The organism is Caenispirillum salinarum AK4 (genome assembly GCF_000315795.1).
GTDB lineage: Bacteria > Pseudomonadota > Alphaproteobacteria > Rhodospirillales > Rhodospirillaceae > Caenispirillum > Caenispirillum salinarum.
Genome location: NZ_ANHY01000011.1, coordinates 1 through 115,343 on the forward strand (window position 1 = coordinate 1; position 115,343 = coordinate 115,343).

90 protein-coding genes and 1 riboswitch (1 of these 91 running past the window's edge) are annotated in these 115,343 nt (G+C 69.2%); of the genes, 46 read left to right on the forward strand and 44 right to left on the reverse strand.

Annotated features, from left to right (window positions below; genetic code table 11):
- From C882_RS11800 to tcyN, 4 genes are all read left to right on the forward strand, one after another.
- The coding region (locus C882_RS11800) for a multicopper oxidase domain-containing protein (RefSeq protein WP_009540838.1) at positions 1–207 on the forward strand (207 nt) is incomplete at its 5' end.
- Positions 208–587: 380 nt separating this feature from the next.
- A complete protein-coding gene (gene tcyJ, locus C882_RS11805; protein ID WP_009540839.1) occupies positions 588–1,388 on the forward strand; it encodes a cystine ABC transporter substrate-binding protein in 801 nt (266 codons plus the stop codon).
- 4 nt (positions 1,389–1,392) lie between these two features.
- Complete coding sequence (tcyL, locus tag C882_RS11810; RefSeq protein ID WP_009540840.1) at positions 1,393–2,055, forward strand: cystine ABC transporter permease; 663 nt, start codon at positions 1,393–1,395, stop codon at positions 2,053–2,055.
- 4 nt (positions 2,056–2,059) lie between these two features.
- Entirely contained in the window at positions 2,060–2,812 is a 753-nt protein-coding gene (gene tcyN, locus C882_RS11815) for an L-cystine ABC transporter ATP-binding protein TcyN (RefSeq protein ID WP_009540841.1), read from the forward strand.
- Positions 2,813–3,307: 495 nt separating this feature from the next.
- On the opposite strand, the gene phnE (C882_RS11820) is transcribed toward tcyN, so the two are convergent.
- From phnE (C882_RS11820) to phnD, 4 genes are all read right to left on the reverse strand, one after another.
- Complete coding sequence (gene phnE, locus C882_RS11820) at positions 3,308–4,147, reverse strand: phosphonate ABC transporter, permease protein PhnE (RefSeq protein WP_009540842.1); 840 nt, start codon at positions 4,145–4,147, stop codon at positions 3,308–3,310.
- Positions 4,141–4,974: a phosphonate ABC transporter, permease protein PhnE gene (phnE, locus tag C882_RS11825; protein WP_009540843.1), complete on the reverse strand. Its 834-nt coding sequence runs from the start codon at positions 4,972–4,974 to the stop codon at positions 4,141–4,143. Before phnE (C882_RS11825) ends, phnE (C882_RS11820) begins: the two co-directional genes overlap by 7 nt.
- Positions 4,971–5,768, reverse strand: a complete 798-nt coding sequence (phnC, locus tag C882_RS11830) for a phosphonate ABC transporter ATP-binding protein (protein WP_009540844.1) — start codon at positions 5,766–5,768, stop codon at positions 4,971–4,973. The genes phnE (C882_RS11825) and phnC overlap by 4 nt, the downstream gene beginning before the upstream one ends.
- A gap of 199 nt (positions 5,769–5,967) precedes the next feature.
- Entirely contained in the window at positions 5,968–6,975 is a 1,008-nt protein-coding gene (gene phnD / locus C882_RS11835; RefSeq protein ID WP_009540845.1) for a phosphate/phosphite/phosphonate ABC transporter substrate-binding protein, read from the reverse strand.
- Between the two features lie 308 nt (positions 6,976–7,283).
- On the opposite strand from phnD, the gene C882_RS11840 reads away from it, so the two are divergent.
- Positions 7,284–8,093, forward strand: a complete 810-nt coding sequence (locus C882_RS11840; protein ID WP_009540846.1) for a DeoR/GlpR family DNA-binding transcription regulator — start codon at positions 7,284–7,286, stop codon at positions 8,091–8,093.
- Between the two features lie 12 nt (positions 8,094–8,105).
- On the opposite strand, the gene ortB is transcribed toward C882_RS11840, so the two are convergent.
- From ortB to C882_RS11875, 7 genes are all read right to left on the reverse strand, one after another.
- Complete coding sequence (gene ortB / locus C882_RS11845) at positions 8,106–9,524, reverse strand: 2-amino-4-oxopentanoate thiolase subunit OrtB (RefSeq protein ID WP_009540847.1); 1,419 nt, start codon at positions 9,522–9,524, stop codon at positions 8,106–8,108.
- A complete protein-coding gene (ortA, locus tag C882_RS11850) occupies positions 9,521–9,832 on the reverse strand; it encodes a 2-amino-4-oxopentanoate thiolase subunit OrtA (protein ID WP_009540848.1) in 312 nt (103 codons plus the stop codon). Before ortA ends, ortB begins: the two co-directional genes overlap by 4 nt.
- Positions 9,829–10,872, reverse strand: a complete 1,044-nt coding sequence (gene ord, locus C882_RS11855) for a 2,4-diaminopentanoate dehydrogenase (protein WP_009540849.1) — start codon at positions 10,870–10,872, stop codon at positions 9,829–9,831. The genes ortA and ord overlap by 4 nt, the downstream gene beginning before the upstream one ends.
- Before the next feature lie 36 nt (positions 10,873–10,908).
- The gene (locus C882_RS11860; RefSeq protein ID WP_009540850.1) at positions 10,909–12,195 is read right to left on the reverse strand and encodes a TRAP transporter large permease; all 1,287 of its coding nucleotides are present in this window, start codon (positions 12,193–12,195) and stop codon (positions 10,909–10,911) included.
- On the reverse strand, positions 12,192–12,728 hold the full coding sequence (locus C882_RS11865; protein ID WP_009540851.1) for a TRAP transporter small permease: 537 nt from the start codon (positions 12,726–12,728) through the stop codon (positions 12,192–12,194). The genes C882_RS11860 and C882_RS11865 overlap by 4 nt, the downstream gene beginning before the upstream one ends.
- Positions 12,729–12,814: 86 nt before the next feature.
- Entirely contained in the window at positions 12,815–13,867 is a 1,053-nt protein-coding gene (locus C882_RS11870; protein ID WP_009540852.1) for a TRAP transporter substrate-binding protein, read from the reverse strand.
- A 240-nt stretch (positions 13,868–14,107) separates the two neighbouring features.
- Complete coding sequence (locus C882_RS11875) at positions 14,108–15,022, reverse strand: LysR family transcriptional regulator (RefSeq protein WP_009540853.1); 915 nt, start codon at positions 15,020–15,022, stop codon at positions 14,108–14,110.
- 138 nt (positions 15,023–15,160) lie between these two features.
- Between C882_RS11875 and C882_RS11880 the strand changes: the two genes are divergently transcribed.
- Positions 15,161–16,651 carry a M81 family metallopeptidase gene (locus C882_RS11880; RefSeq protein WP_009540854.1) on the forward strand — a complete coding sequence of 497 codons (1,491 nt, stop codon included), beginning with the start codon at positions 15,161–15,163 and terminating at the stop codon, positions 16,649–16,651.
- A 12-nt stretch (positions 16,652–16,663) separates the two neighbouring features.
- On the opposite strand, the gene C882_RS11885 is transcribed toward C882_RS11880, so the two are convergent.
- Positions 16,664–17,320, reverse strand: coding sequence for a class I SAM-dependent DNA methyltransferase (locus tag C882_RS11885; protein ID WP_009540855.1), 657 nt, complete (start codon positions 17,318–17,320; stop codon positions 16,664–16,666).
- Positions 17,321–17,345: 25 nt separating this feature from the next.
- The gene (locus C882_RS11890; protein ID WP_009540856.1) at positions 17,346–19,826 is read right to left on the reverse strand and encodes a GcvT family protein; all 2,481 of its coding nucleotides are present in this window, start codon (positions 19,824–19,826) and stop codon (positions 17,346–17,348) included.
- Between the two features lie 166 nt (positions 19,827–19,992).
- Here C882_RS11890 and C882_RS11895 point away from each other — a divergent pair, with 166 nt between their 5' ends.
- From C882_RS11895 to C882_RS11905, 3 genes are all read left to right on the forward strand, one after another.
- Positions 19,993–20,286 carry a phosphoribosyl-AMP cyclohydrolase gene (locus C882_RS11895; RefSeq protein WP_083875821.1) on the forward strand — a complete coding sequence of 98 codons (294 nt, stop codon included), beginning with the start codon at positions 19,993–19,995 and terminating at the stop codon, positions 20,284–20,286.
- A 79-nt stretch (positions 20,287–20,365) separates the two neighbouring features.
- Positions 20,366–21,001 (forward strand): DUF1007 family protein, encoded by a 636-nt coding sequence (locus tag C882_RS23225; RefSeq protein WP_160166789.1) that lies wholly within the window; start codon positions 20,366–20,368, stop codon positions 20,999–21,001.
- Positions 20,992–21,936 carry a nickel/cobalt transporter gene (locus C882_RS11905; RefSeq protein ID WP_009540858.1) on the forward strand — a complete coding sequence of 315 codons (945 nt, stop codon included), beginning with the start codon at positions 20,992–20,994 and terminating at the stop codon, positions 21,934–21,936. The genes C882_RS23225 and C882_RS11905 overlap by 10 nt, the downstream gene beginning before the upstream one ends.
- Before the next feature lie 576 nt (positions 21,937–22,512).
- Here the strand turns inward: C882_RS11905 and C882_RS11910 are convergent.
- The 6 genes from C882_RS11910 to C882_RS11935 are packed head-to-tail and all read right to left on the reverse strand — an operon-like array spanning position 22,513 to position 27,978.
- Positions 22,513–22,881: a DUF1636 domain-containing protein gene (locus tag C882_RS11910; RefSeq protein WP_009540859.1), complete on the reverse strand. Its 369-nt coding sequence runs from the start codon at positions 22,879–22,881 to the stop codon at positions 22,513–22,515.
- A complete protein-coding gene (locus C882_RS11915) occupies positions 22,866–23,672 on the reverse strand; it encodes an ABC transporter ATP-binding protein (RefSeq protein WP_009540860.1) in 807 nt (268 codons plus the stop codon). Before C882_RS11915 ends, C882_RS11910 begins: the two co-directional genes overlap by 16 nt.
- Positions 23,669–24,661, reverse strand: coding sequence for a FecCD family ABC transporter permease (locus C882_RS11920; protein ID WP_043645238.1), 993 nt, complete (start codon positions 24,659–24,661; stop codon positions 23,669–23,671). Before C882_RS11920 ends, C882_RS11915 begins: the two co-directional genes overlap by 4 nt.
- Positions 24,658–25,488, reverse strand: coding sequence for an ABC transporter substrate-binding protein (locus C882_RS11925; RefSeq protein WP_009540862.1), 831 nt, complete (start codon positions 25,486–25,488; stop codon positions 24,658–24,660). Before C882_RS11925 ends, C882_RS11920 begins: the two co-directional genes overlap by 4 nt.
- Positions 25,488–26,075 (reverse strand): DUF7676 family protein, encoded by a 588-nt coding sequence (locus tag C882_RS11930; protein ID WP_009540863.1) that lies wholly within the window; start codon positions 26,073–26,075, stop codon positions 25,488–25,490. The genes C882_RS11925 and C882_RS11930 overlap by 1 nt, the downstream gene beginning before the upstream one ends.
- A 13-nt stretch (positions 26,076–26,088) precedes the next feature.
- Entirely contained in the window at positions 26,089–27,978 is a 1,890-nt protein-coding gene (locus C882_RS11935) for a TonB-dependent receptor plug domain-containing protein (RefSeq protein ID WP_009540864.1), read from the reverse strand.
- A gap of 233 nt (positions 27,979–28,211) precedes the next feature.
- Positions 28,212–28,432: riboswitch (cobalamin riboswitch) on the reverse strand.
- Between the two features lie 162 nt (positions 28,433–28,594).
- On the opposite strand from C882_RS11935, the gene C882_RS11940 reads away from it, so the two are divergent.
- Positions 28,595–28,906, forward strand: coding sequence for a hexameric tyrosine-coordinated heme protein (locus C882_RS11940; RefSeq protein WP_009540865.1), 312 nt, complete (start codon positions 28,595–28,597; stop codon positions 28,904–28,906).
- 201 nt (positions 28,907–29,107) lie between these two features.
- Here the strand turns inward: C882_RS11940 and C882_RS23230 are convergent, their stop codons facing one another.
- Both C882_RS23230 and C882_RS11950 read right to left on the reverse strand, forming a co-directional pair.
- A complete protein-coding gene (locus C882_RS23230) occupies positions 29,108–32,188 on the reverse strand; it encodes a response regulator (RefSeq protein WP_009540866.1) in 3,081 nt (1,026 codons plus the stop codon).
- Position 32,189: 1 nt separating this feature from the next.
- The gene (locus tag C882_RS11950) at positions 32,190–33,566 is read right to left on the reverse strand and encodes a diguanylate cyclase domain-containing protein (RefSeq protein ID WP_009540867.1); all 1,377 of its coding nucleotides are present in this window, start codon (positions 33,564–33,566) and stop codon (positions 32,190–32,192) included.
- Positions 33,567–33,714: 148 nt separating this feature from the next.
- Here C882_RS11950 and C882_RS23235 point away from each other — a divergent pair, with 148 nt between their 5' ends.
- From C882_RS23235 to C882_RS11995, 9 genes are all read left to right on the forward strand, one after another.
- Positions 33,715–37,452 (forward strand): hybrid sensor histidine kinase/response regulator, encoded by a 3,738-nt coding sequence (locus C882_RS23235; protein WP_152415312.1) that lies wholly within the window; start codon positions 33,715–33,717, stop codon positions 37,450–37,452.
- A 378-nt stretch (positions 37,453–37,830) separates the two neighbouring features.
- Positions 37,831–38,934, forward strand: coding sequence for an efflux RND transporter periplasmic adaptor subunit (locus C882_RS11960; protein ID WP_009540869.1), 1,104 nt, complete (start codon positions 37,831–37,833; stop codon positions 38,932–38,934).
- On the forward strand, positions 38,931–40,883 hold the full coding sequence (locus tag C882_RS11965; RefSeq protein WP_009540870.1) for a MacB family efflux pump subunit: 1,953 nt from the start codon (positions 38,931–38,933) through the stop codon (positions 40,881–40,883). The genes C882_RS11960 and C882_RS11965 overlap by 4 nt, the downstream gene beginning before the upstream one ends.
- A 14-nt stretch (positions 40,884–40,897) precedes the next feature.
- Positions 40,898–42,319, forward strand: coding sequence for an efflux transporter outer membrane subunit (locus C882_RS11970; protein WP_009540871.1), 1,422 nt, complete (start codon positions 40,898–40,900; stop codon positions 42,317–42,319).
- A gap of 101 nt (positions 42,320–42,420) precedes the next feature.
- Positions 42,421–43,602 carry a hypothetical protein gene (locus tag C882_RS11975; protein ID WP_152415313.1) on the forward strand — a complete coding sequence of 394 codons (1,182 nt, stop codon included), beginning with the start codon at positions 42,421–42,423 and terminating at the stop codon, positions 43,600–43,602.
- On the forward strand, positions 43,599–44,000 hold the full coding sequence (locus C882_RS11980; protein ID WP_009540873.1) for a response regulator transcription factor: 402 nt from the start codon (positions 43,599–43,601) through the stop codon (positions 43,998–44,000). The genes C882_RS11975 and C882_RS11980 overlap by 4 nt, the downstream gene beginning before the upstream one ends.
- A complete protein-coding gene (locus C882_RS11985) occupies positions 43,997–45,256 on the forward strand; it encodes a YaiO family outer membrane beta-barrel protein (protein WP_009540874.1) in 1,260 nt (419 codons plus the stop codon). Before C882_RS11980 ends, C882_RS11985 begins: the two co-directional genes overlap by 4 nt.
- 12 nt (positions 45,257–45,268) lie before the next feature.
- Positions 45,269–46,333, forward strand: a complete 1,065-nt coding sequence (locus C882_RS11990) for a HEAT repeat domain-containing protein (protein ID WP_009540875.1) — start codon at positions 45,269–45,271, stop codon at positions 46,331–46,333.
- Complete coding sequence (locus C882_RS11995) at positions 46,330–47,799, forward strand: glycosyltransferase family 2 protein (RefSeq protein ID WP_009540876.1); 1,470 nt, start codon at positions 46,330–46,332, stop codon at positions 47,797–47,799. The genes C882_RS11990 and C882_RS11995 overlap by 4 nt, the downstream gene beginning before the upstream one ends.
- 248 nt (positions 47,800–48,047) lie before the next feature.
- Here C882_RS11995 and C882_RS12000 read toward each other — a convergent pair whose 3' ends face one another.
- The 3 genes from C882_RS12000 to C882_RS12010 are packed head-to-tail and all read right to left on the reverse strand — an operon-like array spanning position 48,048 to position 50,367.
- Positions 48,048–49,397 (reverse strand): ATP-binding protein, encoded by a 1,350-nt coding sequence (locus C882_RS12000; RefSeq protein ID WP_043645244.1) that lies wholly within the window; start codon positions 49,395–49,397, stop codon positions 48,048–48,050.
- The gene (locus tag C882_RS12005) at positions 49,394–50,053 is read right to left on the reverse strand and encodes a response regulator transcription factor (RefSeq protein WP_009540878.1); all 660 of its coding nucleotides are present in this window, start codon (positions 50,051–50,053) and stop codon (positions 49,394–49,396) included. The genes C882_RS12000 and C882_RS12005 overlap by 4 nt, the downstream gene beginning before the upstream one ends.
- Positions 50,050–50,367: a PepSY domain-containing protein gene (locus C882_RS12010; RefSeq protein ID WP_043645306.1), complete on the reverse strand. Its 318-nt coding sequence runs from the start codon at positions 50,365–50,367 to the stop codon at positions 50,050–50,052. Before C882_RS12010 ends, C882_RS12005 begins: the two co-directional genes overlap by 4 nt.
- Before the next feature lie 120 nt (positions 50,368–50,487).
- On the opposite strand from C882_RS12010, the gene C882_RS12015 reads away from it, so the two are divergent.
- From C882_RS12015 to C882_RS12030, 4 genes are read left to right on the forward strand one after another with little or no spacing between them, the layout of a single operon-like run.
- Positions 50,488–50,766: a hypothetical protein gene (locus C882_RS12015; protein WP_009540880.1), complete on the forward strand. Its 279-nt coding sequence runs from the start codon at positions 50,488–50,490 to the stop codon at positions 50,764–50,766.
- Positions 50,759–51,274, forward strand: coding sequence for a cytochrome b/b6 domain-containing protein (locus C882_RS12020; protein WP_009540881.1), 516 nt, complete (start codon positions 50,759–50,761; stop codon positions 51,272–51,274). Before C882_RS12015 ends, C882_RS12020 begins: the two co-directional genes overlap by 8 nt.
- Positions 51,274–51,702, forward strand: coding sequence for a DUF1924 domain-containing protein (locus C882_RS12025; RefSeq protein WP_009540882.1), 429 nt, complete (start codon positions 51,274–51,276; stop codon positions 51,700–51,702). Before C882_RS12020 ends, C882_RS12025 begins: the two co-directional genes overlap by 1 nt.
- A 2-nt stretch (positions 51,703–51,704) precedes the next feature.
- Positions 51,705–52,178: a diheme cytochrome c gene (locus C882_RS12030; RefSeq protein WP_043645247.1), complete on the forward strand. Its 474-nt coding sequence runs from the start codon at positions 51,705–51,707 to the stop codon at positions 52,176–52,178.
- A gap of 20 nt (positions 52,179–52,198) precedes the next feature.
- On the opposite strand, the gene C882_RS12035 is transcribed toward C882_RS12030, so the two are convergent.
- Positions 52,199–52,522, reverse strand: coding sequence for a carboxymuconolactone decarboxylase family protein (locus C882_RS12035; protein ID WP_043645252.1), 324 nt, complete (start codon positions 52,520–52,522; stop codon positions 52,199–52,201).
- 174 nt (positions 52,523–52,696) lie between these two features.
- Here C882_RS12035 and C882_RS12040 point away from each other — a divergent pair, with 174 nt between their 5' ends.
- The 3 genes from C882_RS12040 to C882_RS12050 all read left to right on the forward strand — a co-directional run bounded on the left by C882_RS12040 (position 52,697) and on the right by C882_RS12050 (position 56,569).
- Entirely contained in the window at positions 52,697–53,992 is a 1,296-nt protein-coding gene (locus tag C882_RS12040; RefSeq protein WP_009540885.1) for a glycosyltransferase family 2 protein, read from the forward strand.
- A 115-nt stretch (positions 53,993–54,107) separates the two neighbouring features.
- On the forward strand, positions 54,108–55,439 hold the full coding sequence (locus C882_RS12045) for a TackOD1 domain-containing metal-binding protein (protein WP_009540886.1): 1,332 nt from the start codon (positions 54,108–54,110) through the stop codon (positions 55,437–55,439).
- Positions 55,436–56,569 (forward strand): HlyD family secretion protein, encoded by a 1,134-nt coding sequence (locus C882_RS12050; protein WP_043645254.1) that lies wholly within the window; start codon positions 55,436–55,438, stop codon positions 56,567–56,569. The genes C882_RS12045 and C882_RS12050 overlap by 4 nt, the downstream gene beginning before the upstream one ends.
- Here C882_RS12050 and C882_RS12055 read toward each other — a convergent pair.
- The 3 genes from C882_RS12055 to C882_RS12065 form a co-directional block, all read right to left on the reverse strand.
- Positions 56,519–57,808: a nucleotide sugar dehydrogenase gene (locus tag C882_RS12055; RefSeq protein ID WP_009540887.1), complete on the reverse strand. Its 1,290-nt coding sequence runs from the start codon at positions 57,806–57,808 to the stop codon at positions 56,519–56,521. The genes C882_RS12050 and C882_RS12055 overlap by 51 nt on opposite strands.
- A gap of 144 nt (positions 57,809–57,952) precedes the next feature.
- Positions 57,953–61,138 (reverse strand): efflux RND transporter permease subunit, encoded by a 3,186-nt coding sequence (locus tag C882_RS12060; protein WP_009540888.1) that lies wholly within the window; start codon positions 61,136–61,138, stop codon positions 57,953–57,955.
- 11 nt (positions 61,139–61,149) lie between these two features.
- Positions 61,150–62,280 carry an efflux RND transporter periplasmic adaptor subunit gene (locus tag C882_RS12065; RefSeq protein ID WP_009540889.1) on the reverse strand — a complete coding sequence of 377 codons (1,131 nt, stop codon included), beginning with the start codon at positions 62,278–62,280 and terminating at the stop codon, positions 61,150–61,152.
- 201 nt (positions 62,281–62,481) lie between these two features.
- Between C882_RS12065 and C882_RS12070 the strand changes: the two genes are divergently transcribed.
- The 5 genes from C882_RS12070 to C882_RS12090 all read left to right on the forward strand — a co-directional run bounded on the left by C882_RS12070 (position 62,482) and on the right by C882_RS12090 (position 70,249).
- Entirely contained in the window at positions 62,482–63,654 is a 1,173-nt protein-coding gene (locus C882_RS12070; RefSeq protein ID WP_009540890.1) for a PQQ-dependent sugar dehydrogenase, read from the forward strand.
- 135 nt (positions 63,655–63,789) lie between these two features.
- A complete protein-coding gene (locus C882_RS12075) occupies positions 63,790–66,369 on the forward strand; it encodes an ATP-binding protein (RefSeq protein WP_152415315.1) in 2,580 nt (859 codons plus the stop codon).
- Positions 66,366–66,725, forward strand: a complete 360-nt coding sequence (locus C882_RS12080; RefSeq protein ID WP_009540893.1) for a response regulator — start codon at positions 66,366–66,368, stop codon at positions 66,723–66,725. The genes C882_RS12075 and C882_RS12080 overlap by 4 nt, the downstream gene beginning before the upstream one ends.
- 200 nt (positions 66,726–66,925) lie before the next feature.
- Complete coding sequence (locus C882_RS12085) at positions 66,926–67,906, forward strand: zinc transporter ZntB (RefSeq protein ID WP_009540894.1); 981 nt, start codon at positions 66,926–66,928, stop codon at positions 67,904–67,906.
- A gap of 189 nt (positions 67,907–68,095) precedes the next feature.
- The gene (locus C882_RS12090; RefSeq protein WP_160166790.1) at positions 68,096–70,249 is read left to right on the forward strand and encodes a mechanosensitive ion channel domain-containing protein; all 2,154 of its coding nucleotides are present in this window, start codon (positions 68,096–68,098) and stop codon (positions 70,247–70,249) included.
- 7 nt (positions 70,250–70,256) lie between these two features.
- Here C882_RS12090 and C882_RS12095 read toward each other — a convergent pair whose 3' ends face one another.
- The 5 genes from C882_RS12095 to C882_RS12115 form a co-directional block, all read right to left on the reverse strand.
- Positions 70,257–71,135 (reverse strand): diguanylate cyclase, encoded by an 879-nt coding sequence (locus tag C882_RS12095; protein WP_009540896.1) that lies wholly within the window; start codon positions 71,133–71,135, stop codon positions 70,257–70,259.
- A gap of 11 nt (positions 71,136–71,146) precedes the next feature.
- Positions 71,147–75,547 carry a PAS domain S-box protein gene (locus tag C882_RS23240; protein WP_152415316.1) on the reverse strand — a complete coding sequence of 1,467 codons (4,401 nt, stop codon included), beginning with the start codon at positions 75,545–75,547 and terminating at the stop codon, positions 71,147–71,149.
- A 146-nt stretch (positions 75,548–75,693) separates the two neighbouring features.
- Entirely contained in the window at positions 75,694–78,339 is a 2,646-nt protein-coding gene (locus C882_RS23245; protein ID WP_083875829.1) for a PAS domain-containing sensor histidine kinase, read from the reverse strand.
- Between the two features lie 4 nt (positions 78,340–78,343).
- Positions 78,344–79,426, reverse strand: a complete 1,083-nt coding sequence (locus C882_RS12110; RefSeq protein ID WP_009540899.1) for a substrate-binding domain-containing protein — start codon at positions 79,424–79,426, stop codon at positions 78,344–78,346.
- A 468-nt stretch (positions 79,427–79,894) separates the two neighbouring features.
- Positions 79,895–80,095, reverse strand: coding sequence for a (2Fe-2S)-binding protein (locus C882_RS12115; protein ID WP_009540900.1), 201 nt, complete (start codon positions 80,093–80,095; stop codon positions 79,895–79,897).
- Between the two features lie 254 nt (positions 80,096–80,349).
- On the opposite strand from C882_RS12115, the gene C882_RS12120 reads away from it, so the two are divergent.
- A complete protein-coding gene (locus tag C882_RS12120) occupies positions 80,350–81,171 on the forward strand; it encodes a hypothetical protein (protein ID WP_009540901.1) in 822 nt (273 codons plus the stop codon).
- Between the two features lie 72 nt (positions 81,172–81,243).
- Here C882_RS12120 and C882_RS12125 read toward each other — a convergent pair whose 3' ends face one another.
- The 3 genes from C882_RS12125 to C882_RS12135 are packed head-to-tail and all read right to left on the reverse strand — an operon-like array spanning position 81,244 to position 86,094.
- The gene (locus tag C882_RS12125) at positions 81,244–82,812 is read right to left on the reverse strand and encodes a SpoVR family protein (RefSeq protein ID WP_009540902.1); all 1,569 of its coding nucleotides are present in this window, start codon (positions 82,810–82,812) and stop codon (positions 81,244–81,246) included.
- Entirely contained in the window at positions 82,809–84,116 is a 1,308-nt protein-coding gene (locus tag C882_RS12130) for a YeaH/YhbH family protein (RefSeq protein WP_009540903.1), read from the reverse strand. The genes C882_RS12125 and C882_RS12130 overlap by 4 nt, the downstream gene beginning before the upstream one ends.
- Positions 84,117–84,147: 31 nt before the next feature.
- Positions 84,148–86,094: a PrkA family serine protein kinase gene (locus tag C882_RS12135; RefSeq protein ID WP_009540904.1), complete on the reverse strand. Its 1,947-nt coding sequence runs from the start codon at positions 86,092–86,094 to the stop codon at positions 84,148–84,150.
- A 392-nt stretch (positions 86,095–86,486) separates the two neighbouring features.
- Here C882_RS12135 and C882_RS12140 point away from each other — a divergent pair, with 392 nt between their 5' ends.
- The 4 genes from C882_RS12140 (at position 86,487) to C882_RS12155 (ending at position 91,956) form a co-directional block, all read left to right on the forward strand.
- A complete protein-coding gene (locus C882_RS12140) occupies positions 86,487–87,188 on the forward strand; it encodes a class I SAM-dependent methyltransferase (protein ID WP_083875831.1) in 702 nt (233 codons plus the stop codon).
- A 103-nt stretch (positions 87,189–87,291) separates the two neighbouring features.
- Entirely contained in the window at positions 87,292–89,565 is a 2,274-nt protein-coding gene (locus C882_RS12145) for a ShlB/FhaC/HecB family hemolysin secretion/activation protein (protein WP_009540906.1), read from the forward strand.
- 7 nt (positions 89,566–89,572) lie between these two features.
- Positions 89,573–90,262: a 4'-phosphopantetheinyl transferase family protein gene (locus C882_RS23250; RefSeq protein WP_009540907.1), complete on the forward strand. Its 690-nt coding sequence runs from the start codon at positions 89,573–89,575 to the stop codon at positions 90,260–90,262.
- 29 nt (positions 90,263–90,291) lie between these two features.
- Positions 90,292–91,956 carry a cyclic peptide export ABC transporter gene (locus tag C882_RS12155; protein ID WP_009540908.1) on the forward strand — a complete coding sequence of 555 codons (1,665 nt, stop codon included), beginning with the start codon at positions 90,292–90,294 and terminating at the stop codon, positions 91,954–91,956.
- A 72-nt stretch (positions 91,957–92,028) separates the two neighbouring features.
- On the opposite strand, the gene C882_RS12160 is transcribed toward C882_RS12155, so the two are convergent.
- The 4 genes from C882_RS12160 to C882_RS12175 all read right to left on the reverse strand — a co-directional run bounded on the left by C882_RS12160 (position 92,029) and on the right by C882_RS12175 (position 97,514).
- Positions 92,029–93,363: a globin-coupled sensor protein gene (locus tag C882_RS12160; protein ID WP_009540909.1), complete on the reverse strand. Its 1,335-nt coding sequence runs from the start codon at positions 93,361–93,363 to the stop codon at positions 92,029–92,031.
- 503 nt (positions 93,364–93,866) lie between these two features.
- A complete protein-coding gene (locus C882_RS12165) occupies positions 93,867–94,163 on the reverse strand; it encodes a hypothetical protein (protein ID WP_009540910.1) in 297 nt (98 codons plus the stop codon).
- An 82-nt stretch (positions 94,164–94,245) separates the two neighbouring features.
- Entirely contained in the window at positions 94,246–95,601 is a 1,356-nt protein-coding gene (locus C882_RS12170) for a DUF2336 domain-containing protein (RefSeq protein WP_009540911.1), read from the reverse strand.
- Positions 95,598–97,514: a sensor domain-containing diguanylate cyclase gene (locus tag C882_RS12175; RefSeq protein ID WP_009540912.1), complete on the reverse strand. Its 1,917-nt coding sequence runs from the start codon at positions 97,512–97,514 to the stop codon at positions 95,598–95,600. The genes C882_RS12170 and C882_RS12175 overlap by 4 nt, the downstream gene beginning before the upstream one ends.
- 198 nt (positions 97,515–97,712) lie before the next feature.
- On the opposite strand from C882_RS12175, the gene dapD reads away from it, so the two are divergent.
- The 4 genes from dapD (at position 97,713) to C882_RS12195 (ending at position 101,985) form a co-directional block, all read left to right on the forward strand.
- Entirely contained in the window at positions 97,713–98,555 is an 843-nt protein-coding gene (gene dapD / locus C882_RS12180; RefSeq protein WP_009540913.1) for a 2,3,4,5-tetrahydropyridine-2,6-dicarboxylate N-succinyltransferase, read from the forward strand.
- 59 nt (positions 98,556–98,614) lie between these two features.
- Positions 98,615–99,814, forward strand: a complete 1,200-nt coding sequence (gene dapE / locus C882_RS12185; protein WP_009540914.1) for a succinyl-diaminopimelate desuccinylase — start codon at positions 98,615–98,617, stop codon at positions 99,812–99,814.
- Positions 99,815–99,826: 12 nt separating this feature from the next.
- A complete protein-coding gene (locus tag C882_RS12190; protein ID WP_009540915.1) occupies positions 99,827–100,399 on the forward strand; it encodes a hypothetical protein in 573 nt (190 codons plus the stop codon).
- Positions 100,400–100,551: 152 nt separating this feature from the next.
- Positions 100,552–101,985 carry a methyl-accepting chemotaxis protein gene (locus C882_RS12195; protein WP_009540916.1) on the forward strand — a complete coding sequence of 478 codons (1,434 nt, stop codon included), beginning with the start codon at positions 100,552–100,554 and terminating at the stop codon, positions 101,983–101,985.
- A 162-nt stretch (positions 101,986–102,147) separates the two neighbouring features.
- On the opposite strand, the gene C882_RS12200 is transcribed toward C882_RS12195, so the two are convergent.
- The 3 genes from C882_RS12200 to C882_RS12210 all read right to left on the reverse strand — a co-directional run bounded on the left by C882_RS12200 (position 102,148) and on the right by C882_RS12210 (position 107,718).
- The gene (locus C882_RS12200) at positions 102,148–105,228 is read right to left on the reverse strand and encodes an efflux RND transporter permease subunit (RefSeq protein ID WP_009540917.1); all 3,081 of its coding nucleotides are present in this window, start codon (positions 105,226–105,228) and stop codon (positions 102,148–102,150) included.
- A 3-nt stretch (positions 105,229–105,231) separates the two neighbouring features.
- Entirely contained in the window at positions 105,232–106,338 is a 1,107-nt protein-coding gene (locus C882_RS12205; RefSeq protein WP_009540918.1) for an efflux RND transporter periplasmic adaptor subunit, read from the reverse strand.
- Between the two features lie 105 nt (positions 106,339–106,443).
- A complete protein-coding gene (locus tag C882_RS12210) occupies positions 106,444–107,718 on the reverse strand; it encodes an MFS transporter (protein ID WP_009540919.1) in 1,275 nt (424 codons plus the stop codon).
- A gap of 523 nt (positions 107,719–108,241) precedes the next feature.
- On the opposite strand from C882_RS12210, the gene C882_RS23255 reads away from it, so the two are divergent.
- From C882_RS23255 to C882_RS12225, 3 genes are all read left to right on the forward strand, one after another.
- Positions 108,242–108,967, forward strand: coding sequence for a GntR family transcriptional regulator (locus C882_RS23255; RefSeq protein WP_009540920.1), 726 nt, complete (start codon positions 108,242–108,244; stop codon positions 108,965–108,967).
- Between the two features lie 155 nt (positions 108,968–109,122).
- Entirely contained in the window at positions 109,123–110,067 is a 945-nt protein-coding gene (locus tag C882_RS12220) for a DMT family transporter (protein ID WP_009540921.1), read from the forward strand.
- Between the two features lie 226 nt (positions 110,068–110,293).
- Positions 110,294–112,309 carry a HAMP domain-containing methyl-accepting chemotaxis protein gene (locus tag C882_RS12225; protein WP_009540922.1) on the forward strand — a complete coding sequence of 672 codons (2,016 nt, stop codon included), beginning with the start codon at positions 110,294–110,296 and terminating at the stop codon, positions 112,307–112,309.
- A 67-nt stretch (positions 112,310–112,376) separates the two neighbouring features.
- On the opposite strand, the gene C882_RS12230 is transcribed toward C882_RS12225, so the two are convergent.
- Positions 112,377–113,387, reverse strand: coding sequence for a prohibitin family protein (locus tag C882_RS12230; RefSeq protein WP_009540923.1), 1,011 nt, complete (start codon positions 113,385–113,387; stop codon positions 112,377–112,379).
- A 278-nt stretch (positions 113,388–113,665) separates the two neighbouring features.
- Between C882_RS12230 and C882_RS12235 the strand changes: the two genes are divergently transcribed.
- The 3 genes in view from C882_RS12235 to C882_RS24665 are tightly spaced (at most 48 nt apart) and all read left to right on the forward strand, a layout consistent with a single transcriptional unit that may run on beyond the window.
- On the forward strand, positions 113,666–114,847 hold the full coding sequence (locus tag C882_RS12235) for a TAXI family TRAP transporter solute-binding subunit (RefSeq protein ID WP_043645267.1): 1,182 nt from the start codon (positions 113,666–113,668) through the stop codon (positions 114,845–114,847).
- A gap of 48 nt (positions 114,848–114,895) precedes the next feature.
- On the forward strand, positions 114,896–115,075 hold the full coding sequence (locus C882_RS12240; RefSeq protein WP_009540926.1) for a hypothetical protein: 180 nt from the start codon (positions 114,896–114,898) through the stop codon (positions 115,073–115,075).
- Positions 115,076–115,115: 40 nt separating this feature from the next.
- On the forward strand, positions 115,116–115,343 hold the beginning of the coding sequence (locus C882_RS24665) for a prohibitin family protein (protein WP_009540927.1). The gene runs 1,116 nt beyond the window's last position; 228 of the gene's 1,344 nt are visible here — the first part of the coding sequence; it begins with the start codon at positions 115,116–115,118; its stop codon lies beyond the right edge, outside the window.

The window sequence follows — 115,343 nt, forward strand, 5'->3', positions numbered from 1 at the left end:
ATGCACCTGCACGGCCACCACTTCCGCATCGTCGAGCGCAACGGTCGGCCGGTTCCGGACGCCCCCTGGCGCGACGGCGAACTGATGGGCAGCGGCGAAACCATGCGCATCGCCTTCGTGGCCGAGGAACCGGGCAAATGGCTGCTCCACTGCCACATGCTGGAGCACTCCGCCGGCGGCATGATGACGTGGCTGCGGGTGACGTGATCGCCCCTCGCTGACCTGTTCGCAAGCGTCAGCGCCTCCTCCGTTCCGGCCTCGAACAACGGAGGAGACGCATGACTACCGCCTGGATGCACTGGTTGTCGGTCGCTTCGCTCGTCATCGCTTTTGCCTGCGCGATCTGGCTGCACGCTGGGGGACATCTGCGCCGAATGGCAACTGGTGGCTGATCCGCAAGGGCATCAAGGAGAAGATGTAGCTTCCGTTCTTGGCGGCTCCGCGAACCCCGGCCTTTATACACAGACCATCTGTTCATCATGAACATTTGACAGTTTGTGGATGTCACATTATCTGATGGAGCCCTGAGACAAAGGGAGTGCCGGCCCGGCCGCCGCCACTACCCGCATCAACACCAGGAGACGGACATGCATTTCCCCCGCCTGCGCGGCCTTCTCTCCGTTGTCGTTCTCGCCGGCATGGGCTTCGGCGCCGCCACCTCCGCCGCCGCCCAGGACGCCAGCCTGCTCGACCAGATCAAGGAGCGCGGCACCATCCGCATCGGCGTGGAGGGCACCTATCCGCCGTTCAACTACACCGACGAACAGGGCAACCTGGTCGGGTTCGAGATCGATTTCGCCAAGGCTGTCGCCGAGGAAATGGGCGTGGAGGCCGAGTTCGTTCCGACCAAGTGGGACGGCATGCTCGCCGGCCTGGACTCCGAGCGCTTCGACGCCATCATGAACCAGGTCACCATCACGCCGGAGCGGCAGGAGAAGTACGACTTCACCCAGCCCTATACGGTGTCGGGCATCCAGATCATCACCACCGAGGACAAGGCGGATGAACTGACCACGCCCGAGGCGCTGGAAGGCCAGGCTGTCGGCGTCGGGCTCGGCAGCAACTACGAGGACTGGCTGCGCGAGAACGCGCCGGGCGCCGATGTCCGCACCTATGACGACAACGTCGCCTCGCTTCAGGACCTGCGGGTCGGCCGCATCGACGCGCTGCTCAACGACCGCCTGATGGCCGGCTACCTGCTGCGCCGCTCGGACGGCGCCGTGGTCGCCGCCGGCGAGCCGTTCTCCAAGCAGCGCATGGGCGTCGCCATCCGCAAGGACAACCCGGAGCTTCTGGCCGCCCTGGATCAGGCCATCGACGACCTGCGCCAGAGCGGCGAGCTGGCCGAAATCTCCAAGGAGTGGTTCGGCTCCGACGTGACCCAGTAAGACCATGGACGGCGTCCTCGCCTCGTTGGCCCAGGCGGCTCCCTTCCTGCTGAAGGGGGCCGCCTATACCGTCGTGCTCAGCATCGGCGGCATGGCCTGCGGGCTGGTGCTCGGCTTCCTCCTGGCGCTGATGCGCCTGTCGCCGCTGAAGCTGCTGCGCTGGCCGGCGCGCGTCTACGTGTCGTTCATCCGGGGCACGCCGCTGCTGGTGCAGTTGTTCATCATCTACTACGGGCTGCCCCAGGCCGGCATCCGGCTTGATCCCATTCCGTCCGCGCTGATCGGCTTTTCGCTGAACATGGCGGCGTACACGTCGGAAATCCTGCGCGGCGCCATCGCCTCCATCGACCGGGGCCAGTGGGAGGCCAGCTACAGCATCGGCATGACGCCGGCCCAGACCATGCGCCGGACCATCCTGCCCCAGGCCGCCCGCGTCGCCCTGCCGGCGCTCGGCAACAGCTTCGTCAGCCTGGTCAAGGACACCTCGCTGGCCGCCACCATCCAGGTGCCGGAACTGTTCCGCCAGGCGCAGCTCATCACCGCCCGCACCTACGAGGTCTTCACCATGTATCTGGCCGCCGCCGCCCTCTACTGGGTGCTGTCGACGGCGCTGTCGTGGGGGCAGCACCGCATGGAAGCCCGCGCCACCCGTCATGTGAGGGTTTGACGCCATGAGCATGATCGAGGCGACCGGCCTGACCAAACGCTTCGGAGAGACCGTCGTTCTGGACGGCGTCGACCTGACCGTGGACAAGGGCGAGGTGGTGGCCGTCATCGGGCCCAGCGGATCAGGCAAGACGACGCTGCTTCGCCTGCTCAACTGCCTGGAGACGCCCGACGGCGGGAGCATCCGGGTCGGCGCCATCACCGTCGAGGGCGACCGGCCGTTGTCGCGGCAGAAGGCGGCGGTGCGGGCGCTGCGCCAGCACGTCGGCTTCGTGTTCCAGACCTTCAACCTGTTCCCCCACCGCACGGCCCTCGGCAACGTCACCGAGGGGCCGGTGGTGGTGAAGGGCTCGTCGCGCGCCGAGGCGGAGCAAAAGGGCCGCGATGTTCTTACGCGCGTGGGCCTGGCGGAGAAGGCCGACGCCTACCCCGCCAGCCTGTCGGGCGGCCAGCAGCAGCGCGTCGCCATCGCCCGTGCGCTGGCCATGGAACCCGACGTGCTGCTCTTCGACGAACCGACGAGCGCGCTCGACCCGGAACTGGTCGGGGAAGTGCTGGCAGTCATTCGCGGCTTGGCGGCGGAGCACCGCACCATGGTCATCGTCACCCACGAAATGGCCTTCGCCCGCGATGTCGCCGACCGGGTGATCTTCATGGAGGGCGGCCGGATCGTTGAGCAGGGACCCGCGAAACCCTTTTTCGACAATCCGCAGGAACAAAGGACGCAGCGCTTCCTTGCGCGGCTACGGGCGGGCTGAGCGTCCCTGGCAGAACCCGGATCGCGCCGCGACGTCAGATCCTGATCTCGGTCGCGCCGGGCGCCGAGGCGGCGTTCTCAAATGCTTCTGATCGTCTGCCTGGACATCCCCGCGCGCATGCTCCACATCCGCTGCAGATTCCCAGAGCGACCGCCAGGAAATCCGCGGTTTTCGCAGCGTAGGAACGGCTTGCTGGGCATCCTGGTCGCCCAGGCAAATCCGCGCTGAAAGCCGCGGAAGTCCTCGAGAAGCGGACGCCCCGGCGGCCGCTTTCGTCGTTAGTACCACCGGGATGCCCCACATCCCTGAAGACTCCGACGGCGAGGCGGCCCGTAAGGAGGGCCGCCTCTCTCGCCCGCAGGATCGTCCGGCTTCTGCAGGCCGCCGTCGCCGGGGCCGTCGATCTGGCGCAGTGGCTCGTCGCACCGCCGCGGCTCGGCCCGCCGCGACAAAGCCGGGTCGGCCCAACCCGGCGCTCCGGGCTGGGCCCTGACCTCAAATCACCTTCTTCCGAAGCCAAGCCGCCACCGCCTCGCCCGCCAGCACCAGCACGATGATGGCGAGCAGGATCGTGGCCACCGTCTGCCAGGCGAAGGTGTCGATGGCGCCCTGCAGGATGATGCCGATGCCGCCGGCCCCGACCAGGCCCAGCACGGTGGACTCCCGCAGATTGATGTCCCAGCGCAGGATCGACACGGCGAAGAACGTGGGCATCACCTGCGGCACCACGCCGTAGAGCAGGATCTTCATGCGCGACGCCCCCGTCGCCTCCAGCGCCTCGATGGGCTTGCGGTCGATTTCCTCGATCGCCTCGCCCACCAGCTTCCCCAGAAAGCCCAGCGAGCGGAAGATGATCGCCAGGATGCCGGCCAGAACACCGGGCCCGAAGACCGCGACGAACAGCAGCGCCCAGATGATGGTGTTGACCGACCGGCTGGAGACGAGGATGAACCGGCCCAGCCACAGGGTCGCCTTGTTGGGGGTGGTGTTCTGGGCCGCGATCAAGGCAACGGGCAGCGACAGGAACACGGCGAAGAACGTGGCGATGGTGGCGATGTTCACCGTCTCAACCAGCGCCCAGGCAATGCCGCGCCACTGGGTGAAGTCCGGCGGCACCATGCGGCCGAACAGGTCGCCCATCTGCTGCGGCGCGTCCCACAGCCATGGCCAGAAGACGTTGATGGTCGACAGCGACCAGAAGGCCGCGCCGGCGACCAGCGCCATGACGACCAGCCGCGTCCAGCGCTCGCGCGGGGAGTGGCGGCTCCAGGCGCGGGCCGCGACGGCGTCCGGTCCGCCGCCGCCTCCGGTCTGGGTGGGTGTGGCCGTTACCATATGTTCCTCCGGATGCGGCCGCTGACGGCCTCGCTGACCAGGATGACGCCGATGATGCAAAGGGTGATGGCGAGCGCGAAGTCGTAGTCGTAGCGCCCGAAGGCGTTCATCAGCGTCGCGCCGATACCGCCCGCGCCCACGATACCCACCACGGCCGAGGCGCGCAGGTTGCTGTCGAGTTGATAGATGCTCAGGCCGATCTGGCGCGGCATGATCTGCGGGATGACGGCATAGAGCAGCGTGATGCCCGTCGCCGCGCCGGCGGCGCGCAGGGCCTCCACCTGCCCCCAGTCGATTTCCTCTATGCGCTCGGCCAGCATCTTGGCGACGAAACCGATGGAATAGACGGTCAGGGTCAGGATGCCGGCCAACGGCCCGAACCCCACCGCCTTGACGAACAGGATCGCCACGATGACGGGATGGAAGCTGCGCGCCACGATGATGGTCGCGCGCCCCACCGCATAGACCGGCTTCGGCGCGATGTTGCGGGCGGCCATGAAGGCGATGGGCACGCTCAGCCCGATGCCCAGCAGCGTCGCGACGATGGCGATCTTGATGCTTTCCAGGAAACCCTCGATCAGCAGGCCGGACCGCTCGAAGCTCGGCGGAAACGCGCCTTTGAAGATTCGGATAGCACGCGGAATGCCGTCCTGGATCCGCTGCCAGTCGAACGGCAGGGTGGATACCGCCCAGACCACATAGGCGGTGGTCAGGGCGATGATCCCCCAGCGGACCCAGGGGTTGGCGATGAAGGGCGGCTTGCGCCAGGCGCGAGGACGATCCTCGGCCGGCGCGGCCCCGCCCGTGGCGGAGGGAGCGTCGGTCATCGCGCGGCGACCTCCCGAAGATGGCCGGTGTGCTCGGCCTCCTCGCGTTCGGCGGCGGGCACGCCGGCGTAGATTTCGTCCATCGCGTCGTTGTCCAGCGCCGCGGGATCTCCGTCGAAGATGATCCGCCCGTAGCGCATCCCGACGATGCGCTGGGTGAACTCGCGGGCCTCCGTCACGTTGTGGATGTTGATGAGGACCGGCAGGCGAAGCTCCGCCGCCAGGGCCTGCAACAGTTCCATGATCTGGCGCGATGTCTTGGGGTCGAGCGAGGCCGTCGGCTCGTCGGCCAGCAGGATTTCAGGCTCCTGCATCAGCGCCCGCACCACGCCCACGCGCTGCCGCTCGCCGCCCGAAAGCTCGTCGGCCCGCTTGTTGGCGTAGTGGGCGATGCCGACGCGCTCCATCAGGTGGAAGGCGCGGTCGATGTCGTCCTGCGGATAGCGCCGCAGGGCCGCCCGCCATGTGGGAATGTAGCCCAGCCGGCCGGACTGGACGTTTTCCATGACCGTCAGGCGATCGACCAGGTTGAAGCCCTGGAAGATCATGCCGATGCGCCGCCGCGCCTTGCGCAGCTGGCCGCTGCTCAGGCCGGTCAGTTCCATGCCGTTCAGGGTGATGCTGCCGGCGCTGGGCTCCACCAGCCGGTTGATGCAGCGCAGGAGCGTGCTCTTGCCCGCCCCCGACGCGCCGATGATGGACACCACGCTTTCCCCCGGAACCTCCAGGTTGAGGTTCTTGAGCACCGGCTTATCGTTGCCGTAGCGCTTCACCAGGTCCTTGATTCGCAGCATGTGCCGCCTCCGGAAACAGACGCGGCGCGGGCCAGGGAGGAGAGGCCCGCGCCGGTCCCAAGGGGTTGATTCCGGACGACACACGAAGTCGTATGGTTGTCGTCCGGCAAGGCCGACTGGCCGCCGCGCCTAATGGCGCGTGAGGCTGCGTGCCGAGTGAACGCAGCGTCGATGATTTCAATCATCGACGCGCATCAAGTCACTGCAGGTTTTCCGGCGTATAGGTGACGCCGTTGGCGGCCTGGATGTCGCGGATGACCTCCCAGTCGTCCTTGTAGCTGATGGGAATGAACTTGGTGACGCCGGTGAACTCTTCGCCCAGCTCGGTGCCTTCCATGTCGAAGGTGAAGAAGGCTTCCTCGATCTTCTCCTTCAGCTCCGGCGCCAGGTTGTGGGCATAGGTGTAGGAGGTGGTCGGGAAGGGCTTGGATTCGTAGATGATTTTCACCTCTTCGGGATCGTAGAGGCCGCGGTCCGCCATGCGGTCGACCACTTCCGACGCCACCGGCGCGGCATCGTAGTCGCCCGCGACGACCCCCAGCATGGACTGGTCGTGGGAGCCGGAATAGCTGACCTCATAGTCCTCGCCCGGCACGATGCCTTCCTTGGGGAACAGGGCGCGCGGCGCCTGGTTGCCTGAGTTGGAGGTGGGAGAGGTGTGCGCGACCCGCTTGCCCTTCAGGTCCTCCATCTTGTCGATGCCGCTGTCCTTGCGGGTGTAGAGCTGCAGCGTGTAGCCGAACCGGCCGTCGTCCGCCCCCATCAGTGCGAAGGGCACCGCCCCCGCCAAGTTGACGGCGAACGGCGTCGGGCCGGTGGAGAAGCCGGCGATGTGCAGGCGGCCGCTGCGCATGGCCTCCACTTCCGCCGAGTTGGACTGCACCGCGAAGAAGTGCACGTCCTTGCCCGTCACCTCTTCCAGGTGGTCGATGAACGGCTGCCAGATGTCCTCATAGATGGCCGGGTCCTCGACCGGCGTGTAGGCGAAGACCAGCGTGTCCGGGTTGACGAGTTGGGACGGGTCGGAGGGCGCGTCGGCCACCAGGTCGCCGTCGGCATCGCAGTACTGGGCGTCCAGGTCGCCCCGGTTCGGGCAATCCTGCGCCCGCGCGTCGGAGGCGCCGACGGCGGTCGCGAGCAGCGCCGCCGCCATCACCGAGGTGAGCGCCGGACCGGTCGTTCTGTTCAGGCGAAAGGGATGCAGCATCGTTTCCTCGCGGTGGTTTCTTGGAGTGGTTTTTTGTCGTTGGACCACCCGGCGGCGCCGGGTGTCATAAAACTGCAACATCCAAAACTCTAAACCGCGAAAGTTGGTTTCCGCAACACGAGTATGCGGAGATTTTTGCCTATGCCAAAAAGCGATGTTGCGATCGCAATATTTTCTCCGCCACAATCGGGGCTCCAGAAAATCGCCGGAGGGTCGGAGATGTCTTGCGCCGCGCACCGGATGCGGCTGCCGACGGGACGGGACCGGCCGCGCATCATGCGGGCCGGTGCCACCCCGATGGTGGGGCCATGAGCGGCAAGCTCAGAAAGGACGCGCGGCGCGAGCGTATCCTCGCCGAGTTGCGGATCAGCCCGCACGTCCGCATCTCGGATCTGGCCGAGACGTTCGATGTGACGACGGAAACGATCCGCCGCGACCTAGACGCCCTCAGCGCGATGGGGTTGGTCTCCCGTGCCTACGGCGGCGCCTCGGCCCGGCCCATGGGCGTGCAGCCGTCGCACCACGAGCGCGGCAGCGAGTACGTCGAAGAACGGGCCACGATCGGCGCGGCGGCGGCGTCCCTGGTCGCGGCCGGTGAGGTCGTGATGATCGACGCCGGCTCGACGACGCTGCAACTGGCGCGGCATCTGGGCAACGGTGACCTGGGCAATGGAGACCTGGGGCTGACCGTCGTCACGAACTGCCATCCCGTGGCGGCTGAACTGGGAAAGCGCAGGTTCCGCATCGTCGTGTGTCCCGGCGAGTTCGATGAGCGGGAGGCGAGTGTCTTCGGCACCGACACGGTGGACTTCCTGCGCCGCTTTCATGCCAACAAGGCGTTCATCGGCGCCAGCGGCATGGCGGCGGACGGCTTCTGCGACGCCAACCGCGGCGCCGCCTGGGTCAAGAGAACCATGCTGGAGCGGGCGGAAGAGACGTGGCTCCTGGTCGACCACAGCAAGTTCGGCCGGCGCCTGCTGGAGATCGTCGCGCCGCTGGATGCGCTGACGGGCGTTGTCGTCGACCGCCCGCCGTCAGGGGCGCTGGCGACCACCCTCGAACGCCTGGGCATAAGGGTGGTGGTGGCCGAGGCGGCTACGCAGGCGGCCTCGGCCTGAGCCCCCTGCCCGTCAATCCCGCTGGGACAGCAAGCGGGAGACGGCGTCCGGCGCCAGCCGGGTTTCCTCCGCCAGGAAGGCGACGTCCACGTCATCGGCCGCCCACCCGGGATCGGCCTGCCGCGCCTGTTCCGCCGCCTTGCGGACAAGCGATGCCCGCGCGCGGTCCAGGTCGAAGTCGCGCAGCGCGATCTGCTCCGGCCGTTCAGGAATGATGACGTCGTGGCCCGGCCGCTCCTCCTCGGGGTCGCCGCGCCGGATGGTAATGCCGTTGGCGCGCGCGAAGGTAAGCTGCGCCGTGGGGTGCTTGCCCGCCCCGGTGTATTCGGTCTCCTGCACCACGATGGTCTGGTCCTCGTCCATCTCGCGGGCCAGGGCGAAGGCTGCGGCGAGCGAGGTGTTGCCGGCTGGGCCGCGCTCCAGCCCCTCCAGTTGCGCGAGCGCTTCGGTCATGTAGAAGACCTCGCCCTGCTTCACCAGGACGTAGCGGTCCATGTAGCGCAGCACGCGCGCGGCGTTGCGCGGCACGTCGGCCCGGTCCGGCCAGGTGGCGAAGGGCACGCCGAAGCCTGTGTGGCCGGTGGTGAAGTGCTTGCGGTTGAAGTCGGTGTCGCTCGCCATGTGCAGGCCCGACAGGTCGACGCTGGCCCCGACCACCTGTGTATCCTCAGCGCCTGCCTTGCGCAGGCCGCGTGCGGTGCCGGTCAGGTTGCCGCCGCCGGCATGGGTGCAGACGACCACGTCCGGCGCCCGGCCGGTCATCTCGGTGGTCTGCTCCACCAGTTCATACCCCAGCGGCTCCACGCCCGCGATGGCGAAGGGCGTATAGAGCGAGGCGTTGAAGTAGCCCGTTTCCTCCAGCACGCGCAGGAAGGTGTAGAACAGCTCCGGCCCCACGGAAAGCTGAAGCACTTCCGCGCCGTAGGCGTCGCACTTGCGACCCTTCTCCAGGATTTCGGGCTGGCCGACGCCCCGGCTGTCGAACACCTCCTGGACCACGATGGCGTCCATCCCGCGCATGGCGCACTGCGAGGCGACGGCGGCGCCGTAGTTGCCGCTGGTGGCCGAGACCGCACCCTTGTAGCCGCACGCCTGGGCGTGGTGGACGGACAGCGACGCCCGCCGCGCCTTGTAGCTGCCCGAGGGGTTGGCGGCCTCGTCCTTGACGAAGATGCGCGCGCCCTTGCCCTTGGGCGAGGTGGCGCGGGCGAGCCGGGTGATGTTTCGCAGTTCCAGCAGCGGCGTGTTGCCGACGCCGTGCTTGCGCTGGATGGCGCGGACCTCGTCGATGGAGTAGTCCACCAGCCCCATCAGCCCCTCGTAGTCGAAGGCGACGGGGCGGGTCATGAAGGGGCCGTAGTCGACGCCCAGTGCGTTGCGCATGATGTCGAGCTTGCGGCCCATGATGGCGGCGTAGCGGAAATCCTTCATCGCGGGCTCTCCTGCAGGATGCGGCGCAGTTCCGGGCCGACGGCCAGCAACTCGGGCACGGCACGACCGAAGTCATGGCCGAATTCCGGGTTGATGGCCTCCATGCGGCCCTCCAGGTCCCGGCCGATGAGCGTGCGGATGCACACCCGGTCGCCGATGCGCGCCGTCCCGTCCAGCAGGAAGCCCTTGGCGCGCGCCTCCAGCGGCACGGCGCGGGTGTCGTCGGGCAGGTTGGGGGCGCGGTCGCCCGCCTCCAGCACAAGCCAGTGGATGCGGACCCACTCGCCGCGTGTCGCCGTGTCGGTCATGCGTTCCTCCGTGCTGCGGATTGCGGATCAAGGGCGGTCCAGGCCGTGGGGATCGGCAGGTCGGCCATGGTCGTCACGCCGGGCGCCGCCGCCAGGACGCGCGGGATCATGTTGACGGCCAGCGCCGCCGTGGCCGCGCCGCCGGGAATTTCGGGCGCCGAGGCCATATGAATGGGGGGCGCGCCGTCGATGCGGATGGTGTCGCCCGTCTCCACCCCGGCCGCCTCGGGCCGAACCTGCTGCGGGTGTTCCAGCACGATCACCGCCCTATCGCCGCTGTAGCCGGTGGCGACATGGCGGCAGCCGGCGACCATGCCCGGCTCCACCGTCACATGCGGCGTCTCGCGGCGAACGTCGGAGATGATGGGCGCGCGCGTCTCCTCCACCCGGTCGATGGACCAGCCGAGCGCGGTGGCGATCATGCCCACCGACTGCGGAAAGCCCACATGCCCCACGACGGAGCCATCCGCCACGCCTGCCGCGAAGGCTTCCGGCGACAGGCCGACGCCCTGGGTGCGCATGACCGTCGGGCCGAACTGCGACAGGTCGTTGACGCGGCTGACGTGGAGGCTCTTGACGGAGGCACAGGCACCGGTCAGCGCCAGAACCAGGCTGTCCATGACGAAGCCGGGGTTGACCCCCGTTCCCAGCACGGAGACCCCGGAGGCGCGGGCGGCGGCGTCCAGCCCCTGCGCCACCACCGGATCGGCGGCCCAGGGAAAGGCCATTTCCTCGGCGATGGTGATGACGTCGGCGCCTGCCTCCACCGCCCGCCGAAGGTCCGGCGCGACGGCGGCCAGGAAGCTGTCGGTGGCGTGCAGCACGATGTCCGGCTGGCGGGCGAGTACGGCATCGGCGTCCTCGGACACGACGGCGCCGGAGGGCTCCGCGCGCCCTGCCAGTTCGGCCACATCCCGCCCCACCTTGTCCGGGTGGCGGTCGATGGCGCCGACGATGGCGACGCCGGAGCGGTCGAGCAGCATGTCGGCCATGCGCAAGGCCATGGCGCCGACGCCCCACAGGGCGATCTTGACCGTCATCTCAAGTCCTCTGTGTTGTGAAGGAAACCCGTCGCGTCACCCGAACCCGAGCAGGCGCGGCAGGGTGGTGGACAGGGCCGGCACGGATGTCACCAGCCCCAGCACGCCGATCACCACCAGCAGGAAGGGCAGGATTTCCCGCGACAGCACCTCCAGCGACACCTTCGACACCGTGCAGGTGACGAACAGGCAGGCGCCGAGCGGCGGCGTCATGAGCGCCAGGTTGATGTTGACGATCATCACGATGCCGAAGTGCAGCGGGTCGATACCCAGGTCCATGGCGATGGGGTGCAGGATCGGCCCCAGGATGATGAGCACCGCCGTCATGTCCATGACCATGCCGATGACCAGCAGCAGGATGTTGACGATCAGCAGGAACACCAGCGGGTTCTCGCTGATTCCCAGCAATCCCTCGCCGATGGCCTGGGGTACCTGCTCCATCGCCAGCAGCCAGCCCAGGATGGCCGCCGCCGACAGGATGATGAACACGCTGCCGCTGGCCCGCACCATGTCGGTCAGCACCGCCGGCATGTCGCTCAAGGACAGGTTGCGATAGACGAAAAACCCGACGAAAAGGGCGAAGACCACAGCCACTGCTGCCGCTTCCGTCGGCGTGAACACCCCGCCCAGGATGCCGCCCAGAATGATGACGGGCATCATCAGCGGCAGCAGCGCCCGCTTGAACGCCCGCCCCACGTCCGCCGCCGAGGCCGGGCGGCCCACCTTCGGCAGGTCCAGGCGCCTGGCGGAAAGGGCGACGTAGGCCATCAATCCCACCCCCACCAGCAGGCCCGGCACCACCCCGGCGGCGAACAGGCCGGCGATGGACACGTTCATCAGCGATCCGTAGATCACCATGATGATGCTGGGCGGAATGATCGGCCCGATGATGGACGACGCGGCGGTCACGGCGGCGGCGAAGGGCCGGCGGTAGCCCTGACGCTCCATGGCCGGGATCAGCATCTTGCCGAGCGCGGCGGTGTCGGCGACGGCGGCCCCCGTCAGCCCGGCGAAGAAGACGGACACGACGATGTTCACATGCGCCAGCCCGCCGCGCAGCCAGCCCACCAGCACGTTCGCCAGGTCCACCAGCCGATCCGTGATGCGGATGCGGTTCATGATGTCGCCGGCCAGGATGAAGAACGGCATCGCCATCAGGCTGAACAGGTCGATGCCGGAATAGAACTTCATCGGCACGATGCGCAGCATGGACAGCATGTCCATCTGCACCATGGTCAGCACCGCGGTCACGGCGAGCGCGAAGGCCACAGGCGTGCCCAGGAGCATGAGCAGGAAGAAGGCGCCCAGCATGAACCAGGTCATCGGCCGGCCTCCCAGTCCGCGTGGTCCTGGTCGGGCTCGGCCCAGTCGAAGACGCCCGCGCGCTCGCCCGTCGCCAGCATCGCCACGCGCAGGATCAGGTGCAGCCCCATGAGCACGCCGCTCAGCGGAATGACCGCCAGCGGCACGGCCATGGGAATGCCCAGCGCCGGCGAGGTCTGGCGGGTCGCCTCCAGGGCCATGCCGCCGCCGATCCAGACCAGCACGCCCAGGAACACCAGAATCAAGGCCGCCACGACCACGTCCACAGCCTTACGCAAGGCGCGCGGCAGCAGGCGGACCAGCATCTCGACGCGGACATGCTCGCCGTGGCGGATGCAGACGCTGGCGCCGATCAGCGCGATCCAGATCATCAGGTAGCGCGCCGCTTCCTCGGTCCACAGCAGCGGATCAGCAAGGACATAGCGCCAGAAGGTGCCGGCGACGACGATCGCCACCATGGCGGCGCCCGCGATCAGCAGCGGCACCATGGTCAGGCGCTCCAGGACGGCGGCGGTCTTGGACAGGCGGGACATGCGGAGGGACCTCCCGGACGGCGGCGGCGATGGAGAACGGACCGGCGGGCAGCGGATTGTCCTCCGCCGCCCGCCAGGCGCCGTCCTCAGTTCTGCGCCGGACCGGCCTGGGCGGCCTCGACCGCGTCCAGCAGGTCGTTGGCGAGCGCCGTGCCCTTCTCGCCCAGGTCTTCCTCGATGGTCTTCATCACGGCGGGAACCGCCGCCTCGCGGAACTGCGCCAGTTCGTCCTGCGTCGGGGCGTAGACCTCCATGCCCGCGTCCTTCAGGAAGCCGACGCCGAAGTCGGTGGCCCGCAGGCTGAGCTTGGCACCCCGGCCCGCCAGCTTCGCGGCCTCCACGGCATCATCAAAGATGACACGCTCGGCGTCGCTCAGGCCGCTGTAGAAGGCGCTGCTGGTCACCCACCAGTCGGCGCCGAACAGGTGGTTGGTCAGGGTGGCGTACTTCTGCACTTCCTGCAGGTTGCCGATCGCCATGATGGGGATCGGGTTGTGCTGGCCCTCGACCACGCCGGTCTGGAGCGCGCTGTAAAGCTCGTCCCACGGCACGGGTGTGGCGGCCGCGCCCAGGCTTTCCATCATGGCGATGTGGCTGGGCACCGACATGGTGCGGAACTTGATGCCCTCCATGTCCGCCGGCGTCTTCACCGGGCGCTCGCTGTTGGTCAGCACGTAGAACCCGCCGGCGTTGACCGCCAGCAGCTTGAGGCCCGTCTCGGCCTCCATGTCGTCGGCGAGCTTCTGGCCGAAGGGACCGTCGAACACCTTGTAGGCGGTCGTCACGTTGGGCAGCGCGAACGGCAGGTCGACGGCGTTGATGGTGGGGTAGAACCCGGCCAGACCGCCGATGGAGGCGATGTTGACCTGGATGATGTCGTTCTTGGTCAGCTCCATGCGCTCGCGCTGGTTGCCCAGGTCGCTGGCGGCGTGGATGTCGACGCTCATCTCGCCGTTGGAGCGGCTTTCGATGACGTCCTTGAACACCAGCGCAGAGATGTGCGCGGCGGAGCGTTCGGCGTCGGCCGGTTCCTCGTGGGCGATCTTGATGGTCTTGGCGTCGGCCGTGCCGGCCAGACCGCCGGCCATCAGGGCCCCGGCGAAAACACCGCTGAGCAGGGTGCGGGCGAATGCGTTCATGTGCGAAAGCCTCCGGTAAACGATGAGAGCCTCGGCGGCCGCCTTGTCCGGCGGCCTCGTGTTCGTGTTGTTGGTGCCCTGCGGCACGGGAAGGCTTTGATGCCGGGCGCCACCGCCTTCCGGAACGGCACCCCTGGGACACGCCCGCGGATCACCTCCACGGCCTCATCAAGGCTCGCGTCGGCAAGGGTTCCGCAACAAGCAGCATTTCGCGTCACCGCGTTCGCAAATCGGCAACACTCATGGCGCCGGAGTGCTGGAGGACTCGGCCAGAAGCAGCCCGGCGCGGCTGAGAAAGGCGCGGGTGACGGGCGGCAGGATGCGGCCCCGGCGCACCAGGATTCCCACCCGCGCATCGCGCAGGTTGGCGTCGGCCAGCGGCACCGCCCGCAGGCGCCCGGCGCGGACATCCTTGTGCACCGAGGGCAGCGGCAGCAGCGTCACGCCCAGGCCGCGCGCCGCCATTTCGCGTAAGCCCGTAATGGAATCGCTGGTCAGCACCGGGCGCAGCACCAGCGAGTCGGCCCGCGCCACGCCGTCGATCAACTGGCGCACGCCGTAGCTGGAGTCGGGCGGGATGATGAGCGGCAGGTTGATCAGGTCCCGCAGGCGCGGTCGGGCCGGCAGCCGGAAGCCCGCCTCGGGCGCGACGACGACGTGCAGCGGCTGGACGGCTTCCTGATAGACCTCCACGTCACGGTGCGGCTGGGGGTGAAAGGCGAACCCCACATCCACCGCGTCATCCGCCACCGCGCGCACCACGCCGGCGGTGCCGTCCGTCAGCACCGAGAGCGTGACGTCCGGTGTCCGCGCGCGGAAATCGGCGACGGCATCCGGGACCAGGTCGCCGATCAGCCCTTCCACCGTGCAGACGCGGATATGGCCCCGGTGGCGCCCGGCCAGGGCGTCGATCTCGCCGCGCACGCGCTCCAGGTCCAGCATGGTGGCGCGGGCGTGCTCGTGGAACAGCCGCCCCGCCTCCGTCAGGTGGACGCCGCGGGCATGGCGCTCGAACAGCGGCGTTCCCAGCGTCGCCTCCAGGTTCGCCATCTGCCGCGACAGGGCGGATGTGGCGACGTTCAGGCTTTCGGCGGCGCGGCGGATGGAGCCCAGCCGGGCGACCTCGCAGAAGTACCGGATCGTGGTGTCGAACATGGGCCGGAGCGCCTGCCTCTTTGGAAGGAGGAGAAAGGAAAGGGTTGCAATCGGCTGCGAGAACGCATAGCCAGGAAAAGGACACGCCCGCAAGGACCACTTCCCGGCCCAAAACGACATTGGGTCAGGGAGACGCGCATGCCCAAGCGTATTCTGGTCGGGCAATTCATGCACGAGACGAACACGTTCTGCCGGACGCCGACGGATGTCGACGCCTTCCGGCGGTTCTTCTGTTTCGAGGGCGACGCCGTCCTGTCCGACCTGCGCGACACCAACAGCGAGGTGGCCGGCTTCATCGACGCTGCCGAGGCCGAGGGGTGGGAGGTGGTGCCCACCGTCGCCTGCTTCGCCACGCCCAGCGGCCCCGTCACCCGCGCCGCCTGGGCCCACTTCGCCGGCGCGATTCGGGAAACCGCCCGCACCCAGGGCCCCTTCGACGGCGTGCTGCTCTCCCTGCACGGTGCCATGGTGACCGAGGACGACCGCGACGGCGAAGGCGCGCTGATGGCGGCCCTGCGCGAAGAACTGGGGCGCGACGTGCCTCTGGTGGCGACGCTTGACCTGCACGCCAACGTCACCGACCGCATGGCGGACCTGGCCGACGGGCTGGTCTCCTACGCCACTTTCCCCCACGTCGACATGCGCGAGACCGGCGCCAAGGCCGGCCGCATCCTGGCGAGCGTCTTTCACTCAGGCCGCCGCCCGCGCGTGACCCTGGCCCGCCGCCCCATGCTGACGGCGGCGGAAGGCGGGCGCACCGACACCGGCCCCATGGTGGGGCTGCTCCAGCAGGCGCGGTCCCTGGAAACGCGAGACGGCGTGTTGGATGTCAGCATCAACGCGGGCTTCGCGCTCGCCGACACGCCACAGACCGGCCCCACCGTCACCGTCACCACCACGGGCGACGCCGCCGAGGCGCGCGAAATTGCCGAGACCCTGATGGACACGATCTGGCAGGCGCGCGACCGGGTGATGGAGCACTACTATACGGTGGATGAGGCGGCGGCGCTGGCGCGGGATTTCGATGCGTCACGCGGTCCGCTGGTCATCGCGGACTTCTCCGACAATCCGGGCGACGGTGCCTACGGCGACGCCACCGCCCTGCTCTCCGCCCTGATCGATCACGGCGTGCAAGGCGCGGCGTTCGGCGGCCTCTACGACGAGGCAGCGGCGCGGCACCTCCACGAGGCGGGTCTGGGGACGGAGGTCACGCTCACGCTCGGCGGCCGCAGTGATCGGACCATGGGCGGCGGTCCCCTGACACTGACGGGAACGGTCGCGCATCTGTCAGACGGGAACTTTGTCTGCGACGGCCCCATGTGGAAGGGCATGAGGCAGTCCACCGGGCGCAGCGCGGTGTTCCGGGTCGGCGGTATCGACATCCTGGTGACGAGCAACCTGGTCCAGGCCATCGACCGCCAGATGTTCCTGGCGAACGGCATCAACCCGCAGGCCAAGCGCGTGGTGGCGTTGAAGTCCCAGCAGCACTTCCGCGCGGCCTTCGAGCCCATCGCCGGCAAGGTCATCCTGGCCGACAGCGGCGGGCTCGCCTCGCCCGATTTTGCCCGCCTGCCCTACCGCTTCGTACGCCGCCCGCTGCATCCGTTGGACGCTTCGGCCGGCAAGTGACGAGCGCCAGCCTCAGCGGACACGGCACGTGACGTGAATGACCTTGATGCTCTCGCCGTAGTCAGAATTGCTCGGCAGGTAGGGCTTCGGCTCTGAAACCGTCAGGACCGTCCACAGGCCCTGCTGTTCCATCCGCTCCAGGAGCGCGTCGAAGCCCTTTTCCTCCCAGCGGTCGGTGCGCTGGGTGAAGCACAGGGTACCACCGGGGCGGACGACGCGGCACATGTCGGACAGCAGGGCCTCGGGCGCCTCGATGTAGGTCAGCACGCCCACACAGGCGGCGGCATCATAGGCGTCATCGGCAATCGGCAGCGGCACTATCTGCAGGTCGTGGCGGACAAGATGCCCGTAGCCGCCCCGCTTCTCCGCAAGCGCCAGGGAGGCGGCTGATATATCCATGCCGTCCAGCCGATAGCGGCCACGGCCGAGCACCGCATCAGCCACAAGGCCGGTCCCGCAGCCGACATCAAGAACCCGTGCCCCCTCCGCCAGATGCGGCACGAGTTGGTCCACCGCATCACGGGGCGCCTGATAGTCCCAGCTTGCAAGCGTGTCGTCGTAGGTTCCGGCCCAATCGTCGTAATAGGTCTCGACGGCGCCTGAGTCGGTGGAGCCGTCCTTCAGCGACGTCAGGCTCGGGGAAACGGCGGTATCGTCGGCGCTGCTCATGGCGATCCCTTGCTGGTTGTTGCAATCAGCCGCGGACGCGGGCGCGGGTCGGGTCGTAAAATGGCTTCAGCGACAGGCGCGCCGGATGCCGCACGCCGGCGATCTCGACGCGAAAGTCGCCCCGACTGATCCACTCCGCGGTGACGCCCTCGGGATGTTCGATCCAGGCGAGGCCGACGGCGGCACCCAGCGTGTGACCGTACATGCCGACGGCCACGGCGCCGACGCAGGTGTCGCCATGCCAGACCGGTTCCTCGTGGTGGAGGAGCGGTTCGGGATCGTCCAGGCGGATGGAGACCAGGCGCCGCGTCGGCCCGCCGCGCGCGCGGTTGGCCTCCCGCGCCTTCAGAAGCGCATCCCGGCCGATAAAGTCCCCCTTGTCCCAGGCGACAGTGAAACCCAGCCCCGCTTCCAGCGGCGTGTCCTCGTCGCTGATGTCGTGACCGAAGCTGCGGTAGCCGCCTTCAAGCCGCAGGGAATGCAGGGCGTGATACCCCGCGTGCGTCAGCCCCAGGTCATCGCCCGCCGCCGCGATAATGGCATCGTAGACGCCCCGCGCGAATTCGGTCGGGACATAGAGTTCCCACCCCAGCTCGCCGACGTAGGTCACGCGGGCGGCGCGGACCAGCGCGTAGCCCACCTCGATCTCCTGGCTGGTCATGAAGGGGAAGGCCGCGTCGCTCAGGTCGGCGTCGGTCAGCCGCTGCATCAGGTCGCGGCTGTTCGGCCCCATCAGGCCGATGGTGGCGATGCCGCTGGTCACGTCGGTGACGACGCAGGCCTCGCCGTCGCGGATGTGGCGCTCCACCCAGGCGCGGTCGCGGGTCTGGCAGGCGCCGGGGCTGACGACCATGAAGCGGTCGCGGCCCAGGCGCGTCACCGTCACGTCGGCCTCGATGCCGCCGCGCGGGTTGAGCCATTGCGTGTAGACCACGCGCCCCACCGGCACGTCCATGCGCGCCGTCGACAGCCGATCCAGAACCGCCAGCGCATCGCGGCCCTGGACGAGCAGCTTGGCGAAGCTCGACTGGTCGAACAGGCTGACGGCCTCGCGCACCGCCCGGTGCTCGGCGGCGCTGTAGGGGAACCAGTTCTGGCGGCCGTAGCTGTACTCGTAGACCGGCGCCACGCCGTTGGGCGCGAACCAGTTGGGCCGCTCCCACCCCGCCAGTTCGCCGAAGCAGGCACCGGCCGCCTCCAGGCGCTCGTGCAGAGCGGAGGTGCGGACCGGGCGCGCCGTCTCCGGCTGGCGGTGCGGCCAGTGCATGGCGTAGAGCAGGCCCAGGGTTTCCACGGTGCGATCGCGCAGGTAGCGGCGGTTGCGCTGGAAGGGCATCATCCGGCGGATGTCGACGTCCCACAGGTCCATGGGCGGATGGCCGTCGGCAATCCAGTCCGCCAGGACCACGCCGGCCCCGCCCGCCGACTGGATGCCGATGGAGTTGAACCCGGCGGCGACGAACAGGTTGCGGACCTCCGGCGTCTCGCCCAGCAGATAACGGTCGTCGGGCGTGAAGCTCTCCGGCCCGTTGAAGAAGACCTGCAGGCCGGTGTGCTCAAGCTGCGGGACGCGGCGGATGGCGGCGTCGAGAATGGGCTCCAGGTGCTCCCAGTCCTCGGGCAGTTCATCGAAGCAGAAGGTGTCGGGGATGTCCTCGCCCCGCGCCGGCCAGGGTTTCGCGACCGGCTCGAAGCACCCGATCATCAGCTTGCCGGCGTCCTCCTTGACGTAGATGCAGTTGCCCGGATCGCGCAGGACCGGAAGATCGCGCGGCAGGCCGGGAATGGCCTCTGTGACCACATAGAAATGTTCGGCGGCGTGCAGGGGCACCGTCGCGCCGGCCCGCGCCGCCAGATCACGGCCCCACATGCCGGCGCAGTTGACCACCGTTTCGGCGGCGATGGACACCGGCGCGCCGTCGGGGCCGATAACCTCGACACCCGTGGCGCGGCCTCCTTCAACCCGGATCGACGAGACCTGCACGCCCTCGATGATGCGGGCGCCGCGCTGGCGGGCGCCCTTGGCGAGCGCCATGGTGGTGTCGACGGGATTGGTCTGGCCGTCCCGGGGCAGATGGACCGCACCGACCAGATCATTGACGGCAAGGCCCGGCCACAGGGCGGCGGCCTCGTCGGGCGCCAGTTCATTGACCTCCAGCCCGAAGCGCCGCGCCATGGCCGCACCCCGGCGCAATTCCTCCCAGCGCCCCTGGCCCCACGCCACCGCCAACGACCCGCGCTGCGAGAAGCCGGTCGCCTGGCCGGTTTCAGCCTCCAGGCCGGTGTAGAGATCCGTCGTATACTGGGCGAGGCGCGTCATGTTGCGGGTCGCCCGCAACTGCCCGACCAGGCCGGCGGCGTGCCAGGTGGTGCCACAGGTGAGCTGCCGGCGCTCCAGCAGCAGCACGTCGGTGATGCCCCGGCGGGTCAGATGGTAGGCCACCGAGCAGCCAACGATTCCCCCGCCGACGATCACCACCTGGGCCTGGGTCGGCAGATCGCTCATGGGCAGTCTCCGAATGCTCACTCAGGTCGGGCCGTCGAGCTTCAACTCTTACGGATGACGAGGGTCGCCGTCAAATCGATCGGACGTTGAGACGGCTGCACAGCAGGCCGCTGCCGCCTCCGCTGAAGCGGCGGCCGGCATTCCTTCTGCCGGACATCCCGGCGAGATGCATTACTGGAGCCGTTCACGCGCGTGCCTTTGGCACAAGGGCGCGACCAGCGGTCTCGGGCAGCGGGTTGTCGAGTTGCGGGTGGACGACGACCAGGATGCGATTTGGGCACGGGTCGCGGTTGCCGACAGCGGTGCAAGCTGCCATGTAGGCTACCGGTCTTGCTTCTATCGGGCAATCCCGGTCGGCGTCAGCGCCCCCGATTCTCTTGCCTTGACCTTCACGGAGGAAGACAAGACATTCGACCCGGTCGCTGTCTACGGCGACGCCCCTAACCCAACTCAGCTATGACCGTGATCGCCAGGGCCTCGGTGGAGGCGTTGCGCCGACCACCGTCCCGGAAAGCATCATGCGAAGCAAACGACTGCCCGTGCTCTTCGCCGCCTTGCTCATGTCTTCCGTCGCCGCGCCAGAGCCGGCCCGGGCCCATCCCCACGTCTGGATCGACGCTCGGGTGGCCGTGGACATGACAGAGGACGGCACGGTCACCGCCCTGAAGGTCACATGGCGGCTCGACGAGTTGTACACGCAGACCGTCATCGCCGGCATGGACCAAAACGCCGATGGCACCTACGACCCGTCGGAGCTTCATCCTCTTGTCGAGGAAGCCGTGCAGAACCTTGAAGAGTGGTCCTACTTCACGGACGTCCGCTCCGGCACCACGCGGGTGACGGCGGGGACTCCCGAAACCTACAGGGCATACATGGACGCCGACCGGTTGGTCTACGAATTCACGCTGTCCTTGCCGGACGGAACCCCACCGGCCGGGGAAGACCTCCGTGTGCGCCTCTTCGACCCGAGTTACTATATTTCTATCGCGCTGGAAAAAGCGCGGCCGGTGACGCTCGACCAGGCACCTGATGCCTGCGCGTACCGGATCGAGCCTGCTCCCGGCTTCAAGGAAAGCCTGCTGCTGAGCGAAAGCGCCTTCATGCAGGAAGCGGAGCCGAATACGGAAGGGATGGGCGGCACCTTCGCGGAAACGGTCGTCATCACATGCGGATAAACCTTGGGCTGGTGCTCCTCGCGGCCGTCGTCAGCTTGACGCTGGCCGCCCTTATTCTGATGCCCGACGTCATGACGGCCGCGGCCGGGTGGATACGGGAAACACAAGCGGCCCTTCATGGCGACCTGGCCCAGGCGGTGAAGGACTGGCAGGCGCATCCCGGCCTCGCCAGCCTGGCCGCCCTGGCCACCGCCTGTTTTCTCTATGGCGTCTTCCATGCCGTCGGGCCCGGTCATGGCAAGGCCGTTCTGTCGGCCTATGCGGCAACCGCCCGCGTGCGGCTGCACCAGGTTCTTCTGCTTTCGGCACTGACCGCAACCGTTCAGGCCACCGTGGCGGTCCTTCTGGTGGCGGCGGCGTTCCTGGTGGCCGGGACAGGCATGCGGTGGGTCAGCCGTCAGGCGAGCGACGTCCTGGAACCCGCCAGCTACGCCGCCATCCTGCTGGTCGGAGCCTGGCTCGTATTCGGGGCCCTGCGCTCCGTGGTTCGGACGCTGCGGCCGGCGGACCATCATGACCACGCGGCGCACGACCATGCACACGACGGACACTGCTGTGGGCACCATGCGCCGCAGCCCCCGGCGTCCGGCGATTGGCGGTCCGGCCTCGCCCTGGCGGCCGCCGCCGGGCTGAGACCCTGCACCGGCAGCCTGTTGCTGGTGGTCTTGTGCTTCAGCCTGGGGCTTTGGGGCCTGGGCGTTGCGGCCCCCTACATCGTCGGCGCGGGCACGGCGATCACGGTCGCGTTTCTGGCCGGCGGTGTTCATGCCGCCCGCGGGCCGGCCGCCGGCCTGGCGCGGGTGGTTCAATTGCCGGAAGGCGCGTGGCGTCATGCGGGCCTGACGCTGCGGCTGGTGGGCGGGAGCATCATTCTCCTGCTGGGCAGCATCATGTTGCACGCCGCGCTGTCCACACCGCAGCATCCCTTCGGATGATCGGCGGATGGAGGTCCCTGCCTGCCCCTCGGCCCGGGCTCACCGGAGCACGAAGCGCACCGGCACCGAAACAACCGCCGGAGATGTGATTCCGGCCGCCGCCGGGCGGAACCGCCACCCGATCTGCGCCAGGGGATGAAGACGATCCGTCTTTCGAGGCTGCGGCCATCCTCCGCAGGGGTGTGGGCGGCGGTGGCTGTGGCTTGGCCTCCGGTTGGGGCGGGAGGTGCGGCGGAGCGGGTTCCGGCTTCGGAGGATCCTCGGCCACCTCGGGCTCCGGGCTGGGCTCCGGCCGGGGTGCTGGCAGCTGCTCCGCAGCGGGCATAGGCACCTCCGGCGGCTGCGGCGCCCTGCCGCCGCTTTCGATCGCAGGGGCGGGACCGGCCGGCGGAGCCAGGGAGACCCTCACGACCTGCACCGCCTCGCGCGGCGGGGCGGGCGCCGGCTCCGCGCCCAGTAGAACGGCGAAAGCCGCGCCGTGGACGGCCAGCGCCAGGGCCACCGATACGCCAAGCGTCCGCCTGTCCCGCCCTTCAGGGACCCCGAACGGGCGCTCGGCCGGGTCGGGCCGGGGTGTCATGACCCGGCGGGCGGGATACGCGCGATGAACCGGCCCTTCAGCCGGTCCGGCCACTCGCGGAAGGGCACCACGCCGTCGGGCGACCGGGCATAGCCGCGCAGGTAGTCGGTCAGGGCCGCCGTCATGTCGTCCTCCGGGCTCAGGTCGCCGAGCACGTAGCCCATCTTGTCGGGCGCCCGCAGATGAACCGTGCAGGCCCGTCCGCAGGCCATCAGGCATTTCATGGTGGTGAGCCTCATGCCCTCCAGGTCGGCGCCCGCTTCGAGGATGCCGGTCATGGCCTCGGCGAAGCGGTCGCCGTCGGTGCGGCCGCCGTCGCGCGGACGGCGGTGGCAGGTTTCGCAGACGATCAATTCAAGCTGCATGACGGCTCCTCGTCCAGTCGGTGGATCGGTGTGATGACGGCGCCCCCGTCCAGGACACCGCGGGCGAAGCGCACACCATAGGCGGCGCTCAAGGCGCCGGAGGTCAGGACGGGCTCGGCCGGCCCCGCCGCGCAGACCCGGCCGCCGTCGATGAGGATCAGGCTGTCGCAGTAGCGCGCCGCCAGCGTCAGGTCATGGAGGACGACGGCCACCGCACGCCGGTGCGCCCGTGCTTCCTCCGCCAGCAGGTCCATGACCGCCAGGGCGTGATAGGGATCAAGCGCCGCGACCGGCTCGTCGGCCAGCAGCACCGGCGTTTCCGTCACCAGAACGCGGGCGAGCATGACCCGCGCCCGCTCCCCGCCCGACAGCGTGTCGACACGGGCATCGGCAAGATGCGCTGTGGCGGTCCGGTTCATGGCCGTGTCGACGGCGGCAGAGTCCCGCTCTCCGGGGGTGCCGAAGGCCGGGATGTGGGGCATCCGTCCGAGCGCGATGGTGCGCCGGGCCGTGAGCGGCCAGTGCACTTCGTGCCCCTGCGGCAGGTATCCCACCCGCCGCGCCCGTGCCCGTGAACCCGGCGGCGGCAGAGGCGCCCCGTCCAGCGTGATCGCGCCGGTCTCGGGTGCGACCAGGCCGGCCAGCACGCGCATCAGCGTCGACTTGCCCGCGCCGTTGGGGCCGATGACCCCTGTCACCTGCCCGGCGTGAAAATGGGCGGTCACGGACTCCAGCAGAGGCCGCGGCCCGATCCGGACCGTGATGTCCCGCGCACTCAGCATCGCCGTCATGCCGGCCTCCGGTTCGTGCGCAGGACCAGGACCAGGAAGAAAGGCGCGCCGAGCAGCGCGGTGACCACACCCACCATCACCTCCTGGTTTGTCGGCAGGGTGCGGGCGACCACGTCAGCCAGCACCAGCAGCGCCGCGCCTGCCAGTGCGCTCGGCAGCAACAGGCGGCGGGGCTCGTGGCCGACGAACGGGCGCAGCATATGCGGGACCACCAGCCCGATGAAGCCGATGGAGCCGGACACAGCCACCGCGCCCCCGACCAGAAGCGCCGTCGCCAGGATCACCGTGGCCCGCAGGCGCCGCAGGTTGATACCCAGCGTTTGCGCTCCGTCCTCGCCCAGCGTCAGGGCGTCAAGGCCCCGGCCGGCCAGAAGGACCAGCATCCCGCCCGCCAGCAGGAAAGGCAGGATGAGCAACACGTGGTCCATGGACCGGTCCTTGAGCGAGCCCATGAGCCACAGCAGCATTTCGCTCAACGCGTAGGGGTTCGGCGCGAGATTCAGGACAAGCGACGTCAGCGCCACCGCCAGGCTGGAGATGGCGACGCCGGACAGGATCAGGGTGAGCGTGCCGGTGGTCCGTCGCGCGATCGCCAGCAGAAGCAGCGTTGTCGCGCCGGCTCCGATCATGGCCGACACGGGCAGCCCCCAGGACGTTGCCGTGGCGATGCCGAAATGGAAGGCCACCACCGCGCCAAGCCCCGCGCTGGCCGAGACGCCCACCAACCCCGGCTCGGCCAGCGGATTGCGTAAGAGCCCCTGCATTGCGGCGCCGGCGAGGCCCAGGGCGGCGCCGATCTCCAGCCCCAGCAGCGCGCGCGGAAGCCGGACCTCGCGCACGATGGCGGCAATCCGGGCGTCGCCCGTGCCGGCGAGGCCCTGGATCACGTCCCCCACGCCGTAGGGAATGTAGCCGATCATCAGCCCTGCCATCGCGCCGCACGCCGCGAGAACGGACAGGCCGAAGAGGAGGCCCCCGTTTCCCGTCATCGCGCCAACTCCGCGTTGAGGTGCGCGGCGGCCTCCGCCAGCATCCAGCCGGAGCACACCCACATGGCGCCCGGCACGTCGGCGCGCTTCAGGTTGGCCGCCCGGCGCGTGAAGGCCGGATGGCTGGAAAAGGCGCGGCCCGACCCGGGATACGGGCTTTCAAAGAAGCTGGTGACGATGACCTCCGGCGGGTCGGCGATGAAACGCTCCAGGTCGGTGCTCGCCCAGCCCGCAAGCCCTTGCTCTGTCGCCTTGTTGCGCAGGCCGGCCTTGCTCATGATCGTATCGACGAAACTGCCTGCCGCCGCCGTCCCGCCGCCGGGCCGCAGGTAGAGCCCCATTCGGCCGGCGCCGTTGGGCGCGGCGGCGACCGCCTCCATGCGCTGCCGCAAACCGGCAACCAGCACACGCCCCCGGTCGGCCTGACCCAGCGCCCGCGCGACGGCCGTGGTGGCCTCGGCGACGGCATCCAGAGAATCCACCAGCGGAATTCGCACGACCGTCACGCCAAAGCGTTCCACCATGGCGACCGTCTGGTGGTCCGACCACGCATTGGTCACCAGCACGTCCACGCCCGCATCCAGATAGGTCTCGGCGCTGGGTGACAGGCGTGGCAGCCCCGCCGCCTGTTCCGCCATCAGCGACAGAGTGGGGTCGATGGCGTCCGGCGAGAGCGCTGCGATCTGCACCCGGTCCGCAAGAGCCAGCACGTATTGATCGGCGCAGACCGTGGCGGCGGCGACGCGGAGCGGACGCTCCGCCGCCCACGCCGCCGGCCCCACCGCCGCAACGCCCAGCACGCCAAGGAGAGCCGCGGCGGCGCGCATCAGTGTCCCCCGCAGGGGAGACCGTGGGCCTCCCGGTCGCGCGGGTCGGGCTCCAGCCCCAGGTAGCGCTTGCGGAAGGTGTCCCACATGTGCAGGTGCGACCAGTCGGGCTCCTTCAGCACGCGATCGTCGGGGCCGAGAAGCGGGTTGGGGAAGAACACCGTCAACTGGTTCTCGCCGCTGCCATTGAACAGCCGAAGCTGCCAGCTGCGCGGCGTGTCGTCGGAGTTGAGGATGCGGATCATCTCCGCCCGCCGTGTCCGGCGCACCCGCGCCACCTCAGGGTCGGTGGGGTTGCGACGGGTGCCCTTGTTCTCGCCGATGCAGATGTGGAAGTGCCAGTCGCCGAAGTCGACTGTCAGGTAGCCGTCCAGCAGGCCGACCTTGCGCGGCGCGTTCGGCGCGTGGATTTCGAAGACCGCGCCCTGGATCAGCGTGCCGAAGGCGATCTGGTCCCACCAGTTTTCGAAGACGTCCTGAAGGAGGGTGAACAGGGTCGTCTCGTCGGTCGGCAGGGCGACGATTTCCACCCGGCCGACGCCCGGCTCGGTCTGGATGATCGCGGGGGAGTGCGGGATCGTGGTCATGGCGTGGAGCCTCCTAGAACGTGACGGTCAGGCCGGCATAGGCGGAGCGGTCGGGCGTGCCGTAGCCGACCTCTTCCTCATAGCTTTGGTCGAACAGGTTCTCGATGCGGCCATGCAGCGAAACCGTCTCCGTCAGCGCGTAGCGGAGTGCGATGTCGGCAGTCCAGAACTCGTCGCTTTCGGCGCCGCTGAAGCTGTTCTTTGTCTCGTCGCGATATCGCAGGGACAGTGTCGCCTGAGCCTCGGACAGGAAACGCCAGGTGATAGCGGCGGTCGCCTGATGCATAGGCACGTTCCGGAGCCGCAGGTCGGTCGTCGCGTCCACCGCGTTCTGCCAGGTGTAAGACACTGACGCATCGACGGTGGGACGCGGACGCGCCGTCATGCTCACCTCCAGACCCTGCACGCGGGTCTCGTCGATGTTGACGTAGCGCCCGCCGTTGCAGCCGGCCGAGACCGGCGGCGCGTACAGCCAGTCGATCTGATCCTCGGTCGCGCTCTGGAAGTACGTCGCGCTCGCCGTCATCACTCCTGACCACAGGTCCTGATCCACACCGACGTCCCAGCCCCTGCTGTTCTCGGGCTGAAGGTCGGCCCGGCCGTAACAGGGGTCGAACCGCTCATACAGGCTGGGCGTCTGCCAGGCGGTGCCGTAGCTGGCACGCAGCGTGGTCGCGGTCGGCTCCACGTGATAGGCGGCGGCAAGGCGCCACGTGGCCCCGGAGCCGAATTCCTCGTGCTCGTCGCCGCGCAACGTGGCCGACAGGTCCAGGCCCTCCATCGGTGTCACGCCAAGCGTGCCGAACAGGCCGGTGCGCCAGAACTCGCTCTCCATGCGGGGATTGGCGGGGGAGAAACCGGGCGTGAACTGCTCCATCCGCTCGCGCGTCGCGTCGGCGCCGGCCTGAACGGTGACGCGGTCGCTCGCGCGCCATGTCGCAAGGTAGTCTATGCGGGTCTTGTAGCCGTCATACGTATCGCCGGCCGTGCCCTGCCCCCAGAACTGGCGCGTGATCTTGGTGTCGGAGATGCCCGCCGTGTGGGTGAGCCGGTCGTTGAGGGTGTCCAGCGTCGCGGACAGGCGCAGGAAGCGCTCCGTCTCGTCGCGATTCCAGTCGTTGTCGGCGGTAGAGGCGTCGTAGAACACGTCCTCGCGCTGGTAGCGCCCGATAGCCTCCAGCCGCAGGTCCTCCGTCACCTCGAACCCCAGGGTCGCGGCGCCCGACCACTGGCGGTAGGGGTCGCCCTCCTCGCCGCCGCGATCCTCGTTGAAGTCGGAATACCCGTCCGACCGCGTGCCGGAGGCCGACAGCCGGAAGTCCACCGGTCCCTGCACGCCCGAGACGGCGGCGCGGGCGCGGGCGGTGTCATAGCTGCCGTACTCGGCGCTTGCCTCGCCGGAGAGTGCCGCGTCCGGGCGCTTCGTGATGATGCTGATGACGCCGCCGCCGGTGTCCGGCCCGAAGCGTCCGGGCTGCGGCCCGCGCAGCACCTCGATGCGCGCCACATCGGCCATGTTCAGCTCGCTGACCGGATACTGGGACTGCGACTGGCTGGTGTCGCTCATCTCGATGCCGTCGATGAAGACCCGGACGTTGCGCGGGCCCAGGCCGCGCAGGACGATGGCACGGTTGAGGCCAAGCCCGCGCTGGCCTGAGATCGTCACGCCGGGCGAGAGCGTCAGGGCGTCTTCCAGGCGGCGGATCTGGCGATCCTCGATCTCCGCCCAGGTGATCTCGGTGACGGCGCTGCCGGCGCGCATCTGGGGCACGCCCTCCACAGGCGGCGCGCTAACGACAACGTCCTCCATCACCTGATCGGCGGCGACGGCGGGTGCGGCGGCGGTGAGACCGGCAAGAGCGAAAAGGCTGGTACGAGACAGGGAAAGAACGCGGTGTGACATGACCATGCTTCCATGGCGGGCGCGGCCGCCCGAACGCGCGGCGGCCCCGGCCTGGCCGGGTTGACGACGGACGTCGGGCTCATGCCGGCAGACGCTCCGCGCGGGCGGAACGGTGGTCGGCATGGCGCATCATGTCGGAAACACGGGGAATCGCGTCCGGCACGCTGCGATGACGTCATGTGCGCGTCACCGCAACGGCTTGTCCGCACCCTCGACACACCCCGATCGAAGGTATAGTGACGCCGTCAACGGCAGGTCTCCTGGCTCACGGGTCGTTGGAGCGCACCGCCTTCCCGACGCTTGCGCGTCAGTGGCATGAGGCACGAACCTCGCCGTTCACAGTTGCGGGGACAGCCACGGCTTGAAGGCCCTCTCGGAGTTGGCCTCTTCCGTCGTTCCCTTTTAATCCCCCGATGTCTTCCACCGTCGGGGAACCGCTGACGCTTCATCGCTAGCGGGTTCCACTCGCGATGTCAAGCCGCCGCCACGGTCCGCCTTGACCACCATCAAGGGACCGCGGGACACACCGTGGCAGGAGGGAGCACGATGGCCGTGGCGTTCGCGGCCGTTGCCGGATGACCCGGAGCAGCTTGAAGAAGAATAGGAGGAGCCTGGCATGATCTCCATGCGGACCATCGTCGCGCCCACCCTCGTCGCCGCGTCCCTCGCCCTCGCCGCGCCGGCACTGGCACAGGACGATGCAGACTCGTGGCTGCCGACGCTGATGACCGAGACGCCGCAGGAGGGCTTCGACCTTGCCGTATCCATGGCGCGGAAGGCCGTGAAGACCACGCAGCCCGATGTCGACGCCCTGCACAAGCTGCGCCCCGCTTACGCGCACGATCCCGGCAGCCTGATCGATGTGTCGGGCGTCGTCGCGGAGTACTTCGCCACTATTGCCGAGGCCAATGACTATTGGCGCGAGTAAGCCACGCGCGCCCGCCCGTCCGAGGGTGGTCCGTCCAGGGCCGCCCTGGGACGCGGGGAACCGACGCGCCACGCCGCGACGTGATGGTTATGGCGCATGCGATTGATTTGCTGGAGGACGACGCGGCCGAAGACGTAGCGGCGCCGTTCATGACGGTCGACCCGAAGCGGGACGACCCGTAACGCCCGACGATCTTCCAGATCAATCCGCCTCGCCGCCGCCTCGCGCATCATCCAGGTGCCCGCCGGGGCTGCCGTGCCCAACCGCTGCGGGAGCACGCCGCGCGTGCCTCAGGATGACGGCGACCATCTGGTCGACGTCCAGCGGTTTCGCCACGTGATCCTTCATGCCGGCCTGAAGGCAGCGCTCCCGGTCGGCAGGCAGGGCGTTGGCCGACATGGCGATCACCGGCGGCGTGCCGGCCTCGTCGCGCGCACACAGGCGGCGGGTTGCCTCCAGGCCGTCCATGTTCGGCATCATCATGTCCATTAGGACCACGGCGAACGGTGTGCCCTTGGCCTCGGCCTCCTCCACCGCCGCCACCGCCAAAGCGCCGTCCTCCGCCAACGCGACCTCGGCGCCTTCCTGCTCAAGGATGCCCATGGCGACCTCCTGGTTCAGCGGCGTGTCCTCGGCGACGAGGATGCGCAGCCCGGCCAGACGCTTCGTGTCCGCGCCCGTGCGGTCCCGGGGCGCAGTCTCCGCCAGTTCGACGGCGTCGATCAAGGCGGCCGTGGTCACCGGCTTGCCGATGACGGCGTCGAACAGCACATGATCCTCGGCATTCAGCCGCACGTCGCTGCTGAAGGCCGTCACGGCGACGATGGTGGCGTCGCGGCAGGCGGCCTTCCGCAACGCCCGTGCCGTCGCCAGCCCGTCCATGGGCGCCATGCGAAGGTCCATCAGCACCAGATCGAAGGGCTGCTGCGCCGCCTCCGCCGCGTCCAGCGCCTGCCGACCGGAGGTGGCCGCCGTGGCGCGCCACCCGGCGCGGCGGCACATCTCGGTCAGGATTTCCACGGCCAGCGGATTGTCGTCGACGACCAGCACGTGGCGCGCCTCCGCGCTGTGCACGCGCCGCCGCGAGGGGCGGTGGTCGCGACCGAAGGTCACGGTGAAGGTGAAGGTCGAGCCCTCGCCCTGCGTGCTGGAAACGTCGATGGCACCCCCCATGAGGGTGACGAGCCGGCCGCTGATGGCAAGGCCCAGCCCCGTGCCGCCGTAGCGGCGCGTCGTCGTCGCGTCGCCCTGCCGGAACGCCTTGAACAGGTTGTCGACCTGCGCGGGCGTCATGCCGATGCCGGTGTCGCGAACCTCGAACGTCAGCCGGGCCGTGTCCCGCGTGATCTCGTCGGCCCGCACCGACAGCACCACCTCGCCTTCCTCGGTGAACTTGATGGCGTTGCCGACAAGGTTGATGAGCACCTGTTGCAGCCGCAGGTCGTCGCCGATCAGCGCCTCGGGCACGCCGTCGCCGATGCGGAACAGGACCTCCAGCTTGCGCTGCTCGGCCGCCGTGCCGACCATGGAGCCCAGGCCGTTGAGCAGGCGGTCCAGGTTGAACGGCGCCGGGTTGATGTCGAGCTTGCCGGCCTCGACCTTCGAGAAGTCCAGGATGTCGTTGAGGATGCCCAGAAGGGACTCGGCCGACAGTTTGATCTTGGCGATCTGATCGCGCTGCCGGACCTCCAGCCGCCCCTGTTCCAGCAGGTGCGCCAGCCCCAGGATGGCGGTCATGGGGGTGCGGATCTCGTGGCTCATGTTCGCGAGGAATTCGCTCTTGGCCCGGTTCGCGGCCTCCGCATCGGTCTTCGCGGCGCGCAGGGCCTCCTCGGCCTTGCGCAATTCGGTGATCTCCATGACCACGGTGCCGGCGGCGGTCACGTCGCCCGTCTCGTCGGTGACGGGGAACCAGCCGGTCAGCCAGTGGCGGCGCCGGCCGGGATCGGCAGGCAGCTCGCTGCTTATTTCCTCGGCCGCCAAAGCCGTCCGTTCCGCGAAGACACGATCGACGAGGGCGTTCACGACGGACCCGTCGACGCCCAGGGCCTCGCCGATCGTCCGGCCCAGATGGCCGTCGATGCTCACGCCGTTTATCTCGGCCAGGCGCTGGTTCACGCGAAGGTAGCGGTGGTCGCGGTCGAAAAAGGCGAAGCCCACCGGGGCGTGTTGCAGCAGGGCCTCCAGCTCCGCGTCCCGCGCCTTCAGGCGACAGGCCACCGTGTGGAAGGCATCCGCCACCTCCTGGACCTCGCGCGGGGCGCCGGCAGTGTCGAAACGCAGCGGATCGGCGGCATGGCCGACGGACTCCGCATAAGCCGTCAGCGACCGCGTCCAGCGCAGAACGGAAACGTGCAGCAGCAGCCAAGCGACGCCAAGGGTGACGAGCCCGCCCAGGGCCACCCACGCCAGCCCGCGCATCGTTCCGGCGAACACCGCGTCGTGAATCGGCGCCATGGGCAGCGAAACGGCGAAGACGGCGCCGCTGCTGCCGGGCAACGGGCGGAAGTGCCACATGCGGTCTATTCTATCGGCGCTGACCGCCTGCAGCATCCCGTGCCGGCGGTCCAGCATGTCCTGGACGTGCGGAAGATCGCCGGTATCCATGCCCACCCATTTTTCCGGGTTGGGCTGGCGGGCGACGATCATTCCCTCGGCATCGAGAACGGCAAGAACCGCGCCCTCCGTCTCGCCCACGCTCCCCTCGTCCATCGTCAGAAGGTCGTTGTACCAGCCGAGATCGATGCTGACGCCCACCAGCCGCCGAACCTCGCCGTTCTCGACCACCGGCTGGACGGCCACCAGAATGTGCGAGCCGGTCACCTTGCCCAGCAGGTAGCCGCTCAGCACGAAGTCCTTGGTGCGCATCGCCTCACGGTAATAGGCCCGGTCGGACAGGCTGGGCGGATTTTCCGTGGCGAGCGAGTCACAGAAAACCTGACCATCGGCGTCCGCCACCCAGGCGCCGCTGGCCCACGGGCTCTGGCCGACCAGGTCCGCCAGAAAGGCATGGCAGGCGGCGGGGTCCTCCCGCGATGCCTCGCTTAGGACGGGGACCTGGGAGGCCACGGAAACCACGGACCGGGCCTGGCTGATGACCTGAGTCTGGCGCCACACGCCCTGGTCCACCACCCGGTCCAGCATGGCATGGACGCGGCCTTCCGCCTCCTCCAGCCGATCGGCGAGGTCCACCAGGGCCGCCGCGAAGGGGATCGTGAGGGCGACGAGCAGGACGAGCAGGAACCGCACGCTGATGCGGTTGAGGAAGGCCGGGACGGACATGCTAGCCCTCCGCCGCCGGAGCGTCGGCCGTGACGCGGGGCCGGCAGTCGGCCCGGACCCGGTTCCGCCCGGCGCGCTTCGCCTGGTACAGGCAGTAGTCGGCGTCACCCAGAACGGCTTGCGGATCGCCGCTCAGGTCCGGCACCAGGGACGCGGTGCCGAGGCTGATGGTCACGTGATCGGTGGCCTTGGATGCCTCGTGGGGCAGGTTCAGCGCCTCGACGGCTTCGCGCATCCGCTCGGCGACCTCGGCGCCGCCGTCGGCGGCCGTGTTCGGCAGCAGGCAGACAAATTCCTCGCCGCCGTAGCGCGCCACGAGATCGCCCGAGCGGTTCACGACCGACGCCAGCGCCTGCGCCACCTTCTGCAGGCACGCGTCGCCCTGCTGATGGCCGTAGGTGTCGTTGTAGCCCTTGAAGAAGTCGATGTCGGACATGATGACCGTCAGCGGCGTCCGGTCGCGGGCGGCACGGCGCCATTCGCGCTCGAACACCTCGTCGAAGCGGCGGCGATTGCCCACGCCGGTGAGGCCGTCGACCAGCGCCACGTCGCGCAGCATGTCCCGCTGGCGCTTGAGGTCCAGGTGGTTGCGCACGCGCGCCTTGACGATGGGGGCGCTGACCGGCTTGGTCAGGTAGTCGATGGCGCCGACGTCCAGCCCGTGCGCCTCGTCGTCCACCTCGTCCCTGGCGGTGACGAAGATGACCGGCACGTCCTTGAGCAGCGGGTCCGCCTTCAGCCTCATGCAGACGTCGAAGCCGTCCATGTCCGGCATCATCACGTCCAGCAGGATCAGGTCGGGCGTATGGGCGCGGGCCAGCTTCAGCGCATCCGCGCCCGAAGTTCCGACGATCACGTGGTACTCGTGCTGCAGGATCGAGGCCAGAGCCTTCACGTTAGACGGCACGTCGTCGACGGCAAGGATGGTCGCCCGCCCGTCCTCGGCACGCGCTGTGGCGGGAAGCACCGGCTCGCCGGCGTCCTTGCGGCCGTGCAGGTGCTCGTAGATCATCATGTCGTCGCTGCCGATGTGGCGCACCAGCCACTGCGCCAGGTAATCGGTGATCTCGCGCGCCTCGCCGGCCTTCAGGCGCTCCGACAGACGGTTGCGGAAGGCGGCCGCGTCGATGAGAAGGCGGCGGTGACGCTCGGCGTGGTCGGCCAGCCCCGGCATCCCGATGTTGCGCATGACACGCTCTTCATGCTCGAAGTGCGCCCGAACGGCCGCCAACAGTTCGTCGAACTCCGCCACGACCTCCTGGGGCGGCAGTGCCTCCATGCGCTGCGTGAACCGGAACATGCCTCGGGCGAGCGCCTCGTGCTGACGGTCGATCGATGCCACGTCGACGGACTGCTTTTCCACCCATTCAAGGAGCATCACGGATTCCCCACTGCGGCCCCGACCCGGGCGACGGGCGAGGCAGAACTTTTGGTTACGATCGTACGTCCTTATAGGAGGCGCATATTGGAATTTCGTTAAAACCTACATTATCGTATAGTCGCTTTCTACGCCTTTTGGATGAGCGATGAGAGAGGCCCAAGGAGTCGCCGCGACGGTGGCCCGCGCCGCACTGACGGTCGGCGGCGTCGCCGCGATCGGGGGCGCCGGCCTGCTGGCGGTCGAGCCGGACGCGCTTCGGTGGCTGCCGACAAGCGTGCCGACGCTGCCCGGCGCCTCGGACCTCGCGGCCTTCGTCCTCCTCGGCCTGGCGATGATCGCCCTCGCACTGGGCGGCCGGCGCATGGCCGTGTCTCTGTCGATCGCCGGGGTCCTGGCTGCGGCCGGCGGCGCGCTGGGGACGGATGATGTCCAGGCCCTCGGCCTGTTCCTCTTCGGGGTCAACGCCCTGGCGCTGGTTCTGCTGGGGCTGCCCGCCACGCACCTCTGGGCGCCGCTCTCGGCCCTTTTCACATCGATCCTTTCGACGACGGTCGCGGGCAAGCTGTTCCTGCGCGATGTGGTGACCGAAGGCGATGCCGACATCCTGCTGATGACCGTCAGCGGCGCCAGCCAGGGCGGCCACCTGATCCTGGCGGCCGGTGCACTGACGGCGGCCGTCGCGGCCTGCGCCGCCGGTCTCCGGACGCACCTGCAGCGCCGGGTGATCGCGTCGATCACGCTGTTCGCGCTGGTCGGCGCGGGCGGGTGGACCGTGCTGATGTGGGTGGACCATGACCGCGCCGTGAACGAAATCCAGAACCAGGCGCGCAACGTCGCCCGCCTGCTGGACGAGCACGCACAGAGGTCGCTGGACCCGGTGCGGATCGTCCTGCAAAGGGTGAAGGAAACCGTTGATACCAAGGGGCTGGAGGCCGTCGCCGGTTCGCGCGAGCAGTGGGAGACGTTCCGCGCCCTGCGGACGGATCTGCCGCAACTCGCCAACATCGGCATCATCGACGCCGAGGGGACCATGCGGCTGCTGACGACGCGCTTTCCCCTGGAACCCATCAGCTTCACCGACCGGGAATACTTCAAGGCCCACGCCAACGGCGCGCGCGAGCATTACGGCCACCTCATCATCGCCCGAACGACGAGCGCGCCGGTCTCAACCTATTCCCTCCGGCTGGAGGACGACGAGGGGCGCTTCGCTGGCCTCGTCCTGGCGTCGCTGGAAGGCAACTACTTCCGGTCGTTCTACGAGTCCCTCGACCTTGGGCCTGAGGCCGCCCTCAGCCTGTTCCGGACCGACGGACGCCCGATCATCCGCAAGCCCCTGCCGCCCGACTTCCACACGGTGGACCTGAGCGACAACCCGCTGTTTGCCGAGTACCTGGATCAGGCACCCGCCGGCATCTTCGTCGGACGCTCGCCCATGGACGGGGCGGTGAAAATGGTCGCCTACCGCCGCCTGGAGAACGCGCCCCTGGTGGTGACGGCGGCCATCGACACCAGCGCGACCGTCGGCGCCTTCGAGGCGCGGATGCTGGCCGGCGCCCTGATCCTGCTGGGCGCGCTTCTCGGCCTCGCCCTCGTCGCCCACCTCCAGATCGCGGCTCAGCGCCGCGAGGCCGAGGCGCGGCGGGAGGCGGTGGAGAACCGGGATTTCACGAATTCCGTCCTCAACTCCATCGGCTCCCACGTCGCCATCCTCGACGGCACCGGCAAGCTTGTCTCCACCAACACGGCGTGGCAGCGCTTCGGCCAGTCCAACGACCTGGATCCGTCGCGCGGCAACGTCGGGTCCAACTACTTCGACGCCTGCCAAACCGGCGCATGGCGGAACGACGAGCAATGCACGACGGCACAGGCGGCCCTGGACGGCATCCAGTCGGTGCGCGACGGCCGCCTGCCCGAGTTCACCATGGATTACCCGTGCCACTCCCCGACCGAGCGCCGCTGGTTCAACATGCGCGTCACGCGGCTGGTCGGAACGTCCGACCACGTCGTGGTCAGCCACGAGAACGTGACGCGGCTCAAGCAGGCGGAGGTGGAACTGGCCGAGGCCAAGCAGGCGGCCGAGGCGGCCAGCCAGGCCAAGTCGGAATTCCTCGCCAACATGAGCCACGAAATCCGCACGCCGCTCAACGCCGTCATCGGCCTCAGCCACCTGCTGGCGCAGACCGACCAGACACAGTCGCAGCGGGATTTCACGCGCAAGATCCAGGTTTCGGGCAACGCGCTGCTCGCCATCGTCAACGACGTCCTCGACCTCGCCAAGATCGAGGCCGGGCGGCTGGAGCTTACGCCGGTGCCGTTCCGCCTGGACGGCATCATCGACGACCTCCGGCTGGTGCTGTCGGCGGAGGCCCGGCAGAAGGGCCTCGACCTGCAATTCGACGTCGCGCCGGAGGTTCCGCTGGACCTGGTGGGCGACCGGACGCGCCTGCAGCAGGTGCTTTACAACCTGGTCGGCAACGGCATCAAGTTCACCCATGAAGGCCACGTCCACGTGCGCGTGGACCTGGAGTTCTACCGCGCCCGGCAGGTCACCCTCGCGGTTACGGTGGAAGACAGCGGCATCGGGATCGCGCCCGAGCACATGAGTCGCCTGTTCCAGGCGTTCAGCCAAGCCGACACATCCGTCTCGCGCCGGTTCGGCGGCACGGGCCTGGGGCTCGTCATCTCCAGCCGCTTCGTCCAGGCCATGGGCGGGACCATCACCGCCGAGAGCCGCCCCGGCGCCGGCAGCACCTTCAGGTTCACCGTCCAGCTTGAGGAACACGAGGGCGAGATCGCCGACGGGCGCCCGGCCATGAGCAGCGGGTGCTCCCTGCTTGGCATGAGGGTCCTGGTCGTGGAGGACAATCCCGTCAACATGGAGGTGGCGCGGGAGGTTCTCTCGCAGTGCTGCGCCGCGCCCGTGGCGGCGGACAGCGGCGAGGCCGCGCTCGACATGCTGACGTCCGGGCATTTGCCCATCGACGCCATCCTGATGGATGTCCAGATGCCCGGCATGGACGGCCTGGAAACCACGCGCGCCATTCGGGCGCTTCCGAAGGTTTCCGACATCCCGATCATCGCCATGACCGCCCATGCCATGGCCTCGGACCGGGAGCGCTGCCTCGCGGCAGGCATGAACGACTACCTGTCGAAACCCCTCGACCCAAACGCCCTGCTCGACACCTTGCTGCGCTGGAGCGGGCGCGGCCGCGAGGGGCCGCCCCCTTCCCCCGAACCGCCGCCGCAAGCGGCCCCGACCCCGGAGACGGGCCCGGTCTTGCCGGTTTTGGACACCGAGCGCACCTTGCGCCGGCTGGGCGGCCGGCCGGAGGTCTACCGGCGCCTGCTCAAGAACCTCATGCCCACGGTCGACGACTGCCTGCGTCAGGCCGAGGCCGCATGGCGGGACTGCGCCATGAAGGACCTGGAGCGGGCCGCCCACACGCTGAAGGGGGCCGCGTCCAACCTGGGTGCCGCCGCGATGGCCGAGGCCGCCAAACGGCTTCAGTACGCGGCGGCGGCCGGAAATGCCTCGGCCAGCGCCGACCATCTGGACACAGTCCGCATGGCGCGCGACCCGCTCGCGCGGGCCGTCGCCGAAGAGAGCGGCCAGGAGGCCCCGCTGCCCGCTGCCGGGGCCTCCACCACGGACGCGGAAGACGGCGACCTTCTCGCCCGGATGGACAGGCTGGCGGCCCTGGTGGCGGAGCACGCCTTCGATGCCGTGGACGCCGTCGACCCCATGCGCGCAGGCCTTGAACATCAGTTCGGCAGGAAGCGCACGGACGCGCTGGCGGAGTTGATCGAGGCGCTTCGATTTGACGAGGCCGCCCAGGCCCTGAACGAGATGCGGCAAAGCCTGAAGGACAAACAGGACGCCTGAGTGGGTGCCAGGTTCAGGTGCCGCCCGGAAGCTCTGGGGGATGGTCGACCGAACCGGAGCCCCGACGAAGACCTTGAGGAGGCCGCTTCAGCTCTGGACGCCATCGGGGCCGCACATGCCCCAACCGCGTCGGAGATCGCTCAATTCCTGGCAGAGGCGAAACAGACACCCGGCCCAGACGGTGCGCCGCCTGCGTTCCGCCGCGCATGACGTAACACCACGCGCTGCCCGGTTCCGCAAAGGCGTTGCCAACGGGGCTGATCCCGTTCTCGCGTCTGGCGGATCAGGCTGACGCGCCATATATCGCGTGCGTTTCCCGACGCCGCCGGCCCGCCGGCGGCCGCCGCGCCGGCGCGCGGCCGGTACGCGAGGATATTCATGAGGAAGAAGACGACCATCCTGGGCGGCCTCGCCGCGCTCGGCATTCTCTCGGGCGCCGGCTGGTGGTACCACGGCGTCGAGGCGCGCACCGACGCTCCGCCTCAAACCGTGGCGGTGGAAGTGGGCGACCTGGAAACCACCGTCACCGCGCTCGGCAAGGTGGAGCCGCTGGAGGCGGTGGACGTCGGGTCGCAGATATCGGGGCAGGTGGAGGCGATCCATGTCGCGCCCGGCGACCGGGTGCGCGAGGGCGACCTGCTGGTGGAGATCGACCCCACCGTCTATGAGGCGCAGGTCGCGGCCAACGCGGCCACTTTGCGCGGGTTGGAAGCGCGGCTGGTGGAGCAGAAGGCCATGCTCGACCTGGCCGACCGCACCCATACCCGCAACGAAAAACTCCTCGCCGCCCGCGCCGTCAGCCGCGAGGAACTGGACCGCAGCGCCGCCGAGGCCGAAGCCGCCAGGGCGCGGCTGGCCGTACTGGAGGCCGACATCGAAAAGGCGCGCTCCAGCCTGCAGGCAGACGAGGCGAACCTGGGCTACACCCGTATCTCCGCCCCCATGGACGGCACCGTCATGGCGCTGGAGGTGCGCGAGGGGCAGACAATCAGCGCCCGCCAGGCCACGCCCGTCATCCTGAAGCTGGCGGACCTGGACACCATGACCGTGAAGGCGCAGGTCTCCGAGGCCGACGTGGGCAAGCTGCGCGTCGGCATGGAGGCCTGGTTCACCACGCTCGGCGCGCCCGAGCGGCGGTGGGAGGGCAGCCTGCGCCAGATCCTCCCGACCCCCAAGGTAATCAACGACGTGGTTCTCTACCACGCGCTGTTCGATGTGGAGAACACCGACCGCAGCCTGCTGCCGCAGATGACGGCGCAGGTGTTCTTCGTGCTCGACCGGGTGGAGGACGCGCCGCTGGTGCCCGTCTCGGCCCTGCGCCCGACGGAGGAGCCGGGGCGCTTCACCGTGCGCGTGATGAACGGCGAGAGTGCTCAAACCCGCACCGTCACCGTTGCCCTTCAGGACCGCGTGCAGGCCGCCGTGACCGAGGGCCTGGAGCCCGGCGAACGCGTCGTCGCCGGCGGGAGCATGGGCTCATGAGCACCGGTGCGGACACGGCCGCGCCGCTGATCGAGCTTTCGGACATCACCAAGACCTACCGCAGCGGCGATGTGGAAACGCCGGTGCTGCACGGTGTGTCGCTCAGCATCCGAGCCGGGGAGTTCGTCGCCATCCTGGGCGCCTCGGGCTCGGGCAAGTCGACGCTGATGAACATCCTGGGCTGCCTGGACCGGCCGAGCGGCGGACGCTACCGCGTGGCCGGCACCGATGTGGCGACGCTCGACCGCGACGCGCTGGCTGCCCTGCGCCGCGACGTCTTCGGCTTCGTGTTCCAGCAGTACAACCTGCTGCCCAACGCCACCGCCGCCGAGAACGTGGAGATTCCCGCCATCTATGCCGGGCGCCCGGCGCGGGAGCGGTCCGAACGGGCGCGCGCGCTGCTGGCGCGTCTGGGCCTGGGCGACCGGGCCGACCACCGCCCCGGACAGCTTTCGGGCGGTCAGCAGCAGCGCGTGTCCATCGCCCGCGCGCTGATGAACGGCGGTCAGGTGATCCTCGCCGACGAGCCCACGGGCGCGCTCGACAGCCGCAGCGGGCGCGAAGTGATGGACCTGCTGAAGGACCTGAACGCCCAGGGCCATACGGTCATCCTCATCACCCACGACGCCGACGTCGCCGCCCAGGCCGACCGGCGCATCCGCATCGCCGACGGCCGCATCGTCTCCGACGACGGCAGGACGGCGGCGCCGGCGATTGAGACGCACCTCGAAGGCGCGGCCGCCCGCACGGCCGGGCTGTTCTCCGACGTGGCAGAAACCGCGCGCATGGCGCTGCGGTCCATGCGCGGCAACGCCTTCCGCACCATCCTGACGCTGCTGGGCATCGTCATCGGCGTGGGCTCGGTCATCACCATGCTCGCCATCGGCGACGGGGCAAAGCAGGACATCGTCTCCCGCATCGAGGCCATGGGCACCGACCTGCTGCTGGTGCGCCCGGGCGGCCCCGGCCAGCGCGGGCGCGGTGACGTCACGTCGCTGACAACTGCCGACGTGGCGGCGCTGAAGGGCGTGCCGGGGGTCGCCGGCGTGGTGCCGGAGATCGACGGCAGCGGCACGCTCCGCATTGGCAACCGCGACCACGGGACGTCCATCACCGCCACCAGCGCCGACTTCCCCGACGCCCGCAACTGGCCGGTGGCGCAAGGGGTGTTCTTCACCGAAACCGACGTGCGCGAATATGCGCCGGTGGTGCTTCTGGGCAGGACGGTGGCGGCGGAACTGTTCCCCAATGGCGAGACCCCGCTCGGACAGTACGTATTGATACGGAACGTGCCGTTCCAGGTCATCGGTGTGATGGCGGAGAAGGGCGCGACCTCCTGGGGACGCGACCGGGATGACGTCGCCTTCGTGCCGCTGACCACCGGCGGCCTTCGCCTGTTCGGCAAGCATCACCTGGACTCGATCACGGTCCAGGTGGCCGACACCGCCGCCATGGACACCGTGCAGACCCGCGTGGAGGACCTTTTGCGCGCCCGCCACGGGGCCGAGGACTTCCGCGTGCGCAACATGGCGTCCCTGCTGGAAACGGTGAGCGAGACGCAGGACACCTTCACCGTCCTGCTGGGCTCCATCGCCGCCATCTCTCTGCTGGTGGGTGGCATCGGCGTGATGAACATCATGCTGGTCAGCGTGACCGAGCGAACGCGCGAGATCGGCATCCGCATGGCGACGGGCGCACGCAGCGGCAACATCCAGCTTCAGTTCCTGACCGAGGCGCTGGTGGTCTGCTGCATCGGCGGCGCGCTGGGCGTCGCCGGCGGCATCGGCGCGGCCGAGGTGGTGGAGCGCCTGGGGACGCCGGTCCTCGTGTCGCTGCCCCCGATCGTGCTGGCCTTCACCTGCGCCGCCGTCACCGGCCTGACCTTCGGCTACCTGCCCGCCCGCAAGGCCTCGCGCCTCGACCCCGTCGTCGCCCTGAGTTCCGACTGACCCACGGTTCCGCCATGAAGATGCATCGCCGCCTCGCCACCGCCGCCGCCCTCAGTCTGGCCCTGGGCGCCTGCGCCACGGCCATGCCCGCCCCGGAAACGACGGCACCCGCCGTTCCCCGGACCTGGACCAACGGCGCCCTGGCGGGCGCGGCCGAGCCGGCCGCCGCGCGCGCCGTGCCCGACCGCTGGTGGGAGACCTACGGCGCCGTCGGCCTGGCAGACCTGATCGCGCGGGCGGAGCGCAACAACGCCGACCTCGCCGCCAGCCGCCAGCGCATCGCGCAGGCCCGCGCCCAGGCCCGTGCGGCAGGGGCCGGGCTGCTGCCGACGCTGAACACCTCGGGCGGCGCCTCCCGCAGCGCGCCCGGAGAGGGCCGGGGCTCCAACAGCTTCCGCGGAGCCTTCGACGCATCCTATGAGGTGGATTTTTGGGGCGGAAACCGGGCGCGCGCCGAGGCCGCCGAGGCCAGCGCGGCAGGCGTCCGGTACGACCAGGACGCGGCCGTCCTCAGCCTGCGGGCGGAAGTGGCGCGAACCTACTTCCAGCTTCTCAACCTGAACGACCGCCTCGCCAACGCCCGGCGCATCCTGACCATCGCCGAGGACGTGCTCGGGCTGGTGGAGACCCAGGAAAGCCTCGGCGCCGCCTCGGGGCTTGAGGTCTCGCGCCAGCGTGGTGCGGTGGCGTCGCTGCGCGCCAACATCCCGTCCCTGGAACAGAGCCGGGCAGAAACGTTGAACGCGCTCGCCCTGCTGCTGGGCACCACCCCCGGGGCGGTCATCCTGCGGGCGGACACGCTGGACGACGTGCACCTGCCGGCAGTGACGCCGGGCCTGCCGTCGGACCTGCTGCTGCGCCGACCCGACCTGCGGGCGGCGGAAGCCTCCATGACCGCCGCCGATGCCGACCTGCGCGCCGCCCGGGCGGCCATGCTGCCGTCAATCCGGCTGACCGGCGGCGGCGGGTTCACCAGCGCCGAACTGTCGTCGCTGTTCTCTCCGGCGGGCTTCCTGGCGAACCTGGCGAGCGGCGTCGCGGCGCCACTGTTCGACGGCGGGCGCCTCGCCGCCCAGCGCGATGCCGCCACCGCCGCCGGGGCCGCGGCTGCGGAAGCCTATCGCGGCGCCGTGCTTTCCGCCTTCCGCGACGTGGAGGACGCCCTGGCGGCGACGTCCCATCTGGCCGACGTCGAAACGGCGCGCCGCGAGGCGTTCGAGGAGGCGGAGCAGTCCTACCGCATTGCCGAGGCCCGCTATCGGGCGGGCCGGACGGACTTCCTGGACCTGCTCGACGCCCAGCGCACGCTGTTCCAGCAGGAAGACCAACTGGAGCAGGTCCGCCTGGCGCGCCTGAACGCCTCGGTGGCGCTCTACAAGGCGCTCGGCGGCGGATGGTGCGAGGGCGGCAACTGCGGCGGCCACCGGGTCGCTTGATGGTGGGGCGCCTGCATGGGGCGGCGCGCCCGTCCGCAACTCCACCCGAAGCGCCCGCCCGCCGGGTGCTTGTCGTTGTTCATCTGGCACTGGCCGCTTTGATGACGTTTGCACAACACGCCGCCGCCGGTGCCGATACCGCCGGTTGGCGGCACCCTCTGCCTGCCGCCCTGGAACCGGTTTCCGAGCTTGACGGCGTGGTCCTGGTCGGCCGCACCGTCGATGGCCGATTCCAGGTTTCCGAGATCGAGCCTCTGCACGACCGCCGGACCGGCGCGGCGCCGTCGCCCGAGGCCGAGGCCCAGGAGCCATCCCCCGGGGAGACTCCGCCTTTCGCGGACCGCCGCCGATCCGCCTGGACATGGGCGCCCGAGGCCTGGCAAGGCGACGCAGGAGTGTCGTTGCTGGAACGCGCCGCGCGGATTGGGGTGGAGACCCTTTTCGTCACGGTGCCCCTTGACGCCGCCGGCGACGCGGTGGCCGCGCCGGACGCACTGGCTGCGTTCCTCGGCGAGGCGACGCGGGCCGGCATCGCGGTCTGGGCCGTATCCGGCGATCCCGCAGCCGTTCTTCCAAAGGAAGAGGACGCATGGCGCGCCCGCGCCGCCGCCTACGCGGCCTACCAGGCGGCCGCCGCTCCCGGCTCGCGGCTCGCAGGGCTGCAGTACGACATCGAGCCCTATCTGCTGCCGGCTTATGCCCGGGACCCGGCGCGCTGGAACACCCGCCTCCTTGACCTGTTCGCGGCCCTGAAGGCCGAAGCCCCGTCCCTGCCCCTGGACGCCGTCGTGCCCTTCTGGCTGCTCGACGGGCCGACGGAGCCGGGAACGGCGGACCTGCCGACGCGCCTGGCCGGGCTGGCCGACGTGGTGACGGTGATGGCCTACCGTACCGATGCCGATCTGGTGGCCGACCTGATGCGTCCCTGGCTGGCCTGGGGCGGCAGGACGGGCACGCCGGTGCGCGCGGCCCTGGAGGCGGGGCCCCTTCCCGACGAGGAGGCCCGCGTCTACCGTCCGGCACCGGACGGGCCGTTGCGGATCACGCCTTACGAGGGCGGTGCGGTCCTCGAAATGCTTTCGGACCCGGCGCCGGCGACGGCTGGGCGGGCCTTCGCACTGAGCCATGTTGTGCCGCGCCCCGCCGAACGGTTGACCTTTCACGGCCGTATGGATGATATGATCATCATAATGGACGTCCTGATGGAACGCCTCGCGCCCTGGCCTGCCTTTGCCGGACTGGCGTTGCACGGCGTCGCCGCCCTGGAGGGTCACCCGCAATGACCGCCGCATCCGCCACCCGAATCCTGGTCGCCGAGGACGACGATCTTCTGGCGGAGCTGATCGTCTTCAAGCTCTCGCGCGAAGGGTTCGCCGTGGACCAGGTCGCCGACGGCGAAGACGCCCTGGCAATGATCCGGGAACGGCGGCCCGACGCAGTGCTGCTCGACGGCATGCTGCCCGGCATGGACGGCTTCGACGTTCTGCGCAGCCTGAAGGAAGACCCGGAGACGCGCGGCATCCCCGTCATGATGCTCACGGGCCGGCGGCTGGAAAAGGACGTGGTCAGCGGGCTGCAACTCGGCGCCGACGAATACCTGGTCAAGCCCTTCATGCTGGAGGAACTGATGACCCGCCTGCGCCGCCTGCTGCCGCCGAGCGCCCGCGAGGCCCTCGCATGACGGTCCGGGCGCCGGCGGTCCTGCTGCTCGCGGCCCTTGCGGTGCGGCCCTCCGTCGGCCTGGCACAGGACGCGCCGCCCGTGGAGACGCTTCTCGAACAGGCGGAAGATGCCCGCGCGGCCGGTGATTTCGCGGCCGCCGAGACCGCCCTGCGCGCCGCCGCCGACCGCCGCCCCGGCAATGCCGCGATCCTGCGCCGCCTGGGCATGGCGCTGGCGTTCCAGGAGCGGTTCGACGCCGCCGAGGCCGTCTTGCGCCGGGCGCGCGCCATTGCTCCCGACGACGGCGACGTCGCGCTGGCCCTGGCGCGCGTGCTGGCCTGGACGGAGCGCCATGCAGCCGCCGCCAGCCTGGTGGAGGAGGAACTGGCACGGCGCCCGGACAGCGTGGAGGCCCTGACCCTGCGCGGCCGGATCGAATACTACCGCGGCCGGCCGGCGGCGGCCCTCGGCTGGTACGACCGCGCCCTGACCCGGTCGCCGGACGATGCCGGGCTTCAACGCGCGCGCGCCGATGCGGTGGCGGCGATCGGGACGCAGGAGACCGCCCGCCCTTGGCGCGTCGACTTCGCGACGACCTTCGGCGCCTTCGACGACCCGGCGCGGGAGGACTGGCGGCAGTGGGTTCTCGCGGCGGGCCGGCCGATCGGCGAGCATTCCAGCGTCTTCGCCCGCGCCACCGTGGCGCACCGCTACGGGCTGACCGACACGCAGATCACCGTCGGGGGCGGCCATCGGCTGTCGGAGCGCTGGACCCTCACTGCCGAGGCCGGTGTGACGCCCGAGGCCGACTTCCTGCCCCGCGCCGAGGTTGCCGGCGGGGTTTCCGTCGTCGCGCGGCCCTCGGACGGCGCCGTCGGCGACACCGTGCTCGGGCTGGACGGGCGGTTCCGGTCCTACGCCGACACCGACGTCGTCACGCTTGCGCCGGTCCTGACCCAGTACCTGTCCGGCGACCGCCTGTGGGTCACCGGGCATTGGATCAACACCTGGGACGGCGGCGACCGCCGCGCCGGCTGGCGCGCCCGGTTGGACTGGCGCCCGCTGGAGGACCTGCACCTGCACGCCGGCTACGCCGACGCCGCGGAGACCGAGCGCGGCCGGACGGCCGACACCACGACCGTCTTCGGCGGCTTCTCGGTGACCGTGACGCCGGCCGTGGCCTTCACCCTGGGGCTTGCGCGCGAGGAACGGGACGGAGCGCGCAGCGACACGCGCCGCACCGACCTGACCGGCGGCCTGACCGTACGTTTCTGACGGGCCGGGCGCATGCTGCAGGCCATCTGGTGGACCGCGCTCGCCCTTGCCGGCGCCTCCCTTCTCATCATGCTCATGCTGATCCTGCGCCGGCTGATCGTGCAGCGGGGACAACGGCGGCGGCTCCAGCGGGCGGAGGCCCTGAAGGCACGCCTGTTCGACTGGATCGAACGGACGGACGACGGCGCCGCGCCGACCGCGGCCGAAGCCTTTCCGGTCGACGATCGGGATGCGCGGATTCTCATGGACCAGGGCCACCGGCTGCTCAACACGCTGCGCGGCGCCGCGGCGGAGCGCATCGTGACCCTGCTGCATGCGGTCGGCGCGGTCGAGTCGGAATGCCTGCGCCTGTCCGCCGGAAAGGCCGCCGAACGGCGCACGGCCGCCACGGCCCTGCGCTGGTTTGCCGCCGATGATGCCGCCGTCCACGCCGCCCTGTGCTGCGCCATGACCGAAGACCCCGACGGCGCCGTCCGCCTGGCCGCCGCTCAGGCCCTGACGGATGCCGGTCGCGCCCCCGACGTCGATGCCGCCGTCAGTGCCATGTGGACACGCCAGGACGTTCCCGGCCGGGGGCTGCAGGACCTGTTCCGCGACCTGGCGGCCCAGGCGCCCGATCAGGCGCGCGCCGCGCTTGCGGCGGCCGCAGAGGCGCGGCTGCGCGTGGTGCTGATCGATGCCCTGGGCCACGCCCGCGCCATCGGCGCCGTCCCCGACCTGACGGCGGCCGCCGTTCACGCGGCCGAGTTGAACGAACGGGCCGCCGCGCTGCGGGCGCTTGCCGCTATCGGCCACCCGCGCGCCCATGATGCCGTCGCGGCCGGCCTGTCCGATCCCGCCTGGGAGGTCCGGGCGCAGGCGGCTCTGGGCGTGATGCGCATCGGGCTGTCCGACCTGGCGCCGCGCCTGCCGCCGCTGCTGGACGATCCGCAGTGGTGGGTGCGATTCCGGGCCGCCCAGGCGCTGGCCGCCGGCGGGCCGGAGGGGCGCGCGGCGCTGGAGACGGCGGCGGCCTCGGACGGCGCCGGGCGTACTGCGCGCGTCGCTCAACTCGTCCTGGCGGAGGCGGCGCGATGATCCCCGACGACCTGACGGGCTGGCTGGCGCCGGCCGGCGCCCTATTCGACCCGTTGATCCGGGCCGCCGTCATCATCGGCTACCTGATCTTCGCCAGCGGCCTGATCCAGACGCTGCTGCACGCGGTGCAACTGGCCGTCGCCTACCGGGCGCTGCGCCGGCGGGCGGTGGTGCGTGACCCGCTGGCCGCCTGGTGGACGTTCGCCGAGCAGACCATTCCCATCTCGTTGCTCGTGCCGGCCTACAACGAGCAGACGACCATCGTCGACAGCGTGCGGTCCATGCTGGCGCTGCACTACCCCAACTTCGAGGTGATCGTCGTCAACGACGGCTCGAAGGACACCACGCTGGCGACACTGATCGAGGCCTTCGACCTGCGCCCCGTCGAGCGGGCCCACGAAGAGGCCGTGCCCCATGCCGCCATCCGCGGCCTCTACGCCAATCCCCGCCATCCGCGCCTGCTGGTGGTGGACAAGGAGAACGGGGGCAAGGCCGATGCCCTGAACGCCGGCATCAACCTCAGCCGCACGCCGCTGTTCTGCGCCGTCGACGCCGACAGCCTGCTGGAGACCGACGCGCTGTTGCGCGCGGTGCAGCCCTTCATGCGCGACCCGGACAAGGTGGTGGCCGTCGGCGGCACCATCCGGGTCGCCAACGGGAGCCGGGTGCGCGCCGGGCGCATCCTGAAGGTGGGCCTGCCGCGCCATCCTCTGGCGCTGTTCCAGGTGGTGGAGTATCTGCGGGCGTTCCTCATGGCGCGGCTGGCCTGGAGCGAATGGGGCGCGATGATGCTCATATCCGGCGCCTTCGGCATCTTCCGGCGTACCGTGGCGGTGGACGTCGGCGGCTACAGCCACGGCACGGTGGGCGAAGACATGGAGATCATCGTCAAGATCCACCGCCACCTGCGCGACACCGGCAGCGCCTACGAGATCCGCTTCGTGCCCGAGCCCGTGTGCTGGACCGAGGTGCCGGAAAGCCTGTCGGTCCTCTCGCGGCAGCGGCGGCGCTGGCAGCGTGGCAGCCTGGAGTCCTTCTTCAAGCACCGCGGCATGATCGGCCGCCGTCGCTACGGCATCGCCGGCAGCCTGGGGACGGTGAACATTCTGGTGACCGACGTGCTGGGCCCGCCGCTGGAGGCGCTGGGCTACGTGCTGATCCCCGTCCTCTGGGCGGCGGGACTGCTGAGCCTGGATTTCTTCCTGGCCTACCTGGCGCTGGTCTTCGCGCTCGGGGTGTTCATCTCCGTCGGCGCGCTGATCCTGGAGGAAATCGAGCTGCGGCGCTATCCCGACGCCGGCGATCTGGCGCGGCTGACACTGGCCGCCGTGGTGGAGAATTTCGGCTACCGCCAGATCAACAACGTCTGGCGCATGATGGGCTGGTGGGACTTCCTGCGCCGCAAACAGGGATGGGGCGACATGCGGCGCAAGGGCTTCGGCGGGTCGGAAGGACGAAAAGGATGAAAGTCATCACGGCTCCCGGGAGAGCGCGCTCCGCCCGGTGAGGCCTGACGTCCCTTTGGACAGCCCGCCAGGGCGGCAGAGGGCGGCCGGATCGTCGAGCAGGGACCGGCGAAACCATTCTTGCATGACCCGCAGGAACAGAGGACGCAGCGGCTCCCGGCCCGGTTCGGGGCAGGGTAGCCATCCCACGCCGGCTCTGATGATCCAGTGCCGCGGCGGGAACGGCCGCTGGGACCCCCGCCGGTGTCTCAGCACGCCGGCAACCTCAACACCGCGTGGCCGCCAGTGCCGGAGGGCCCCTCGTCAAGCGCCACGGAGCCGCTGTAAAGCTCCGCCAGGTCGCGCGCAATCGAGAGGCCGAGGCCCGTGCCGGGCACGGCCTCGTCAAGCCGGATGCCGCGCTGGAACGCCGCTTCGCGCAATCTGGGCGGGAGGCCGGGGCCGTCATCGTCGATGGTGATTACGAGGACACCATTCTCAGCGCGCGCCGCGACCCGTATGCGATTGCGGCCCCACTTACCCGCGTTGTCGATAAGGGCGCCCGCCATCTCCTGAAGGTCCTGTGCATCTCCCTTGAAGGCGAGGCCCGCCGGCACATCCATCTCGACCGCCTTGCCGTACAGGCGGCCGATGGTGCGGCAGAGCGGTTCCAGCGTTTCCGCCACCGGCGCCCGGGCACCCGGCAGGTCGCGCGACGCGGCGGCGCGGGCACGGGCAAGGTTGGCCTCCACCTGCCGCCGCATGGCTTCCACCTGCTCCATCAGAACCGCCGCCGGTTCGTCCTGTCCCGCTCCGGCCAGATGCTGCGCCTCGGCGCTGATGACCGCGAGCGGTGTCTTCAGGCCGTGCGCCAGGTCTCCCGCCTGGCGGCGGGCGCGGTGCGTCGAATTGCGGGCGTGGTCGAGCAGGATGTTGAGATCGTCAACCAGCGGCACCACCTCGGCCGGAAAGGCCCCCGCCAGCCGCTCCGCCTTACCGCGGCGTACCGTCAGAACGCGCTCCCGCAAGCGCTGCATGGGCCGGAGCACCACCACGCCCTGGGCCACCGCCGCAAGCATCAGCGCAACGGCGAGCACGGCAAAAGCCCCCAACAGGTCGCGCGTGAAGCGGCCGACCGCCGCCTCGACCTCCGCCATGTCCTGGGCCACCGCCACCCGCAGCGGGGCGTCCCGCCCCGGCAGGCGAACCAGGCGCTCGGCGCTGAGCAATGCGGCCTCACGGGGGCCGCGTATGGCATGCACGTGTACCTGACCGTCGCGAACGGTATCGGCGGGCAGCGGCAGCGCGGCATCCCACAGCGAACGGGACCGCGCCACCGGCGAGCCCACCGGCCCGACCTGCCAATAAAGCCCCGACAGCGGCTGTCGGAAGCGCGGATCACTGAGCGGCGGGAACACGGTTACGGTGCCGTCCGGCTCAACCGTGAGCGCGGCGATCAACTGGTCCATGTCGGTCACCAGCCGGTCCCTCGCCTGGGCTTCGACGTGGTCGCGGAACAGGTCCACCAGAACCCAGCCGCTGGCTGCGAGGGCCACACCGATCCAGCAGACCGCACCGGCCAGCATGCGCAACCGCAACGACGGCGTGGGACGCGTCATGCCTCCGGCACCCGATAACCGAGGCCCCGCACCGTGCATATCAACCCGGCGCCCAGCTTGCGCCGAAGGCGGCCGACGAAGACCTCGATGGTGTTGCTGTCGCGGTCAAAATCCTGGGCGTATACGTGTTCCGTCAGTTCGGCGCGGCTGACCACCTTGCCCTTGTGCAGCATGAGGTAGGCGAGCACCCGGTATTCATGGGCCGTCAGCGACACCGGCTCGCCGCCGCGGGTAACGGTGGCGGCGCGGGTATCGAGTGTCACGTCCCCGACCCGCACCTCCGGCTCAGCCTGGCCGGCGGCGCGGCGGATCAGGGCGCGCAGGCGGGCCAGCAGTTCCTCGGTGTTGAAGGGCTTGGTGAGATAGTCGTCCGCCCCCGCATCAAGCCCCGCCACCTTTTCGCTCCAGCCGTCGCGGGCGGTCAGCACAAGAACGGGCATGGTGCGTCCGGCCGCGCGCCATTGCCGCAGCACGGTCACCCCGTCGAGCCGGGGCAGGCCCAGATCGAGCACGACCACGTCGTATTCCTCGGTCTCCCCCAGCAGGTGGCCGCGTTCGCCGTCATGGGCGGTGTCCACCGCATAACCGGCCGCCTGAAGGGCCCGTTCCAGTTGGAGCGTGAGGCGCGGTTCGTCTTCCACGACCAGCACCCTCATTCGTCATGGCCCTCCGTTTTCAGCAATTTACCACTGCGGGCGTCGAAATAATGCTCGATGACGCGTCCCAGCGGCGTGAGCACCTTCAACTCATAGACCAGCCGGCCGTGCTCGCGCTCCAGTTCCACCTCGATCAGCCGGCCCGCGGACTCGATGCCGCTGCGCTCCAGCAGCGCGGCGAGCGGCAGGGTGTCACCGGCCTCCAGCGCGCGGCGGGCACGCTCGTGGTCCTCGTGGTCGTCCTCGTCCGCCAGCACCGGCAGGACCGGTAGCAGCAGCAAGGCGGCCAAGAGGAAGAGGTGTCGTCGTCGCATGATCTCCACCATAGCCCAGGCGGATGAACGCCGGCTGAACGGCCGTGCGCCCTTCAGGTGCGGTTCAGGAAAGCCCTGCTACACCAATGGGCATGACGACAGTTGAGCAGGAGGCATCCCATGATCGTCAAGACAATCATTCAGGGACTGGCCGCCGCGGCGGTGATCGCCGCCGCCGGCCTGGCCTGGGCCGAGGTGGCGGCGCCGCCCGCACCGCCCGCCGATTCCGCAACCGACACTGGCTATCCGACGGCGCCGGAACGCCCGGACGACCGGCAGACGGACCGCATGGCAGGCGGCGGCGACACAGGATACCTGCCGGCGCTCCTTGGCCGTCCGGTCCATGATGACGACGACCTGGAAGAGCGCCACGAGCGCGGGGAGGACGACGATGACTGATGCGCCCCGCCGTCGCCGCCGCTTCGCCATGCCGGCCATGAAGGCGTGGCATGCCGTGGTCGCCGGCGGCTTCCTGGTCGCCTACCTGACCGGCGACAGCGACGACGTCTACATCATGCATCAGGTCGCCGGTTACACGGTTCTGGGCGCCCTCGTGCTGCGTCTGGCGGTCGCCCCCTTCGCCCACAAGCCACCGTGGCGGATGCCGCGCGCGTCGCTGGCGGCGGGGCGCGAGTGGCTGACGACCCGGTGCGGCCGCAACCCGCTGTTCGCCTGGCTCGCCGTCGCCCTGTTCGCTACCGTCGGCGCCGCGGCCGCCAGCGGCATGGCGGCGCACTGGCTGTTGTGGGTGGAAGACCTGCACGAGGCGCTGTCGACGGCCTCTCTCTGGGTCGTGCTCGGCCATGTCGCCTTCATCCTGCTGATGTTCGGCGGCAGGCGGCGGGTGGCGGCCCTGTGGCGCCGCTTTGTCGATGGCCATTCCACCCGCCTGAAGGAGAGTTCGTAATGCCCCGGTTCGCGATGCTCGCCGCCGCGCTTCTGGCGGTGATGACGGGCGGCCCCGCGTCGGCCGGCGACGCCGCCGACCGAGCCGCCATTCTGTCCGGCTATGCCGAGCAGGCCGCCGCCGATGATCCCGGCTTCAGCGGCTTCACGGCGGCGCGCGGCGAGGACCTGTTCCGCACCCGCTGGGCTGGCGGCGATGCCCGCACGCCGGCCTGCACCGCCTGCCATACCGAGGACCCGCGCGCCCAGGGCCGCAACGCCAAGACCGGGCGGCCGATCGAGCCGGCCGCCGTTTCGGTCGAGCCGGATCGCTTCACCGACATCGACGAGGTAGAAAAGCAGTTCCGCCGCGACTGTGATTCCGTGCTCGGCCGGGCCTGCACGGCGCGAGAAAAAGGCGACTACATCACCTTCATGCAGGAGCAGTGACCATGCGCGCAGTCCTTCTCGCCCTCCCGCTGGCCGTCGCCCTGGGAAGCGGCCCCTTGCTGGCCGATGACGACGAATGGATGCCGCCGGTGACCCATACGCTGACCCGGGAAGAGTGCGGCGACTGTCACATGGCCTTCCAGCCGGGTTTTCTGCCGGCGCGGTCGTGGAACCGGATGATGGGCACACTCTCCGATCACTTCGGTGACGATGCTTCCATCGGGATTGAAAAGGCGAACGCCATCCGCGCCTACCTGACCGCCAACGCCGGCGATGTCGACCGGCGCGGCGCGGCGCGGGGCTACATGCGGTGGATCACTCCAGACGGGGTCCCCCAGCGCATCACCGAAAACCCGGCATTCGTGCGCGAGCATGACTTCCGGCCGAGCGTCTGGCAGCGTCACGACGTGGTGACGAAGTCCAACTGCCTCTCCTGTCACAAGGGCGCGGACCGCGGATACTACGAGGATGACTGAGCAGCGGCGACGGCGCGGGCCTACCCCTTTTTGCCGGAGACGATGTCGTCGATCCACGTCAGGGCGGCAACCGCCTGCGGAAATCCCAGCGTGCCGATCGCAAGGATGGCGACCTGCTGGATGGCTTCCGGCGGGATGCCTTCGGACAGGGCACGGCGGCAATGGGAATGGACGCCACCTTCCGAAGCGGCCCCTATGGCAAGCGCCAGCTTCACCAACCTGCGCTCCTTGTCTTCAAGCGGACCGGCCTCCGAGCAGGCCTCCCCCAGCGCGGCATAAGCTTTCCAGACAGCCGGATGGTCCCGTGCAAGATCGCCTGCCGCGGCCGGAAGCTTGTCTTTCATCGTACCTCTCCATATTTGCTGATGATGCCGCTGCTGCTTCCACGCGGCCGCTCTGCGCTCGGAGCCTCACCGCCCGGAACGGCTCCAGGCGCCACGATGAGCCATTCCCGGCCGGTCCCACAAGGGCGGAGCCTTCATACGATCGGCGGCGTTATACCTCTATCGGAGGCTCGCTTGATCGACACCGCCCTGCATTTCCTCTTCGGCCTGCCGCCGGAGCAGTTCATCCGCACCTTCTGGCTGCTGATTCTGGTGGAGGTGCCGCGTTTCTTCGTCAGCTATGCCGTCGTCATCGGCGCCTGGCTGTTCGGGCGGGAGCGCGGTCCGCCCGTACCACCGGCCGGCGGCCGGGAAGCGGCTGATCCTGCCCTCGGCGTCTCCGTTCTGGTGCCGGCGCACAACGATGCCGACAGCGTCGCGCGCACGGTCATCTCCCTGCGCGAACAGCCGCACCGGCCGCTGGAGATCATCGTGGCCGACGACGGTTCCACCGACGCGACGGCCTCCGTCTGCCGCCGACTGGAGCGGCAGGGCATGATCGACCGATACGTGCGCGCGGACTCCCGGGGCGGCAAGTCCTCGGCGCTCAATACCGCGTTCTCGCTGGCCCGCCAGCCGGTCCTCCTGCTGACCGATGCCGACACCACCTTCGACCGCGATGCCGTGGCCGTCGCCGTCGAGCATTTCCGAGACCCCGACGTGGGAGCGGTCGGCGGCACGCTGCGGGTCCGCAACGCCGACGCCACGCTGGTCACGCGGCTGCAGCAGATCAACTACTTCATCGCCATCATGGCCGGGCGGCTGGTCAACAACATGCTGGGGTTCTTCTTCGTGGGCTCGGGCGCCTTCAGCATGTACCGGCGCACCGCCGTCAGTGGCGTCGGCGGCTGGGACTTCGGCCCGGGCGAGGACGGCGACATGATGGTGCGGCTGAGGCTGGCCGGCTGGACCGCGCTGTTCGAGCCCCACGCCGTCTGCCGCACCATCGCGCCGGAAAGCATCGCCCGGCTGATCCGCCAGCGGGTGCGGTGGAACCGGTCGCTCATCCGCAACCGCTTCCGCAAGGCGCGACGCTACGCCCTGGTGCCGCGCCAGAAGGCCTTCGACGGACAACTGGCGGCGGGCATGGTCGACGGGTTCATTTTCACCGCGCTGATCCCGTTCCTCTTCCTGGTCTACCTGGTGGACCAGTTCCTGCTCTACGGCATCTGGTTCATCGCCGTGCTGCTGGCGGTGCAGATCATGTACGTGACGCTTCAGGTGGCGAAATACCTGCTGCTCCTCGCCCTGTCGCCGGACAAGCGCACGGACCTGCGCTACCTGCCCTTCGTGCCGCTCTACACGGTGGCCAACGTCTACCTGCTGCGGTGGGTGAGGCTCTACGCCGTGGTGAACGAGTTGGTCTTCCGCGGTTCCTACAAGGACCCGTTCGTGCCGGCCAAGGTGCGGCGGCAGGCTCCCAGGTACTGACCCAAGGCACCTTCTTCCGCCGCAACCAGCGGGACCGCCGCCTGCGTTAAAGGCGTAGGAGGTATGCCTTTTGACCGAACCGATAGGACCGACCCGAGAGGAGATAGGCACGTCCGTGCGTCTGTTCGTGCGGACGGCCGCGGAGGCGCGCGTGCCGTCGGCCCTTCGCCTGCATTACGATCTGGTGGACGAGCCGGAGCGCGCGGACGTGGCCATCTGCCTGGGCGCGCCCGACGCCGCCCTCGCGCCCGAGCGGCCGACGTGGGCGGGCCTGATGCCGGTGGTCGCGCTGGAAACCCTTTGGCCGCTGGCCGACCATCAGCTGGAGGCCTTCGACGCCGGCCGACTCACCGAAGCCGTGCGGGCGGGGCTCGCGGCGGGCGCGCGGTACCGCGAGATACCGGCGGCGGCGCGGGCCAAGGCGGCGGAAGACCCCTACCTTGGCCTGCTGGCCTTCATCCACATGCGCGACGGCGCCTCCGCCCGGTTGAACGACGCTGCCGGCCCCGGCGTCGCCTGGCCGTTCGAGCGCCTGGCGCCCTCGCGCGGCGACCTGGGCGGCGGCGCGCTCATCGCCGACCTGGGCGCGGCCGGCTACGTTTCCCGCACGGTGAACGACGCCGGCCACCCCTGCCCCGAGTGCGGCAGCCTCAAGGCCCTGCTGCGCGATGTCTGCGCCACCTGCGGCAGCCCCGACATCGGCGAGGAGATGCTCGTCCACCACTTCACCTGCGGCTATCAGGGGCCGGAGCAGGCGTTCGATGCCGAAGGCGGCCTGTACCGCTGTCCCAAGTGCCGGCGGACGCTGCGCCACATCGGCATGGACTACGACAAGCCCGGCGGCATTACCGTCTGCCGCGCCTGCGACGCGCGGGCCGAGGAAACGGCCGTGGCGGGCCGCTGCCTGTCGTGCGCCGAACGCTTCCCCATCGATCGCAGCCCGCGCCGGTTCCTCTATGACTACGCCGTCACGCCCAAGGGACTCGACGCCCTGTTCTCCGGCGTGATCGAGATGCAGGACCCGCACGCCATCCTGTCACGCTTCGTCCCGCTGGTGGGGCTGGAAACACTGCTGTCGGTCGGCCGCAAGCTGCGCGCCCTGGGAGAGCGGCGGGCGTTCGGCAGCAGCGTGCTGACCATCGACGTCGGTGTCGAGAGCGACCCGGCGGCCCGCGGCGACCTGGCCCGGCGCGTCGGCGAGGAACTGGCCGCCCTGCTGCGGACCGAGGACACGGTGGCCTACCACATGTCTCGGCTGACGGTGCTGCTCGCCGGGGCCGGGCCCGAGCATGGCCCCGATGCCGCCGACCGGCTGCGCCAGGCCCTGGGCGGCGTGTTCTCGGACACGGTGGTCGACGCCATGGACATCCAGTGCCGGCCGCTGGACGACGTCCTTGACGGCGACCGCCCGGACAACGCCGGAGAGGGGCCGGAGGGCGAGGCATGAAGCGCATCGCTCCACGGCGCCCCGTCTACCGCGCCCCCGCCGATCCGCGGCGGGAGTCCGTGCGCCTTGGAAAATACATCTACCTGACCCTTCTGATCGCCTTCCTGGTGGTGCTGGGCCATGTGCTGATCGGGCACCTCTACGTGCTGCGCGGCGACGGCTTCGTGCTTGCCCGGCAGCGGGCCGTCGCCCTGCCGTTCGAGGCCATGGTGGAAGACGTCATGGTGGCCGACGGCGCGCGGGTGCAGGCCGGCGAGCGGTTGTTCCACTATGTCAGCGTGCCCCTTCTGTCCGATATCACCGAATTGCGGGTGCGGCTGGCCGACCTGGAGCGCCGGCGGCGGGAGCGCGCCGCGGAGCTGGACGTATCGGCGGCGGAGCTTGAAGTCCTGGAGGATTACGTCGGCCGCCTCACGGCCATGCGCGATCGTCTGGAGACCTTGCGCGAGCAGGGCCTGACGGAGAACGAGCGCTACGGCGACGTCCTGCGCTACCGCCTGCAGGCGGCGCGCGACCTGGCGGGCCTGCGCGCAGACCGGACGGCCGCCCGCGAGGAGGTGGCGGCGCTGAAGGAAAGTATCACCCGGCTGCGGAGCGAGGTCGATCGCCTGCGTGCCGTCTACGGCGACGGTACGGCCCGCGCGCCGCGCGACGGCGTGGTGGCCGGGCTGGACGTGGTCGCCGGCGAGGTTCTGGAGCCGGGGCGCGAGGTCCTGCGCGTTTTTTCGGGGCGGCGCTACCTGGGGGTCTTCTTCGAATCCGCCTCCCTCGTCGGTGCCGAGCCCGGCGATCCGGTCCTGGTGGACCTGCCGGGACGGGCGCTGGAGGTGGGCCGCATCGCCGACCTGCGGGCCGTTTCGCCCCGCCTGCCCGCGGAATTCCAGCCGCGCTTCAAGCCGGCGGACCGCGACCGGCTGGCGGTCGTCCTGCTGCCGCCGGGCGTGCTGCAGGCCCATCCGGTGCTCAGCACGGTGAACCTCTACAAGCCTGTCGGCCTGGAATGGATCGTGGACGCGCCGGAGGTGGGTCCTCCGCCGCCGCTGTTCCGCGAGGCACCGCCTTCCCGGCCGTCGGCCCGTCTAGAGCCACCACAGGTCGACGCCACGGGGAACGACGCCGGGCTCGACTAGCCCCGGCACGTCGGCCACCACGCCGGCGTCCGGCCGGGCCAGTAGGCGCGCGATCAGGGGCCACCCGGCGTCGCGGAAGGCCCGGTGCGCCACCGCCACCAAAACGCCGTCGGCGGGGGCGCAGTCCTCCGGCGCGGTCAGCGGCACCGGCGCGGTCGCGGGCGGCACCACCGGGTCCACCACCTGCACCGTTATGTCGAAGCGCCGCAGGTGCGCGATGATGTCCAGCACCTTGCTGTTGCGCAGGTCGGGCACGTCGGGCTTGAAGCTGAGGCCCAGCACGGTGACCACCGGCGGCCCGTCGCTGCGGCGGTGCATGAGCCGGCGGAGCATTTCGTTTGCGATGAACGCGGGCACGCGCTCGTTCACGCGCCGCGCCGTCCTGACGAGGTCGGCCTCGGCGCCGGCATCTTCCGCCCGGTGCGCCAGGAACCACGGGTCGACGCCGATGCAGTGCCCGCCGACCAGCCCCGGCGTAAAGGGCAGGAAGTTCCATTTCGTCCCGGCCGCCGCCAGGACATCGCGGCTGTCGAGGCCCAGCCGGTGGCAGATCAGCGCCATCTCGTTCATCAGGGCGATGTTCACGTCGCGCTGGGTGTTCTCCAGCACCTTGCCGGCCTCTGCCACGGCGATGGATGGGGCGACGTGCAGCGGCGCCTCGACGACGCGGCCGTACAGGGCAAGCAACCCTTCCGTGGTGACGGAATCGCTGCCGGCGAGAACCTTTGCCGTGTTGGTGAAGCGGTGGTCCGTGTCGCCGGGATTGATCCGCTCGGGGCTGTAGCCGACGCCGAAGTCGCGCCCGCAGCGCAGGCCCGAGGCCGCCTCCAGAACCGGGATCAACGCCTGCTCGGTCGCGCCGGGATACAGCGTGCTTTCGAAGACGACGGTCCCGCCCGGCCGCAGATGCCGGCCGACGGCGTCCGCCGCCGCCCTGACCGGCTCGAGGTCGGGAACATGAGCCTCGGTGACCGGCGTCGGCACCGTGACGATGTGAACGTCGGCCTCGGCCAGGGCGGCCGGATCGTCGGTCAGGCGCAGGTCGGCGGCCTTGAGGTCCGCGGCGGAAACCTCGCCCGTTTCATCCACGCCGCGCGCGAGAGCTTCAACGCGGCGTGGGTCGGTGTCGAAGGCAATGAGCCGGTGAGAGGCAACGGACGCAAAGGCCAGCGCCACCGGCAGGCCCACGTAGCCGATGCCGACGACGGCGATGCGAGGGCGGCCTTCCAGACCGGACACGCGGTCGCTCGTGGTAGTCATGCACCACGAACGGCGCGCGAAGGCGCCGCGTTCCGCACGACACGGCCCGCGACGACGCGAGCGCCCCGGCGCAACCGCCCACCTGCGCCGCCCCGCTCAGCTCCGGCCGGCTGCTGAACCGCATCAGGACCGCCGCCGCGCCACCAGGCTTGCGGCGGCGGCCACCGGTCCCGTGTCCCGCAGGCCGAGCGCGATGGTCGTCATGGCCGGCAGGAAGGTCAACGACACGACCGCCGCCCCCAGGATGCCGAACAGCACGATGGCGCCGACGCCGCGGTACAGCTCCGTCCCCTCGCCCGGCACGAAGACCAGGGGCGCCAGGCCGCAGATGGTGGTGATGGTGGACATGACGATGGGCCGCAGGCGCGACGCCACCGCCTCGCGCACCGCCTCATGCGGCGAGGTCTCCGGGTCGCGCACGTTCTCCATGGCGCGGTGGACGATGAGGATGGGGTTGTTCACCACCGTCCCCATCAGGATCAGGAAGCCCATCATGGAGATCATGTCGAAAGGCTGGTGAATGGCCTGGAAGCCGATCAAGGGCAGCATGCCGCCGATCAGGTTCAGCAGTTGCAGCCCGACGATGCCGCCCGCCGCGCCCAGCGGGATGGTTGTCATGATGAGCAGCGGATAGCCCCAGTGGCGGAAGATCGCCACCAGCAAAAGATAGACGATGGCAACCGCGATGCCGTAGTTGTCCAGCAACGCGGCCTGTGTGGCCTCCAACTGGTCGCTGGCGCCGGATATGTCGATGGCGACGATGGCCGGCACCTGCCCCGTCTCGCGCAGATGGCCGACGAGGTCCTCGCGCACCCGCTGAACGCCCACCTCCAGCGGCACGTCGGGCGGCGGGATGACGTTGAGCGTCACCGTCCGGCGGCCGTCGATGCGGCGGATGGTGCTGGTGTCCACCGTCTCGGCGATGCGGGCGACGGTCGCCAGCGGCACCACCGATCCCTGCGGCGTCACCAGCGGCACCTGCCCCAGATCGTCCAGGTCCGCCCGCACGCCGGCTTCGCTGTAGAAGTAGATGTCGATCTTGTCGTCGGCGCGGAAGAACTCGTCGACGAAGGCGCCATCGGTCAGGGCGGCGACCGTGAACCCCAGGTCGCCGGCCTCCAGCCCCAGTTCGGCCGCGCGCTCCCAGTCCGGGTAGACCTCCACCAGCGGCTGCGACAGCGACAGGGTCGACGGCGTGGCGCGCAGGCGGGGGTCGTCGAACACCTCTTCCGCCCGCTGGTAGGCGGCCGAGGCGACCGCATAAACGTCGGCGAGGTCGGGGCCGGAGATGTCCAGGTTCACCGACCGCGTGCCGCCGTCGTTGGACGTGATGATGGACCCCCGCGAGGCGAAGGCGCGCATGCCGGGATAGTCCTCGAAGCGGGCCGTCATCACCTCCATCAGGTCGCCCAACTGGTCGGGATCGGTGGTTTCGGTGATGATGCGCAGGCCCGATGCCTCGATGGAGAGGTTGAGGTACTCCAGCGCCGGCACCTCGGCCTCACCCTCGGCGTAGCGGGCGGGGTCGTCGCCGACGAACTGCAGGAAGTGATCCTCCAGCTCCTTGCCGATGGCGGTCATGGTGTCAAGGTTGTAGCCGGGCGGCGCGTTCATGCGCACGAAGGTCTTGGGCTCCTCGCCCTCCGGCAGGTATTCGGCCGGCGGCGTCAGGACGATGTAGACGAAGGCACTGGCCGCCACGCTGACGCCGATCACCACCAGCCGGCGCAGGCGCCCGCGGATGAGCCAGTCCACGCCGGCGACCGTGCGGCCCATGACACCGCCCTCGGCCCCCTTTTCCGTACCGCCGCCAAGCCCCTTGCCGCGCACGTCCATGTGCGCCGACGCCGTCGGCACCAGCGTGATCGCCACCAGCATGGACGCCAGGATGGAGGCGCTGATGGCGATGGCGACGTCGGAATAAAGCTGGCCGGCCTCCAGGTCGATGAACACGATGGGCACGAAGACCATGATGGTGGTGAAGGTGGACGCCACCACCGCCGGCCACACCCGCCGCACGCCCTCCACGGCGGCCTTCATGCGGTCGAGGCCGCGCTTGCGCTCCAGGTTGATGCTCTCCAGCACCACGATGGTGTTGTCGAGCGTCATGCCGATGGCGAACGCCACGCCGGCCAGCGAGATGACGTTGACGGTGCGCCCCGTCAGCAACAGGCCGATGAAGGCCGCCACCGTGCAGATGGGAATGCCCATGACGCCCACGCCCGTCGCCCGCCACGACCGCAGGAAGGCGTACATCACGATGGTCGCCAGCGTCGCCCCCAGCGCCACGTTGATCCAGACGTTGCGGATGGAGGCCTCGACGTATCCCGCGTCCTCGGCCGTCAGCTCCATGACCATGCCGTTGGGCTTGAGGACCTCCTCGTTGATGGCCTCCATCTCGTCGAGCATGGCGTACTTGATGTCGATGACGTTGGACCCGGCCTCCCGCCGAACCGACAGGCCGATGACCGGCTGGCCGTTGACGGTGGACACCTCCGTCACCTCGGAATGGTCGAAGCGCACCTCGGCCACCTCGTGCAGGCGCACGACCGCATCGCCCTGGCGGCGGACAATGAGGTTTTGCAGGTCCTCCAGGTCCTCGAAGCGCCCCACCGTGCGCAGCAGGTAGCGGCGCTTGCCGCTCTCGATCTCGCCGCCGGAGGTATCCCGGTTGCGCGCGCGCACGGCCTCGCGCACGTCGGCGATGGAGATGTCGCGCTCGGCCAGGGCGCGGGGGTCGAGCAGCACGCGGATCTGGCGCTCCGCCCCGCCGCCGATGCCGACGCGCGCGACATCCGGCACGTTTTCCATGCGGGCGCGGACGTTGTCGTCCACGAAATCCCGCATCATGTCCATGTCCAGCCCGCGCGGATTGCCGTCGACCGGCGAGACGCGGAAGTACATGAAGGAATTGGACGAGAACGACGTGGCGTAGACGCGCGGCTGGTCCACGTTCAGCGGGTAGTCGGGCACCTGGTTCAGCGCGTTGTTGACACGGATCAGCGTCTGCGTGATGTCGACGTCGTAAGGAAACTCAAGCTCCACCCGCGCCTGACCGCTGGACGCCCGCGTGACCATCCGCTGCATGCTGGGGATGGAGCGCAGGTATTCCTCCTGCTCCACCAGGATTTCCTTTTCCACGTCCTGGGGCGTGGCCCCCGGCCAGGTGGTGCGGATGGTGATGGTGCGCACCTCCAGGTCCGGGATCATCTGCACCGGAATGCCCAGGGCCGCCACGACGCCCACCACGCAGATGATCAGCGTCACGACGGTGGTGAGGATGCCCTGGCGGACCAGACGGTCGAACACGCCGCACCCCCTCAGCCTTCAGCCGCATTCCCGGGGGCAGAGGCCGGAGCGGAGGGTTTCCCAGCCCCGACCACGCGGACGCGCTGGCCCGGCCGGAGCGATTCGTTGCCGCGCACGACGGCGCGGGCGCCCGCGTCCAGGCCGGAGAGCACATGCACGCGGCCGTCAAACGCCTGGCCCAGGCGGACCTGCCGTTCGGCGACCTGAGGGCCGCCGTCGCCCTCCTGCACCACCCACACCGTCACGCGGCCATCGGGATGCCGGATGACGGCATCGCGCGGCACCACGAGGCCCCGTTCGCCCGTCGCCAGGCGCAGGACGACGCGCACCGACATGCCGGGCGTCAGCGGCAGGCCGTCGCCGACGGGCCGCAGGCGCAGGGTGAAGGTGCGCGCGGTCGGGTCGCTGACGGGAACGCGCGCCAGCACCTTTGCCGGCACCGCGCGCCCGCCCAGCACATCCGCCCGCAGGGTGATGGCGGTGTCGTCGCGCAGGTCGGGGAAATAGCGCTGCGGGACGGGCACGTCGACGCGCAGGCGGTCGACGCCCACCAGGTCCACCACCGGATCGCCGGGCGAGACCCACTCGCCCGCCTCCGTCCGTTCCCGCGCCACCACCCCGTCGAAGGGCGCGGCGATCAGGTGACGGCGCACGCGCTCCGCCCGGTAGGCCTCCTCGGCCGCAAGGCGCTCGGCGACGGCCCGCGCGGCCTCCACCGCCGAGCCACGGGCCTCAAGCTCGTTCTGGGGCAGGCTGGCCCGCGCCGCCAGACGGCGGCCGTCCTCCAGCCGCCGCTCGGCATCGTCCAGCCGCGCCCCGGCCTCCCGCGTCGCCGCCTCGGCCCGGCGCAGCTCCAGCCGTTCCAGCGCCGCGTCCAGTTGCACCAGCGGGTCCCCCTGCCCGACCCGATCGCCCAGGTCGACCTTCATGGACTGAACCAGCCCGCCCACATCGGTCGACACCCGCGCCGACCGGGATGCGACGACGGTCCCCGTCAGCCGGACGCGGTCGACGATGTCGGCCCGTTCGACAGGCGCGGCGGCAACGCGCGCCGCCTCCTCGGCGACGGCCGGGGCGGCATAAAGAAGGATCAGAACGAACGTCGCGCCGATGGACAGGCGTCCGGGCCACCGTATCAGCATTGCGAGGCCTCGCGTGTTCGTGGTGGGAGTGGCCGCAGCCACGGCGTGCGCGAAGGGCATAGGGTCTCTACGCTCCCCACGGGCCGGCGGATCAGGCGGAACACGCGGGCGCGGCGCGCGTTGCTTGGGTGAGACTGCGGGCGCGGCCTCACAAGCACGGTCCGCGCTCCAGCCCAACCGCCCAATGAAGGAGCGCACCGCATGAGGCTTTCCCTGCTCCCGCTTCTCGTGATCGCGGGCCCTGCCCTGGCGCAGCCGCAGTCGCAGGTCGAATCCATTTATACCGGCGATGTCGCCGTCTCCGTCCAGGAGGTCGCCACGGGTCTTGATACGCCGTGGGGGATGGCGTTCCTGCCTGATGGGCGGATGCTGGTGACCGAACTGCCGGGCACGCTTGTCATCGTCTCGCCCGACGACGCGGTGTCGGAGCCCGTCGACGGGACGCCCGAGGTCTTCGCCCAGGGACAGGGTGGCCTCATGGACGTGGCGCTCGACCCCGACTTTGCCGAAAACCAGCGCGTCTACCTGAGCTTCGCGGAAGCCGGCGACGACGGCGTGGCGGGCACCGCCCTCGGCCGCGGCCGCCTTGTCGAAAACCGTATCGAGGACTGGGAGGTCATCTTCCGCCAGGAGCCCAAGGTCGAGGGCCCCAACCACTTCGGCAACCGCATCGTCTTCGACGGCGAGGGACACCTGTTTCTCGCCCTCGGCGAGCGCTTCAAGTTCCAGCCGGCGCAGGACCCGTCCAACACGCTGGGCGCCATCGTCAGGCTGAACCGCGACGGAACGGTGCCCGACGACAACCCCTTCGCCGGCCGCGCGGATGCTGCCGCGGCAATCTGGTCCTACGGCCACCGCAACATCGAGGCGGCGGCCGTTCATCCTGACACCGGCGGACTGTGGATCGCGGAGATGGGTCCCCTTGGCGGGGACGAACTCAACCGGATCGAGGCCGGCGCCAACTATGGCTGGCCGGTGGTGAGCTGGGGGATCAACTACAACGGCGTCGACATCCCCGATCCGACGGCGTTCCCCGAGTTTGCCGATGCCGTCCACGTGTGGTCCCCGGTGCGCTCGCCGTCGGGAATGATCGTCTACACGGGCGACCTTTTTTCCGACTGGCAGGGCGACATTCTTTTCGGCGGCCTGTCGGCCGGCGGCGTCGAGCGCGTCGAGTTGGACGGCGACACGGTGACGGCCACGGAGTTCCTGCCCCTCAACACCCGCATCCGGGACGTCGAGCAGGGTCCGGACGGCGCAATCTACCTGCTGACCAACGTCAAGGGCGAGGAACCGGGCGCGGTCTGGCGCATGGAACCGCTTGAGATGCAGCCGCCGGAGGCCGACGGCGACCGCACGGGCCCCGGCGAGTAGACGGGATGGCGGCCAGAATGCAGGCCGGCGCCGGGCTGAGGCTGCCGCCGACGGTCCGGCGGCCTATTTTTCAAGGGACCTTCCGACGGGAGCTTCTCGTTGTAACCCCGTGGCGGGGCGGAAAGGAGAAAGCGTTTGACAACGCTTCTGTGGCACCTCTTGGGGTTCAAGGAGTCGGTTTGCGTTCGTCAGGTGGAACTGAGCGCCACCAATGACGAGCACCAGCTTCGCGAAAAGCTGGCGCGCATCGTCATGGACGAGATGTACCAGTTCGTCGCCCTGCTCGATCGCAACGGCAGACTGCTGGATGTCAATCGCGCCGCGCTCGAAGGGGCGGGCATGCGCCTCGATGACCTCAAGGGAAAGCCGTTCTGGGAAGCACGATGGTGGCGGGTGTCGACCGCGATCATGAACGACCAGCGCGAGGCCTGCCGACGCGCGGCCGATGGCGCGTTCGTGCGCTATGACGTGGAAGTCTACGGCGAGGCGGCGGGCGAGGACACCATCATCATCGACTACTCGCTCGTGCCGGTGACCGACCAGAGCGGCGCCGTGGTCTTCCTGCTGGCCGAGGGCCGCAATATCTCCGAGAAGAAGCGCGCCGAGGCCGAGGTCGCCCGCAAGAACCAGGAGCTTGAACTCCTGCTGGCCCGCATCCGCGAACTGGATGAGGTGAAAAGCCAGTTTTTCGCCAACGTCAGCCATGAACTGCGGACCCCGCTCGCCCTCATGCTGGGACCGACGGAACGCATGCTGCAAAGCGGCTCGTTGACGCAGGCCGAGCACCGCGACATCGAGGTCATCCGCAAGAACGCGTTCATGCTGCTCAAACATGTGAACGACCTGCTCGATGTTGCCAAACTGGACGCCGGCCAGATGGGGGTCGACTACCAGGACACCGACCTCGCCGCCCTGGTGCGCAGCATGGCCGGCCATTTCGAGGCCCTGGCGCCAGAGCGCTCCATCCGCTTCCTGGTCCGCGCGCCCGACAGCCTGCCGGCCCAGGTCGACGGCGCGAAGATTGAGCGCGTCGTGCTCAACCTGCTTTCCAACGCCTTCAAGTTCACGCCGACCGGCGGACGCATCGTCTGTTCGGTGGAGCAGCCCGATGACCGGTCTGCGGTGATTTCGGTGCAGGACAGTGGACCTGGCGTGCCACTGGACATGCGGGGAACCATTTTCGAACGGTTCCGCCAGGCCGACGGCGGCGCCACGCGGCAAAGCGGCGGCACCGGACTCGGCTTGGCCGTCACCAAGGAATTCGCCGAGCTGCACGGCGGCACCATCTCGGTCGCGGACGCTCCCGCCGGTGGCGCCCTCTTCCAGGTCAGCCTGCCGCTGAGCGCGCCGGAGGGAACCGTCGTCAGGCCGGCCGACGGGGATGAAGACGACACCGCAGCGGCGGCAGCACTGAACTCCACGGTGGCCGGAATGCTCGGCCAACTCGACGAGGTTCAGCAGGAGCTTGAGGCTCCGAGCCGGGTCCCGGAGCGGTCCGGGGCTCCATTGGTGCTGGTCGTGGAGGACAATGCCGACTTGCGCCGGTTCATGGTCGAAACCCTGCACCGACGGTTCGACCTGAAGGTCGCGGCCGATGGACGCCAGGGGCTGGAGATGGCGCGGACGCACCATCCAGACGTCATCCTCACCGACATCATGATGCCTCACATGTCCGGCGACCAGATGGTCGAGGCCATCCGCCGGGACCCGGCGCTGGCCGACACACCCGTCCTGGTGCTATCGGCCAAGGCCGACGACGCCCTGCGCATCAGGCTGCTGGCCCGGGGCGCCCAGGATTACGTGGTCAAGCCCTTCTCGCCAGAGGAGTTGACGGCGCGGGTTTCCAACCTTGCCGACGTCAAGCGCGCGCGCGACGTGCTGCGGAGCGAATTGAATTCCAGGCAGCGCAACATCGAGACCCTGGCCAAGGACCTCGCGGCGCGGACGCGGGACCTCGCCCGCGCCCTTGACGAGGCCCGGGTCGCCCGTCAACAGGCCGAGACGGCGGCTTCGGTAAAGAGCCGGTTTCTCGGCATGGCGTCTCATGAGCTGCGCTCTCCCTTGCAGATCTTCGCGCTCTACCTGGAGGTGCTCAAGCGCAGCCCGGCCGCGACGGAGGGTGCCACGGCCAAGGCGGTTGCCAATCTGTCCCATGCATCGCAACGGATGACCGACATCGTCAATACGATCCTCGAGCAGAGCGCGGTGGAAAGCGGGAAGATCAATGTCAGTCCCGAAGCGGTTGACCTGCGGGCCTTGATGGCGGACGTGGTGGCCGACGCCGGCGAACGCGCGGTCGCCCGAGGCCAGACCATCGTGCTGGAGCCGGGCGACGCGGCAATCGTGGACACGGACCGCAAGCTCATGCGCCTGGTGCTGGTCAACCTGATCGAAAACGCCATCAAGCACGCCGACAGCGGCACCGTCACGATCGCCATCGCCGATTCGGGAGCCGAAGTGCGCTGCACGGTCGCCGATCCCGGCCCCGGCATCGCCGCCGCCAACCAGACCCTCATCTTTCAGCCGTTCGAGCAGCTCGGCGACGTGCGCCGCAAGCACACACCGGGTGTCGGGCTCGGGCTTTCGTTGGTAAAGAGCTTGCTGGAAGCCCTGGGCGGATGGGTCGAGCTTGATTCGGAGCCCGGCCGCGGCAGCCGGTTCACGGCGGTCCTTCCGCGAACGGCAAGGGACGGCAAGGCTGGAAGCGCAGGATGACGAAACGGGTTCTTGTGGTCGAAGACGACGTCATAATGCGCCAGGGGTTCGTGGCGGTCCTGGAGATGGAGGGCTTCGAGGTGCGGGAGGCGGCCGACGGCAGCGATGCCCTTGACATGCTGGGCCATTGGCGGCCCGACGTCATCCTGCTCGACCTGATGATGCCGGTGATGACCGGATGGGACTTCCGCCAGGCCCAACTGCAGAACACCGACATCGCCGGCATTCCCGTCATCGTGGTTTCCGGCTGCGCGGGGTCCGAGCGCGAAGTCGCGGCACTGAAGCCGGCAGGGCACCTTCAGAAGCCGGCATCCCTCAATGCAATGGTGGAAAAAATCCGGTCGGTCTTCGCCTAGCTGACGAATCGTCCGCCCAGGCGATAGAGTGACCACGCCAGACGCGCCGGGCGCTCCCGGGGCGTCGGTGTCCGGCGCGACCGCGCGGGCGGGACAAGCCGCCTTTCGCGCCGGTTAGTGGTGCCGTGGTCGCCGCGAAGGGCAAAGGCCCCGAAGCGGCGCCATGGCACCGGTGTGGTGTGACCAACTGGAGATGAAGAGTGACAGACGTGCAACACGCCCTGATCCACGCCTGGACCTTAAGCGGCGACGGCGGCGGCCGGCGGCTTGAGGCGGCGGACCTGGCGCGGGCGCTGCATGATCGGGCGGCGCCGCTGTGGCTGCACCTGGACCGCTCGGCCCCCGGCCTTGCCGCCTGGCTGACGGAGGTGGCGGCGGTGCCCGAAGCTGCTGTGCGGGCCCTGCTGGCCGAGGACACCCGGCCGCGGTTCGAGCCCTGGGGCGAGGCCGCACTCGTGAACCTGCGGGGCGTGAACCTCAATCCCGGCGCGTCTCCAGAGGACATGCTGTCGCTGCGCCTGTGGGTGACGGACAGCCTTGTCATCAGCTTCCGCCGTTATCCCATCATGGCGGTGCGCGACATGGACGCGCGCCTGGAATCCGGCCACGGGCCGTGCGGGGTCGGCCAGTTCGTCGCCATGGTCGCCGAGGGACTGACCGCGCGGATGGCGCCGTTCCTGAGCACCATCGACGACGAGATCGAGGCGCTGGAAGACCTGTTGGAAGCGCGCGAACAGGCCGACGGTTTCACGAGCCTGCGGCCGACGCGCCGGCGGGCGGGCATTTTGCGGCGCTTTCTCAGCCCGCAGCAGTCGGCAGTCGCGCGCATTGCAGAGACCCCCGCCGGCTGGCTGACGGACACCGACCGCATCTCCCTGCGGCAGACGGCAGACGATGTCCTGCGCTTCGTCGAGGACCTGGACAGCGTGCGCGAGCGGGCGACGTTCCTGATGGACGCCCTGGACCAGCAGCAGGCCGAGCGCACCAACCGGACCATGTACCTGCTGACGGTCGTCGCCGGGATCTTCCTGCCGCTGGGCTTCCTGACCGGTCTGCTGGGCATCAACGTCGGCGGGATGCCCGGCACCGACAGCGACGCGGCGTTCTGGATCGTCTGCGGCCTGCTGACCGTGGTGGTCATGCTGGAGGTCTTGATCTTCCGTCGCAAGCGATGGATTTGACAGGAGCCGCATGATCCGGTCGAGTAGAACCGGACGTATAGCGTTCGCCGTATTGCATGTCATGCACACCTTGTTCAGCCTGGGTGTCCCGTCCCGGGCCCCGCCACCGATCCGACACCACGGAGCATCTTGACCGTGCCGTTCCTACTCCGCCCCCTTCGCCTCCTTATGCCTCTTTTCGCCCTTCTCATGCTCAGCCTTCCGGCGCCGGCCTTCGCCCAGGAGGCCGAACCCGCGCCACCACCGGCCTATTCCACCCTTGCCGACGTGCTGGAGGACGAAACGGCGCGGCGGGCGCTGATCGAGGACCTGCGGCGCCTTGCCGCCCCGGCGGTCGAGGAGGCCGCCGAAGCGGCGGCGGCGCCTGATCCATCGCTGGCGCGCCAGATCGCCACCATGACCAAGGGCATTGCCGAGCAGGTCATCGTGCAGGCCCAGGGCGTCTGGACCGGCCTGACCGAGATGTTCAACGGCGGCGGCCGCGACCTGGCGCAGCTGAGCGAGTGGGCGGCCAACCTGGCCATCGTGATCGCCACGGTGCTGGTGCTGTTCTTCGTGCTGCGCCGGGCCGTCCGGCCCGCCTACGCCCGCGCGGACCGCTGGGTCATGGCGCAGCAGGAGGGGGAGCGGCGCTGGGTTCACCGCATCATCGCCATCGGCGGAACGGCGCTGCTGGACCTCGTAGTGGTGCTGGTCGCCTGGGTCGGCGGCTACGTTCTGGCGCTGACCTGGCTGGGCACGGCCGGGCGCATGGAAACGGCGCAGTCCCTGTTCCTCAACGCCTTTCTCATCATCGAGATCGTCAAGCTGGGCATGCGCGGCCTGTTCGCCTCGCGCTACCAGGGCCTGCGCATCCTGCCCCTGCCGGCCGAGGACGCGGCGATCTGGAACATCCTGCTGGCGCGCCTGGTCGGGCTGATCGGCTACGGCATGCTGTTCGTCTCGCCCGTCGTCACCGCCCAGATCAGTTGGGGCGCCGGGCGTGCCGTCGCCGTGCTGGTGATGCTGCTGGCGTTCCTCTACGCCCTGACCGGCATCCTGGCCCAGCGCAAGCGGGTGCGCGACGCGCTGACGGCACGGGCGGGGAATGCCAAGAGCGGCTTCACCGGCGCCGCCATCCGGCTTCTGGCCCGCACCTGGCACGTCTTCGCCATCCTGTACTTCGCCGCACTTGCGCTGGTGACCATCGTGCGGCCGGGCGACGCCCTGCCCTTCATGGCCTCGGCCACCTTCCAGACCCTGGCGGCGGTCGCCGGCGGCTTCGTGGCCTACGCCATTCTGGAGCGGCTCATCATGCTGGGCGTGCGCGTCCCGGAGGAGACCCGACGCCGCCTGCCGCAGCTTGAAAGGCGCCTGAACACCTATATTCCCACCGGCCTGCGCGTGGTGCGCACGGTCGTGGTCGTCGTCGTCCTGGCGCTGATCGCCGCGGCGTGGGAGGTCTGGGACGTGGCGGCCTGGATGGCGTCGGAGCGCGGATCGGTGGTGCTGTCCGCCGCCATCGACATCGCAGTCATCGTCGTCCTGGCGGCGGCGGTCTGGATCGCCGTGGCATCGTGGGTGGAGCACCGGCTCAGCCCCGAAACCGGCACCGGCGAGCCGGGGGCGCGCGAGAAGACGCTGCTCGCCATCTTCCGCAACGCCTTTTCCATCGTGCTCATCACCATGACGGCGATGATCGTGATGTCGGAAATGGGCATCGACATCGGCCCCCTCATCGCCGGCGCCGGCGTGCTGGGCCTCGCCATCGGCTTCGGCTCGCAGAAGCTGGTGCAGGACATCATCACGGGCGTGTTCATCCAGCTTGAGAACGCCATCAACACCGGCGACGTCGTCACCGTCGGCGGCATCTCCGGCACCGTGGAGAAGCTGACCATCCGCTCCATCGGCATCCGCGACCTGGCGGGCTCGTACCACATCATCCCGTTCTCGTCGGTCGACCTGGTGACCAACTTCATGCGCGACTTCGCCTTCCATGTGGGCGAGTACGGCATCGCCTACCGCGAGAACGTCGACGACGCCATCGAGCGCCTGAAGGAAGCGTTCGAGGAGCTGCGCGCCAACCCCGACAACGCGCCCCTGATCCTGGACGACCTGGAGGTCAGCGGCGTCGTCGCCCTGGCCGACAGCTCGGTGAACATCCGCGTGCGCATCAAGACGGCGCCGGGTTCGCAGTGGGCCATCGGCCGGGCCTACAACAAGCTGGTGAAGCAGCACTTCGACGCTGCCGGCATCGAGATCCCGTTCCCGCACATGACCCTGTACTTCGGCCAGGACAAGGACGGCAGCGCGCCGCCCGTGCCGCTGCCGCAGCCCGTGATTCAGGGAAAGGCCGCGGAGTAGCCGTTCCTCAGGCGGCCGCCACCACCCGGTCGCGGCCGCCTTCCTTGGCCTGGTAGAGCGCACCGTCGGCGCGGCGCAGCAGGCTGTCGGGCGTGTCGCCGGCGAAGGTGGCCAGGCCGGCGGAGGTCGTGAAGCCGAAAGTCTCGGCATCCGCCGTCACCCGTGCAGCCGCCACGGCCGCCCGCAGCCGTTCGGCCAGGACGGCGGCGCCGTCGGCGCCGGTTTCCGGCAGCAGCACGGCGAATTCCTCGCCCCCCAGGCGGCCAAGGCTGTCGGTGTCCCGCAGGTGGTCGCGCAGCGTGTCGGCGAAGACCACCAGCGCCTGGTCCCCGGCGGCATGGCCGCGGGTGTCGTTGATGCGCTTGAAGTGGTCGATGTCGAGCATCAGTACGGCGAACTCATGCCCGTAGCGGCCGGCGCGCTGCGTCTCCTTCTCCAACCGCGCCATGTAGGCCCGGCGGTTGAGGGCGCCGGTCAGCGTGTCGGTGGTCGCCAGCCGTTCCAGGTCCAGGTGCTGGCGGCGCAGGGCGAGCATGTTGCGCACCCGCGCGCGCAGTTCCACCTCGTCCAGCGGCTTGCGCAGGAAGTCCGTCGCTCCCGCCTCGAAGGCCTGATACAGCACCTGCTTCTGGTCGTCGGCGGTGACCATCAGGACCGGGATGAAATCGTCCGGCCGCGCCTCGCGCAGCGCCCGTACCAGTTCCACGCCGTCCATGTCCGGCATGACGTAGTCGGTGACGACCAGGTCCGGCGCCTGATCGCGGCATGCCTCCAGCGCCTGCGGCCCGCTCTCGACCACCTCGGTCTCCACGCCCGGCAGGTCGGCCAGCAGGGCCTGCAACAGCATGGCGTTGGGCAGCATGTCGTCGACGATGAGAACCTTCATGACCTGTCCCCTCATTCCCTCTCCGCGGCCTGGTTCACGGTGATCCGCTCGCGTACCGCCGCCGCCGTGGCACCGGCCGCAGGGCGCAGGGCGGCGGCAGCGGCCTTTGCATCCGACAGCGCCCCGGCGCGGGCGGCGGCTTCGATCTGCTCCGCCAGATGGGCGACCCGCCGCGCCCCGAACTGCGCGGCCATGCCCTTCAGCCCGTGTGCCGCGCGCCGGGCGGCCTCGGCGTCGTCCGCCTGCACGGCGTCTACGACGGACGCGGCCGTGGGCTCCAGACGCTGCGCCACGGCGTCGAGCATGCGAACGACCATGGCTTCGCCCACCTGCGCCTCCAGCCGTACCAGGACATCGTCGTCCAGCGTGACCGCCTCGGCCAAGTCAGCTTCGGCTTCGGCTTCGGACGGCGGACCGCCCGCAGGCGGACCCTCCGATGCGGCCGGCGCAATGGATCGGCCGCCGGCAAGGCGGTCGACGGTATCGGACAGCCGCTGCCAGTCGATGGGCTTGGTCAGGTAGTCGTCCAGCCCCGCCGCCAGGTACCGTTCGCGGTCCGACGACAGAAGGTCCGCCGTCAGCGCCACGATGGGGAGCCCGCATGCGGGCTCCGGCAGGGCGCGGATGGCGCGGGTCGCTTCGGGGCCGTCCATTACCGGCATCTGCATGTCCATGAGCACGATGTCGTAGGGCTGGTCCGCCGCCACCGCGTCCCTCACCGCCGCCAACGCTGCGGCACCGTCCTCGGCCGCATCCACGGCGTGTCCCATCCGGCCGAGCCCGGTGGTCAGAAGCAGGCGGTTGGTCTCGTTGTCCTCGGCGACCAGGACGCGGACCGGATGCCCGGACGCGCGTTCCGGTGTGGCGGCAGGCAGGCCGGCGCGGGCCTCCCGCGCCGCCGCACGCCGGACGTCACCCGCCTCCATGTGGATGGTAAAGGTGAAGGTCGTGCCGTGGCCCGGCCTGGTCACCATGCCGATCTCGCCGCCCATGGCTTCCACCAGACGCTTGCAGATGACGAGCCCCAGCCCCGTCCCGCCGTAGCGGCGGGTGGTGGAGGCGTCGGCCTGGGTGAAGGGCTGGAACAGGCGCGCCTGCTGGTCGGCCGTCATGCCGATGCCGGTGTCGCGCACGGCGAAGGACAGCCAGACCCCCGTCGCGTCCTCGGTGGCCGAGGTCAGGTCCACCTCCACCGTCCCGCGCTCGGTGAACTTCACGGCGTTGCCGACCAGGTTGAGCAGGATCTGGCGCAGGCGCGTCGGGTCGCCGCGCACGGCCTCGGGCGCCGCCTCAAGCGCCTGCCAGCGCAGCAGGAGGCCCTTCTCCGACGCCTTGACGTTGAGAAGCTGGACCACGTCCTCCATGATCTCGGTCGGCCGGAAGTCGATCTCCTCCAGCACCAGTTGCCCGGCCTCGATCTTCGAGAAGTCCAGCACGTCGTTGAGCAGCGTCAGAAGCGTGTCGGCCGATCGCTTGAGCGTGCTGACGAAGCGATGCCCCTCGCCCGGCAACTCGGTGGCCATCAGCAGATCCGCCATGCCCAGGATGCCGGTCATGGGCGTGCGCAGCTCGTGGCTCATGACCGCCAGGAACTGCGACTTCGCCTGATTGGCGGCCTCCGCCTGCTGGCGCGCGACCTCCAGCGCGTCGGCCAGGTCGGCCATTTCGGAGGCGCGTTCCTCGGCGACGGCGCGGCTGTATTCCAGTTCCTGACGCGCGGTGACGGTATCGGTAATGTCCACCAGCGTCACCTGAAGGCTGCGCTCGCCCCGCCAGGTGACGGCGCGGACCATGGCTTCCAGCCACAGGGTCCCGCCGCCGGCGTGCTGGGCACGCAGCGGCAGGGTTCGCACGTCGGTGGCGCCCCGCAGAACCGGCTCCAGGGCGTTCAGAACAGTCCGCCGGTCCTCGGCCGGCACGAAGTGTGCCACCCGCGGCAGGTCGGCCGGGCGCGCGTCTTCGGACAGGCCGAACAGGCGCAGGAACGACCGGTTGGCGAACTGGATGCGCATGCCGCGCGACAGGATCAGGATGCCCTCGATGGAGCCTTCCACGAGGTCGCGGAACTGCGCCTCCTTCTCCCGCAGGTTGGCCTCGGTTCGCACGCGGCGGCTGATGTCGCGGACCAGTCCGGTGAACAGCGTGCCGTCCGGCGCCTCCACCACGCTGACGGCCAGTTCGAGCGGGAAGCGGGTGCCGTCGCTGCGCACGCCCTCCACCTGCCGCACGCGACCGATGATGCCGGGTGCGCCGCCCGCCATGAAGGCGGCAAGGTAGCCGTCGTGGTGCCGGGCGACCTCGTCGGGCATGAGCATGTTGACGTTGCGCCCGATCATGGCATTGCGCGACCAGCCGAAGATGGTCTCCGTCGCCGGATTGACCGAGCGGATGATGCCGGATGAGTCGATGGTGACGATGCCGTCGACGGCGTTGTCGAGGATGGCCTGCAACTGCCGCTCATGCGTGATGATGGCGTCCTGGGCCAGGCGTTCCTCGGTGATGTCCACGATCACGCCGTTGAACAGCACCTCGTCCTCGGCAGCGCCCGAGATGCACCGCGACATGCCGCGCCACCAGCGCACCGAGCCGCCGGGCAGCAGGAAACGCCCCTCGAAGCGCCAGTCGCCGCGGGCGGCCACGGCGCCGGCGATGCTCTCCATCAACGGCTGGAAATCGTCGGGATGCACCGGCAGCGTCCGCCAGTCCGCCATCAGGGTCTCGGGCGCCACGCCGCACAAGTTGACGGACTGCGGGCTGACATAGCGCAGGCCGTGGTCGCCGTTCGCCCGGTGGTACCACTGGTAGATCATGCCCGGCACGTTGGCGGCCATGTCGCGGAACCGGGCTTCGCTGGCGCGCAGGGCGTCCTCGGTGCGCTTGAGGTCGGTGATGTCGGTGTGGGCCCCGATCATCCGCACCACCGCTCCCGTCTCGTCCTTTTCATGCACGGCGCGGCTGAGGACGAAGACGATGTGCCCGTCCTTGTGGCGGAACCGCTGCACCATCTCGAAAACGGGAACGCGGCCCGCGTTGTAGTCCTCCACCAGCCGCAGGGCGGCATCCCGGTCCTCTGGCAGGATGACCTGCTTCCACATGGCCAGCGTGTTGGCCAGTTCGTCGTCCTCGTACCCCAGCTGCTGCTTCCAGCGCGGCGAGAACCACAGCTGGCCGTGGCGCATGTCCCATTCCCAGATGCCGTCGTTGGTGGCCGCGGCGGCCAGGCGGAACCGCCGTTCGGTCATCGAAAGGGTGGTCAGCGCGTCCTCGAAGGCGTCGGCCGCGCGGTTGAGGTCGGCCACCTCGTCGCGTTCGCGCACGCCGGCGGCCTCCCCCGCTCCCTCCACCGTCCGCGACAGGCGCCGCAGCCGATCGCTGAGCAGCGACAACGGCCCCGCGACCCGGCGGTCGAACTGGCGGATAAGCAGAAGCGTCAGCAGCAGGTATGCCACCAGGGCCCCCACCTCGGTCATCAGGTCGCGCAGGGCGTGGCGCCGGTCAGCCCGGGCCACCGCCTCCGACCGCGCCGCCGCGGCCGCCACCACGGCGCCGATGGCATCGAGACCGGCGACGATGACCGGCGTGGCCTCGTCGACGGTCGCCGGCATGGGACGGCCGAAGCGGATCGCCTCCGCGATGCCGTCGAGCAGCGGCCGCAGCGCGTCGCCGTAGGCGGTCTCCAGGGTGTCGAGCGGCTCCTGCAGCGCCGCGACACCGATGGCGGATTGCCGGATGGTGCGCCACTGCATGGCGGCCGCGCCGGTCAGTTCCGCCATGGTGCGGGCCGTCTCGATGGAATAGGCCGCGGGCGTCGCCAGGACCGATGTGGCGCGGCTGCTTTCCAGTCCGGCGGTGATGCGCATGCGCACGGCCGCCAGCTTGATGGTGGTCAGCCGGGCGAACTCCGCCCCGTCCACCTCGGCGACGGCCAGACGCTCGGCCGTGAAGGCTTCCAGTGCCTCGATGGCGGCGGTGACGGCCTCCAGCCACTGCCCTGCAAGATCGGCGGCGGACTCGTCCTGCCGGGCCAGCGCTTCATCGACCCGCCGGCGCAGGTCCTCCAGCGTCGCCAGCGCGCGCCGTACGCTCGCGGTGTCGGCGTCGCCGTTCAGCGCGATCAGGGATGGCCGAATCGTCTCGTCGGCGGCTTGCCGGGTGTCGCCGATCCGGCCCAGCCAACGGGCGCGCTCCTCACCCTGCGTGCGCAGCGCCAGGTTCGTCACCCCCCGCTCGAAGGCCAAAAGCTGGATGCCCTCCAGCAGGGCATCGGCAATCAGCAGCTGCTCGGCCACCGTCCTGGCCTGAGCCAATTCGTTGTAGGACCGCACGAGGTCGCGCGTCAGCAAGGCTCCCGTGACCGTTGCCATGAGAACCAGCACGCTGAGCATGAGCTTTCGGATGCGGAAAGACTTCAAGAGGACCTGCTTCGCGACGCGCCGGATATCTTACGAAGTATACGCACTTCTTTTGCACAGCGCTTTCGCAAAGTGCCGGAACCTCGGTAGGACGGCGCGGAATGAGGGGCGCACACAGATCTTACGACGGCCACCCCGCGAGAGGATCAACCGCTGTTTGCGGCGGCGGAGGTGGGAAAGAGCACGTAGAAGGTGCTGCCGTGGCCCTCGCCGGCGGAGTCGACCCAGATGCGTCCGCCATGGCGGTCCATGATGCGGCGGCAGACGGCCAGCCCGACACCGCTCCCCTCGTACTCCTCGGCCTGGTGAAGGCGCTGGAAAACCTTGAACAGGCGCGGAGCCTGCCGCGGATCGATCCCGATGCCGTTGTCGGCAATGGCCAATTCCGTCCCGTCCGGACGTTTCCGGGCGGTGATCGTGATGTGCGGCCGGCGGTCGGGCGGGCAGTATTTCAGGGCGTTGCCGATCAGGTTCTGGAACAGCCGCACACCTTCATTCCGGCTGGCCTGGATGGTGGGCCAGTCCTCCGGCAGATCAATCAGGGCGCCCCGCTCCTCGACGGAAACCGCCAGGAACCGGATCGCTTCGGCCACCAGTTCGCCGCTGTCGACGGGGCCGATGGGTTCGCCCATGCGGCCGACGCGGGAATATTCCAGAAGGGCCACCAGCATCTGGTCCATGCGCTGGGCGCCGTCCTTGACGTAGCCCATGAACTCCTTCGCCCGCTCGGGCAGGCTGTCGCCGACCCGGCGTTCGATGAGCTGGGTGTAGCTGTTGATCATGCGGAGCGGCTGGCGCAGATCGTGCGACGCGGCGTAGGCGAACTGCTCCAGTTCCTCGTTCGAGCGCCGGAGCGCCTCTTCCATGGCCTTGCGGTCGGTGATGTCCTCCTTGACGCCCAGGAAACTGTCGACTTCGCCGTCGTCGCCAATCACGGGGGCGATGGTCGCCAGTTCCCAGAACAGGGTGCCGTCCTTGCGGCGGTTGTGGAACTCGCCGGACCATGTCTCGCCGGCGAGGATGGTGTCCCACAAGGTCTGGTATTCCTCCGCCGACGTGTGGCCTGACTTCAGGAACCTGGGGTTCCGGCCCTTGACCTCGTCCAGCGTATAGCCGGTGACGGCTTCGAAGGTGTGGTTGACGTATTCGATGTCGCCCCGGCAGTCCGTGAGGACCACCGACACAGGGCTCTGCTCCACCGCCTGCGAGAGCTTTTTCAGGCGGGCCTGCTGTTCCCGCATCTGCGTGACGTCCCGGAACACCACCACGGCGCCGCGCGCCGCGCCTGGCTCGTCGAAGATGGGGGTGGCGACGAAGTCGACCGACAGGCGGCTGCCGTCGCGGCACCAGAAGGCATCGTTTTCGACGCGGGTCGATACCCCGTTCGAAAACGCCGCGCAGGTCGGACACTCCGTCTCGGGATAGGGCGCCCCGTCACTGCGCTGATAGTGGAAGGTCGCATGGGCATGGCGGCCCACAAGCTGGGAACAGTCGTAGCCCAGGATCGCGCAGGCGGCCCTGTTGATGAAGGTGATGGTGCCGGTGTTGTCGACGCCGAAAATACCTTCCCCCGCCGCGTCCAGGACGTCGCGGTTGAGCCGCAGAATCCGCGCCAGCGTCGCCTCGCGCTCTTTGCGCTCGGTGATGTCCAGATGGGTGCCGGAGACGCGCAGGGGACGGCCGTCGGCGCCCCATTCCACTACCTTGCCCTTGTCGTGGATCCACACCCAATGGCCGTCCTTGTGCCGGACGCGGCATTCGCAGGAATAGGTGTCGACCTCCCGCGCGAAGACCTGTTCGAGCGCTGCCGCACTCTTCGGCGCATCATCGGGGTGCACCAGGCTTTCCCAGGTCTTGATGCTGATCGGCTCCAGCTCGGCCAGCGTGTACCCGCACATCTCGGCCCAGCGGTCGTTGAACTCCGTCTCGCCGGTCTCGACATTCCATTCCCAGGTTCCGGCGCCGGTGGCCCAGATGATCTCGCGCAGTTTGCGCTCGGACGTCGTCACCTTCGCCTTCTGCCGCAGCAACTCCTGGTGATGACTCTCCAGCGCTTGCCGCGAGGCCCGCGTCATGTCGACCATCTGGTTCGTGAGCGACGCCAGGGCGCGGATTTCCCGCGCGCCCCGCACCGGAATAGCCCGCGACGGCAACCCCGTCGCGTCCCTCTGCCCAACGATGTCGGCCGCGTGCCGGATAGGCCGGACCACCAAGAGGTGCAGTGACAGAAGGACAATGACCACGATGGGCAGCGCCGTCACCAGGCCGATCAGGGCACTGTCCTGGAGCAAGGCCGCGAGCTGTGCCTGGAGGGCCGCGTCCGACATGCAGATGGACAGCGCGCCGAGGGCAGCAGGAGCACCGGGAGGTTGGAGATCGGCGCGATAGATCATCCGGCACTCGGCCATGACGGCGGCATGCCCGGCGTCGGCGGGATCATAATCGACGACGGCGCCGGAAGGCTCCCGCATCCGCCCCACGACATAGGCGGGCTCGCCGACGATGCCCGCCATATTCTCGTCGCGCACCACGATCGCCTTGATGTTCGCCGATGCCATCTCGTTGCCGACAAGGTTGGCGTACTCGTTGACCGCGTAGGCCTGCACATAGGGGGCGACGCTGGCCGCCAGGGCTGCCGCCCGGCGCTCGCCTTCCTCCTCAATGCGTGCGGCGATGCGTTCCCGTCCGGCCATATACTGCCCCGCCGTGTAGATGGATACCGCGGCAACGGCGGTCAGAACCACGGCAAGCCCGACGGCCATGGACAGCGACATATGTCGGACGGCGTTCATGCTGTCAGCGGCCCTTCCCAGCGCCGGTCAGGCCGAGCACGTTGCGCCGGATCAGCGGCGTCAACGCGTCGATGTTGTCTTGCGACACCGTCAGAACCGGCAGTTTGCGCACCCGCTCCACTGCCTGCCCCCGAAGGTGTCGGTCCATGGCGGCGACGGCCTTCTCGCCCATGAGGAACGGCTGCTGCATTCCCGCCCCCACCAGCACGCCTTGCGGGATGAGATCCAGGAACTCGGGCTCCGCGTCGAAGGTCACCAGAAGCACCTCGCCGGTCCGCCCGGCCGCCGCGATGGCGTCAAGCGCGCCCTGATAGCGGTCGGACCCCTGCAGCCAGATCGCGCGCAGCGACGGGTCGCCCCGCAGGAGGTCGGAGGCGTGGTCGAAGGTTTCCTGGTAGGTAAAGTTCACCTGCTGGCGAATGCCGGAGACGCGGATCGCCCGCTCCTCCATCGCCCGCATGAACCCGGCCGTCCGGGCCTGGCCGTTGGCCCGCTTCTGCGGAATGGCGACGATTCCAACCGAACCGTCCAGCCAGCCCCGTTCGGCCATTGCGTCCGCCAGTATGACGCCGATGCCGTGTGCCCCGGTCTCGTTGTCGGAGGAGATGTAGGAGACGTACCGCCCGCCGTCCGTGCCGATGTCGGAAATGACGACGGGAACCCCCGCCTTTTCGGCCAGATCGAGGATTGTGACGCAGGCGGACGAGGTGGTCGGTGAAACGATCAGTCCCTGCACGCCCTGGCGGATGGCCTGAACCAGAAGGCTGAGTTCGTCCCGAGGGCTGTTCCCGGCCGAAAGGACCTCGACGGCATAGCTGCGTTGCCGGGCTTCCGACCGGACGCCGCGCCACATGATGTCCCAGAACGGAATCCGCAGGTCCGAGACCAGATAGGCCAGCCTGGGCGACGCCGCCGCCACACCATCGGGCGCGGCGACTGCCGTGGAGCTTATGAAAGACCCGAACAGCGCGCAGACCCCGCCGACGCTGCCCAGGCCGGCGGCGAACGTCCGTCGGGACACATGGCGCTGCAGGACGGAGGTGCCGGCTCGATCGGCGGAACGGCCGGGTTTCATCGCGTCTGTCATCGCTCCCCCTTCCTCAGGCGAACCGGCCCGCGCCGGTCGGCCCGTGCGCAGCGGTCTCAGGCGCCATGCGGCGCCCTCCTCGGCCGGATCCGAAGGGATGCGCGCCCGCCGCCCTGAAACGGCGACAGCGGACAGCCACGTCGATCAGGAGCGCAAGGCCCGCACGGCTCGATGGCCCGAAGGGAGGAGCGTCGGCATGCGTCTACTCATAAAGTATCTAGCCCATTCAAGACGGGCAGTACAAACCGTTCATTCCTGTCCTGCATCGTTCGCACGTCGGCCCTTGCGCCGTGACGGTTTCGACGCCGCAGGAAAAGGTTTGCCGTGCCCCAACAAGACGCTGCGCCACGTCGGCAAGACGGGCGTGAGTCGTGCGCCCATGAGGTCGGCGCAGATCACGGAGCGACGTGGAGAACGGGCGTGGGAGTTGGGAGCGGGGACGGAGGCGTGTCGCCGGTGGCGCGACGGCTATTCGGCCGCCATGGGCATGTCGCGCTGGGCCATGTCCAGCCGGGCGTCGGCCATCACTTCGCGCGCGCAGGAGACGCAGCGGCCGCATTGGGGCTTCTCGCCCAGGCTCTTGAAGGCCTGCGACACCGTCGTCGCCCCGGCCTGCGCGGCCTGCGTGAAGTCCCTGTCGGTCAGGCCATTGCAGATGCAGACGTACATGCGCCACCCCTTGCGTCTCGTCCTGCCTTTGAGAATGATTTGCACTCACGCCGGTTGCAAGACTTTTCCGCATTCCGAATATCTTTTTTTGCCTGGACCCGCTCGGCCGCCTTAGGGTTTTCCCCAATTGAAAACGCAACGAAGTTGCGTCGATCGTTGATGTATCGCAATGCGCTGCCGTGCCCCATCACGATAGCAGTAAGATAACAATAAAAGACCATCGGCACGGTGCCGGACCGGGGAGGGTCATCGTCATGCTCAACACGCATTTTCGCGCGCTGCGCGCCGCACGGAGCGGCCTGTCGGCGCTGGAGTTCATCGACCGCCACCGCCTGCCGGTGTGGGACACGCTTCTGCTGGAGGCCGGTTTGCTGGAGCGCTGCTCCGTCGACCTGCTGGCGGACCTGTGCGACGTTCTGGACGTGGCGCCCACCGACATGATGCCCGCCCTGGCCGGCACGGTGGACGGACCGGACCGCGACGCGCTGTTCGCCGCCGACCCCGCCCGGCTGGAGTCGCTGGGCCTGATTCAGCCGCCGCTGCCCTGCACCGCCACACTGCACTTCAGCAACGGCTTCCGCCTGGCCTGCCACCTGCCGGAGGACGACGGCCGCGCGCTGGTCACCCGCTACCAGGCCGCCGCCACCGCCGGTGCAAACGGATCAGGCTTCTTCGGCTTCGACATTGGTCCGTGCCGCTATGTGGTGAACGCGCGCCACGTCGCCTCCATCAGACTGGCGCACGACACCGAGTGGTCCGCCAATGCCTATGACGGCCTGCCGGCCGCCGGCGGTGCGCCGCTGGCGGTGATGCAGGCGGGCGATCGCGCGCCGGCGCTTGTGGATGCCGCCTGGGACGACACGGGCGAGACCGCGCTGGCCGACAGTCTCGACGGCCTGCCGACGGGCAGCGCCGCCCCCTTCGCCATCGCCTGCGGCCGCGAGGCCGGCGACGTGATGGTCGTCAACCCGACGCACCTAGCGCTGATGGTCGCCCACGTCCACACGCTCTCGCCGGTCCTGCGCGACCTGATCGCCGCCGGGCCCGATGCGGCGGACCTGGCGCTGTCGGCGTAAGCCGCCGTGACGCATGAAAAAGGCGCCGCCGGAGCCCTCCGGCGGCGCCTTTCCCGTTGATTGGACGCCCGCTCACCCGAAGCGGCGGCGGGGGCCGGCCTTGTGTTCCTTCAGGATCATGTCGGTCGCCGCGTCCACTTCCGTCAGCAACACGTCGTAGCCCCACAGGTCCGCCAGATAGCCCAGCACGCGACGGGCGTCGCCTTCCTCCAGCATCACGCCGTCGATGGCCCGGTGGCGGAGCATGAGGCGGCGGTCGCCGGTCAGGTCCACGTCCACCACCTGGATATCCGGCTCCATCCGCGCGATGTCGTAGTGCCAGGCCAGGCGGTTGCGGATTTCCCGGTAGCCGCGCTCGTTGTGGATGGCGCGCACCAGATAGGTCGGCTCGTCGCTGTCGTCGGACAGGTCGAACAGCCGGAAATCGCGGATGACCTTGGGCCCCAGGTATTGCTGGATGAAGCTCTCGTCGCGGAAGTTGTGCCAGGTGTCCTTCAGCACCCCGATGGGGTCGCCGCAGCCCGCGATGTCGGGGAACCAGCGGTGGTCTTCCTCGTCGGGGGTCAGGCAGGCGCGCTCGATGTCGCGCATCACCGCGAAGCCGACCGCATAGGGGTTGAGGCCGCTGTAGCGCGGATCATCGAACTCCGGCTGGAAGACCACGTTGGTGTGGCTTTGCAGGAATTCCAGGTAGGCGCCGTCGGGGATCAGGCCGCGGTCGTGCAGCGTGCCCATGATGGTGTAGTGGGTCCAGGTGGCGCAGCCCTCGTTCATCATCTTGGTCTGGCGCTGCGGGTAGAAATACTGCGCGATGTTGCGCACGATGCGCAGAACCTCCCGCTGCCAGCCCTTCAGCATGGGCGAGGTCTTTTCCAGGAAATAGAGGATGTTCTCCTGCGGCAGTTGCAGCAGCGCCTTGCGGCGTTCCTCCTCGCGCGAATCCCGCGGCGCGCCGGGCGTGGAGGCCTTGGGAAGCGTGCGCCACAGGTCGTCGTAGACCCGTTCCTCGTGCAACTGGCGTTCGCGGAACTTGCGCTCCTCCGACTTCAGGTCCGGCACCTTCTTACGTGGATAGCGGAAGACGCCCTGCTGTTGCAGCGCGTGGGCGGCGTCCAGCAGGCGTTCCACCTCGCCGTGGCCGTACTTCTGCTCGCACTCGGCGATGTAGCCCTGCGCGAAGTCCAGGTAATCCAGGATGCCTTCCGCGTCGGTCCACTGCTGGAAGACGTAGTTGTTCTTGAAGAAGTGGTTGTGGCCGAACGCCGCGTGGGCGATCACCAGCGTCTGCATCAGGGCGGTGTTTTCCTCCATGATGTAGCTGATGCAGGGGCTGGAGTTGATGACGATTTCATAGGCCAGCCCGCGAAAGCCCTTGCGGTAGAGCATTTCCTGCTGGGCGAAGGACTTGCCGAAGGACCAGTGCTTGTAGAGCAGCGGCAGCGCCGACGACGCATAGGCGTCCAGCATCTGCTCGGCGGTGATGACCTCGATCTGGTTGGGGTACACGTCCAGGCCCATTTCCCCGACGGCGATCTTCTCCACCGTGTCGTGGACCCGCTGGATGGTGTCAAAGTTCCATTCCGCGCCCTCGAACAGGGGCTTTTCCGCGGTCTTGATGGCGGGGGCGGCGGTGTCGGTCATGGCACCCTCCCGACGGCCTTGTCGCCGTCCTTCTTGAACAGGTCCCGGAAGACCGGGAAAATCTCGCGGCGGTGGTTCACCTTGCGCATGGCCATGGGCACCTCCGGCCCCATGATGCGGCGGTAGGTGCTCCACAGGTCGCTTTCCCGCCGGGCATGGTGCCCCGGCAGGCCGCCGTCGCCGCGCCCGACCTCGATGTAGGCGTAGTACTGGCAGATCGGCAGGATGTCTTCCTGCATCAGCGACAGCACGCGGCCGGCATCGGCGGTGATGTTGTCGCCGTCCGACGCCTGCGCGGCATAGATGTTCCAGTCGGAAACGGGATACCGCTCCCGCACCACCCGCATCATTTCCTCCAGCGCCGTGGAGACGATGGTGCCGCCGGTCTCGCGGTTGTGGAAGAAGGTGTCCTCGTCCACCTCCTGCGCCGTGTGGGTGTGGCGGATGAACACCACGTCCACATGCTTGTAGCGGCGGGCAAGGAAGATGTGCAGCAGCATGAAGAACCGCTTGGCGAGGTCCTTCATGTCCTCGGTCATCGAGCCTGAGACGTCCATCAGGCAGAACATGACCGCCCGCGCGATGGGCTTGGGCTTGGGGTCGAACCGCTTGTAGCGCACGTCGATGGGATCGACGAAGGGAATGCGGCTGGTCTTCTGCAGAAGCTCGGCCAGCTCGGCGCGCAGGGCCTCCAGTTCCTCGCTGACCTCGCCCTTGCGCTCGCGGTCCTCGATCTCTTCGTAGAGGCGGCGGATCTCCGCCTTGTTGGGGCGTTTCAGGGCGATGCGGCGCGACAGGCTGTTGCGCATGGTGCGCCCCAGGGCCATGTTCGCCGGCGCACCGGAGGGGGAGTAGCCGGCCCGGTGCCACGAGACGCTTTCGCTGGCGGCGACCTTCTGCTTCACCAGGTCCGGCAGCTCAAGGTCTTCCAGGAACAGGTCGACGAACTCGTCCCGCGACAGGGCGAAGCGGAAGTCGTCCTCGCCGCCGCCGTCCGGGCTGCCTTCGGTACCCCGGCCGCCACCGCCGGGAGGCCGCGGAAGGCGGTCGCCCTCCACGAACTCCTTGTTGCCGGGCAGGACATGGTCGCGGATGCCGCTGCCCTGCCCGTGATGGAACGTCGGCTCGCTGACCCCGGCCTTGGGGATGGACAGCTCGCCACCCTGTTCGACATCCCGCACCCCGCGGCTGGCGGAGCTTTCGTGGACCGCGTCGCGCACCAGCGCCTTGGCGCGGCGCAGGAAGCGCTGGCGGTTGGGCAGGCTCTTGCCCTTGGGGTTCAGGCGTCGGTCAATGATATGCATGGGCAATTCCCTACAGCCCGACAGAGGGTGCTCAACCAGCGTGCTTGACGCGCATGTACCACTCCACCAGCCGTCGCACCTGCCGCTCGGTGTAGCCGCGCTCGATCATGCGCTGGACGAACTCGGCGTGCTTGCGGTCGGTGTCGCTGTCTTTCTTGGTGCCGAAGCTGATGACGGGCAGCAGCTCCTCCACCTGGCTGAACATCCGCCGCTCGATGACGTTGCGGATCTTCTCGTAGGACGTCCAAGACGGGTTGCGGCCCTCGTTGTTGGCGCGCGACCGCAGGGCGAACTTCACCACTTCGTTACGGAAATCCTTGGGATTGGCGATGCCGGCAGGCTTTTCGATCTTGCTCAGTTCCTGATCCAGCGACGCACGGTCCAGAAGCTGGCCGGTGTCGGGGTCCTTGAAGTCCTGGTCCTCGACCCAGGCGTCGGCATAGTCGACGTAGCGGTCGAACAGGTTCTGGCCGTAGTCGTGATACGATTCCAGGTAGGCCTTCTGGATTTCGTGGCCGATGAATTCCGCGTAGCGCGGGCCCAGGTCGGCCTTGATGAACTCGATCAGGCGCTTTTCAAGCTCGTCGGGCATCTGCTCCTGGCGCAGGGCGTATTCCAGCACGTACATCAGGTGGACGGGATCGGCCGCCACTTCCTGAGTGTCGTGGTTGTAGGTGGCCGCCAGCACCTTGAAGGCGAACCGGGTGGAGATGCCCTCCATGCCCTCGTCCACACCGGCGGCGTCCTTGTATTCCTGCAGCGTGCGGGCGCGGGGATCGACTTCCTTCAGGCTCTCGCCGTTGTAGACCCGCATCTTGGCAAACGCATTGGAGTTCTCGTGCTCGCGCAGGCGGGAGAGCACGGCGAACTGGGCCAGCATCTCCAGCGTGCCGGGGGCGCAAGGCGCTTCCGCCAGTTCCGAATTGGCGATCAGCTTGTCGTAGATCTTCTGCTCCTCGGTCACCCGCAGGCAGTACGGCACCTTGATGACGTAGATCCGGTCGATGAAGGCTTCGTTGTTCTTGTTGTTCTTGAAGGTCTGCCACTCCGCCTCGTTGGAGTGCGCCATGACGATGCCCTGGAAGGGAATGGCGCCGATGTTCTCGGTGCCGACGTAATTGCCTTCCTGCGTCGCCGTCAGCAGCGGGTGCAGCATCTTGATGGGCGCCTTGAACATCTCGACGAATTCCAGCATGCCCTGGTTGGCCCGGTTCAGGCCGCCCGAGTAGCTGTAGGCGTCGGGGTCGTTCTGGGCGTGCAGTTCCAGCCGGCGGATGTCCACCTTGCCCACCAGCGACGAGACGTCCTGGTTGTTCTCGTCGCCCGGCTCGGTCTTGGCGATGCCGATCTGGCGCAGCCGCGAGGGATGGATCTTCACCACCTTGAAGCGCGAGATGTCGCCGTTGAACTCGTCCAGCCGCTTGATGCACCAGGGGCTCATCAGGCCGGTCAGGCGGCGGCGCGGGATGCCGAAGTTCTCCTCCAGCACCGGGCCCATCTTCTCGGGGTCGAACAGGCCGAGCGGGCTTTCGAAGACCGGGCTCAGCTCGTCGCCGGCCTTGAGCACGTAGATGGGATGCAGTTCCATCAGCGCCTTCAGGCGCTCGGCCAGCGACGACTTGCCGCCGCCCACGGGGCCCAGCAGGTAGAGGATCTGCTTGCGCTCCTCCAGCCCCTGCGCGGCATGGCGGAAGAAGCCCACGATGCGCTCGATGGTCTCCTCCATGCCGTAGAACTCATGGAAGGCCGGATAGATCTTGATAGTGCGGTTCATGAAGATGCGGCCAAGGCGCGGGTCCTTGGCGGTGTCCACCATTTCCGGTTCGCCGATGGCGGCAAGAATACGCTCCGCCGCGGTGGCGTAGACCATGGGGTCTTCGCGGCAGGCTTCCAGATAGTCGGACAGGGACATTTCCGTCTCGCGACGGGTGTCGTAGGACTTGGCGAAATCGGCGAAAAGATCGGCGGCGAGAACCATCGACTCCTCCCTAAGGATGTCTGGCGCGAACGCTCGCGCTTGGGCGGCGGGCCCGGCGGCGTCTGAGGCCGTCCATGGGCAACAATCGTCCCCTCGAGAAAGAGCGTCCTCCTCCTCAACGCGCGCCGTGGTGGTGCTGGTCGATAAGTCTTCTCGGGGCGCCCCTTCCCCTGGAGCGCTCTGCCCGTCCTGCGGCCTCCCGGCGGCGTAAGGCTTTCCCTCGTAAACACAATACGATGAAAGACAGCCTCCTTGCATCAAGATAAGATGCGCCGACGGCGAACATCACCCTGAAGAACAAAATATTTTGCCGGCATAATTCTAAAGAACATGCGGTTATTCCAGGATGTTGACCGCCGAGCACGCACCCAGTCCAGGACCCTCTACCACCAATGACGAAAGACCCCACCGCGCGCGCCTTGCCCGACCCTGGCGGAAACCCGCCCTGTCCGGTGTGCCGCGAGACGGCGACGCGGCCCTTCCAGTCCGTGCAGGGGCGGGACTACCACCGTTGCCCGGCCTGCCATGCCACCTTTCTGGACCCTGCCCAGCGCCCGGCTCCGGAGGTCGAGCGGGCCGAGTACACGGCGCACGAGAACGACCCCGCCGACCCGGGCTACCGTCGGTTTCTCGCGCGCCTCGCCGACCCGCTGCTGGCGCGGCTGTCGCCGGGCGCTTCGGTCCTGGACTACGGCTGCGGCCCCGGACCGGCGCTGGCCGCGATGTTGGACGAGGCCGGGCACCGGACGTCCCTTTATGACCCGTTCTTCCATCCCGACCCGGCGGTGCTGGCGCAGACCTACGATGCCGTAACCTGTACCGAGGCGGTTGAGCATTTCCACCACCCGGCGGCGGAGTTCGACCGGCTGGCCGGCCTGCTGCGGCCGGGCGGGGTGCTGGCGGTGATGACCTGCTTCCAGACCGACGATTCCCGCTTTGCCGACTGGCATTACCGGCGCGATCCGACCCACGTGGTCTTCTATCGCGAGGAAACCTTTCACCACATCGCCGCAGCCCGCGCATGGCGCTGCGAGACACCGGCGCGAAACGTCGCCTTTCTGACGCGACCGCCGGGCGGCGGCACGGACACGTGACACTCGCAATTGCATTGCATGGTGGATTGCAGGTCTTAAAGGTTGTATCACCGGAGGGGCGGCCGGGGGAGAGGCCGCGCCTTTTGGGGGAGAAGACACCGACATGACCACGCCCGACCTGCGTCCACGGACGTGGCGCGACGCCCGCGCCGTGTCCGCCGCCACCGCCATCGTGCTCACCCTGGCCGTTCCGGCGGCTCCGGCACACGCGCAGTCCGCCCCGACCGGCGCCAACGACATCAACCGCGTCGTGGAGCGGTTCGAAACCGGACCCGAGGCCGTCGCCTCCACCGACCCGGTGATCCCGGCCCTGCCCGACCAGACGGAACCGCCGCCGGGGGCCGAGCACATGCTGTTCACCCTCCTCGACGTCGACATTGCGGGCGACACGGTGCTGGACGCTGATGCGCGCCGCGGCCTTTATGCGGACTTCCTGGGGGAGCGCGGTCCGGTCACGCGCCTCTATACGATCGCCGACCGCATCCGCAGCGCCTACGAGGCCCGCGACCTGTTCGCGCCGACGGTGATCGTGCCGCCGCAGGACCTGGAAGACGGCACGGCCCGGCTGCGGGTGGAGCCGTTCCACCTGGACGAGGTGACGGTGCTGGCCGACGCCGATCGGGACGTCACCGCCGCCCCGGCCGTGCGCGACATCATCCAGGCCCTGCGCCAGTCCAGCCCCCTGAGCATCGCGGCCTATCAGCAGGCGGTCGAGGCCTTTTCGCGGCAAGGCTATGCGGTACTGGGCATCGAGACCGAGCCCCACCCCGGTGACGCCGGCGGTGTCGATGCGGTGGTGCATGTGTCCCGCAATGCCGCCCGGGCCTCGGGGACGCTGGTGCAGCCGGGCAAGACGCCCGACGACCCGCCGGTGAACGCCAAGCAGATCCGCTTCACCCTGAACGACGTGCAGGTCAGCGGCGCCACCGTCTTCCCCCTTTCCGACCTGTCGCCGGCATGGGACCCGCTGGTGGGCGACGAGGTGACGCTTCAGCAACTTTACGAGGCCGGGCAGAAGATCAAGGCGCAGTACGCGGCCGCCGGCTATGCCGGCACCGTGGTGACGCTGCCGCGCCAGTTCATCGTCGACGGGCGCGTGCGCCTTGATGTGCGCGAGATGAGCATCGGCAGCGTCAAGGTGGTCCTGGACGGCGAACCCCTCCCGGCCGACAGCCAGATTGCGCGCATGGCCAACCGGGTGGCCGGAACCGGACTGCTGCGCGCCGACCTCGCCGATCGCTACACCAATCTGCTGCGCGATATCCCCGGCATAACCGTCGCCTCCGTCGCCCTGCCCGAGAAGCCGGGCGGCGAGGCCGTGGTGACCCTCAGCCGCGACCGCATCCAGGCCAAGGTGGGACTGAACAACCGCGGCACGCGCTCCATCGGCCGCTTGCAGTTGATGACCGGCGTCACCGCCAACGGCGTGTTGACCGATACGGATTCACTGGCGCTCAGCGTCGTCACCGTCCCGACGCATCCCAACGAACTGAAGCTCTACACGCTGACGGAAACCATGCTGCTGGGCCTGGAGGGCACCAAGCTGACCCTCTCGGCCAGCCGCACCCATGCCTCGCCGGGCAGCCTGCAGCAGCCGTTCGGCATCGACAGCTTCAACACGTCGTATTCGGCGCGTCTCGATCATCCGGTGATCCGCACGACGCCGCTCAACCTGCACCTCTGGACGTCGCTCGAATACACCGAGAGCGAGACGGACCTGATGTGGAAGCGCGTCGAACAGGGCGAGGACAAGGTCACCGCCTGGCGCTTTGGCGCGAACCTCGACTGGGTGGACGGCGGTGGCGGCGTGACCCGTGTTTCGGGCACGGTCAGCAATGGCCTGGGGGCTTTCGGCGCCGATGATCCCGACAATCTCCTGGACCGCCCGGACAGCGTGCCCACCTTCCAGAAGATCCAGGTGGAGGCGCAGCGCAACCAGCCCCTGCCGCTTGGCCTGACCCTGGTGGGAGAGGTATCGGCGCAGATCACGCCGGACGTGCTCCCGGGCTCGGAACTGATGTCGTTCGGCGGCGAGGGCTTCGGCCGGGCCTTTCACGGCGGCGTGGTCTCCGGCGACAAGGGATGGGCCGCGCGGGCGGAACTCAACACCACCATCACCGTCGGCAAGCCCTGGCTCATGGGGGTGCAGCCCTTCGCGTGGTACGACATCGGCCAGTTCTGGATCAATGATTCCGCCCCCGGCACCGAGGACCCGAAGACCGCCGCCTCGACCGGGCTTGGCGTCCGGGCGACCGTGACGCCGTGGCTTCAGGGGCAGGTGGAGGTGGGCCTACCGCTCATCAACCACAACACGACGGTGGCAGGCCGCCCCGACAGCAGCCCGCAGGTGTTCTTCGGCGTGCTGGCGAACTTCTAGGGCCGCCATGACCGCCGCCGCGCCCGTTCCCGCCCGTGTCAGGCTGGTGCCGGCCGCCGTCCCGGCGGCAGCGGACATCGCCCTGCTGGATGCCGCCGAGCGGGCGCGGATGGACGCCTTCCATCGGGCCGAGGACCGCAACCTTTATGCCCTGGCCCACGCGCTTCTCCGGCGGGTTCTGGCGAAGGCGACCGGGCGTCCGGCAGCCTCCTTGCGCTTTGCGACCGAGAGCCAGGGGCGGCCCTTCCTGCTGAACGCCGACGGCGGCGCCCCCGACATCTGGCGCTTCAGCCTCTCGCACTGCGCGGCGGGCGTCGGCATCGCCGTACGGCGGGGCGCGGACGTGGGCATCGACGTGGAGGACGCCGCGCGCCTGGACGACGACCTGCTGCCGCTGGCCCGGCAGGTGGCGACGGCGGCGGAAGCAAACGTCCTGGCGGATACGCCCGCCGACATGCGCCGCGCCGCCTTCCTTCGCCTGTGGACGCGCAAGGAGGCGCTGCTCAAGGGCGCCGGCACCGGCCTTCTGACGGACCCGCGCCGCATCGCGACGGGCTGTAGTCCACGGGCGGAGCCTGTTATCCTCCGCCATCAGGGGACCGACTGGACGCTGATCGACCTGCGTTGCGCATGGGCGACGGCGGCCGTGGCGCTGACCGGAGCGGGGGCCACGGTGACGGTGGCCGAAGACCAATGACGGCCGCTTGAACGCGCGTAGAGGGGGACATGCAGGTACTTCAACTGTTCCACGCGGAACTTTCGCGCCAGCGCTGGAAGTTCATGATCATGGGCGCCCTGTCCGGATCGTCCAACGCGGCCGTGCTGGCGGTCATCAACCACGCCGCCGCCTCGCTGGACGAAAAGGGAGAGATGATGCGCTCCCTGATCATGTTCGTGGCCGCCATCGCGCTCTACGTGGTGTCGCAGAAGTGGCTGCTGACCATGGCGACGCGGGCGTCCGAGGTCACGGTCCACAAACTGCGCGAACGCATCGTCGAACGCATCCGCCGGGCAGAGCTTCAGGACATGGAGCGCCTGTCGTCAGCCGAGATCTACGCCACCGTCAGCCGCGAGGCCAAAGCACTGGCGGAAACCGTGCCGCTGCTGATGGTGTCCGGGCAGGCGCTGATCATGACGGTGTTCGTGGTGTTCTACATCGCCTGGCTGAGCATGACGGCCTTCTTCCTGCTGATCGGCACCGTCGTCGCCGGGGCGCTCATCCACCTGGCCCGCAGCAAGGAGGTTGCGCGCCAGTTCGCCGAGACCGACCGGCTGGAGGGCGAGCTGGTCGACGGCTTCCGCGACATGCTGGACGGCTTCAAGGAAGTGAAGATGAACAGCACCCGCTCGGCCGAACTGGGCAGCATGCTCTCGCGCCTGTCCAACCGCCTGACCGACCGCAAGGTGGAAACGGCGGGCCTGTTCGCGGGCAACCTGGTGGCGTCGCAGGTGGCGTTCTTCATCATGATCGGCGTCATGGTCTTCGTGGTGCCCAAGATGGCCGACATCGGCATCGACAAGGTGGGCATGATCACCACTGCCGCCCTTTTCCTCATGGGGCCGATTTCCAACGTGGTCTCGGGCGTGCCGCTGCTCACGCGCGCCAATGCCTCGGCCAATGCCATGCTGAAGGTGGAGGCCGAGCTGCGCGAGCTGGAGCAGCCGGAAACCGGCAGCTACGACCCCTTCTCCGACGATTTCGACGTGCTGCGCCTGCGCGACGTGACCTTCAGCCACGCCTCGGGGCGCGGCGACGCGCCCGGCGAGCACGCCTTCCACGTCGGTCCCGTCAACCTGGAAATCCGCAAGGGCGAGGTGCTGTTCATCACCGGCGGCAACGGCTCGGGCAAGTCGACGCTTCTCAAGCTGATGACCGCCCTCTACCACCCCGACGGCGGCGCGGTGATGCTGGACGAGCGCCGCGTGACGCCGGAGAACGCCCAGTCCTACCGCGACCGGTTCTGCGTCATCTTTTCCGACAACCACCTGTTCCGCGAACTCTACGGCGTGGAAACGGTGGATTGGGACGAGGCGGTGGAGCTTCTGCACCTGCTGGAGATGGACCACAAGGTGCGGCTGGTGGACCGGCGGTTCTCGACCGTGTCGCTGTCGGGCGGCCAGCGCAAGCGCCTGGCGCTGATTGCCGCCATGCTGGAAAAGCGTCCCATCTGCGTCTTCGACGAATGGGCGGCCGACCAGGACCCGTACTTCCGCTGGAAGTTCTACCGCGAAATCCTTCCGCGCCTGCGCGACCAGGGCAAGACGATCATCGCCGTAACCCACGACGACAAGTATTTCGACGTCGCCGACCACCGCGTGCACATGGAGGAAGGCCAGTTGTCCAGGGTGTCCGAGGGCAGCGCCACCGGCCACCACGAGGACCCGGCGTAACGCCCTTAACCCGGAAACAGGAACGGCGCCGGCCCGTCGGCGGGCGGCGCCGTTTCCGTGTTGCGGCAGGGATCACGCCGAGGCGCGCACCCGGTCGAGGAAGACGCCCATGGCGGCGCGCAGGTTTTCCGTCTCGCCGGCCATGGACTCGCTGTCGCCGCGCAGGGACGAGGCCACCTCGGCCGTGCTGTCGGCGTCGCCGGACAAGGCCGCGATGCCGCCGCGCATGCCGTCAATGCCGGCCGCCGCCTCCTGAACGTTCCGCGCGATGTCGCGGGTGGCCGCGCCCTGCTCCTCCACCGCCGCGGCGATGGAGGAGGAAATGTGGTCGATCTTGCCGATGGTCTCGCGGATGCCGCCGATGGCGCTGACCACGCCGCCCGTAACCTCGCGCAAGCTGGCCACCTGGCGGTCGATGTCCTCGGTCGCGCGCGCGGTCTGCTGGGCCAGCGCCTTGACCTCGCCGGCCACCACCGCAAAGCCCTTGCCCGCTTCGCCGGCGCGGGCGGCCTCGATGGTGGCGTTGAGCGCCAGCAGGTTCGTCTGGCTGGCGATGTCGTTGATCAGGCGCACCACCTCGCCGATCTTGTCGGCCATGTTGGACAGGTCGGCCACCACGCCGGACGTGCGCTCGGCCTCTTCCACCGCCTCGCGGCTCGTGGCGGTGCTCTGCGCCATCTGGCGGTTGATTTCGTCGATGGACGCCGACAATTCCTCGGCCGCCGCGGCCACCGTGTCGGCATTGGCGGATGCGGTCTCGGCCCCGTCGGAGACGCTCTGTGCGTTCTCGGAGGTGTGCGCGGCCGTCTCGTGCAGGCTGTCGGCCGAAGCCTGCATGCGCTGGACGGAGTCGGCCAGACGGTCGGCGATGACCGCCACGCCTGTTTCGAAGTCCTGGGCATTCTCCGCCGCCGCGTCCTGGCGCTTCTCGCGCTCCAGGTCGAAATAGCTGTGCAGCACCGTCGTCAGGTCCATGAAGACCGAGCGGTTGACGGCCTTGAGCATGGCGGCGGCCTCCTGCGGGCGCTTGCGCTTGGCCTGCAGCACGATGTCGATCAGCGCATCCATGAAGAAGGCATAGCCGGCGAGGTAGTAGTCCGGCGTCACGCCGTGCTCGACGTGGGCACGGCCGATACGCTTGACCGTGTCGACATAGCCCGAATCCCACTTGCCGGCAAACAGGGTGTCGAGCCAATGGCACTTCTGGGCCTGCCGGGCGCGCTCCATGGCCTCGTCCGACGCGAACAACTGCGCCATGTCAGGGTCGGACTGGACGAAGGCGTAGAAGGCATCCAGCACGGCGTCGAGGCGCGGCTCCACCAGCGGGCGCGTCGCCACCAGGTTCTCGCGCGTCGCCTCGTCCACACGCATCAGGTGGCGCTGGCGGTCTATCTCGTACTGCGACATCTGCCCTTCCCCTCTCTCGTTATGCGTCCCGCCGTCCCCGCGCCGACGTGACCGTTCGAAGATGTCGGGAGCATACAGAATTCGGGCTGGACCTCGCATAAGCCATAGGTCAGACGCAAAATTGGAACCTTGGTCCAATTTTGTCGGCGCGCGCCGGGCCCATTTTGAAAAGAAGAAGGGCCGCCGGGTGCGGGTCCGGCGGCCCTTCACGCCCGCGGCCAGGGGGAGAGGAAAAGCGGCCACGAACGCGGCATGACCGGCTCCGCGTCGAGAGGAGGGAGACACGGCGACCTCGGGGCGGAGGGGCGCCGTGCCGGGCATCGCCGGTCACGTATCCGCCAAGGTCAGCAATCGGCGTGCCAGCCCCGGTTGGCGGACGCACGGGCCCGCAACCGGCGTTGCCGCGACGGAAACCACCGAACGGATTACCTCATTTGGTTGCGGATGTATTGCATCCTGCAATGCAGGATGAAAACGCCTCGCCTGCGGCGTGCGAACATGCGTCACCGGGCGGCCGGCTCGATGGCCACGCAGTCGAAGAAGGCCACCTGCTCGTCCCCCACCTCCTGCACGTCGCGCAGCACGGCGATGCGCCGCACGTTGACGCAGTGCTGGCTGGCGACCTCCGTCGCCTGGGACAGGGCGTTTTCGGGGTCGCCGAGGGCGATGGCGATGCCCCCGGTGTTGGCGTTGAGCAGGCGCGGGTCCTCGGAGCAGCCCGCCAGCCCCAGCGACAGGCCGAGGCCGGCGGCAACGGCGGCGGTCAGTGCGGATCGGCGGAAACTGGCGCGGCGCAGCATGCGGCGTCTCCCGGTCGTGGTCCCCGAAGGATAAACCCCTGATGCGCGAAAGCGGTTGCGCCACGCGGCGCGGCCGGTAGCGTCAGCCTTCTCCGGCACCGGCGGCAGCCGCATCGGCGACGGCGCGGCGAAACAGGTCGATCTGCCAGGTCATTTCGCCCTTCTTCAGGGCGAACTTGCCGTTGAGACCCGGCCGCAGAAGGTCCAGCGGCGCCACCCGCCCGACCTGGGCCTGAAGCTGCACCGCCGTCGAGGGCGTCAGGCCGGCCTTCCAGGCCACCGCCACCATGCCCTGGGGGCTGCCCGAACGCAGGATGGCGCTGACCACCGGCGCCGGCAGGTCGGCCAGGACGGCAAGGGCGGCGGTGACGAAGTCCTCGTCGGCGGCAACGATGGCGTCGGCCACCACCTTTTCCGTCAGTTGGTCGCGCTCGGCCATGGAACGGGCCCGTTCGGAGGATTGCGGCGAGGGGCGCCGCCATGTCACCGGCGCCGTCGGCTGGCCGTCGGGGCGGTCCGGTGTGCCGTCGTCCTGGCGGCGCGGCTCTCCCAGGCGACGGTGGACCACGCGCGCCACCTCCCGCGCCGTTTCGGGCGGCAGGTCGGCGCGGCTCTGCAGCACCAGGATCAGATTGTCGGCGACGAAGCGGGCCAGGCGCACCGCCGCGCCCGTGCTCAGGGACGGCCGCCGCACCAGGGGCTCCTGCCAGCCGGGGTGCTCGGGCGCCTGCTCGATCAGCCGGTCGAGCGTTTCCTCGCGGATCTGGGCGCTGGTGTTGCCCAGAAGGGCGGCGATTGCGGCGTCGTCTTCGGTGTCGGCGATGGCGTCGGACACCGCCTCCGTCACCTGCCGGCGGCGCGATATGGCCGTCAACTTGGCGCTGACCGGGCTGGCGGCGATGATTTCCAGCAGGTCCTCGTCGGTCAGGACCGGCGAATATTCCAGCACCGGGGCGGCCACCGCCACCTCCACGTCGCGGGCAAGCTGCCGGATGACGTTGGGCGGCGCGTTGGCGACGTCCTTCAGGGCTTCGGACAGCACCTGGCGCACACGCGGGATCTGGTCGCGCGTCAGGGCCTGCAGCGCCTCCATGGTGCTCTGGCGCACGCGGTCCTGCTCGTGCTCAGTCAGGCCGGGCGCGAGCCGCGCGATCTTGGCCGCCAGGTCGCCGCGCACGTCGGCATCGCTGTCGTGCGCCAGAAGAAGGTGCGCCAGGGGCGGCGTCTGGCCGTTGGCGATGACCGCGCGGCGCACGCGCGGGTCCGGGTCCTCGGCCAGATAGTAGAGGATTTCCGGCACCGTGTCCGGGTGGCCGGCCAGGCTGCGGCGCACGTCCGGATCGTCGTGCCGCGCCAGGGCGCGCGCCTCGTCGTAGCTGATTTGGACGTCGGCGGCATCGGCCGACTGGTCCAGGAGGCGGCGGACGAGCGAGTTCATGCCTCCACCTCCGTGTTCCGCGTATCGGGCGCCGCACCACCACCACCATGACCACCACCGCCGGGCGGCGGCGCCAGGTGCCAGGCGTTCTTGCCGGTGTGCTTGGCGGCGTACATGGCGGCGTCGGCGCGGGCGACCATCTCCGCCAGGGTCTCGCCCGAGCCGGCCTCGTGCACCGCCACGCCCAGCGACAGGCTGAGCGGCTTGTCGCCGGCGATCGCCGCATCGTCCAGCGCCCGGGCGGCCGTCACCAGCATTTCAGCCTTGGCCTGAGCAACACCGCTGTCCGCGCCTTCCAGCCACACGGCGAACTCGTCCCCGCCCAGCCGCGCCACAAGGTCGGTGGGACGGGTGTTGCCCACCAGGACGTCGCGCAGGCGCAGCAGCAGGTCGTCCCCGGCCTTGTGGCCGCTGCGGTCGTTGATGACCTTGAAGTTGTCCAGGTCCAGGTAGATGAGCGACGCCGGGCTGCGGTCGCGCTCCAGCCGGCGGTAGCGGCGTTCCAGTTCGCCGAAGAAGGCGCGACGGTTGAAGAGGCCCGTCAGTGGGTCGGTCCGCGACATGCGCAGGATGCTTTCGTGGTTGGCGATCTGCTCCAGCGCGATGCCCAACTGGCTGGCGATCTCGCCGATGAGCAGGCGGTCGTCCTCGCTCCACGGCCCGCGGCCCACCTCGCGCCACAGCACCACGGCGCCGTTGAGCGCGTGGCGGTAGACGGTGGGCGCCGCCATGATGGACCAGTCGCCGATCTCCACCTCCAGCCGGCCGCGCCGCTGGCGCAGGCGGTCAAGCACCGGCCCCGCGGCCATGTACCCCAGGTCGCCCCACCGCGCGCCGGGCACGAACGTCAGCGGCGTCCGCTCGCCGTCGTCGTCGGCGGCAGCGGGCGCGCTCTCGCCCGGACCCGCCGGCGGCCGTTCGGCATCCTCCGCTGCGGGCACCCGGAAGACCTGACAGACGGTGGCTCCCAGCCCCCGGCCCAGCGTCTCCGCCGCCGTCGCCAGCATATCCGTCGGGTTGACCTCGTCCCGGATGGCGCGGGTGATGTAGGCCAGGATGCGCTCCCGGTTGCGGGCGCGGGCCAGCGCGGCGTCACGGTCGCGCTCGCGGGTGACGTCACGGCCGACGCCTCGGGCGCCCGACCACTCGCCGTGCGCGTTGTAGAGCGGCGTCGCCGACATGCGCACACAGGCCAGCGCCCCGGTCGCCGCGCGCAGCCAGACGTCGACGTCCTCCACCGGTTCGCGCGCGTGGAACGGGATCGAGCCGGGGCCGAAATATTCCGCCACCAGGCTCGCCGGGTCGGTCGCCACCAGGCGCTGTGCCGGATATCCCAGGGCGCCGCGGGGGCTGACGAAAACGAAGGCGCCGTCGCGTCCCGTCTCCCACGCGAAATCGGTGGAAATCTCCACGAAATCCTTGTAGCGCTGACGGCTGTCGACCAGGGCGGCGCGAAGGGTGCGCTCCAGGGTCACGTCGCGCGCAAGCACCAGCAGGCGTCCGGGCTGGCAGTCGGGCTCCAGGCATTCAAGCGGCAGCAGCGACAGGCGGAACCAAGCCGGCCCCGTCTCGCCCGGAAGGGAAACGATTTCCTCCACCGCCACGCCGTCGGTTCGGGCGCGTTCCGCCAAGGCCCGCACGGGCCCCGGCATGGCGGCCGGCAGGCCATCGGCGGGCGCTGGCGCCAGCCCCGAGGCATTGGAGGAACAGCGCGTCTCCTCTGCCGCCGCCCGATCCAGCGCGGCCGTCAGGCTGTCCGAACGCGGCCCGACCATCATGGGTCGGTCGCGGGCATCGATGATGAGCATGCCGCCGGGATAGGACTCGAGCGCGCTGCGGCACAGCGACAGCAGGCCGGCATCCACCAGCGTGTCGGCCGCGGCACGCGGCTCTGCTCTTGTCCCTGTGCTCACCGGTATCCCCTGAACCCCTCAACCCAACGGAACAGAGCTTATCCCTTTGTTCGCCTTATGCCAACACAGCGCGCGCGGCCTTTTGCGCCGCGCAAGTCGCTGCCTCCGGCTCCCGACCGCGCTGTTGACTTGACCCCTGGGCGGGGTATGTTCACGCACCATTTCAAGACTTCCCCAGCATCGGAGCTTGGCCGACTCATGAGCCTCGACAGCCTGAAGACCACCATCGACACCGCCTTCGAAGAGCGCGAGGGCATCAATGCCAAAACCGGCGGCGAGGTGCGCGAGGCCGTCGACGCCGCGCTGAACCTGCTGGATTCGGGCGAGGCCCGCGTCGCCGAAAAGACCGCCGAGGGGTGGATCGTCAACCAGTGGCTGAAGAAGGCCGTGCTGCTGTCCTTCCGCCTGAACGACATGACCGTCATCAACGGCGGCCCGGGTGCGGCCAACTGGTGGGACAAGGTGCCCAGCAAGTTCGACGGCTGGGGCGAGGCCGAGTTCCGCGAGGCCGGCTTCCGCGCCGTGCCCAACTGCGTCGTGCGCCGGTCGGCCTACATCGCCCCGGGCGTGGTGCTGATGCCGTCGTTCGTCAACCTGGGCGCCTACGTCGACACCGGCTGCATGATCGACACCTGGGCCACCGTCGGCTCCTGCGCACAGATCGGCAAGAACGTGCACATCTCGGGCGGCGCCGGCATCGGCGGCGTGCTGGAGCCCCTGCAGGCCGGCCCGGTCATCATTGAGGACAACTGCTTCATCGGCGCCCGCGCCGAAGTGGCCGAAGGCGTGCGTGTCGAGGAAGGCGCGGTGCTGTCCATGGGTGTCTACATCGGCGCGTCCACCAAGATCATCGACCGCGAGACCGGCGAGGTCCACATGGGCCGCGTCCCGTCGTACTCGGTGGTCGTGCCGGGCACCATGCCGGGCAAGCCGCTGCCCGACGGATCGGCCGGCCCCGGCCTCTATTGCGCAGTGATCGTGAAGCGGGTCGACGAGCGTACCCGTTCAAAGGTCAGCATCAACGAGCTGCTGCGGGATTAATGAGTGGTTGCGGCGGGCCGCCGGCCCGCCGTTCCAGACCTGTCAGGAAAGCATACCCCTTGACCGCCGACACCTCCACCCTGCCCGCCTTCGAGGCCGCCGCGCTGACCGATCCGCTGCCCCTGGCGCAGGCGCTCATCCGCCGGCCGAGCATCACGCCCGCCGACGAGGGCGCGCTGGACGTTCTGCAGGCGGCGCTGGAGACCCTGGGCTTCCGCTGCACCCGCCTGCCCTTCGGCGAGGGGGACGAGCGGGTGGACAACCTGTATGCCCGCCTGGGCACGGCCGCGCCCAACTTCTGCTTTGCCGGCCACACCGACGTGGTGCCCGTCGGCCAGGGCTGGACGCTCGATCCCTTCGCGGCAGAGGTGAAGGACGGCATTCTGTACGGCCGCGGCGCCTCCGACATGAAGGGTGCCATCGCCGCCTTCGTCGCCGCCGTCGCCCGTGCGCGCGACGACTGGGCGGACGGTGCGCCGGGCGGCAGCCTGTCGCTGCTGATCACCGGCGACGAGGAAGGGCCGGCCGTCAACGGCACCCGCAAGATGCTGGACTGGCTGCGTGAAACCGGCGAGACCATCGACCATTGCCTGGTGGGCGAGCCGACCAACCCCGGCCGCCTGGGCGAAATGATGAAGATCGGCCGGCGCGGCAGCCTCAACGGCGTGGTGACGGTGCACGGCAGCCAGGGGCATGTCGCCTATCCGCACCTGGCGGACAACCCCATTCCGCGCCTCATGCGCATGATGTCGGCGCTGATCGAGAAGCCGCTGGACGCCGGGACGGCCCACTTCCAGCCGTCCAACCTGGAGATCACCACCATCGACGTCGGCAACCCGGCGACCAACGTGATCCCCGGCGCGGCGACGGCACGGTTCAACATCCGGTTCAACGACCTGCACACCGGCGAGCGGCTGAGCGCCTGGGCGCGTGAAAAGCTGGAGGTGGTCGACGAGGGTGGCGACCATGACCTGGACATCCGCATCTCCGGCGAATCGTTCCTGACGCCGCCGGGCCTGCTGTCGGACCTGGTGTCGGACGCCTGCGAGGCGGTGCTGGAGACGCGGCCGGAGCTTTCCACCTCTGGCGGCACCTCGGATGCGCGTTTCATCAAGGACCTGTGCCCGGTGATGGAGTTCGGCATGGTCGGGCGGTCCATGCACAAGGCCGACGAGAACATCGCCGTCGCCGACCTGGAGGCCCTGACGGAAGTCTACCGCCGGGTCGTCAGCGGCTATTTCGCCGCTCCGCGCGGCTGAGCGGCGGGCACCGTGGCCGTCCCCAGCGTCTCGGAAACCGCCTCCAGCCTGTGGGGGCTGAACCGCCTGCTGCGCCTGGACGCCCGCGGGATCGAGTGTTTCAACCTGTCGGTGAACGGGTTCTGGAACTCCTTCATCGTAGCCTTCCTGACCCTGCCCTTCTACCTGATCCAGTCCATGCTGTATTTCGCGGGGACGGAGCAGGACGCCCACTGGCTGCGCTTCCTGGGGCTGGAGACGGTGGGATTCGCCCTGGGTTGGCTGGTGATGCCGACGGTGATGATTACCGTCAGCCGAATGCTGGGCTGCTTCGACCGTTACTTCCACTACATGGTGCCGTACAACTGGTTCCAGCTGGTGGTGGCGGCCGTCCTGCTGCCGCTGTCCATCGTGCAGGCGGTGGGGCTTCTGCCCCAGGGACTGGTGGCGCTGCTGTTCCTGCTGACCACCAGCGCCTTCATCATGTACGGCTGGTTCATCGCCCGGCACGGCCTGGGGGTGAGCGCGGGCACGGCCGTGGCCATCATCCTCCTCGACCTGCTGCTGAGCCTGCTGGTCAACGGCGGCACGGAGGCGCTGCTTTAGGCGGCCGACGTCTTTGCAACACTTTCGGATACGATACTTTGTCACCGGCGTAGCCTTCTTGCGCCGGAAGGCGACTGGCGTCACACTTATGCCAAAGGTCCGGTCAACAGGACCAACCGAAAGATAAGGCAAGGGTTCAGGGAGGACGCAACATGGACGACGCAGGTCGCCACCCCGGCGCCGGCGGCGCCGACATGCTCGACACCCGCGCGGATGGGGCCGCGGCGGGCATCGTCAAGGGCATCGGTAGTCTTTGGGAAAGCCTGGCGACGGTCGCGCTGGACATCGGCGCGGTGAACGAGCGCCTGGGCCGCAGCGTCGACCAGTTCGACGGCCTGCGCCGCGCCGCCGAGGAGATGGCGGAGTCCAACCAGTCCATCAACGACGCCGCCGGCTCCGCACAGGACGTCGCCGACCGGGTGCTGGCCGAGGCCCGCGGCAGCCGCGATGCCCTGGAGCGCGCCACCGGCGACATCCACGGGTTGGTGGAAGGTGTCGGCCGCATCGAGCAGCAGCTTGCCGGCCTGTCGGAGGCGCTGCGGCAGGTTTCCAACGTCAGCCAGGAAATCGAGGCCATCGCCAAGCAGACCCGCCTGCTGGCCCTCAACGCCACCATCGAGGCCGCTCGCGCCGGTGAGGCGGGCAAAGGCTTCGGCGTGGTCGCCGGCGAGGTGAAGGCGCTGGCCCAGCAGACCAGCGACGCCACGTCCCACATCGAGGAAACCGTGGCGGAGCTTGAGACCCTCATCGGCCAGCTTCACACGGAAACCAGCGACAGCCGCGAGCGCGCCGGCACCGTGGAGCAGTCCACCGAGACCCTGTCGCGGGTGGTCGCCACGCTGTCGCACGGCATGGAGGACGTCGGCGGCCAGATCCAGTCCATCAGCGGCGCGGTGTCGGGAAACCTGGACCGCTGCGGCATCGTGGTGGACAGCGTCAATGCGTTGACAGGCGACGTGGAGGACGAAAGCGGGCACCTGCACCACGCCACCGACGCCGTCAACGGCCTGATGAACCAGACGCAGGACCTGATCACCCGCGCCGTCTCCGAAGGGTTCGAGATGGCCGACAGCCCTTATGTCCGCAGCGTGCAAAACATGGCCGAGACCATCGGCCGGCTGTTCGAGGATGCCGTCGCCTCGGGCCGCATGACCGAGGACGCGCTGTTCGACGAGAACTACAAGCCCATCCCCGGCACCGATCCGCGCCAGCACACCACGCGCTTCGTCGACTTCACCGACCGCGTCCTGCCCGAGTTGCAGGAGCCGCTGCTGGCCAGCGACCCCAACATCCTGTTCTGCGCGGCGGTGGACCGCAACGGCTACCTGCCGACGCACAACAAGAAGTACAGCCAGCCGCAGGGCGACGACCCGCTGTGGAACACCGCCAACTGCCGCAATCGGCGCATCTTCGATGACCCGGTGGGTCTGGCGGCGGGCCGCAACACGCGCCCGTTCCTGCTCAACAGCTACAAGCGCGACATGGGCGGCAAGATGGTGATGATGAAGGACGTCAGCGCGCCGATCTTCGTCAACGGCCGCCACTGGGGCGGCTTCCGCATGGGATACACCCTGGGCGGCATCTGACGCCCGGGTTGTCTTGGCTATGCCAAGCGCCTGCCGCATGTCGGTCCTGGCAAAGTCGCCGCCCTTGCAGAGCAGCGGCGCGTCCTGCCCGGTCGGCGCGCAAGAAAGGGGCGGCGTCCGCGCCCGGACACCGCCCCTTCCCGCACCTCAAGCCGGTCGGCTCTACTCCGCCGGCGCTCCGCCCATCAGCTTGGCGTCGGGCTCGGGCATGGCCTTGCCGTGGCCGCGGGCCATCAGCAGGTAGGCCGTCGGCACCACGAACAGCGTCAGCAGCGTCCCGAAGGTCATGCCGCCCACGATGACCCAGCCGATGGCGGCCCGGCTTTCAGCGCCCGCGCCCACGGCGATCGCCAGCGGCACCGCGCCAAGCACCATCGCACCCGTGGTCATGAGGATCGGGCGCAGGCGGAGCGCGCTGGCCTCGATCACCGCATCGCGCTTGCTGCGGCCCTGCTCCTGGAGTTGGTTCGCGAACTCCACGATGAGGATGCCGTGCTTGGTGATGAGGCCGATGAGCGTCACCAGCCCGATCTGGCTGTAGACGTTCAGCGTGTTGCCCGTCAGGTACAGCGCCAGTAGCGCGCCGGTCACCGACAGCGGCACCGACAGCATGATGACGAACGGGTCGACGAAGCTCTCGAACTGCGCGGCCAGCACCAGGTAGATGAACCCCAGCGCCAGCAGGAAGGTGACGTAGAGGCTGGCGCTCGACTCCTTGTACTCGCGCGACGGACCGGCGTAGTCGACAAGAGCCTCCGGCGGCAGCACCTCGGCGGCGATGCCCTCCAGCGTCGCCAGACCATCGGACAGGGCGAAGCCCGGCGCCAGGTTGGCGGTGATGGTGGCCGACCGCATCTGGTTGAAGTGGTTCAACTCCTTCGGCGCGACCGTCTCCGTCACCGTCAGCAGGTTGGACAACTGGATCATGGACCCGTCCGCCCCGCGCACGTAGATGGCCGACAGGTCCGACGGCGTCGCCCGGTCGACATCGGCGACCTGCACGATCACGTCGTACTGCTTGCCGTTCTGCTTGAAGCGCGTCACCTGTCGGCCGCCCAGCATGGATTCCAGCGTCCGGCCGATCTCGGCCACGTCGGCGCCCACATCGGCCACCTTCTCGCGGTCCACCTGCACCGAAAGCTGGGGCTTGTTCAGCTTCAGGTCCGTGTCGAGGTTGATGAACCCGGGATACTCCCGCGCCTTGGCAACCACACTGTCCACCATGGTCTGAAGCTCGTCATAGGGCGCGGTGGTCTGGATGACGAACTGCACGGGCTTGGACACCGGGCTCTGGCCCAGCGACGGCGGGTTGGTGGGGAAGGCCATGATGCCGGGGATGCCGCCGAACAGCTTGGGCTGCATCTCCTTGACGATCTCCTGCTGCTTGCGGTCGCGGTCCTCCCAGTCCGTCAGGCCGACGAAGCTGATGATCTGCGACACCACGGGGAAGCCCGTCACCACGAAGTAGCGCTCGGCCTCCGGCGTATTGGCATAGACCTGCTCCATCTGCCGGGCGTACTTGTCGGAGTAGTCGAGCGTCGAGCCTTCCGGCGCGATGCCGATGCCGATGATGGTGCCGCGGTCCTCCGTCGGCGCCAGTTCCGACGGCAGCTGGGTGAACAGGACATAGGCCCCGCCGGCCACCCCCAGCGCCACGCCGATCACCAGGATGTTGGCGCGAAGCGTCACCCGCAGCATGGCGCGGTAGGCGTTGGTCATGCCCACCATCACCCGCTCGATGGCGTTGTAGATGGTGGAGTGCTTCTTCTCGTGGCGCAGCAGCTTGGAGCACATCATGGGCGACAGCGTCAGCGCCACGAAGCCCGACACCAGCACGGCACCCGCCAGCGTCAGGGCGAATTCCGTGAACAGGCGCCCGGTGCGCCCCTCCATGAAGCCGATGGGCGCATAGACCGCCGCCAGGGTCAGCGTCATGGCGACGACGGCAAAGGCGATTTCCCGGCTGCCCTTGAAGGCCGCCTGCACGGGCGACAGGCCTTCCTCCACATGGCGGTGGATGTTCTCCAGCATGACGATGGCGTCGTCGACCACTAGGCCGATGGCCAGCACCATGGCCAGAAGGGTCAGCGTGTTGATGGAAAAACCGAAGGCATACATCAGCGCAAACGCGCCGATCAGCGACACCGGAATGGTCACCAGCGGGATCAGCGTGGCGCGGATGGAGCGCAGGAACACGAAGATCACCAGGATCACCAGCACCACCGCCTCGCCGATGGTGGTGAAGACGTTGGCGATGGAGCGATCGATGAAGATGGAGCTGTCATAGCCGATGTCGACGCTCATGCCCTCGGGCAGGCCGCCCTCGATGATGGGCAGCGCCTCGCGCACGCCGGCGCTGACGTCCAGCGGGTTGGCCGTGGCCTGCTTGACCACGCCCAGGGCGACCGCGCTCTGGCCGTTGAACCGTACGGCCGAACGCTCGCTTTCCGCTCCGATCTCGGCACGGCCCACGTCCTTCAGGCGCACCAGGTAACCGTCAGCACGCTTGATGATCAGGTCCTCGAACTGGGCGGGCGTGCGCAGGTCGGTCTCTGCCAGCACGGTGAACTCGCGCTCCGCGCTCTCGATGCGGCCCGAGGGAATTTCCACGTTCTGCCGGCGCAACGCGCCCTCGACGTCCTGCACCGTCAGGCCATAGGCCGCCAGGCGCGCACGGTCGAGCCACAGGCGCATGGCATAGCGGCGCTCGCCGAAGATCATCACGTTGGCGACGCCGTCGATGTTCTGCAGCCGGTCCTTGACGTAGCGGTCGGCGTAGTCGGTGACCTCCAGCGGCGAATGCCGGTCCGACGAGAACGCCAGGTAGATGATCGGCTGGGCGTCGGCTTCCTCCTTGGAGATGACAGGCTCGTCGATCTCGCTGGGAAGCTGGCCGCGCACACGGGCGACGCGGTCGCGCACGTCGTTGGCCGCCGTGTCGGGGTCGCGGGTCAGGCGGAATTTCACCTCCACCTGGCTCTGTTCGGGGCGGGAGGTGGACGTCATGACGTCGATGCCCTCGATGCCCGCCAGGCTCTCCTCCAGCGGCTGGGTGACCTGGGTCTCGATGATCTCCGCCGTGGCGCCGGGGTAGCGGGTCTCCACCTTCACCACCGGCTCGTCGATATTGGGGTATTCGCGCACCGTCAGCCGGTCATAGGCGATGATGCCCACCAGCACGATGACGAGGCTCATGACGGTGGCGAGCACCGGCCGCTTGATGGACAGGTCGGACAGGACCATGGATCAGCCCTCCGCCCCCGCCGCCGAGGCGGCCTGCGGATCGCCCCCCGCCTTGCCCTCAGCGCCGGGACCGCCGGCGGGCATGACGGTGACGGGCTGGCCGGGGCGCACCTTGATCTGGCCGGCCGTGATGACCGTGTCGCCTTCGCTCAGGCCCCCGGTCACCTCGACGATGCCCTTGCGGCGCTGGCCAATGGTGACCGGCTGGGCCTCCACCATTCCGTCCACCACCTTGTAGACCATCTGGCTGGTGCCCTGGGGGATGAGGGCCTCCTCCGGCACCACCAGGGCGTTGGGCCGTTCGTCCAGCACCAGGGTCACGCGGGCGAACATGCCCGGGCGCAAAGGGCCGTCCATGTTGGGCACGCGGGCGCGCAGGAGCACGCTGCGGCCCTGCACGTCCACCTGCGGATCGATGGCGTAGACCGTGCCCTCGAACGTTTCGCCGGGCACGGCGTCGACACGCATGCGAATGGACTGGCCGGTCTCCAGGCGGTGGGCGAAGACCTCCGGCACGCGGAAGTCCACCTTGATGGGGTCCACGTCCTCCAGGTTCACGATGGCATCGCCGGCGCGGACATAGTCGCCGACGCTCACCTGCCGCAGGCCGAGCAGGCCGGAGAACGGCGCGCGAAGCTCCGTCTTCTCCATGTTCACCCGCGCCAGTTCCAGGGCGGCCTCGTCGGCGCGCAGCTTCGCGAGCGCCTCGTCGCGGGAGCTGACGGGCAGGTTCTGGCGGCGGTAGAGTTCTTCGGCGCGGTTGAAGTTGCGCTGGCTGAGGCTGAGGTTGGCCTCGGCCCTTTTCAGTTCGGCGGCCCGGCTGTCGTCGTCCAGCTTGACCAGCAACTGGCCCTTTTCCGCGCGGCCGCCTTCGTCGAAGGAAATCTCCTCGACGCGGCCGGCGATCTCGGGGCGGATGACGGTGCTTTCGTTGGCCAGCAGGCTGCCCACCACCAGAAGCTCGTCGGTCATGGGCTGGACACGCACGGGCACGGCTTCGACCGGCAGGCCCTGCGGCTTGTCCTGCGCCTGGCCCGCCGTCGGCGCCGCCAGAAGACCCGCCGCCAGCATCAGCGCTCCGGCCAGTCGTTTCCCGATGATGTTACCCACGATCCTCTCCCTTCACGGGGACACGGCCCCCGCTGCACTGAGGAGGCCGCCGTTGTTTCTCTCACTGCACGCGGCCGGCCCGCCCGCACGACGGTTCCGGCCTCTTCATGTCGGGGCGCCCGCGCTCCGGGTCCAGAGCGCGGCGCCCAGGAATGTCGCCGTGGCCGTCGCCGCCAGGGCCGCCACCACGGCGAAGGCCGTGCCGGGGCCGAAGGCCGCCACCACCGGCTGGCTGGCGAGCGGCGAGACGAACTGGCCCAGGAACAGGCTCGTCGTCAGGCCGCCCAGCGCCCGTCCGCGCACGGCCGGCGGCACCCGCGCCAGCAGCCACACGCTGGCGTTGGGCATGTTGATGCCCATGCTCGGCCCCGCCAATGCCAGGGCCACCATCACCACGCCGTAGCTTCCCGCCGCCGCGATCAGGCCGTAACCCGCCGCCATGCAGGCGAAGCCGATGGCGAAAAGCGCCGGCGGCCCCAGCCACTGGCGCAGCCGGCCATAGCTCATGGAGGCCAGTCCCGCCGACAGGTTGAAGCAGGCGATGGCCATCCCGGTGCGACTCGGGCTGTCGACGCCAAGCTCCTCCAGATAGAACGGAAGCTGCGTCGGCACCATGAAAAAGGTTGTCATGGTAAAGAACGCCGTCGCGTAGAGGCCCGCCACGAAGGCGACGGGCATGCGCGCGGGTTCCGGCGGCGCGGCGGCATCGGCACCACGGCCGGCAACCGCAGCGGGATCATGACGCGGCGGCTCGGGCAATACAAAGGCCATTACCGGCGCGAGCAACAGGGCCGCCAGATACACGGCGAAAGGGCCGCGCCAATGCAGGTCCGCCAGGAAACCACCGGCCAGCAGGAAGGCGACGCCGCCGAACGCCATGAAGGCCGACTGGATGCCCAGGAACCGCTCGCGGCGGGGGCCCTGGAAATAGTCGCCCACCAGCGTCTGCGCCGTCGTCATCACCATGGCGACGGACAGCCCGAGCGCCGCCCGCCCGACCAGGATCGCCCACAAGCTGTCGACCACCAGCCCCGAGGCGCCGGACAGGCCGTAGAGCACGGCGCCGACGACGATCATGCTCTTGCGGCCGAAGCGGTCGATCACCCATCCCGCCACGGGCGCGAAGCCGGCGATGAACAGCGCCGGCACCGTCAGCACCAGCCGGGTCCACAGCCCGGCGTTGTCCACGTCGGCAAAGTGGGCCTGCAGTTCGGGCAGCGACGGCGAGATCACTGCACCGGCCATCACCGTCAGGCTGGCCGCCAGCAGGAGGCTGCCGCGGATGGCCCAGGCCAGCGGACCCCGGTCGGGCACCAGCGGGTCATCGTCGGCACGGGCTTGGGTACGGGCAGCGGATGACGGCGGGGAAGAGGCGACCATGAGACTCCGGTGCTGGAGGGCGTTCGTCGGGCCGGCGAAACCCGGCTCGAGCATAGAAAGGCGCCCAGTATAACGCCAGCCGAGCAGCGGCATGGCCGCCATGTCCTACGCCGCCGGGCCGATGGTGGATCGGACGCCGACTCTTGCCTGGATCACGGCCGCGTGGTGAGGGCCCGGGCCAGTTGCGGAAGGATCGACGGGCTCGGTATGGCTTTTTTGGCACCCACCATGACCTTACGGCCCAAGACCTTCTTTATGCCCTGGGTAATCTTTATATTTCAGAAGTATAAATCTTTGCAATTTTAGTGCGCATGATACCCGATCCGCGCAAGACACGTTGACCGAAACCGGCGCAATCAATACGATCCCCGATTATGAGCATTCGGTACTGCCTGGGCAGGCACGCGGTTCGGTGGGAAACAGCGTGACATGCAGCCAAGGTCGCCGCTGCCATGATCAGAGGAGGGGGTCGCCGGCAACCACGCTGTTGCCGGGGACGATCATTGGCCGAGAGTCCATTTCCATGACACGCAACGACCACACCATCGCCCGCGCGCCGACGCTGACTCAAAGCGTGGCCGAACGGATCAATGACGCCATCCTCGACGGCACGTTCGAACCGGGCGAGCGCCTGGTGGAAACGCGCCTGTCGGGCATGTTCGGCGTCAGCCGTGCACCGGTGCGCGAAGCCCTGAAGATACTGGAAACCACGGGGCTCGTGCGCATCGTCGTTGGGCGCGGCACCTTCGTCTGCCGCCTGAACCGCGACGAGCTGATGCGGGTGGTCGTCGGCCATGCGTTGCTCATGGGCTTTGCCGCGCGGCTCGCCAGCGTGCACGGCACAGCGCGGTCCTTCACGGCACTGGCACGGGCGCAGCGCGGCCTGACCCGTGCCGTCGACGCCGGACGAGCCACCGAGGTGCGCCGCCAGGAGGACGTCTTCCTCACCGCCCTGTTCGACGCAGCCGAAGATACCGTGCTGCGCCAGACGGTGCTGGGCATGCGCGGGCAGATCCTGGTCCACCGCTCTCCCCTGACGCCCGAGGCCGAAATACTGGACCGCCTTGGCGCCACCGCCGCCGAGCTTCTGTCGGCCCTGACCGAGGGCGATCCCGATCAGGCGGAGAGGACGGCACGGACCGCCACGCTGGTCACCGGCTTCGCCATCATCGGCCAGAAGCCGCCCCCGTCGGTGGACGCCTACCTGGACATCCAGGCGCCGAGAATGCCGGCGGAACTGACGGCATGACGGTCTGAGGGTCGGCCCGAACGCGCGCCGCCACTGGCTCCTCATGGCGCCGCCCGGTCCGGCGTGCCCGATGGCCCCGGCGCAACGGCCCTTGATGCCGCCCCCCGCCCACGCCCATGATGCCGGCCGCCCGACCACAAGCCGCCGGACCCCGCATGCCTGAAGACCGCTCCCGCCCCGCCCCGGACACCGCCGCTTCGGCAAGCACGCCGGCGCGGCGCGCCTTCGTGCGGGTGATGCCCGGACTGTTCGTGCTGCTGTGGTCGACCGGCTTCATCGGCGCCAAGTTCGGCCTGCCTTACGTGGAGCCCTTCACCTTTCTGGCCGTGCGCTTCCTGCTCGCGCTGGTCCTGCTGGCGCCGCTGGCCTGGGCCGCCCGCGCCGCTTGGCCGAAAAGCCCCGCGGCGCTGGGTCATCAGGCGGTGACCGGCACGCTGGTCCATGCCGTCTACCTCGGTGGGGTGTTCTGGGCCATCGACCACGGCCTGTCGGCGGGCGTTGCGGCGCTGATCGTGGGGCTGCAGCCGCTGCTGACCGCCGTCGCCGTCGGTCCGCTGCTGGGTGAGCGGGTCTCGGCGCGGCAATGGCTGGGGCTGGTCCTCGGCCTGACGGGCGTGGCCATGGTGGTGGGCGAAAAGCTGGGGTTCGCCGGCACCGCCGGCCTGGCGGGGCTCGAACCCATCGCGCTCACGGGCGCGGTGCTGGCGCTGCTGGGCATCACCGCCGGCACGCTCTACCAGAAGCGCTTCGGCGGCTCCACCGATCTGCGGGCAGCCACCTTCGTCCAGTACGCGGCGGCCGCCGTGGTCATGGGCGTGGCGTCGCTGGCGCTGGAGACCGGCGAGATCCAGTGGACCGGCGAGTTCGTCTTCGCGCTCGGCTGGCTGACGCTGGTGCTGTCGCTGGGCGCCATCTCGCTTCTGATGACGCTCATCCGCCTGGGCGAGGCGGCCCGCGTCGCCAGCCTTTTCTATCTCGTACCGCCGGTCACCGCCGTCACCGCCTGGGCGCTGTTCGGCGAGACGCTGGGCGCCCTGGCGCTGGCCGGGATGGCCGTGGCCGTGGTTGGCGTGGCGCTGGTGGTTGCACGACGTTCCTGATGCCGATGACCCACTCCGAAAGTATAGTCCCAAGTATCCCGAGGCTCACGATACTAGGCCCACCGGTACCTTTCGCGCCATTTGCTTGCGGCAGACATGCGCTAATCACATGAAAAACGCCCATTTTTAAGGGCACACCTACGTCTGTTGAGGTAACGTTACATCGTTCGGTCGTCGCCGCCCGGGGGCGCGGCGCTGCGTCCTGAGGGAAGGGGGAGCACGACAGATGACGTTTCTCGACAACATGAAAGTCGCAGCCAAGGTATCCCTCGGCTTCGGCATCGTTCTGGTTCTGCTGGTGGTGACGGGCATCGTCAGCGGGGTCGGCTTCAACTCCGTCGATGGCATGTTCGAGTCATACCGCCACCTCGCGCGCGAAACCAACGAGGTGGGTCGCATCCAGGCCAACATGCTGGAGACCCGCATGGGGGCCAAGGACTTCCTCATCGACGGCAGCGAGGCGGCCATGGCCCGCGTGCGCGAACGGGCCGAAACGACCCTGAGCCTGGCCGAGGAAACCCGTGGGCTGCTGAAGGACACGGAACAGGCCAAGATCCAGCTTCTCGACGAGGTGCAGCAGGCGCTTCGCAACTACCGCGACGGGTTCGAGCAGATCGTGTCGCACCAGTCGGACCGCAACGCGGCAGTCATGACGCTCAACACCGTCGGGCCGCAGATCGAGCAGGCGCTGACTTCCGTCATGGAGAGTGCCTACGAGGACGGCGACACCGAGGCCGCCTATCGCGGCGGCGTTGCCCTGCGGGCGCTTCTGCTGGCGCGGCTGAACGTCAACCGGTTCCTGGTCGACAACAGCGATGCCGCCTTCGACCGCGTGTCGTCGGAACTGGCGGCCTTCGACCAGCGCCTGATCGAGCTGAACAACAACACCACCGATTTCGAGCGCCGCAAGCTGACGGGGACCGCCGAGACCCTGAGCGGTGAATACCGGGAAGCCTTCAACACCGCTGCCGCCGCCATCCGGGCGCGGAATGCGGTGGTGGATGGCACGCTGAACCAGATCGGCCCGGCCGTCGGACGCGACGTCGAGACCGTGAAGCTGGAGATCAAGGCCGCGCAGGACGACCTGGGGCCGCGCGTGGAGGCCAGCATCCACGACAGCGTACTGCTGACGGTGGGTCTGGGCGCGGCCGCCCTCGTGCTGGGCATCGGCGCCGCCTTCCTCATCGGGCGCGGCATCTCGCAGCCCGTCACCGCCATGACAGGCGCCATGGCGCGGCTGGCGGACGGCGACGAAACCACCGAAGTGCCGGCGCAGGGACGCAAGGACGAGGTCGGCAAGATGGCCGCCGCCGTGCAGGTCTTCAAGGACAACATGATCCGCGCCAACAAGCTGGCGGCGGAGCAGGAAAAAGAGCGCGAGGCCCGCGAGCAGCGCGCCCGATACATCGAAGATCTGGCGCACCGCTTCGACTCCGACGTCTCCAGCGTGCTGGAGGCCGTGTCCTCGGCGTCCACCGAGTTGTCGTCGACGGCCGAGAGCATGTCCTCCATCGCCGAAGAAACCACCCGGCAGGCGACCGCCGTTGCGGCGGCGGCCGACCAGGCATCGACCAACGTGCAGACGGTGGCCTCCGCCGCCGAGGAACTGTCGTCGTCCATTTCCGAGATCGGCCGTCAGGTCAACCACTCGGCCGAAATCAGCCGGTCGGCGGCCGAGCAGGCCCAGCACACCAACGAGGTCGTGCAGGGCCTGGCCGAAAGCGCCCAGCGCATCGGCGACGTGGTGGCGATGATCACCGACATCGCCGACCAGACCAACCTCCTGGCCCTCAACGCCACCATCGAGGCCGCCCGCGCCGGTGACGCCGGCAAGGGGTTCGCGGTCGTTGCCAACGAGGTCAAGAGCCTCGCCAACCAGACCAGCAAGGCGACCGAAGACATCTCCAAGCAGATCGGCGGCATTCAGGGCGAGACCCAGAAGGCCGTGGAGGCCATCACCACTATCGGCAAGACGGTCAACGAGATCAGCGAGGTGGCCTCGGCCATCGCTTCGGCGGTGGAGGAACAGAACGCCGCCACCAGCGAGATCGCCCGCAACACCAACGAGGCCAGCGCCGGCACCCACGACGTGTCGTCCAACATCGCCGGCGTCACCAGCGCCGCCGACGAGGCCGGACACGCCGCCACGCAGGTGATGGAAGCGACCGGCCAGTTGTCGCAGCAGTCCGAGCAGTTGCGGGGTGTGGTGCAGGAGTTCCTGACCAACGTCCGTGCCGCCTGATCGGCGCACGGGGGCGCCCCCAGCCCTTTCCGCCCGGGTCCCTTGGCCCGGGCGGTTTCCTTCGTCGTCAGGGGGCCGAGCCGCCCAGGCCGGTCCAGCGGCCGACGGTGCTTATCAGGCGTTGCCACAGGCTGCGCACCCTGGCGAGCATCGGGTTGTCCGGCTGTTCGGCCGCCGTGGCGAGCGCCGCCTCGGCTTGCTTGTCCTCCTCCACCGACGGCCCTGCTACGGGCGGCGGCGCGGCGGATCCGGCCTCGGGGGCATAAGGCGCGGCGGGTGGCGCAGCCGGCGGAAAGGTGACGATCACCGGCGGCTGGCGACCGCCCGGACCGGTGACCACCATCTTGCTGCTTGGCGCCGTCGCCAGGGCCTGGGTGGCTGCCACGCCCCGCAGCCGCAGGAACCCGTCCAGGTCGCCCCGGTTCGCCAGTTGCTCCTGGAATGCCGCGATACCCTGCGCTTCCGTCACGCGCCGATGGCTCTCCGCCAGTTCGCGCCGGAGGCGGAAATCGTACTCTTCCACAAGGTGGCGCTGCCGATTCTTGTGCTCCACCGATGCCGCCACCGACGGCGGCAGGGCAACCGAGCGGATGAGGAAGTCGTCGAGCTGCACCATCGGCTGGCCCTGGGCGCGCCCCGCGCTCAGGCTGCCGCGCCGCAGGTCGTCGGACAGGGCTGCGACGACGCGGGCGTTGATCTCGCCGCGGTCCGCGCTGTGCAGGTCGGCGCTCGTGTACCTGGCGACGATCTCCCGCAGGGCCGCGTCCATGCTGGCACGCACCAGCACCCGCTCGTACTGCGGGCCGACACGCCGGTGCAGCGTGCCCAGCACCTGTGCCGACGGCCGATAGCGGTAGCTGACCGTCAGCCCGACTTCCAGCCCGTCGCGCGTCACCGCCGTCAACTGACGGTGCACGGTGCGAAACCGGATGTCATAGAGAATGAGCGAGTCCCACGGAAACGTGAGGTGCACGCCCTCGGCCAGGGCCGGCTGCTCGACCGTGCCGCCAAACAGGCGCAGCCACAGCACGCCCCCGTGCCCGGCCGGAATCTCGTGAACGATACGGTCCGACCACAAGAGCGCGCTACCGCCCATAAGCACCAGTACCAGCGCGACGCGGCGCGGCCATCGCGGCCTGTGCCGCCGGCCTGTCCTCTTGCCTTCGCTGAGCGGTGCGTCCCCCACGGCCGTGTTCTCCTCCCGTGTCGCCGCCCGCCGGAAGAGTACCTTCAATCCTCGCGTCCCCCAAAAGGCTAAATTTCACATTTACACACTTCTTTGGATGTGTACGGTGAAGGAACGGTCGACGGTCGCGCAGGGGGACTCGCGGCGTCCGGCCGGGGGGATCGAGGGGCATGCTTGCGAAACGCGACACGATGGGCCGACGCCTGGTGCACGCCACGGCGGTGGGAGTGGGTCTCCTGGCGCTGACGGCGATGCCGGCGGCCGCCCAGTCGCCATCGGCGCCCGGATCGGGCGCGCCGCCGCCGCTGCCCCTGCCGCCCAGCATGATGGGCGACTTCAGCGCCGACCTCATGCCCGACCTGCCCGACCTGAGCACCCTTCCGCGCGCCGATACCGAAGATGACGACCGGTTCGTCATCATTCACAGCGGCCACACCAGTGGCGTCTACTATCTGGCCGCCGCCGCCATCTGCGAAGCGCTGGGCGCCACCTTCGAGGATCACCGCATCCATTGCGCAGCCGAGCGCACCACCGGCGATCCCGAGAATGCCGCCGCCCTGAAGAGTGGTGAGGCCGAAGTGGCGCTGATCCAGGGCGACGACAACTACCGCGCGGCGGTCGGCGAGGCCGACATCGGCCCGGCCCGCTCCATCATGTCGCTCTTTTACGAGTCGGCGGTGGTGGTGTCGCGGCCGGAAGTGGACATTGCCGCGGTCCGCGACCTGGATGGCCTGACCGTCAACCTGGGGCCGGACGAATCGGCGCCGCGCCACCTGTGGTCGCTCCTCTCGCAGCACGGGATCGCCCCCAAGCCTGATGCCATCGTGCTGACGCAGTACGAACGGCCGGCCCTCCATCGCCTGATGTGCGAGGAGGAAATCGATGCCTACGTCGACTGGATCGGCCATCCGGCCCCCTACATCGGCCGCACTGCCCGCTACTGCAACGCCCGCATCGGCGGGGTGCCATGGACTGAAACGGTCACCGACCTGGTGGACCGGACGCCCTGGCTGTACCGCACCGTCATTCCCGGCGGGTCCTACGTCGGCCAGGACGAACCGGTGAAGACCATCGGAACCCGCGCGACGCTGGTGGCCCGCGCCGACACCGACGCCGAGATCGTCTACCACATCACCCGCGCCGTCCTGAGCGACCTGGAGCGCTTCCGCGGCTACGCCAGGGCGCTGCGGGCGTCGAGCCTGGTGCCGATGATAAGTGAGGGCAACTACCTGCCTTTCCACGCGGGCGCCCGGCGCTATTTCGACGAGCAGGGCCTGCCGGCCGCCGCCGGCGTCGATGCGGAGGCGAGTGCCGGGGCGGGAGCCGGGGCAGGCGCCGGCGCCGACGGCTGACATCATGACCGGCGTCCGGCGCCGCACAGAGGGGGACACGTCAAGACCATGCTGAACATCATCCTGATCGCCTATGTGGCGCTGTGCGCCGTCAACGGCTACCTGGGGCGCCGGGCCCGCATCGGCTTCCTCGGGTTCTTCATCCTGTCGCTGTTGCTGAGCCCGCTGGTCGGGCTGATCCTCGCGCTGCTGTTCCGGCCGCGCGGCGAACAGGCATCCTCTGCCTGAGCCGGGCCCATCCTGTCCATCAATCACCGGAACCGCTGACGTGACCTCCGAGGCCCCCGAGACATCTTCCGCCACGCCCGAGTCGATCACCGCCGGCACCGGCGCCCACCGCGTATCCGCTCCGCGGCGCGTGCTGCGCTGGGTTCGCCGGCACGGGCTGGCGTTCTATCTGACGCTGTTCGTCGGGATCCTGATGGTTTCGGCCATGGGCCCGAGCATCTTCATCAACGTGCCGGCCGGCCATGTGGGCGTGCTGTGGAAGCGTTTC

What these genes read in the sequence shown, in the direction of transcription:
- C882_RS11980 (WP_009540873.1), top strand. Translation starts at nt 43,599, where the DNA reads ATGACCGCCGCATCCGCCACCCGAATCCTGGTCGCCGAGGACGACGAT.
- C882_RS23235 (WP_152415312.1), top strand. Translation starts at nt 33,715, where the DNA reads ATGAGAGAGGCCCAAGGAGTCGCCGCGACGGTGGCCCGCGCCGCACTG.
- phnD (WP_009540845.1), bottom strand. Translation starts at nt 6,975, where the DNA reads ATGCTGCATCCCTTTCGCCTGAACAGAACGACCGGTCCGGCGCTCACC.
- C882_RS11990 (WP_009540875.1), top strand. Translation starts at nt 45,269, where the DNA reads ATGCTGCAGGCCATCTGGTGGACCGCGCTCGCCCTTGCCGGCGCCTCC.
- C882_RS12000 (WP_043645244.1), bottom strand. Translation starts at nt 49,397, where the DNA reads ATGACGCGTCCCACGCCGTCGTTGCGGTTGCGCATGCTGGCCGGTGCG.
- C882_RS11880 (WP_009540854.1), top strand. Translation starts at nt 15,161, where the DNA reads ATGCCCAAGCGTATTCTGGTCGGGCAATTCATGCACGAGACGAACACG.
- C882_RS12125 (WP_009540902.1), bottom strand. Translation starts at nt 82,812, where the DNA reads ATGACCGACACCGCCGCCCCCGCCATCAAGACCGCGGAAAAGCCCCTG.
- C882_RS23250 (WP_009540907.1), top strand. Translation starts at nt 89,573, where the DNA reads ATGACCGCCGCCGCGCCCGTTCCCGCCCGTGTCAGGCTGGTGCCGGCC.
- C882_RS23245 (WP_083875829.1), bottom strand. Translation starts at nt 78,339, where the DNA reads ATGAACGCCGTCCGACATATGTCGCTGTCCATGGCCGTCGGGCTTGCC.
- C882_RS11960 (WP_009540869.1), top strand. Translation starts at nt 37,831, where the DNA reads ATGAGGAAGAAGACGACCATCCTGGGCGGCCTCGCCGCGCTCGGCATT.
- ortA (WP_009540848.1), bottom strand. Translation starts at nt 9,832, where the DNA reads ATGACCGACACGGCGACACGCGGCGAGTGGGTCCGCATCCACTGGCTT.
- C882_RS12065 (WP_009540889.1), bottom strand. Translation starts at nt 62,280, where the DNA reads ATGCTGATACGGTGGCCCGGACGCCTGTCCATCGGCGCGACGTTCGTT.
- C882_RS11860 (WP_009540850.1), bottom strand. Translation starts at nt 12,195, where the DNA reads ATGACCTGGTTCATGCTGGGCGCCTTCTTCCTGCTCATGCTCCTGGGC.
- phnE (WP_009540843.1), bottom strand. Translation starts at nt 4,974, where the DNA reads ATGACCGACGCTCCCTCCGCCACGGGCGGGGCCGCGCCGGCCGAGGAT.
- tcyN (WP_009540841.1), top strand. Translation starts at nt 2,060, where the DNA reads ATGAGCATGATCGAGGCGACCGGCCTGACCAAACGCTTCGGAGAGACC.
- dapD (WP_009540913.1), top strand. Translation starts at nt 97,713, where the DNA reads ATGAGCCTCGACAGCCTGAAGACCACCATCGACACCGCCTTCGAAGAG.
- C882_RS12145 (WP_009540906.1), top strand. Translation starts at nt 87,292, where the DNA reads ATGACCACGCCCGACCTGCGTCCACGGACGTGGCGCGACGCCCGCGCC.
- C882_RS12170 (WP_009540911.1), bottom strand. Translation starts at nt 95,601, where the DNA reads ATGAACTCGCTCGTCCGCCGCCTCCTGGACCAGTCGGCCGATGCCGCC.
- C882_RS12225 (WP_009540922.1), top strand. Translation starts at nt 110,294, where the DNA reads ATGACGTTTCTCGACAACATGAAAGTCGCAGCCAAGGTATCCCTCGGC.
- C882_RS12030 (WP_043645247.1), top strand. Translation starts at nt 51,705, where the DNA reads ATGCGCGCAGTCCTTCTCGCCCTCCCGCTGGCCGTCGCCCTGGGAAGC.
- C882_RS11950 (WP_009540867.1), bottom strand. Translation starts at nt 33,566, where the DNA reads ATGCTCCTTGAATGGGTGGAAAAGCAGTCCGTCGACGTGGCATCGATC.
- ord (WP_009540849.1), bottom strand. Translation starts at nt 10,872, where the DNA reads ATGACGGTCAAGATCGCCCTGTGGGGCGTCGGCGCCATGGCCTTGCGC.
- C882_RS12220 (WP_009540921.1), top strand. Translation starts at nt 109,123, where the DNA reads ATGCCTGAAGACCGCTCCCGCCCCGCCCCGGACACCGCCGCTTCGGCA.
- C882_RS12005 (WP_009540878.1), bottom strand. Translation starts at nt 50,053, where the DNA reads ATGAGGGTGCTGGTCGTGGAAGACGAACCGCGCCTCACGCTCCAACTG.
- C882_RS12020 (WP_009540881.1), top strand. Translation starts at nt 50,759, where the DNA reads ATGACTGATGCGCCCCGCCGTCGCCGCCGCTTCGCCATGCCGGCCATG.
- C882_RS12080 (WP_009540893.1), top strand. Translation starts at nt 66,366, where the DNA reads ATGACGAAACGGGTTCTTGTGGTCGAAGACGACGTCATAATGCGCCAG.
- C882_RS12050 (WP_043645254.1), top strand. Translation starts at nt 55,436, where the DNA reads ATGAAGCGCATCGCTCCACGGCGCCCCGTCTACCGCGCCCCCGCCGAT.
- C882_RS11885 (WP_009540855.1), bottom strand. Translation starts at nt 17,320, where the DNA reads ATGAGCAGCGCCGACGATACCGCCGTTTCCCCGAGCCTGACGTCGCTG.
- C882_RS12070 (WP_009540890.1), top strand. Translation starts at nt 62,482, where the DNA reads ATGAGGCTTTCCCTGCTCCCGCTTCTCGTGATCGCGGGCCCTGCCCTG.
- C882_RS12235 (WP_043645267.1), top strand. Translation starts at nt 113,666, where the DNA reads ATGCTTGCGAAACGCGACACGATGGGCCGACGCCTGGTGCACGCCACG.
- C882_RS12210 (WP_009540919.1), bottom strand. Translation starts at nt 107,718, where the DNA reads ATGGTCGCCTCTTCCCCGCCGTCATCCGCTGCCCGTACCCAAGCCCGT.
- C882_RS12140 (WP_083875831.1), top strand. Translation starts at nt 86,487, where the DNA reads ATGACGAAAGACCCCACCGCGCGCGCCTTGCCCGACCCTGGCGGAAAC.
- C882_RS12110 (WP_009540899.1), bottom strand. Translation starts at nt 79,426, where the DNA reads ATGACAGACGCGATGAAACCCGGCCGTTCCGCCGATCGAGCCGGCACC.
- C882_RS11910 (WP_009540859.1), bottom strand. Translation starts at nt 22,881, where the DNA reads ATGCAGCTTGAATTGATCGTCTGCGAAACCTGCCACCGCCGTCCGCGC.
- C882_RS12130 (WP_009540903.1), bottom strand. Translation starts at nt 84,116, where the DNA reads ATGCATATCATTGACCGACGCCTGAACCCCAAGGGCAAGAGCCTGCCC.
- phnE (WP_009540842.1), bottom strand. Translation starts at nt 4,147, where the DNA reads ATGGTAACGGCCACACCCACCCAGACCGGAGGCGGCGGCGGACCGGAC.
- C882_RS11875 (WP_009540853.1), bottom strand. Translation starts at nt 15,022, where the DNA reads ATGTTCGACACCACGATCCGGTACTTCTGCGAGGTCGCCCGGCTGGGC.
- C882_RS12155 (WP_009540908.1), top strand. Translation starts at nt 90,292, where the DNA reads ATGCAGGTACTTCAACTGTTCCACGCGGAACTTTCGCGCCAGCGCTGG.
- C882_RS12135 (WP_009540904.1), bottom strand. Translation starts at nt 86,094, where the DNA reads ATGGTTCTCGCCGCCGATCTTTTCGCCGATTTCGCCAAGTCCTACGAC.
- C882_RS11940 (WP_009540865.1), top strand. Translation starts at nt 28,595, where the DNA reads ATGATCTCCATGCGGACCATCGTCGCGCCCACCCTCGTCGCCGCGTCC.
- C882_RS23255 (WP_009540920.1), top strand. Translation starts at nt 108,242, where the DNA reads ATGACACGCAACGACCACACCATCGCCCGCGCGCCGACGCTGACTCAA.
- C882_RS11870 (WP_009540852.1), bottom strand. Translation starts at nt 13,867, where the DNA reads ATGAACGCATTCGCCCGCACCCTGCTCAGCGGTGTTTTCGCCGGGGCC.
- C882_RS12200 (WP_009540917.1), bottom strand. Translation starts at nt 105,228, where the DNA reads ATGGTCCTGTCCGACCTGTCCATCAAGCGGCCGGTGCTCGCCACCGTC.
- phnC (WP_009540844.1), bottom strand. Translation starts at nt 5,768, where the DNA reads ATGCTGCGAATCAAGGACCTGGTGAAGCGCTACGGCAACGATAAGCCG.
- C882_RS12025 (WP_009540882.1), top strand. Translation starts at nt 51,274, where the DNA reads ATGCCCCGGTTCGCGATGCTCGCCGCCGCGCTTCTGGCGGTGATGACG.
- tcyL (WP_009540840.1), top strand. Translation starts at nt 1,393, where the DNA reads ATGGACGGCGTCCTCGCCTCGTTGGCCCAGGCGGCTCCCTTCCTGCTG.
- C882_RS12160 (WP_009540909.1), bottom strand. Translation starts at nt 93,363, where the DNA reads ATGTCGCAGTACGAGATAGACCGCCAGCGCCACCTGATGCGTGTGGAC.
- C882_RS11865 (WP_009540851.1), bottom strand. Translation starts at nt 12,728, where the DNA reads ATGTCCCGCCTGTCCAAGACCGCCGCCGTCCTGGAGCGCCTGACCATG.
- C882_RS12035 (WP_043645252.1), bottom strand. Translation starts at nt 52,522, where the DNA reads ATGAAAGACAAGCTTCCGGCCGCGGCAGGCGATCTTGCACGGGACCAT.
- C882_RS11925 (WP_009540862.1), bottom strand. Translation starts at nt 25,488, where the DNA reads ATGCGCGCCGCCGCGGCTCTCCTTGGCGTGCTGGGCGTTGCGGCGGTG.
- C882_RS12165 (WP_009540910.1), bottom strand. Translation starts at nt 94,163, where the DNA reads ATGCTGCGCCGCGCCAGTTTCCGCCGATCCGCACTGACCGCCGCCGTT.
- C882_RS12240 (WP_009540926.1), top strand. Translation starts at nt 114,896, where the DNA reads ATGCTGAACATCATCCTGATCGCCTATGTGGCGCTGTGCGCCGTCAAC.
- tcyJ (WP_009540839.1), top strand. Translation starts at nt 588, where the DNA reads ATGCATTTCCCCCGCCTGCGCGGCCTTCTCTCCGTTGTCGTTCTCGCC.
- C882_RS12115 (WP_009540900.1), bottom strand. Translation starts at nt 80,095, where the DNA reads ATGTACGTCTGCATCTGCAATGGCCTGACCGACAGGGACTTCACGCAG.
- C882_RS11935 (WP_009540864.1), bottom strand. Translation starts at nt 27,978, where the DNA reads ATGTCACACCGCGTTCTTTCCCTGTCTCGTACCAGCCTTTTCGCTCTT.
- C882_RS11890 (WP_009540856.1), bottom strand. Translation starts at nt 19,826, where the DNA reads ATGAGCGATCTGCCGACCCAGGCCCAGGTGGTGATCGTCGGCGGGGGA.
- C882_RS12120 (WP_009540901.1), top strand. Translation starts at nt 80,350, where the DNA reads ATGCTCAACACGCATTTTCGCGCGCTGCGCGCCGCACGGAGCGGCCTG.
- C882_RS12095 (WP_009540896.1), bottom strand. Translation starts at nt 71,135, where the DNA reads ATGAAGGTTCTCATCGTCGACGACATGCTGCCCAACGCCATGCTGTTG.
- ortB (WP_009540847.1), bottom strand. Translation starts at nt 9,524, where the DNA reads ATGAAGGATTTCCGCTACGCCGCCATCATGGGCCGCAAGCTCGACATC.
- C882_RS11905 (WP_009540858.1), top strand. Translation starts at nt 20,992, where the DNA reads ATGCGGATAAACCTTGGGCTGGTGCTCCTCGCGGCCGTCGTCAGCTTG.
- C882_RS11970 (WP_009540871.1), top strand. Translation starts at nt 40,898, where the DNA reads ATGAAGATGCATCGCCGCCTCGCCACCGCCGCCGCCCTCAGTCTGGCC.
- C882_RS11975 (WP_152415313.1), top strand. Translation starts at nt 42,421, where the DNA reads ATGACGTTTGCACAACACGCCGCCGCCGGTGCCGATACCGCCGGTTGG.
- C882_RS12015 (WP_009540880.1), top strand. Translation starts at nt 50,488, where the DNA reads ATGATCGTCAAGACAATCATTCAGGGACTGGCCGCCGCGGCGGTGATC.
- C882_RS11995 (WP_009540876.1), top strand. Translation starts at nt 46,330, where the DNA reads ATGATCCCCGACGACCTGACGGGCTGGCTGGCGCCGGCCGGCGCCCTA.
- C882_RS11840 (WP_009540846.1), top strand. Translation starts at nt 7,284, where the DNA reads ATGAGCGGCAAGCTCAGAAAGGACGCGCGGCGCGAGCGTATCCTCGCC.
- C882_RS11930 (WP_009540863.1), bottom strand. Translation starts at nt 26,075, where the DNA reads ATGACCACGATCCCGCACTCCCCCGCGATCATCCAGACCGAGCCGGGC.
- C882_RS11895 (WP_083875821.1), top strand. Translation starts at nt 19,993, where the DNA reads ATGCATTACTGGAGCCGTTCACGCGCGTGCCTTTGGCACAAGGGCGCG.
- C882_RS12010 (WP_043645306.1), bottom strand. Translation starts at nt 50,367, where the DNA reads ATGCGACGACGACACCTCTTCCTCTTGGCCGCCTTGCTGCTGCTACCG.
- C882_RS23230 (WP_009540866.1), bottom strand. Translation starts at nt 32,188, where the DNA reads ATGTCCGTCCCGGCCTTCCTCAACCGCATCAGCGTGCGGTTCCTGCTC.
- C882_RS11920 (WP_043645238.1), bottom strand. Translation starts at nt 24,661, where the DNA reads ATGACGGGAAACGGGGGCCTCCTCTTCGGCCTGTCCGTTCTCGCGGCG.
- C882_RS11965 (WP_009540870.1), top strand. Translation starts at nt 38,931, where the DNA reads ATGAGCACCGGTGCGGACACGGCCGCGCCGCTGATCGAGCTTTCGGAC.
- C882_RS11985 (WP_009540874.1), top strand. Translation starts at nt 43,997, where the DNA reads ATGACGGTCCGGGCGCCGGCGGTCCTGCTGCTCGCGGCCCTTGCGGTG.
- C882_RS11915 (WP_009540860.1), bottom strand. Translation starts at nt 23,672, where the DNA reads ATGACGGCGATGCTGAGTGCGCGGGACATCACGGTCCGGATCGGGCCG.
- C882_RS12090 (WP_160166790.1), top strand. Translation starts at nt 68,096, where the DNA reads ATGCTCAGCCTTCCGGCGCCGGCCTTCGCCCAGGAGGCCGAACCCGCG.
- C882_RS12195 (WP_009540916.1), top strand. Translation starts at nt 100,552, where the DNA reads ATGGACGACGCAGGTCGCCACCCCGGCGCCGGCGGCGCCGACATGCTC.